Source organism: Cobetia sp. Dlab-2-AX, from assembly GCF_024124625.1.
Taxonomy (GTDB): domain Bacteria; phylum Pseudomonadota; class Gammaproteobacteria; order Pseudomonadales; family Halomonadaceae; genus Cobetia.
This window is the reverse complement of sequence record NZ_JAMXRV010000007.1, coordinates 1-115,343: the sequence shown is the minus strand read 5'-3', so window position 1 is coordinate 115,343 and position 115,343 is coordinate 1. Positions and strand designations below refer to the sequence as shown.

The 115,343-nt window shown below is 63.2% G+C and carries 88 protein-coding genes, 3 tRNA genes and 1 pseudogene (1 of these 92 running past the window's edge); 57 read left to right on the top strand and 35 right to left on the bottom strand.

Annotated elements, in window-relative coordinates; genetic code table 11:
• Positions 1 to 133, bottom strand: the 5' end (the start) of a protein-coding gene (locus NH396_RS12700) for a primosomal protein N' (RefSeq protein WP_253064142.1). 2,126 nt of this gene lie to the left of the window's left edge; 133 of the gene's 2,259 nt are visible here — the first part of the coding sequence; its start codon is at positions 131 to 133; its stop codon lies off the left edge, out of view.
• A gap of 240 nt (positions 134 to 373) precedes the next feature.
• Between NH396_RS12700 and rpmE the strand changes: the two genes are divergently transcribed.
• Together rpmE and NH396_RS12690 are read left to right on the top strand one after the other, a co-directional pair.
• Entirely contained in the window at positions 374 to 586 is a 213-nt protein-coding gene (gene rpmE, locus NH396_RS12695) for a 50S ribosomal protein L31 (RefSeq protein ID WP_176678021.1), read from the top strand.
• Between the two features lie 513 nt (positions 587 to 1,099).
• Entirely contained in the window at positions 1,100 to 2,368 is a 1,269-nt protein-coding gene (locus NH396_RS12690; protein WP_253064140.1) for a malic enzyme-like NAD(P)-binding protein, read from the top strand.
• 173 nt (positions 2,369 to 2,541) lie between these two features.
• Here the strand turns inward: NH396_RS12690 and NH396_RS12685 are convergent, their stop codons facing one another.
• On the bottom strand, positions 2,542 to 3,264 hold the full coding sequence (locus tag NH396_RS12685) for a DUF481 domain-containing protein (RefSeq protein WP_253064138.1): 723 nt from the start codon (positions 3,262 to 3,264) through the stop codon (positions 2,542 to 2,544).
• 263 nt (positions 3,265 to 3,527) lie between these two features.
• Complete coding sequence (locus NH396_RS12680; protein WP_253064136.1) at positions 3,528 to 6,044, bottom strand: penicillin-binding protein 1A; 2,517 nt, start codon at positions 6,042 to 6,044, stop codon at positions 3,528 to 3,530.
• 248 nt (positions 6,045 to 6,292) lie between these two features.
• On the opposite strand from NH396_RS12680, the gene pilM reads away from it, so the two are divergent.
• From pilM to eno, 12 genes are all read left to right on the top strand, one after another.
• A complete protein-coding gene (pilM, locus tag NH396_RS12675) occupies positions 6,293 to 7,357 on the top strand; it encodes a type IV pilus assembly protein PilM (protein WP_175089640.1) in 1,065 nt (354 codons plus the stop codon).
• Positions 7,354 to 7,944: a PilN domain-containing protein gene (locus NH396_RS12670; RefSeq protein ID WP_253064134.1), complete on the top strand. Its 591-nt coding sequence runs from the start codon at positions 7,354 to 7,356 to the stop codon at positions 7,942 to 7,944. Before pilM ends, NH396_RS12670 begins: the two co-directional genes overlap by 4 nt.
• Positions 7,941 to 8,573, top strand: coding sequence for a type 4a pilus biogenesis protein PilO (locus NH396_RS12665; RefSeq protein ID WP_043332958.1), 633 nt, complete (start codon positions 7,941 to 7,943; stop codon positions 8,571 to 8,573). Before NH396_RS12670 ends, NH396_RS12665 begins: the two co-directional genes overlap by 4 nt.
• On the top strand, positions 8,570 to 9,121 hold the full coding sequence (locus NH396_RS12660; RefSeq protein WP_253064132.1) for a pilus assembly protein PilP: 552 nt from the start codon (positions 8,570 to 8,572) through the stop codon (positions 9,119 to 9,121). Before NH396_RS12665 ends, NH396_RS12660 begins: the two co-directional genes overlap by 4 nt.
• 152 nt (positions 9,122 to 9,273) lie before the next feature.
• Positions 9,274 to 11,331, top strand: a complete 2,058-nt coding sequence (locus NH396_RS12655; RefSeq protein WP_176678014.1) for a type IV pilus secretin PilQ — start codon at positions 9,274 to 9,276, stop codon at positions 11,329 to 11,331.
• The gene (aroK, locus tag NH396_RS12650) at positions 11,331 to 11,873 is read left to right on the top strand and encodes a shikimate kinase AroK (RefSeq protein WP_253064130.1); all 543 of its coding nucleotides are present in this window, start codon (positions 11,331 to 11,333) and stop codon (positions 11,871 to 11,873) included. The genes NH396_RS12655 and aroK overlap by 1 nt, the downstream gene beginning before the upstream one ends.
• 69 nt (positions 11,874 to 11,942) lie before the next feature.
• Positions 11,943 to 13,049 carry a 3-dehydroquinate synthase gene (gene aroB / locus NH396_RS12645; protein ID WP_253064128.1) on the top strand — a complete coding sequence of 369 codons (1,107 nt, stop codon included), beginning with the start codon at positions 11,943 to 11,945 and terminating at the stop codon, positions 13,047 to 13,049.
• 555 nt (positions 13,050 to 13,604) lie between these two features.
• Positions 13,605 to 18,056: a glutamate synthase large subunit gene (gene gltB / locus NH396_RS12640; protein ID WP_253064126.1), complete on the top strand. Its 4,452-nt coding sequence runs from the start codon at positions 13,605 to 13,607 to the stop codon at positions 18,054 to 18,056.
• Between the two features lie 77 nt (positions 18,057 to 18,133).
• A complete protein-coding gene (locus tag NH396_RS12635) occupies positions 18,134 to 19,549 on the top strand; it encodes an FAD-dependent oxidoreductase (protein ID WP_253064125.1) in 1,416 nt (471 codons plus the stop codon).
• Between the two features lie 194 nt (positions 19,550 to 19,743).
• Positions 19,744 to 21,384: a CTP synthase gene (locus tag NH396_RS12630; protein ID WP_253064124.1), complete on the top strand. Its 1,641-nt coding sequence runs from the start codon at positions 19,744 to 19,746 to the stop codon at positions 21,382 to 21,384.
• Between the two features lie 131 nt (positions 21,385 to 21,515).
• The gene (kdsA, locus tag NH396_RS12625) at positions 21,516 to 22,367 is read left to right on the top strand and encodes a 3-deoxy-8-phosphooctulonate synthase (protein ID WP_166018644.1); all 852 of its coding nucleotides are present in this window, start codon (positions 21,516 to 21,518) and stop codon (positions 22,365 to 22,367) included.
• A 102-nt stretch (positions 22,368 to 22,469) separates the two neighbouring features.
• Complete coding sequence (gene eno / locus NH396_RS12620) at positions 22,470 to 23,759, top strand: phosphopyruvate hydratase (RefSeq protein ID WP_176678008.1); 1,290 nt, start codon at positions 22,470 to 22,472, stop codon at positions 23,757 to 23,759.
• A gap of 1,252 nt (positions 23,760 to 25,011) precedes the next feature.
• Here the strand turns inward: eno and fdxA are convergent.
• Together fdxA and mutS are read right to left on the bottom strand one after the other, a co-directional pair.
• Complete coding sequence (gene fdxA / locus NH396_RS12615; RefSeq protein WP_043333067.1) at positions 25,012 to 25,335, bottom strand: ferredoxin FdxA; 324 nt, start codon at positions 25,333 to 25,335, stop codon at positions 25,012 to 25,014.
• A gap of 259 nt (positions 25,336 to 25,594) precedes the next feature.
• A complete protein-coding gene (mutS, locus tag NH396_RS12610) occupies positions 25,595 to 28,174 on the bottom strand; it encodes a DNA mismatch repair protein MutS (RefSeq protein ID WP_253064123.1) in 2,580 nt (859 codons plus the stop codon).
• Between the two features lie 214 nt (positions 28,175 to 28,388).
• On the opposite strand from mutS, the gene NH396_RS12605 reads away from it, so the two are divergent.
• From NH396_RS12605 to NH396_RS12565, 9 genes are all read left to right on the top strand, one after another.
• Positions 28,389 to 28,877, top strand: a complete 489-nt coding sequence (locus NH396_RS12605) for a CinA family protein (RefSeq protein ID WP_253064246.1) — start codon at positions 28,389 to 28,391, stop codon at positions 28,875 to 28,877.
• Between the two features lie 215 nt (positions 28,878 to 29,092).
• The gene (gene recA / locus NH396_RS12600) at positions 29,093 to 30,160 is read left to right on the top strand and encodes a recombinase RecA (protein WP_176678006.1); all 1,068 of its coding nucleotides are present in this window, start codon (positions 29,093 to 29,095) and stop codon (positions 30,158 to 30,160) included.
• A gap of 225 nt (positions 30,161 to 30,385) precedes the next feature.
• Positions 30,386 to 30,970, top strand: coding sequence for a regulatory protein RecX (locus NH396_RS12595; protein WP_176678485.1), 585 nt, complete (start codon positions 30,386 to 30,388; stop codon positions 30,968 to 30,970).
• A 242-nt stretch (positions 30,971 to 31,212) separates the two neighbouring features.
• The gene (alaS, locus tag NH396_RS12590; RefSeq protein ID WP_253064122.1) at positions 31,213 to 33,816 is read left to right on the top strand and encodes an alanine--tRNA ligase; all 2,604 of its coding nucleotides are present in this window, start codon (positions 31,213 to 31,215) and stop codon (positions 33,814 to 33,816) included.
• 109 nt (positions 33,817 to 33,925) lie between these two features.
• Positions 33,926 to 35,173 carry an aspartate kinase gene (locus NH396_RS12585; protein ID WP_176678005.1) on the top strand — a complete coding sequence of 416 codons (1,248 nt, stop codon included), beginning with the start codon at positions 33,926 to 33,928 and terminating at the stop codon, positions 35,171 to 35,173.
• Between the two features lie 358 nt (positions 35,174 to 35,531).
• On the top strand, positions 35,532 to 35,723 hold the full coding sequence (gene csrA, locus NH396_RS12580; RefSeq protein ID WP_043332937.1) for a carbon storage regulator CsrA: 192 nt from the start codon (positions 35,532 to 35,534) through the stop codon (positions 35,721 to 35,723).
• Positions 35,724 to 36,186: 463 nt separating this feature from the next.
• Positions 36,187 to 36,279, top strand: a tRNA-Ser gene (locus NH396_RS12575).
• 22 nt (positions 36,280 to 36,301) lie between these two features.
• Positions 36,302 to 36,378: transfer RNA gene (locus tag NH396_RS12570), tRNA-Arg, on the top strand.
• Positions 36,379 to 36,474: 96 nt separating this feature from the next.
• Positions 36,475 to 36,551, top strand: a tRNA-Arg gene (locus tag NH396_RS12565).
• Positions 36,552 to 36,909: 358 nt separating this feature from the next.
• On the opposite strand, the gene NH396_RS12560 is transcribed toward NH396_RS12565, so the two are convergent.
• The gene (locus NH396_RS12560; protein WP_253064245.1) at positions 36,910 to 37,986 is read right to left on the bottom strand and encodes a tRNA-dihydrouridine synthase family protein; all 1,077 of its coding nucleotides are present in this window, start codon (positions 37,984 to 37,986) and stop codon (positions 36,910 to 36,912) included.
• Positions 37,987 to 38,242: 256 nt separating this feature from the next.
• Between NH396_RS12560 and NH396_RS12555 the strand changes: the two genes are divergently transcribed.
• The 3 genes from NH396_RS12555 to NH396_RS12545 all read left to right on the top strand — a co-directional run bounded on the left by NH396_RS12555 (position 38,243) and on the right by NH396_RS12545 (position 41,912).
• Positions 38,243 to 38,509 (top strand): OadG family protein, encoded by a 267-nt coding sequence (locus NH396_RS12555; RefSeq protein ID WP_253064116.1) that lies wholly within the window; start codon positions 38,243 to 38,245, stop codon positions 38,507 to 38,509.
• A gap of 205 nt (positions 38,510 to 38,714) precedes the next feature.
• Positions 38,715 to 40,523 (top strand): sodium-extruding oxaloacetate decarboxylase subunit alpha, encoded by a 1,809-nt coding sequence (gene oadA / locus NH396_RS12550; protein ID WP_253064114.1) that lies wholly within the window; start codon positions 38,715 to 38,717, stop codon positions 40,521 to 40,523.
• A gap of 69 nt (positions 40,524 to 40,592) precedes the next feature.
• Complete coding sequence (locus NH396_RS12545) at positions 40,593 to 41,912, top strand: sodium ion-translocating decarboxylase subunit beta (protein WP_176678003.1); 1,320 nt, start codon at positions 40,593 to 40,595, stop codon at positions 41,910 to 41,912.
• An 85-nt stretch (positions 41,913 to 41,997) separates the two neighbouring features.
• Here NH396_RS12545 and NH396_RS12540 read toward each other — a convergent pair whose 3' ends face one another.
• The 6 genes from NH396_RS12540 to NH396_RS12515 form a co-directional block, all read right to left on the bottom strand.
• Entirely contained in the window at positions 41,998 to 43,113 is a 1,116-nt protein-coding gene (locus NH396_RS12540; protein ID WP_176678002.1) for a metal-dependent hydrolase, read from the bottom strand.
• Positions 43,114 to 43,163: 50 nt separating this feature from the next.
• Positions 43,164 to 43,748 (bottom strand): DNA-3-methyladenine glycosylase I, encoded by a 585-nt coding sequence (locus NH396_RS12535; RefSeq protein WP_176678001.1) that lies wholly within the window; start codon positions 43,746 to 43,748, stop codon positions 43,164 to 43,166.
• Positions 43,748 to 44,152 carry a DoxX family protein gene (locus NH396_RS12530; RefSeq protein ID WP_253064112.1) on the bottom strand — a complete coding sequence of 135 codons (405 nt, stop codon included), beginning with the start codon at positions 44,150 to 44,152 and terminating at the stop codon, positions 43,748 to 43,750. The genes NH396_RS12535 and NH396_RS12530 overlap by 1 nt, the downstream gene beginning before the upstream one ends.
• 66 nt (positions 44,153 to 44,218) lie before the next feature.
• Entirely contained in the window at positions 44,219 to 44,662 is a 444-nt protein-coding gene (locus NH396_RS12525) for a GNAT family N-acetyltransferase (protein WP_176678000.1), read from the bottom strand.
• Between the two features lie 43 nt (positions 44,663 to 44,705).
• Entirely contained in the window at positions 44,706 to 45,311 is a 606-nt protein-coding gene (locus NH396_RS12520; RefSeq protein WP_176677999.1) for a glutathione S-transferase family protein, read from the bottom strand.
• 133 nt (positions 45,312 to 45,444) lie between these two features.
• The gene (locus tag NH396_RS12515; RefSeq protein WP_176677998.1) at positions 45,445 to 46,047 is read right to left on the bottom strand and encodes a LysE family translocator; all 603 of its coding nucleotides are present in this window, start codon (positions 46,045 to 46,047) and stop codon (positions 45,445 to 45,447) included.
• A 157-nt stretch (positions 46,048 to 46,204) separates the two neighbouring features.
• On the opposite strand from NH396_RS12515, the gene NH396_RS12510 reads away from it, so the two are divergent.
• Positions 46,205 to 47,656: a PLP-dependent aminotransferase family protein gene (locus tag NH396_RS12510; RefSeq protein ID WP_253064110.1), complete on the top strand. Its 1,452-nt coding sequence runs from the start codon at positions 46,205 to 46,207 to the stop codon at positions 47,654 to 47,656.
• A gap of 13 nt (positions 47,657 to 47,669) precedes the next feature.
• On the opposite strand, the gene NH396_RS12505 is transcribed toward NH396_RS12510, so the two are convergent.
• The 4 genes from NH396_RS12505 to NH396_RS12490 all read right to left on the bottom strand — a co-directional run bounded on the left by NH396_RS12505 (position 47,670) and on the right by NH396_RS12490 (position 52,717).
• Positions 47,670 to 49,001, bottom strand: a complete 1,332-nt coding sequence (locus tag NH396_RS12505) for a methylated-DNA--[protein]-cysteine S-methyltransferase (protein ID WP_253064108.1) — start codon at positions 48,999 to 49,001, stop codon at positions 47,670 to 47,672.
• Positions 49,002 to 49,115: 114 nt separating this feature from the next.
• A complete protein-coding gene (locus tag NH396_RS12500) occupies positions 49,116 to 49,640 on the bottom strand; it encodes an acyl-CoA thioesterase (RefSeq protein ID WP_043332919.1) in 525 nt (174 codons plus the stop codon).
• A 259-nt stretch (positions 49,641 to 49,899) separates the two neighbouring features.
• The gene (locus tag NH396_RS12495) at positions 49,900 to 51,210 is read right to left on the bottom strand and encodes a short-chain fatty acid transporter (RefSeq protein ID WP_253064104.1); all 1,311 of its coding nucleotides are present in this window, start codon (positions 51,208 to 51,210) and stop codon (positions 49,900 to 49,902) included.
• 172 nt (positions 51,211 to 51,382) lie between these two features.
• Positions 51,383 to 52,717 (bottom strand): MATE family efflux transporter, encoded by a 1,335-nt coding sequence (locus NH396_RS12490; protein ID WP_253064103.1) that lies wholly within the window; start codon positions 52,715 to 52,717, stop codon positions 51,383 to 51,385.
• 273 nt (positions 52,718 to 52,990) lie between these two features.
• On the opposite strand from NH396_RS12490, the gene NH396_RS12485 reads away from it, so the two are divergent.
• A complete protein-coding gene (locus NH396_RS12485; protein WP_253064102.1) occupies positions 52,991 to 53,272 on the top strand; it encodes a hypothetical protein in 282 nt (93 codons plus the stop codon).
• Positions 53,273 to 53,380: 108 nt separating this feature from the next.
• On the opposite strand, the gene NH396_RS12480 is transcribed toward NH396_RS12485, so the two are convergent.
• From NH396_RS12480 to NH396_RS12465, 4 genes are all read right to left on the bottom strand, one after another.
• Entirely contained in the window at positions 53,381 to 56,311 is a 2,931-nt protein-coding gene (locus NH396_RS12480) for an MASE3 domain-containing protein (RefSeq protein ID WP_253064100.1), read from the bottom strand.
• Between the two features lie 570 nt (positions 56,312 to 56,881).
• Positions 56,882 to 57,139: a YfhL family 4Fe-4S dicluster ferredoxin gene (locus NH396_RS12475; protein ID WP_176677991.1), complete on the bottom strand. Its 258-nt coding sequence runs from the start codon at positions 57,137 to 57,139 to the stop codon at positions 56,882 to 56,884.
• A 10-nt stretch (positions 57,140 to 57,149) separates the two neighbouring features.
• Positions 57,150 to 57,659, bottom strand: a complete 510-nt coding sequence (gene coaD / locus NH396_RS12470; protein ID WP_253064098.1) for a pantetheine-phosphate adenylyltransferase — start codon at positions 57,657 to 57,659, stop codon at positions 57,150 to 57,152.
• Between the two features lie 243 nt (positions 57,660 to 57,902).
• Positions 57,903 to 59,777, bottom strand: a complete 1,875-nt coding sequence (locus NH396_RS12465) for a beta-ketoacyl synthase N-terminal-like domain-containing protein (protein ID WP_253064244.1) — start codon at positions 59,775 to 59,777, stop codon at positions 57,903 to 57,905.
• A 477-nt stretch (positions 59,778 to 60,254) separates the two neighbouring features.
• Between NH396_RS12465 and NH396_RS12460 the strand changes: the two genes are divergently transcribed.
• A complete protein-coding gene (locus NH396_RS12460) occupies positions 60,255 to 60,944 on the top strand; it encodes an SAM-dependent methyltransferase (protein ID WP_253064096.1) in 690 nt (229 codons plus the stop codon).
• A 6-nt stretch (positions 60,945 to 60,950) separates the two neighbouring features.
• On the opposite strand, the gene NH396_RS12455 is transcribed toward NH396_RS12460, so the two are convergent.
• Positions 60,951 to 61,877 (bottom strand): LysR family transcriptional regulator, encoded by a 927-nt coding sequence (locus NH396_RS12455; protein ID WP_253064092.1) that lies wholly within the window; start codon positions 61,875 to 61,877, stop codon positions 60,951 to 60,953.
• Positions 61,878 to 62,017: 140 nt separating this feature from the next.
• Between NH396_RS12455 and NH396_RS12450 the strand changes: the two genes are divergently transcribed.
• The 3 genes from NH396_RS12450 to dacB all read left to right on the top strand — a co-directional run bounded on the left by NH396_RS12450 (position 62,018) and on the right by dacB (position 64,422).
• Complete coding sequence (locus NH396_RS12450) at positions 62,018 to 62,470, top strand: PACE efflux transporter (RefSeq protein ID WP_253064090.1); 453 nt, start codon at positions 62,018 to 62,020, stop codon at positions 62,468 to 62,470.
• 4 nt (positions 62,471 to 62,474) lie between these two features.
• On the top strand, positions 62,475 to 62,804 hold the full coding sequence (locus NH396_RS12445; protein ID WP_253064088.1) for a multidrug efflux SMR transporter: 330 nt from the start codon (positions 62,475 to 62,477) through the stop codon (positions 62,802 to 62,804).
• Between the two features lie 67 nt (positions 62,805 to 62,871).
• Complete coding sequence (dacB, locus tag NH396_RS12440) at positions 62,872 to 64,422, top strand: D-alanyl-D-alanine carboxypeptidase/D-alanyl-D-alanine-endopeptidase (protein ID WP_253064086.1); 1,551 nt, start codon at positions 62,872 to 62,874, stop codon at positions 64,420 to 64,422.
• Between the two features lie 305 nt (positions 64,423 to 64,727).
• On the opposite strand, the gene NH396_RS12435 is transcribed toward dacB, so the two are convergent.
• Both NH396_RS12435 and nhaB read right to left on the bottom strand, forming a co-directional pair.
• Positions 64,728 to 65,705 (bottom strand): MDR family oxidoreductase, encoded by a 978-nt coding sequence (locus NH396_RS12435; protein WP_253064084.1) that lies wholly within the window; start codon positions 65,703 to 65,705, stop codon positions 64,728 to 64,730.
• A 246-nt stretch (positions 65,706 to 65,951) separates the two neighbouring features.
• Positions 65,952 to 67,484, bottom strand: a complete 1,533-nt coding sequence (gene nhaB, locus NH396_RS12430; protein WP_175089608.1) for a sodium/proton antiporter NhaB — start codon at positions 67,482 to 67,484, stop codon at positions 65,952 to 65,954.
• Between the two features lie 287 nt (positions 67,485 to 67,771).
• On the opposite strand from nhaB, the gene NH396_RS12425 reads away from it, so the two are divergent.
• The 4 genes from NH396_RS12425 (at position 67,772) to NH396_RS17075 (ending at position 73,235) form a co-directional block, all read left to right on the top strand.
• Positions 67,772 to 68,143: a diacylglycerol kinase gene (locus NH396_RS12425; protein WP_043334615.1), complete on the top strand. Its 372-nt coding sequence runs from the start codon at positions 67,772 to 67,774 to the stop codon at positions 68,141 to 68,143.
• A 102-nt stretch (positions 68,144 to 68,245) separates the two neighbouring features.
• Positions 68,246 to 71,335: a bifunctional [glutamate--ammonia ligase]-adenylyl-L-tyrosine phosphorylase/[glutamate--ammonia-ligase] adenylyltransferase gene (glnE, locus tag NH396_RS12420; RefSeq protein ID WP_253064082.1), complete on the top strand. Its 3,090-nt coding sequence runs from the start codon at positions 68,246 to 68,248 to the stop codon at positions 71,333 to 71,335.
• A gap of 78 nt (positions 71,336 to 71,413) precedes the next feature.
• Complete coding sequence (locus tag NH396_RS12415) at positions 71,414 to 72,184, top strand: hypothetical protein (protein ID WP_176677983.1); 771 nt, start codon at positions 71,414 to 71,416, stop codon at positions 72,182 to 72,184.
• A gap of 166 nt (positions 72,185 to 72,350) precedes the next feature.
• Entirely contained in the window at positions 72,351 to 73,235 is an 885-nt protein-coding gene (locus NH396_RS17075; protein WP_290441771.1) for an ion transporter, read from the top strand.
• 116 nt (positions 73,236 to 73,351) lie between these two features.
• On the opposite strand, the gene speD is transcribed toward NH396_RS17075, so the two are convergent.
• The 4 genes from speD to NH396_RS12390 form a co-directional block, all read right to left on the bottom strand.
• The gene (gene speD, locus NH396_RS12405; RefSeq protein ID WP_176677981.1) at positions 73,352 to 74,146 is read right to left on the bottom strand and encodes an adenosylmethionine decarboxylase; all 795 of its coding nucleotides are present in this window, start codon (positions 74,144 to 74,146) and stop codon (positions 73,352 to 73,354) included.
• A gap of 313 nt (positions 74,147 to 74,459) precedes the next feature.
• Positions 74,460 to 74,885, bottom strand: coding sequence for an OsmC family protein (locus NH396_RS12400; RefSeq protein ID WP_176678480.1), 426 nt, complete (start codon positions 74,883 to 74,885; stop codon positions 74,460 to 74,462).
• A 179-nt stretch (positions 74,886 to 75,064) separates the two neighbouring features.
• Positions 75,065 to 75,925 (bottom strand): nucleotidyltransferase family protein, encoded by an 861-nt coding sequence (locus NH396_RS12395; protein WP_253064080.1) that lies wholly within the window; start codon positions 75,923 to 75,925, stop codon positions 75,065 to 75,067.
• Positions 75,925 to 77,172, bottom strand: a complete 1,248-nt coding sequence (locus NH396_RS12390; protein ID WP_253064078.1) for a phosphotransferase — start codon at positions 77,170 to 77,172, stop codon at positions 75,925 to 75,927. Before NH396_RS12390 ends, NH396_RS12395 begins: the two co-directional genes overlap by 1 nt.
• A 171-nt stretch (positions 77,173 to 77,343) precedes the next feature.
• Between NH396_RS12390 and NH396_RS12385 the strand changes: the two genes are divergently transcribed.
• From NH396_RS12385 to NH396_RS12350, 8 genes and pseudogenes are all read left to right on the top strand, one after another.
• Positions 77,344 to 79,938: an LPS-assembly protein LptD gene (locus tag NH396_RS12385; RefSeq protein WP_253064076.1), complete on the top strand. Its 2,595-nt coding sequence runs from the start codon at positions 77,344 to 77,346 to the stop codon at positions 79,936 to 79,938.
• Positions 79,939 to 80,020: 82 nt separating this feature from the next.
• The gene (locus NH396_RS12380) at positions 80,021 to 81,304 is read left to right on the top strand and encodes a peptidylprolyl isomerase (RefSeq protein ID WP_253064074.1); all 1,284 of its coding nucleotides are present in this window, start codon (positions 80,021 to 80,023) and stop codon (positions 81,302 to 81,304) included.
• A gap of 27 nt (positions 81,305 to 81,331) precedes the next feature.
• Positions 81,332 to 82,348 carry a 4-hydroxythreonine-4-phosphate dehydrogenase PdxA gene (pdxA, locus tag NH396_RS12375; protein WP_253064072.1) on the top strand — a complete coding sequence of 339 codons (1,017 nt, stop codon included), beginning with the start codon at positions 81,332 to 81,334 and terminating at the stop codon, positions 82,346 to 82,348.
• A gap of 194 nt (positions 82,349 to 82,542) precedes the next feature.
• A pseudogene (gene rsmA, locus NH396_RS12370) lies at positions 82,543 to 83,331 on the top strand (16S rRNA (adenine(1518)-N(6)/adenine(1519)-N(6))-dimethyltransferase RsmA); the annotation flags it as partial.
• 185 nt (positions 83,332 to 83,516) lie between these two features.
• Entirely contained in the window at positions 83,517 to 83,897 is a 381-nt protein-coding gene (gene apaG, locus NH396_RS12365) for a Co2+/Mg2+ efflux protein ApaG (RefSeq protein WP_043334633.1), read from the top strand.
• A 71-nt stretch (positions 83,898 to 83,968) separates the two neighbouring features.
• Positions 83,969 to 84,808 (top strand): symmetrical bis(5'-nucleosyl)-tetraphosphatase, encoded by an 840-nt coding sequence (locus NH396_RS12360; RefSeq protein WP_253064070.1) that lies wholly within the window; start codon positions 83,969 to 83,971, stop codon positions 84,806 to 84,808.
• A 78-nt stretch (positions 84,809 to 84,886) separates the two neighbouring features.
• Positions 84,887 to 85,213, top strand: a complete 327-nt coding sequence (gene glpE / locus NH396_RS12355; protein WP_054557228.1) for a thiosulfate sulfurtransferase GlpE — start codon at positions 84,887 to 84,889, stop codon at positions 85,211 to 85,213.
• A 91-nt stretch (positions 85,214 to 85,304) separates the two neighbouring features.
• A complete protein-coding gene (locus NH396_RS12350) occupies positions 85,305 to 86,549 on the top strand; it encodes a polynucleotide adenylyltransferase (protein WP_253064068.1) in 1,245 nt (414 codons plus the stop codon).
• Positions 86,550 to 86,707: 158 nt separating this feature from the next.
• On the opposite strand, the gene NH396_RS12345 is transcribed toward NH396_RS12350, so the two are convergent.
• Positions 86,708 to 87,328 carry a glycerol-3-phosphate acyltransferase gene (locus NH396_RS12345; RefSeq protein ID WP_176677974.1) on the bottom strand — a complete coding sequence of 207 codons (621 nt, stop codon included), beginning with the start codon at positions 87,326 to 87,328 and terminating at the stop codon, positions 86,708 to 86,710.
• Positions 87,329 to 87,489: 161 nt separating this feature from the next.
• Between NH396_RS12345 and folB the strand changes: the two genes are divergently transcribed.
• Positions 87,490 to 87,867, top strand: a complete 378-nt coding sequence (gene folB, locus NH396_RS12340) for a dihydroneopterin aldolase (RefSeq protein ID WP_175089595.1) — start codon at positions 87,490 to 87,492, stop codon at positions 87,865 to 87,867.
• Positions 87,864 to 88,403, top strand: coding sequence for a 2-amino-4-hydroxy-6-hydroxymethyldihydropteridine diphosphokinase (folK, locus tag NH396_RS12335; protein WP_253064066.1), 540 nt, complete (start codon positions 87,864 to 87,866; stop codon positions 88,401 to 88,403). The genes folB and folK overlap by 4 nt, the downstream gene beginning before the upstream one ends.
• A gap of 179 nt (positions 88,404 to 88,582) precedes the next feature.
• On the opposite strand, the gene tsaD is transcribed toward folK, so the two are convergent.
• Positions 88,583 to 89,623 (bottom strand): tRNA (adenosine(37)-N6)-threonylcarbamoyltransferase complex transferase subunit TsaD, encoded by a 1,041-nt coding sequence (gene tsaD / locus NH396_RS12330; RefSeq protein WP_253064064.1) that lies wholly within the window; start codon positions 89,621 to 89,623, stop codon positions 88,583 to 88,585.
• A gap of 425 nt (positions 89,624 to 90,048) precedes the next feature.
• Between tsaD and rpsU the strand changes: the two genes are divergently transcribed.
• The 3 genes from rpsU to rpoD all read left to right on the top strand — a co-directional run bounded on the left by rpsU (position 90,049) and on the right by rpoD (position 94,750).
• Entirely contained in the window at positions 90,049 to 90,264 is a 216-nt protein-coding gene (gene rpsU / locus NH396_RS12325) for a 30S ribosomal protein S21 (protein WP_024951433.1), read from the top strand.
• A 227-nt stretch (positions 90,265 to 90,491) separates the two neighbouring features.
• Positions 90,492 to 92,582: a DNA primase gene (dnaG, locus tag NH396_RS12320; protein ID WP_253064063.1), complete on the top strand. Its 2,091-nt coding sequence runs from the start codon at positions 90,492 to 90,494 to the stop codon at positions 92,580 to 92,582.
• Between the two features lie 326 nt (positions 92,583 to 92,908).
• Complete coding sequence (gene rpoD, locus NH396_RS12315) at positions 92,909 to 94,750, top strand: RNA polymerase sigma factor RpoD (protein WP_176677970.1); 1,842 nt, start codon at positions 92,909 to 92,911, stop codon at positions 94,748 to 94,750.
• A 214-nt stretch (positions 94,751 to 94,964) separates the two neighbouring features.
• On the opposite strand, the gene NH396_RS12310 is transcribed toward rpoD, so the two are convergent.
• From NH396_RS12310 to NH396_RS12300, 3 genes are all read right to left on the bottom strand, one after another.
• Positions 94,965 to 95,291, bottom strand: a complete 327-nt coding sequence (locus NH396_RS12310) for a hypothetical protein (RefSeq protein WP_176677969.1) — start codon at positions 95,289 to 95,291, stop codon at positions 94,965 to 94,967.
• A 418-nt stretch (positions 95,292 to 95,709) separates the two neighbouring features.
• A complete protein-coding gene (locus tag NH396_RS12305; RefSeq protein ID WP_253064062.1) occupies positions 95,710 to 96,444 on the bottom strand; it encodes a hypothetical protein in 735 nt (244 codons plus the stop codon).
• 153 nt (positions 96,445 to 96,597) lie between these two features.
• Positions 96,598 to 97,608, bottom strand: a complete 1,011-nt coding sequence (locus NH396_RS12300; protein ID WP_253064061.1) for a LysR substrate-binding domain-containing protein — start codon at positions 97,606 to 97,608, stop codon at positions 96,598 to 96,600.
• 264 nt (positions 97,609 to 97,872) lie between these two features.
• Between NH396_RS12300 and NH396_RS12295 the strand changes: the two genes are divergently transcribed.
• The 6 genes from NH396_RS12295 (at position 97,873) to NH396_RS12270 (ending at position 104,999) form a co-directional block, all read left to right on the top strand.
• Positions 97,873 to 99,255 (top strand): L-serine ammonia-lyase, encoded by a 1,383-nt coding sequence (locus tag NH396_RS12295; RefSeq protein WP_253064060.1) that lies wholly within the window; start codon positions 97,873 to 97,875, stop codon positions 99,253 to 99,255.
• 619 nt (positions 99,256 to 99,874) lie between these two features.
• Positions 99,875 to 100,708, top strand: a complete 834-nt coding sequence (locus NH396_RS12290) for an ABC transporter ATP-binding protein (RefSeq protein WP_253064059.1) — start codon at positions 99,875 to 99,877, stop codon at positions 100,706 to 100,708.
• A gap of 8 nt (positions 100,709 to 100,716) precedes the next feature.
• Positions 100,717 to 101,502: an ABC transporter ATP-binding protein gene (locus NH396_RS12285; RefSeq protein WP_253064243.1), complete on the top strand. Its 786-nt coding sequence runs from the start codon at positions 100,717 to 100,719 to the stop codon at positions 101,500 to 101,502.
• Positions 101,503 to 101,819: 317 nt separating this feature from the next.
• Positions 101,820 to 103,001, top strand: coding sequence for an ABC transporter substrate-binding protein (locus NH396_RS12280; protein ID WP_253064236.1), 1,182 nt, complete (start codon positions 101,820 to 101,822; stop codon positions 102,999 to 103,001).
• A 107-nt stretch (positions 103,002 to 103,108) separates the two neighbouring features.
• Positions 103,109 to 103,996, top strand: coding sequence for a branched-chain amino acid ABC transporter permease (locus NH396_RS12275; protein ID WP_215823483.1), 888 nt, complete (start codon positions 103,109 to 103,111; stop codon positions 103,994 to 103,996).
• Between the two features lies 1 nt (position 103,997).
• A complete protein-coding gene (locus NH396_RS12270; RefSeq protein ID WP_253064058.1) occupies positions 103,998 to 104,999 on the top strand; it encodes a branched-chain amino acid ABC transporter permease in 1,002 nt (333 codons plus the stop codon).
• Between the two features lie 503 nt (positions 105,000 to 105,502).
• On the opposite strand, the gene nirD is transcribed toward NH396_RS12270, so the two are convergent.
• From nirD to NH396_RS12255, 3 genes are read right to left on the bottom strand one after another with little or no spacing between them, the layout of a single operon-like run.
• Positions 105,503 to 105,943, bottom strand: coding sequence for a nitrite reductase small subunit NirD (nirD, locus tag NH396_RS12265; protein ID WP_253064057.1), 441 nt, complete (start codon positions 105,941 to 105,943; stop codon positions 105,503 to 105,505).
• Positions 105,940 to 108,597, bottom strand: a complete 2,658-nt coding sequence (gene nirB, locus NH396_RS12260; protein ID WP_290441770.1) for a nitrite reductase large subunit NirB — start codon at positions 108,595 to 108,597, stop codon at positions 105,940 to 105,942. The genes nirD and nirB overlap by 4 nt, the downstream gene beginning before the upstream one ends.
• Positions 108,594 to 110,003, bottom strand: a complete 1,410-nt coding sequence (locus NH396_RS12255; protein ID WP_253064056.1) for an FAD-dependent oxidoreductase — start codon at positions 110,001 to 110,003, stop codon at positions 108,594 to 108,596. The genes nirB and NH396_RS12255 overlap by 4 nt, the downstream gene beginning before the upstream one ends.
• A gap of 856 nt (positions 110,004 to 110,859) precedes the next feature.
• Here NH396_RS12255 and NH396_RS12250 point away from each other — a divergent pair.
• Positions 110,860 to 113,724 (top strand): nitrate reductase, encoded by a 2,865-nt coding sequence (locus NH396_RS12250; RefSeq protein ID WP_253064054.1) that lies wholly within the window; start codon positions 110,860 to 110,862, stop codon positions 113,722 to 113,724.
• A complete protein-coding gene (cobA, locus tag NH396_RS12245; protein ID WP_253064052.1) occupies positions 113,693 to 114,694 on the top strand; it encodes a uroporphyrinogen-III C-methyltransferase in 1,002 nt (333 codons plus the stop codon). The genes NH396_RS12250 and cobA overlap by 32 nt, the downstream gene beginning before the upstream one ends.
• Positions 114,695 to 115,343: the final 649 nt, after the last annotated feature.

The following is a 115,343-nucleotide window of genomic DNA, read 5'->3' as shown; positions in this document are numbered from 1 at the left end:
CCACCTGCCAGCCGTGGCGGGGCGGTTGGCGGGATGGCAGGTAGTCGAACAGATCGCGCAGCGGGCCGGGAATCGCGATGCCCAGCACAGGTCCCGGCAGGTGAGTCGCAGTCTTGTCGGTAGTGTCAGGCACGCAAGGTATCCGGATATGAGGTGATATGAAGCATTCAGGAAAACGGGAATATGCCGTGGCACGCAGTCTACAGAGTGTTGCTCGCAATAAACGGCACAAAGTTTGGTCTTGCGGCAGATGACTGGTAAAATGCGCGGCCTTCCGTCGGAAACGGCGGAATGACCGGTTCAATCCAAAACCCGTGTACGGTGCCTGGCAAGTGATCAGGTGGCGGTGCACAGCGACCTGAGGTTACACATCATGAAACAGGGTATCCATCCGGACTACCAGCGCCAGACCGCAACTTGCTCCTGCGGCGCGCAGCACGAAATCGGTACCACTTCCAAGCAGGCTTTCGCGCTTGACGTGTGCTCCGAGTGCCACCCGTTCTACACCGGCAAGCAGAAGCAGGCTACCACCGGTGGTCGCGTCGAGCGCTTCAACAAGCGTTTCGGTGCTGCCATCAAGCGCTGATACCTTCAGCTGCTTGTCGCTTTCATGGCGCTGCGCCTCTTGCAGCGTCATGGACGAAAAACCCGCTCACGAGCGGGTTTTTTTGTGCCTGTCGTTCAGGCCCCTCTGAAGAGGGCCGCGACCACGACAGCTGATTCGAGATGCCCTTGCGAAGATGTCACCTCTGCGCTGCGCTTGCTGAAGGGAAAGATTGTTTCCGATTTGGCACTTTTTCTGCTCTGCCTCTGCATCAAGCGCGCTGGAATGGTGGGTTGCGTCGGTGAGCGGTCGAAAATCGAGGATCTTGCGCGAATCGTGGCGTCAGCAAGGGGCAAAATCGACGAGAAATCCTGTCAGTGATAAGGAAAGGTTTATGGCTGGATAGGGCATCCATAACGTTAGACGAATGGCTAAAACATTTTTTAAACGATCGTTTTAAAGTCATGCATAACAGCAAGTTGCGTCGGTTGTTCAGAAGTGTCTTTTTCTATATTCTGGAGCAGCCAACCCCCGCCAAAATACCGGATGACACGCATGTCTGATGCCATGAAGAAAGCAGCACTGCAATATCACGCCGAACCGATTCCCGGGAAGCTCTCCATCGAGCTGACCAAGCCGACCGAGACCGCCAAGCACCTGGCGCTGGCCTACAGCCCGGGCGTTGCCGAGCCGTGCCGCGAAATCGCCGCCGACCCGGAAAACGCCTACCTGTACACCGGCAAGGGCAATCTGGTCGCGGTCATCTCTGACGGGACTGCCATCCTTGGCCTGGGCAACCTGGGGCCGCTGGCTTCCAAGCCGGTCATGGAAGGCAAGGGCGTGCTGTTCAAGCGCTTCGCTGGCATCAACTCCGTCGATGTCGAAGTGGATGCGGAAAGCCCGCAGGCCTTCATCGACACCGTGCGTCGCATCCATACCACTTACGGTGGCATCAACCTGGAAGACATCAAGGCACCGGAGTGCTTCGAAGTCGAACAGGCGCTGATCGAACAGTGCAACATCCCGGTTTTCCATGACGATCAGCACGGTACCGCCATCGTCACCGCGGCCGGCATGCTCAATGCCCTGGATATCGCCGGCAAGAAGCTGGAAGACGCGCGTATCGTCTGCCTGGGTGCCGGCGCTGCCGCCATCGCCTGCATGAAGCTGCTGGTCGCCAGTGGTGCCAGGGTCGAGAACATCTTCATGCTCGACCGCAAGGGCGTGATCCACAGCGGCCGGGACGACCTGAACCAGTACAAGGCGATGTTTGCCACCGAGACCGAGCTGCGCACGCTGGACGACGCCATCGATGGCGCCGACGTCTTCGTCGGCCTGTCCGGCCCGAACCTGCTCAAGGCTGAGCAGCTCAAGAAGATGGCCGCCAACCCGATCGTCTTTGCTTGCTCCAATCCGGATCCGGAAATTCACCCGGATACCGCTCGCGAAGCACGCCCGGACGTCATCATGGCGACAGGTCGCTCCGACTACCCGAACCAGGTCAACAACGTGCTGGGCTTCCCGTTCATCTTCCGCGGCGCGCTGGATGTGCGTGCGACGCGTATCAATGAAGAGATGAAGCTGGCTGCCGTCCACGCTCTGAAAGACCTGGCGCGTGAGCCGGTCAGCCAGGATGTGCTGGATGCCTACGAGATCGATAGCCTCGAATTCGGCCCGGGTTACATCATCCCGACGCCGATGGACTCGCGTCTTCTCGAGCGTCTGCCGGCTGCTGTGGCCCAGGCGGCCATCGATTCCGGTGTCGCGCGCAAGCCGTTCCCGGCGCATTACCCGCTGACCAGCACAGACCAGGTCTACGGTTGAGTGCCTACGGCCTGATGGCCGGTTGGTAGCGTCGCCAAGGTGATGCAAGATATGAAAAAGCCCTCGCCGGAGCCTCCGGGGAGGGCTTTTTGTTGGTGGCTGCTTTCCGTCATGCATTGCGGGGATGAGCCACCGGCAGGCATGGTTTGTGCCTAGGCGAGGGTAGGCTTTGCTCAGAAGCTGTAGAGGATGGAGGCCGCCGTGGTGGTATCGGTGTTGGCGTCCGATTCATCGGGCGGGTTGGTGTTGTTCTCGATCTCATGCGAGAGCTTGAGGGCGAGGCTTGCATTGATGGCGACCGTCAGCGCGGTATAGCTGCGACTGATCACGTTCTCGCGCGTGGCCTCCGCCGAGAACTGCTGCTCGAACTTGGAGGTGTCGGACAGCTGCCAGCGATAGTCCATGGCGCCATAGCCCAGCAGGTAGTTCTCGTGATCCCCCGCTGTGATGTCATCGAAACGATAGCCCGGCCCGGCCTCGAGGGATAGGTTGTGTTCGGGGCCATCCAGCAGTGTGACGCCTTGACCGACGATGGAGGTGACCTGGTGGTTGTAGCCGGAGAAGCGCTCCTTCTCCCAGCGCAGCAGGCCGAAGGCGTAGTGGTCGTCGCTGAGGTCGTAGCGCTCGCGCTGGCCGACCAGGTATTTGTCGGTCGTGGTCTCGCCGCTGCTGGAGACGCGCTTGGCCTCCACTCGGAAGGTGTGAGTCCAGGGCTTCAGGTGCCAGGACAGGCTTGTCTTGCCCAGCAGGGTCTCGCTGTTCGAGTTGCCCGACAGCTTGGTGAAGCCCAGCTCGGCCTGGCCGCTGAAGGGCTCAGAGTCCTCGCTGGCGGGTGGTGGTGCATAGAAGAGGTCGTCTGCGACAGCCGTGTCGAGGGGAAGCAGGGCCAGGCACATAAACGCGGTCCTGCGCAGTGTGGGCAGTGGGTGAAGCATGCGAACTCCGGCATGGTTGTGGCATGACATCATCATCGGGAATGTGACTTGCGAGATGACGCGTGCTGAGCGAGGCGGCCTGGCGCATCATCCGCACGCTACCAGTGGGGCGCGACACGGGGGAGCCTTTTGAATGCTCAGATGGCAGAAGAGCGACCAGCGGCCGCTCTTCCTTGGGCTCTCCCCCTGCCGATTAGGTTGGTGGGCGAGGGCTGGAGATCAGATCAGAAGATGGCCTCGAAAGTTCCGGTACCTTCCGAACCGCTTTCCTGCTCCAGTTCCTTGCGGATGGTGCGTTCCTTGTAGGGTGGCAGATTATCCTTGCGGAACAGCTCACTGATGCCGCCGGACTGGCCGCTGCGCAGGCGCTTGCCAGAGTCCGGGTCGATGGTCGCCGTCACGATGTTGTCCGGACGCTCCATGGTGGAGGACGGCATGCCCTCGAGGGCGCCGCGCATGTAGTCGACCCAGATGGGCAGGGCAGCCTGGGCGCCATACTCGGCCAGGGTGTCGTTGGAGTCCTTGCCGACCCAGACAGTGGCCACCAGCTTGCTGTTGAAGCCGGAGAACCAGGCATCGCGCTGATCGTTGGTGGTACCGGTCTTGCCAGCCAGATCATCGCGACCCAGCGTCAGCGCGCCACGGCCAGTACCGCGCTTGATGACATCCTGCATCATGTCACGGATCAGGTACATGGCTTCGGGGGAGGCGACACGCTCGGCCAGCGGGTACTGGCGACCGTCACGATTGACGGTGACCATGCCCGGTGCACAGTTGGCGCAGGCGACCGCCGGATGTGCCTCGTAGTCGGTCTCGTCATCGCCACGCGTGATGGTATCGATGTACCAGGGCTCGACACGGAAGCCGCCATTGGAGAGCACGGCGTAGCCGCGTGCCATCTCCAGCGGGGTCAGTGAGGCGCTGCCCAGGGCCAGTGACAGGCCATTGGGCAGCTCGTCACGCTGGAAGCCCAGCTTGACCAGGAAGTCGAGGGTCTTGTCGAGGCCGACCGTCTGCAGCAGACGCACGGAGACCAGGTTCAGCGAGCGATACAGGCCAACGCGGATGCGGGTCGGGCCGGTGAACTTGCCGCCGGCATTTTCCGGGCGCCATACCTTGCCGCCATCCTGAAGCACGACGGGGGCGTTGTTGATGATGGTCGCCGGTGACATGCCGGCCTGCTCGAGCCCGGACAGATAGACGAACGGCTTGAAGATCGAGCCTGCCTGGCGGCGTGCCTGGATGGCGCGGTTGAACTTGCTGGCGGAATAGCTGAAGCCACCTTGCAGGGCGAGGATGGCACCACTTTCCGGGTCCAGTGAGACGATGGCGGATTGCGCATCCGGCAGCTGGCCCAGACGGTAGCCGTCATCCTGCTTGATCACGCGCACCAGGTCGCCGGTCTTGGCGATCTCGGCGGCCGAACTCGGCACGCCGCCACGCCATTTGGCGCTCTTGTATTCGCGTGCCCACTTCAGGCCGTCCCAGTCGAGGGTCACGACCGTGGCGTCGGCCAGCAGTACCTTCATCTGCTTGCCGGTGCTTTCCACCACGATGGCGGCCTTCAGCGGGCCGTAGTCCGGGGTGCGATCGAGAACTTTCAGCCAGTTCGAGACATCACGATCGATGCCGGCGATACGCTTCTCGCTCTTCCGGGCCGCCTGCCTGGCGGTTTCCAGCACTTCCGGTGACTTGGAGAGCTCTTCCTCGAGGCCGGCCTGATCGGTCTGGTCCTGGGCTTCCGCCAGGGAGGCTGCGATGTCGGATTCCTCGACCCCGCGCCAACCGTGGCGGGTATCGTAGGCGATCAGCCCCTTGATCAGCGCATCACGTGCCATTGGCTGCAGCGAGCTATCCAGCGTCGTGGTGATGCGGACGTTGTCGGTGTAGGCCTTGTCGCCGAAGCGGTCGACGGCGAAGCTGCGCGCCATTTCCGCGACGTAGGGTGCCTGCACCTCCGGTCTGGAGGAGTGGCGTGCCGCGGTGATCGGCGCCTTGACGGCTTCGTCATAGGCCTGCGGCTCGATGTAACCCAGCTCCTTCATGCGCAGCAGGATCCAGTTGCGACGGATCAGTGCGCGCTGCGGATTGGTCAGCGGGTTGAAGCTCGACGGCGCCTTGGGCAGGCCGGCCAGCATGGCCTGCTCGGCCAGTGTCAGTTCATCCAGGGACTTGTCGTAGTAGGTGCGCGCAGCGGCGGCGATCCCGTAGGCGCGATGGCCCAGGAAGATCTTGTTGACGTAGAGCTCCATGATCTCCTGCTTGGAGAGGATCTCTTCCATCTGCAGCGACAGCAGAATCTCGCGAATCTTGCGCGTGAACGTCTGGTCCAGCGTCAGCAGATAGTTGCGCGCCACCTGCATGGTGATGGTACTGCCACCGGACTGGATGCTGCCGCTGGAGGCCAGTTGCACGGCCGCGCGCGCCAGCCCCTTGGGGTCGATGCCCGGGTGGGAGAAGAAGTTGCTGTCCTCGGCGGCGAGGAGGGCGTCGACGAAGGTCTCGGGAATCTCGTCGTAGGTGACCGGGATGCGGCGCTGGTCACCGTATTCGCCGATCAGCTTGCCATCGCGGGTATAGATGCGAAGCGGCGTCTGCAGCTTGGTGTCCTGAAGCTGATGGACGTCGGGCAGGCCTGGCGAGAAGTACAGCGAAGCGCCAACGATGGCCAGAAGTCCCGCGGCACATAGTGATAGCAGCAGCCAGAACACTGGCGAAAATAGTCGTCTCAATAGCTTCATGGGCAAGACAGGGTCCGTGGGTAAGAAAAGCGAGTGGCTGCGCGGTGATTGGCAATTCCATTGCTGGGGCATTATAAGTAGCGGGTTCAGGTGCGGCCAGCGTTGAACCCTGACTTGCGCGCCTGTTGTGTTATTCTGGGAAACATAATGTAACATCCTGGAATGATAGAGGGTGTCGCGGCAACGTCGTCAGGGAACCGGCGGCCAGCCAGTCTGGCAAGATCGTCATCAGAGCAGGGGAACGCCAATTGCTGGGACTCAAATCCGCCGGCAAGGGACTCATCGGGGTCGATATCACGTCGGCCACGGTGAAGCTCCTGGAGCTGTCCAGGCAAGGAAATCGATACCAGATCGATAGCTATGCGGTGCGTCCACTCAAGGAAGGCGCAGTCGTGGAGCGACGGATACGGGACATGGACGAGGTCGTGCTCGCCATCAAGCGCGCGGTCGAGCAGGCACAGCCGCGCTCGAAGCGGGCCGTGGTCGCGGTTCCCGCGAGTGCTGCCATCACCAAGACACTGAGCTTCCCGGCCAACCTCGCCGATGATGAGATCGAGCAGCGCATCGCGCTCGAGTCCGAGAAGCACTTTCCCTTTCCGCTGAACGATGTCGCGTTCGACTTCCAGCATCTGGGCGTCAATCCGCGCAATCCCGATCAGCAGGATCTGCTGCTGGTGGCGTGTCGCAGCCTGGATGTCGATCAGCTGACCTCGGCACTCTCCCAGGCCGGCCTCGAGCCGGCTGCCGTCGATGTCGAGACCTTCTCCCTTGAGCGCGCCTTCGGCGAGCTGCGTCATCAGTTGCCGCCGACCTACGACAACGAAGAGTGCGTTGCCGTCGTCGATATCGGCGCGACGATGACCGCCTTCCACGTCATCCAGAATGGCCGCATCGTCTACAGTCGCGACGCCGTCTTCGGGGGGCGTCAGCTGACGGACGAGATCATGAATCGCTTCGATCTCTCCAATGATGAGGCGGGTCTGGCCAAGAAGCGGGGCGGTCTGCCGGATACCTATGACAGCGAAGTGCTGGGTCCGTTCCGCGAGACGCTCATCCAGCAGATCGCACGCTCACTGCAGCTCTATTACACCGCTGGCAAGCGCCGCGAGGTTCAGCGCATCCTGCTCGGGGGCGGTACGGCCGCCATCGCCGGGCTGCGTGAAGGCCTGGCGGAGCACACCGGGCTTGAAGTGATCATGGCCAACCCATTCACTCACATGAGCGTCAATCCGCGCGTCGACATCCAGGCGCTGGCGGGCGATGCCCCGGCGATGCTCACGGCCTGCGGTCTTGCGATGAGGAAGCGCTCATGACCATCGAGATCAACCTGCTTTCCTGGCGTGAAGACCGGCGTGAGAAGCGCAGCAAGCGCTTCATGGGCATACTTGCGCTAGCGGCTGTCGTCGGCATCGGTGGCGGCTATGGCATGAGTGAGTATTACCAGAGTCAGCTCGAGGCGCAGCAGCAGCGCCATGCCTTCATCGGGAAGGAAATGGCCCGCCTCAATCGTGATATCAAGGAAGTCGAGGACATCGAGGCACGACGCACCCAGATGCTCGACCAGATAGAGCTGATCCGAAGTCTGCAGTTCTCGCGTCCGGAAACGGTTCGGATCTTCAATCAGCTGGTGACGTCTCTGGTGGACGGTGCCTGGTATCAGAGCATCAGTCGCAGCGGGCGCCAGCTCAAGGCGAATGGCACGGCGGAAAGCACGCGTCAGGTTTCCGGCCTGATGCGCGCCATTGCCCTGTCGGATTCCTTCGGCACCCCGACGCTCTCCGATGTGCAGAGCAATGACGACGATCAGCGCAGCTTCAATATCATGATTCCGGAGCGCCCGATGGGGTCTGCGCTGAACGCTTCCGATGCGGTAAATGACAAGAAAGGAGGTCGGCGATGAGTTTCATCGATGCTGAGATCCGCCGCCTCAAGTCGACGGATTTTCGTGATCTTGACCTGAAGGAAGCCGGCATCTGGCCGGTCACGCTGCAGGCCGTGCTGGCGCTCATCGTGCTGGGCGCCCTGTTCTGGGCATCCCACTGGTTCCTTGCGGCGCCCAAGGCAGAAGATCTCGAGCGTCTGCGTGCCCAGGAAAGTCAGTTGCTCCAGCAGTTCGAGAGCAAGGCGTTCAAGGCCGCCAACCTGCCGGCCATGCGCGAGCAGATGGTGGAGCTGGAGTCCCGCATGGGCCAGCTGCTGGAAATGCTACCCACCGACGCGGAAGTCCCGGCGCTGCTGGATGACATCAGCGAGACGGCGATCAACAACCAGCTGGCGGTCGAGTACATCCGTCTGAAGCCGGCGGAGAATCGCAACTTCTACGTCGAGCAACCTTTCGATATCAAGGTGCGCGGCGACTATCATCGTATCGCCGCCTTCATTTCCGGTGTCGCGGGGCTTTCACGCATCGTGACGCTGCATGATTTCGTGCTGACGCCGGTCGCCAACAGCGATGACCTCGAGCTGTCGCTGCTGGCCAAGACCTACAATTATCGTCAGACCCCGGCAACATCAGGAGGCAAGCAATGAGCCTGATGACACGTCGAAATACCGTGATGGGAACTGTGTTGCTGGTCACTCTGCTGGCGGGTTGTGGAGACCCGCAGCTGGGCGCGCTGGAAGGGGAGCTCGAGTCATTGAGAGGGCGTCCTTCCGGCAAGGTGCAGGAGTTGCCGCCGCAACCCGAGTATCATCCCGTCACCTATGACATGGCGGATGCACGCAGTCCTTTCCAGTCACGCCTGCCGGAGCCCGAAGAGGAGCTGACGGCCGTCGACAACGGTGTGCGACCGGACCTCGATCGCCCTCGTGAACCACTGGAAGCCTGGCCGATGGAACAGCTCAGTATGGTCGGGACGCTGGATGTCGATGGCGCGCGCTCGGCATTGATTCTGACGCCGGAGCAGGAAGTCCAGCGTGTGCGGGTCGGCAACCATATGGGCAGCAACTTCGGCAGGATCACCCGTATCGGTGATACGCAGATCGATATGGTGGAAATCGTACCCAATGGTCAGGGCGGTTGGATAGAGCGGTCTCGCGCCATGGCGCTGAAAGAGCCCATGTCGACAGGTGGTTGAGATCACTGGCGTTGGCAGTAGCCATATTGTCACGGAAGACGAACGGTCGACCCGCAAGAGTTGACGACCGACACCATAACGCTTCGATAAGAATAAGGCGCGATCAGCCCGACGGTTGAACGGAGCCACGGCGAGACAGGGGACTAGGGAACATGACGCGATTGCAACGAATGAGTCTGCTGGGGCTGGCGGCAGTCGGAAGTCTGATGGCAAATGTGGCGATGGCCGCGTCATCGCTGCAGGACCTCAACTTCACCGCCCTCGGAGGCGACCGTATGGAGCTCAAGCTCGACTTCGTCGGCGGAGTGCCGGAGGTCAAGGGCTACCGTATCGAGACGCCGCCGCGCATCACCATCGACCTCCTGGATACCAGCAGTCAGCTCGACAAGCGTCGCTTCGATCTGGGGCTCAGCGGCGTGGACGAGCTGGTGGCGCTGGAGGCCGGCTCGCGCACGCGTCTGGTCATGAAGCTCAACCAGTCCAAGCCGTACGTCACGCGCACCGAGGGCAACAGCCTCTACGTCATCGTCGGCGAGCAGGGCGGTGCGCCGGGCGCTCAGCCTGCGACTGCCTCCCAAGCGAACGCCGCCAGCGTACCGCCGGACAACCGTGCCCTGGAAGTGGCAAGCGAGCCGGCCGTCAGTGGCATCGATTTCCGTCGTGGCACGGATGGTGAAGGCCGCGTCGTGATCAACTTCAATCGCTCCAATGTCGAGTCACGTGTCACCGAGCGCGGGCGCAAGATCTACGTCGACATCAAGGGCGTGAAGCTGCCGCCGGAGATGAATCAGGTGCTGGATGTCGGCGATTTCGCCACGCCGGTGACCCGTATCGATCCGCAGCGTACCCGTGATGGTGTGCGTATGGTGGTGGACGCCAGTGGCTACTACACCCAGCTGGCCACCCAGGCAGGCAACGAGCTGGTGCTCGAGGTCAAACCGCTGACGCGTGAAGAGCAGGCGGAGCGCATCAAGGACAAGTTCCCCTACACCGGCAAGAAGATCTCGCTCAACTTCCAGAACATCGAAGTGCGCTCCGTGCTGCAGATCATCGCTGACTTTACGGGGCTCAATCTGGTCGCCAGTGACAACGTCACCGGCAACGTGACCCTGAACCTGAAGGAAGTGCCTTGGGATCAGGCGCTGGATCTGGTGCTCAAGTCCAACGGTCTGGCCAGTCGTCGCATGGGCAACGTGCTGATGGTCGCACCGGCCGAAGAGCTGGCGGCACTCGAGCGCAAGGAGCTCGAGGCGAATCAGCAGGTCAAGGAACTGGCGCCGATGACCACCGAATACATCCAGGTGCGTTATGCCAAGGCGGCGGACCTGGCGGCGTTGCTGCGCGGTGAAGGCGGTATCGGTCTGCTGTCCGAGCGGGGCCGCGTGATGGTCGATGAGCGCACCAATACCATGCTGATCCAGGACACCCGCGATACGCTCGAGTCCATTCGCGGCACGCTGGAATACCTCGATATCCCGGTGCGTCAGGTGCAGATCGAAGCGCGCATCGTCATTGCGCGCAGCAGCGTCTCCAGCGAGATCGGTGTCAATTGGGGGCTTTCCAACAGCAGCAACGGCAAGTTCGGCCTGGAAGGCGCGTCTACCGGTACGACCAGCAACGGTGGTCTAAGCGTAGATCTGGGGGATGATAGCAGTCCGGGAAGCACCTTCAGCTTCGGTTACCTGTCCGGCGATATCCTGCTGGACCTGGAGCTCTCGGCGCTGGAAAGCGAAGGCAAGAGTCAGACCATTTCCCAGCCCAAGATCATCACCGCCAACCAGAAGAAGGCCGTCATCAAGCAGGGTCAGGAAATTCCCTACGAGGAGGCGACCTCCAGCGGCGCGACCAACATCGAGTTCAAGGAAGCGGTGCTGGCATTGGAAGTGACGCCGCAGATCACGCCTGATAACCGCATCATCATGGATCTGTTGATCAACAATGACGATGTCTCCGATGACAGCTTCAATGGCGAACCGGCCATCGATACCAATGAAATCGAGACGCAGGTGCTGGTCAATGATGGCGAAACCGTGGTGCTGGGTGGCATTCTGACCTCCGAGCAGATTCGCAGCGTCTTCAAGACGCCCTTCCTCGGAGACCTGCCGGTGATCGGGAATCTGTTCCGCTATACCGAAGAGTCCAACGAGAAGGTAGAATTGCTGGTATTCATTACCCCGAAGATCATCGAGGACGGCCTGGCGGTGCGCTGATGCATGTGATTCCCAACGTATTCCTTGTCGGCCCCATGGGGGCCGGCAAGAGCACTATCGGCCGCCTGCTGGCGGCCGACTTGCATCGTGAATTTCGCGATAGCGACCATGTGATTGAAGACCGCTGCGGAGCCAGCATTCCGTGGATTTTCGACGTCGAGGGCGAGTCCGGCTTTCGTGAGCGTGAGCAGGCTGTCATCGATGAGCTGACCTCGCTCAGGGAGGTCGTGATGGCCACCGGTGGTGGCGCCATCATGGCGGAGGTCAATCGGCGCGTACTGCGCGAACGCGGCACTGTCGTGTATCTCTACGCGCCGGTCGAGCAGCAGCTCAAGCGAGCCGGCCGTGATCGCAATCGTCCGCTGTTGCAGCAGGATGACCCCGGGCGGGTGCTCAAGCGGCTGTTCGAGTTGCGTGACCCGCTCTACCGCGAGACGGCCGATATCATCGTGCGTACCGATCGGCGCAGTCCTCGGGCGGTCACCAACGAGATCCGTCGCCGCATCAAGGCGCTGGCGGACCCGCTGCACGCCCCTGGCTAGTCTCATCAGCGGCTGGTGGCCCTGGTGGGCATCAGTCGCTGTCATCTGTTTCGCCCAAGGAGAATTCTGATGTCCCTGGCACCTGCTCATCGTCTTGATGTCGCGCTCGGCGAGCGTAGTTACCCCATTCATATCGGGCCGGGCCTGACCGCACGTGGTGATCTGATTCGTGAGCACCTTGCGGGGCGTCAGGTGATGATCGTCACCAACACCGTGGTGGCACCGCTGTATCTGGACGCACTGAAGGCCTCGTTGGGCGAGGGGCTCGATATCCGCGAGGTCATCCTCGACGACGGTGAGCAGACCAAGCACATGGCCAGCATCGGCCTGATCTGGGATGCCCTGCTCGAGGCCGGCTTCAATCGCCGCTGCACCTTGATCGCCCTTGGTGGCGGTGTGATCGGTGACATGACCGGCTTCGCGGCGGCCTGCTATCAGCGGGGCGCGGCCTTCATCCAGGTGCCGACCACGCTGCTGTCGCAGGTGGATTCCTCGGTGGGCGGCAAGACCGGCGTCAATCATCCGCGTGGCAAGAACATGCTGGGCGCCTTCTGGCAGCCGCGTCTGGTGCTGATCGATACCGCGAGTCTCAAGACATTGCCGCAGCGTGAGCTGTCGGCGGGCATGGCCGAGGTCATCAAGTATGGTCTGCTGTGGGATGAAAGCTTCCTGAGCTGGCTGGAAGACAACATGACGGCCTTGATGGCGCTGGACGAGACCCTGCTCGGTGAAGCCATTCGCCGCAGCTGTGCCATCAAGGCGGATGTCGTGGCGCAGGACGAGACCGAGCAGGGTGTGCGTGCGCTGCTCAATCTGGGCCACACTTTCGGGCATGCCATCGAGACGGATCAGGGCTATGGCGCCTGGCTGCACGGTGAAGCCGTCGGCACCGGCATGCTGATGGCGGCTGAGCTTTCGGCGCGCATGGGCTGGCTGTCGAGTGCGGATGTGGAGCGTGTCTCGCACATCATCGCCAAGGCAGGCTTGCCGCTGGCGGCTCCGGAAGACATGGGCGTCGAGGACTTCCTCAAGCACATGCAGCTGGACAAGAAGAATGTCGATGGCCGTCTGCGCCTGATCCTGCTTGAGCGCATCGGCCGCGCGGTGATCAGCGAAGAGGCGCCTGCTGGCGTGCTGGCCGACATGCTGGAGCACTGGCCGCGCAGCTCTCGCTGATATCGACACCGGCGCTCTGGCCAGCCATTGGTCGATTCACGGGCGCCGACGATCATGCAAGCCGTCACCTTCGGGTGGCGGCTTTTCTTTTGGCGGCTGGCTTTTCTCTGGCGGCTGTCAGCGCGTCGTGATGAGCGAATGGCTCGCAGCGGGGAGCGTATCGAGGTGCGTGATTCCTGAATTGGTATGCCGTATGCGCAATCGGTATGGGGTGATGCGAATAAGAACGCTGTTTTTTATTTAACCAATACTAAAGTTGCAAGGCGAAATTCATGAGGCATGTCTACCTGCTAAGCGCTTGAGCCTACAGGGTTTTTTGGTTGAAGGTTCTTCTAACCTTCGGTTTTGTCAGGTTTTTTTGGTCGATGGGCGACCTGTGGAGAATTGCGCAGGCGGGAAGCTGGGGGATATGCTCGAGGGAAATCTGGCGTCGTGTAGCGACACTGATGGCGCCACTATCGGCAGGTATAAAAATAAAGATAACCGATAACTATAACCGGGAAAATGCTTGAAAAAAAGCATCTGGACACATGATTTCTCCGTGAGGCACGCCCCATGAACAAAGGTCTCCACCATCCGGGAGAGTTCCGCGACAACTGCGGCTTCGGTCTGATCGCCCATATGGAAGGGCAGGCGAGCCACGAACTGCTGCAGACAGCCATTGAATCCCTGACCTGCATGACCCACCGTGGCGGGATTGCCGCTGACGGCAAGACCGGCGATGGCTGTGGCCTGCTGCTCAAGATGCCGGACGGCTTCATGCGCCAGATCGCTCGAGAAACCCTCGGGCTGGAACTTGGCGCCCGCTATGCCGTCGGTACGCTTTTCCTGCCCGACGATGACGCGCGTGAACAGTCCGCGCGTGACGCCTTCGAGTCGGCGCTGATCGCGCGCAATCTCGAGGTGCTGGGCTGGCGCGACATGCCGGTAGATGACAGCGTGTGCGGCCCGATGGCCCGCGACTGCCTGCCGCGCATCCGTCAGGTCTTCGTCGGCGCCGCCGACGAGCGCACCGACATCGCCTTCAATGTCGATCTGTTCATGGCGCGTCGTCATGCCGAGCAGGCGCTGAAGAGTGAAGAGGACTTCTACGTCTGCTCGCTCTCCGGCAAGGTCATCTCCTTCAAGGGCCTGGTGATGCCGGAAGATCTTCCGCGCTTCTACAAGGACCTGGGCGACCCGCGCCTCGAGACAGCGATCTGTGTCTTCCACCAGCGCTTCTCGACCAACACCGCGCCGCGCTGGCCGCTGGCCCAGCCGTTCCGCTTCCTCGCCCACAACGGCGAGATCAACACCATCGAGGCCAACCGCGGCTGGGCCAACGCGCGCAAGGAGAACTTCGTCTCCGAGCAGCTGCCCGAGATCGCCGAGCTGGACGAGATCGTCAACACTGTCGGCTCCGACTCCTCCAGCATGGACAACATGCTGGAAGTCCTGCTCACCGGTGGCATGGATATCTATCGCGCCATCCGCATGATGGTGCCGCCGGCGTGGCAGAACGTCGAGCAGATGGACTCCGATCTGCGTGCCTTCTACGAATACAACTCCATGCACATGGAGGCCTGGGACGGCCCGGCGGGCATCGTGCTCACCGACGGTCGCCACGCCGTGTGCATGCTGGACCGCAACGGCCTGCGTCCGGCGCGTTGGGTCATCACGCGCAATGGTTTCATCACCCTGGCCTCCGAGATCGGCACCTACGATTACAAGCCGGAAGATGTCGTCGCCAAGGGGCGCGTCGGGCCGGGTCAGGTGCTGGGTGTCGATACCGAGACCGGTGAGGTGCTGCACACCGATCAGGTCAGCGAGCGCCTCAAGGGCGCGCATCCCTACAAGCGCTGGCTGCGTGAGAACGCCAACTATCTCGAGTCTGCACTGACCGAGCTGGCGCGCTTCCAGCCGATGGATGCCGATCAGCTGGACGTCTACCAGAAGATGTTCCAGGTCAGCTTCGAGGAGCGCGATCAGCTGCTGCGCCCGCTGGCCGAGAGTGGTCAGGAGGCGGTCGGCTCGATGGGCGATGACACGCCGATGGCCGTGCTGTCGCGCCAGAACCGCGTGCTGACCGACTACTTCCGTCAGAAGTTCGCCCAGGTCACCAATCCGCCGATCGATCCGCTGCGCGAAGCGATCGTGATGTCGCTGGAGACCTGCTGTGGTGCTGAGCTCAACATCTTCGACGCGACGCCGGAACACGCGCATCGCCTGATCCTGACCACGCCGGTGCTGTCACCGCGCAAGTTCAATGCGCTGGTCAATCACGAAGATCCGGCCTTCACCTCGCAGACGCTCAAGCTGCACTACGATCCTGCGCAGGACTCCCTCAGGCAGGCGCTCAAGGGCCTCTGTCAGCAGGCCGAGGAAGCGGCGCACAATGGCAAGGTGATCCTGGTACTCAGCGACTGTGGCTTGAAGAAGGGGCAGCTGCCGATCCATGCCGCACTGGCGACCGGCGCCATCCATCATCACCTCGGTGCGCTGGCCCTGCGCCCGCGCGTCAACCTGGTGATCGAGACCGGCTATGCGCGTGACGCGCACCAGATGGCAGTGCTGTTCGGGGTCGGCGCTACGGCGGTCTACCCGTACCTTGCCTATCAGGTGATGGCTGACATGCATCGCACCGGCGAGTTGTCCGGCAACCCGGCTGATGCCCGCGAGAACTACCGCAAGGGCATGCAGAAGGGCCTCTACAAGATCCTGTCCAAGATGGGCATCTCGCACATCGGCTCCTACCGTGGCTCGCAGCTGTTCGAGGCGGTCGGCCTCAACAGTGAAGTCATGGACATGTGCTTCACCGGCATGGCCTCGCGCATCGAAGGCGCCGGCTTTGCCGAGCTTCAGTTCCAGCAGGAACTGCTGGCCCGTGAAGCCTGGCTGCCGCGCAAGCGCATCAAGCAGGGCGGGCTGGTCAAGTACGTGCATGGCGGTGAATACCACGCCTACAACCCGGATGTGGTGGTGAAGCTGCAGCAGGCTGTGCAGCAGGGTGACTACGGCAAGTGGAAGGAATTTGCGCGCCTGGTCAACGAGCGTCCGGTGGCGACCATTCGTGACCTGCTGACCCTCAAGCCGGTCGCCGAGCCGCTGCCGATCGAGGAAGTCGAGTCCGTCGAGTCCCTGTTGCCGCGCTTCGACAGCGCCGGCATGTCGCTTGGTGCCCTGTCTCCCGAGGCACATGAAGCGCTGGCCCAGGCCATGAACGAGGCCGGTGGGCGCTCCAACTCCGGTGAGGGCGGTGAGGACCCGGCGCGTTACGGCACCGTACGCTCCTCCAAGATCAAGCAGATCGCCTCCGGTCGCTTCGGTGTCACACCGGCGTATCTGGTCAATGCCGAGGTACTGCAGATCAAGGTCGCCCAGGGCGCCAAGCCCGGTGAAGGCGGTCAGCTGCCTGGCGGCAAGGTCAACGACCTGATCGCACGTCTGCGCTACGCCGTGCCGGGGGTGACACTGATCTCGCCGCCGCCGCACCACGATATCTATTCCATCGAGGATCTGGCGCAGCTGATCTTCGATCTCAAGCAGGTCAATCCGTCGGCGCAGGTCTCGGTCAAGCTGGTCTCCGAGCCGGGGATCGGCACCATCGCCACCGGGGTCGCCAAGGCGTACGCCGACCTGATCACCGTCTCCGGCTATGACGGTGGCACCGCGGCCAGCCCGATCACCTCGATCAAGCACGCCGGTTCCCCGTGGGAGCTGGGGCTGCCCGAGGTGCATCAGGCGCTGCGCATCAACCAGCTGCGCCACAAGATCCGTCTGCAGACGGATGGCGGCCTCAAGACCGGCCTCGATGTGGTCAAGGCCGCGATCCTGGGCGCCGAGAGCTTCGGTTTCGGCACCGCGCCGATGGTCGCGTTGGGCTGCAAGTACCTGCGTATCTGTCACCTGAACAACTGTGCCACCGGTGTCGCGACCCAGCACCAGGCGCTGCGTGACGAGCATTTCCGCGGCACCGTCGAGATGGTCAAGCATTACTTCCGCTTCATCGCCGAGGAAGTGCGTGAGCTGATGGCGCTGCTGGGCGTGCGTCAGATCACCGACCTGATCGGTCGTACCGATCTGCTCGAAGTGCTGGAAGGCGAGACCAACGCGCAGCGTCGTCTCGACCTCATGCCGTTGCTGGGCAATGACTTCGTGCCCAAGGACGCGCCGCAGTTCTGCCAGGTCAGCCGCAACGAGCCGCATGATCCCGGTGCCAAGAACCTCGAGATGCTGGCCGCGATGGAATCGGCGATCGACAGCCGCAGCGGTGGCGAGTTCAGCTTCCATGTCACCAACTGCGATCGCTCGGTGGGCGCGCGTGTCTCGGGGGAAATCGCCAAGCGCTATGGCGAGGCCGGGCTGGCAGGCTCACCGCTCAAGGTCAGCCTGACCGGTGTGGCCGGTCAGAGCTTCGGTGTCTGGAACGCGAATGGACTCGAGATGCATCTGGAAGGCGACGCCAACGACTATGTCGGCAAGGGCATGAACGGCGGCAAGCTGACCATCGTGCCGCCGCGTGGTTCGCGCTTCGAGAGCCACAAGACCGCCATCATCGGCAACACCTGCCTGTACGGCGCGACCGGCGGGCGGCTGTATGCCGCGGGTACCGCCGGCGAGCGCTTCGGGGTGCGCAACTCCGGTGCGCACGCCGTGATCGAAGGTGCGGGTGACCACTGTTGTGAGTACATGACCGGCGGTCTGGTGTGCGTGCTGGGCGAGACAGGCGTCAACTTCGGCGCGGGCATGACGGGCGGCTTCGCCTACGTGCTGGACGAGAATCGCGACTTCGTCGACAAGTACAACCACGAGCTGGTGGAAATCCACCGCATCAATACCGAAGCCATGGAGGCCTATCGTCGCCACCTGCGCGAAGTCATCGAGGAATATGTGGCAGAGACCGGCTCCGAGCGCGGGCGCGACATCCTGCGCGATTTCCCTGACTTCGTGCGTCACTTCTGGTTGGTCAAGCCGAAGGCGGCAAGCCTCAACGGCCTGCTGGACCAGTCACGGCGTCAGCCGGAGTGATCGCACCCCTCACCCCAGCATGCCTCGGGTGAGGGCCCGCACCGCGACGGTGCCCGGATTTTGAGAGAGGATTCATCATGGCCAATCAGCTCGCCAACGACTTCCAGTTCATCGATGTGGGTCGTCAGGACCCGCAGAAGAAAGATGCTCGCGTACGCGCACGTGAGTTCAACGAGATCTATGCCGAGTTCAAGCCGGTAGAAGCCGCCAGCCAGGCACATCGCTGCCTGGGCTGTGGCAACCCCTACTGTGAGTGGAAGTGCCCGGTACACAACTACATTCCCAACTGGCTGAAGCTGGTCTCCGAGGGCAACATCCTTGAGGCCGCCGAGCTTTCGCACCAGACCAATTCGCTGCCGGAAGTCTGTGGTCGCGTCTGTCCGCAGGACCGTCTCTGCGAGGGCGACTGCACCCTGAACGATGGCTTCGGTGCCGTCACAATCGGCTCGGTGGAGAAGTACATCACCGACACCGCCTTCGCCATGGGCTGGCGCCCCGACATGTCCAAGGTCAGCTGGACCGACAAGCGCGTCGCCATCATCGGTGCAGGTCCGGCGGGTCTCGGTGCTGCCGATATTCTGGTGCGCAATGGCGTGCGTCCGGTGATCTATGATCGCCATCCGGAAATCGGCGGCCTGCTGACCTTCGGTATCCCGGAGTTCAAGCTCGAGAAGGGCGTGATGACGCGTCGCCGCGAGATCTTCGAAGAGATGGGCATGGAGTTCCGTCTCAACGTCGAGGTCGGGCGTGATGTGACCTTCGATGCGCTGCTCGAGGAATACGATGCCGTCTTCCTGGGCATGGGTACCTACAACGCCATGAGTGGCGGCTTCCCGGGTGAGGATCTGCCGGGCGTGCACAAGGCGCTCGACTTCCTGATCGCCAACGTCAATCACTGCCTGGGCTTCGAGAAGGACCCGGCGGATTACGTCTCCATGGAAGGCAAGAAGGTCGTGGTGCTCGGCGGTGGTGATACCGCGATGGACTGCAACCGCACCTCCATCCGTCAGGGCGCGGAAAGCGTGACCTGTGCCTACCGGCGTGACGAGACCAACATGCCGGGGTCACGCCGTGAGGTGACCAATGCTCGCGAAGAGGGCGTCGATTTCCTCTTCAACCGTCAGCCGGTGGCAGTGGTCGGCGATGGCAAGGTCGAAGGCGTCAAGGTCGTGCGCACCCGTCTGGGTGAGCCGGATGCCAATGGTCGTCAGCGTCCGGAAGTGGTGCCGGGCTCTGAAGAGATTCTGCCGGCGGATGCCGTGGTCGTGGCCTTCGGCTTCCAGGCAAGCCCTGCGCCGTGGTTCGCCGACTTCGACATCGCCGTCGATGAGCGTGGCCGCATCGCGACCAGCGCCGAGCGTCATGCCTTCCAGACCACCAACGCCAAGGTGTTCGCTGGCGGTGACATGGTGCGCGGCTCCGATCTGGTGGTGACCGCCATCGATGAAGGTCGCCGTGCCGCTGAAGGGATTCTTGATTTCCTGGAAGTGTAAAGGTCATCTGGCGTCACGCATCAGGCCCGCCACGGCGGGTCTGATGCGTTATGGCGGGTGCATCGGATGGTGACGCGAGATGGGCAGGTGGTGGCATTCAAATTGAGCCGGAGCAGCCTTTCCGCTAGACTGGCGACCCATCCTGATCCGTTCCCCCGGGTCTCTCCTACAGCTCACGTTTTCGGCAGGTTTCCATGACACGATTTATCTTCGTGACGGGCGGCGTTGTGTCCTCGCTTGGCAAGGGCATCGCATCCGCTTCGCTGGCGGCTATTCTCGAGGCCCGTGGCCTCAAGGTCACCATTCTCAAGCTGGATCCGTACATCAACGTCGATCCGGGCACCATGAGCCCGTTCCAGCACGGCGAAGTCTTTGTCACCGAAGATGGCGCGGAAACCGATCTGGACCTCGGTCACTACGAGCGTTTCATCCGCTCGCGCATGACCCAGGGCAACAACTTCACCACCGGTCGCGTCTACGAGCACGTGCTGCGCAAGGAGCGCCGCGGTGACTACCTCGGCGGAACGGTGCAGGTCATCCCGCACATCACCGACGAGATCAAGCGTCGCGTGATCGCCGGCGGTGAAGGCTATGACGTCGCACTGGTCGAGATCGGCGGTACCGTAGGTGACATCGAGTCGCTGCCGTTCCTGGAGTCCATCCGTCAGCTGCGTGCGCAGCTGGGTGGCGAGCGTGCACTCTTCATGCACCTGACACTGGTGCCGTACATCAAGACGGCCGGCGAGACCAAGACCAAGCCGACCCAGCACAGCGTCAAGGAGCTGCGCTCCATCGGTATCCAGCCGGATATCCTGATCTGCCGCAGCGAAGTCGAGATCGAGGAAAGCGAGCGTCGCAAGATCTCGCTGTTCACCAACGTCGAGGAGCGGGCTGTCGTCTCCCTGCAGGATGCCGACACCATCTATCGCATTCCGTTGATGCTCCACGAAGCCGGCCTCGACGAGATCGTCTGCGACAAGTTCCGCCTGGAGGCCAAAGAGGCCGACATGTCAGAGTGGGTCGCGGTGCTCGACGCCAAGCTCAACCCGCTCAAGACCATCAACATCGCGATGGTCGGCAAGTACATGGAGCTGCTCGACGCCTACAAGTCGCTGAACGAGGCGCTGACCCACGCCGGTATCCAGGGGCGTGTGAAGGTCAACGTCGACTTCATCGACTCCGAGGAAATCGAGCGCAACGGCACCGACCGTCTGATCGGCAAGGACGCGGTGCTGGTACCGGGCGGCTTCGGCGAGCGTGGTGTGGAAGGCAAGATCGCCACCGCGCGCTTCGCGCGTGAGAACAAGGTGCCGTATCTGGGCATCTGCCTGGGCATGCAGGTTGCCGTCATCGAGTTCGCGCGTAATGTGGCGGGCTGGAGCGATGCCAACTCTACCGAGTTCACTCATGACACCCAGCACCCGGTGGTCGGTCTGATTACCGAGTGGCTGACGCCGGAAGGCAAGATCGAGACCCGCGACGCGGCGTCTGATCTGGGCGGCACCATGCGTCTCGGCGGTCAGGCCTGTACCCTGCTCAACGGCTCCAAGGCGCATCAGGCCTATGGCAGCGACGAGATCGTCGAGCGTCACCGTCACCGCTATGAGGTCAACGACCAGTTCGTGCCGGCCCTGGAAGAAGCGGGTCTGATCTTCTCCGGTCGCAGCGTCGACAACTCGCTGGTCGAGATGGTCGAGCTGCCGGATCACCCGTGGTTCGTGGCATGTCAGTTCCACCCGGAATTCACCTCCACGCCGCGCGATGGCCATCCGCTGTTCACCGGCTTCGTGAATGCCGCGCTCAATCACAAGGCGGCGCGTACTCGCGGCGAGTGATAGGGTGTTGAGCGGGCGCCACCTCGGGTGGCGCCCGTAGGTCTTCTCCGCGGTGGTTGCAGGTCTTGATGTTCGCTAGAGCATCCTCAGGCAGACTGCCGATGGACAACGATTTGATGGACGGTGCAGAGATGAGCAACGAACAACGCGTGATCGACTTTGCGGGTCTGCAAGTCGCCAACGATCGTCCGATGACGCTTTTCGGTGGCATGAACGTGCTCGAATCGCGGGAGCTGGCGCTGGAAGTCGCCGAGCAGTATGTCGAAGTGACGTCACGCCTGGGCATGCCGTACGTCTTCAAGGCCAGCTTCGACAAGGCCAACCGCAGCTCCATGCACTCCTACCGTGGCCCCGGGATGGAGAAGGGGCTCGAGATTCTGGCCGAGATCAAGTCGCGCTTCGGTGTGCCGATCATCACGGACGTGCATGAGCCGCATCAGGCGGCAGCCGTGGCGGAAGTGGCCGATGTCATCCAGCTGCCGGCCTTCCTGGCGCGGCAGACCGACCTGGTCGTGGCCATGGCACGTACCGGCGCCGTCATCAACGTCAAGAAGCCGCAGTTCCTCGCGCCGCACGAGATGCGCCATATCGTCGCCAAGTGCGGTGAAGCCGGCAATGACAGGATTCTGCTGTGCGAGCGTGGCTCCAGCTTCGGTTACAACAACCTGGTGGTCGACATGCTCGGCATGGCCGAGATGAAGGATACCGGCTTGCCGGTATTGTTCGATGTCACCCACTCGCTGCAGCGCCCGGGCGGGCGAGCCGACTCCGCTGGCGGACGCCGCGAGCAGGTCTTCGATCTGGCACGCTCCGGTGTCGCACTCGGGCTGGCGGGCCTGTTCCTCGAGGCGCACCCGGATCCGGACAATGCCAAGTGTGACGGCCCCTGCGCCCTGCCGCTGGATCAGCTCGAACCCTTCCTGCGCCAGCTGCAATCGCTGGATGCGCTGGTCAAGGGCTTCGCGCCGCTGGACATTCGTTGAGCAGGACTACTGGCCGTTCACCCCTGTGTGAGCGGCCTTTTTGCACTATGGGCAAGATGCCCGTCGTGGTGTTTCAATCCCCCGTGTAGAGGACGACACAAGATGGCCAATATCGTCGAAATCCGCGCCCTTGAGGTGCTCGATTCCCGTGGTAACCCGACCGTACAGGCCGAGGTCGTGCTGGAAGGTGGCCAACGTGCCAGCGCCTGCGCGCCTTCCGGTGCCTCCACCGGTTCGCGTGAAGCGCTGGAATTGCGTGATGGCGACAAGAGCCGTTATCTGGGCAAGGGCGTGCTGAAGGCCGTTGACGCCGTCAATGGCGCGATCCGCGAGCGTCTCGTGGGCATGGATGCACTCGACCAGCGTGCGCTGGACGATGCCATGCTGGCGCTGGACGGTACCGAGAACAAGGAATCGCTGGGTGCCAATGCGATTCTTGCCGTCTCTCTGGCCGCTGCCAAGGCAGCAGCGCAGGCCAAGGGCATCGAGCTCTACGCTCATATCGCCGAGCTCTACGGTCAGCCGGGCCAGTACTCCATGCCGGTGCCGATGATGAACATCATCAACGGCGGTGAGCATGCCGACAACAACGTCGACATCCAGGAATTCATGGTCCAGCCGGTCGGCGCGCCGACCTTCCGTGAAGCACTGCGCACCGGTGCCGAGATCTTCCACGCGCTGAAGAAGGTGCTACAGGGTCGCGAGCTGAGCACCTCCGTGGGTGATGAAGGTGGCTTTGCACCGAACCTGGCGTCCAACTCCGAAGCACTGGCCGTCATCAAGCAGGCCGTCAGCGATGCGGGCTACACCCTGGGCACCGATGTGACCCTGGCGCTGGATTGCGCGTCTTCCGAGTTCTACCAGGACGGTCAGTACAACCTGTCCGGCGAAGGCAAGAGCTTCGACGCACGTGGTTTCGTCGACTATCTGGCCGGCCTGGCCGCGGAATATCCGATCGTCTCCATCGAAGACGGCATGGATGAGTCCGACTGGGAAGGCTGGAAGATGCTGACCGACGAGCTGGGCGACAAGGTGCAGCTGGTCGGCGACGACCTCTTCGTCACCAACACGCGCATCCTGAGCCGCGGTATCGAGGAAGGCATCGGCAACTCCATCCTGATCAAGTTCAACCAGATCGGCTCGCTGTCCGAGACCCTGGATGCGATCAAGATGGCGCAGGCCGCCGGCTTCACCGCGGTCATCTCCCACCGCAGTGGCGAGACCGAAGACACCACCATTGCCGACCTCGCCGTCGGTACCTGTGCTGGCCAGATCAAGACCGGCTCTCTGTGCCGCTCTGACCGTGTCGCCAAGTACAACCGTCTGCTGGTGATCGAGCAGCAGCTGGGTGATGTGGCTTACAACGGCCTGAAAGAGATCAAGGGTCAGTAATCGCCTGTGATGTGAGGGCTCAGCGCCTAGCATTGCAGAGGTAACTTGCAACGGGGTCGTGCCTTCTGGCACGGCCCCGTTGTGCATTGCAGGCGATGATTGAGTGCGTTTGTGGGAGGGGCAGGAAACAGGCCGCTTTCAGGCACTGAATTCATGTAAGTCATCTCTTACAAATCCCGCAGGACAATCGAGACACTGGCTGCGAGTCGCCTGCGGATATGAACGTATGTCCTCCAATATGTATCTGTTTTTATTGAAAATATTTTCTTTGACGGCCTGTTCAGGTATAGCGGGTTAAGCGGTTTGGCTAGTTGCCTCGCCGGCGAATGCTGCCCAGAATGGCTACATGGACGTGAGGGTGCGGCGGGACACCGCAGTCTCGGCAGGATGCCAACGGGATGATCAGAAAAGACTTGATGGCGAGACAGGACGTTTCGCCCCGCTGAGCAGGACGCTCGGCGGAAAAGGACCTGGCATGGACGTCGGTAGCAGAGAGCTGTATATCTTCGCTTGAAGGAGTCAGGCGAGAGATGCCAGGGAAGCAAGGATGGCGGGCATGACACCGGAGTGTGTCAGGATCAGGATGATCCGTCGGCGATGGGAAGCGCCACACAGGCAGGAAGCACGATAACGACACGGAGTGTCGAAGAGCCCCAGGCTCTGATATGCAGTCAGGAAGCTTGCTCTTCACAGGAAGTGACGGATGACGGGACATCATCCGCGTCAGGAATGATGGGGCAGACAGCGGCAGCATCAAGTGGCAGGAAGCCATGACAAGGATAAGTCGGACAAGGAATGTCGTGAGGCTGTCAGCTGCACAGGCAGGGAGCGGTACAGGCAGGACGCCGGGCAATGCATGGGCAGGACAGCAGGACAGGCAAATATCTGCACTAACGGGCATTGCGGTGGGACAGCTGCGCGAGCAGTGCTGCAATGCCCGCCACGCGTGACGGTGCGCCCCGAATGACAGGATGTCGTGAAGGGCAGGGACAGCACTCAGGAGTGCGATCCAGGATGGATCGACAGGGACACGCTTGGAGCGGGCGACCTTACGGGGTCGCCCTTTTTTATGTCTGGAGGTCGGGGGGAGGAGTTCTCAGCGCGAGCTCTTCAGGCACCGACTTCAGGCATCAGATACAGAAACGGCAGCGGCTCCCGGGGGAATCGCTGCCGTTTCTGTCGTCAGAGCCGAGCTTGCCCGGTCAGGGCGGGCAAGCCGCTAGCCACGCGAGATGCGGGTGACTTGAGGGGGTTACTGCTCCAGATACTCAAGCTTGCCGTCGACACCATCCCACTTCTCGGCGTCTTCCATGGCGTCCTTCTTCTCGCTGATGTTCGGCCAGACTTCGGCCAGATCGGCATTCAGCTCGATGAATTCCTTCTGGTTCTCCGGCACTTCATCCTCGGAGAAGATGGCTTCGGCGGGGCATTCCGGCTCACATAGCGCGCAGTCAATGCACTCATCCGGGTTGATCACCAGGAAGTTCGGGCCTTCGTAGAAGCAATCCACCGGGCAGACTTCCACGCAGTCGGTGTATTTGCAGCGAATGCAGTTCTCGGTGACGATGAATGCCATGCAGGTCTCCTGACGCGGATTGGCGTCTCTCTCGTAGGTCGTGGTCCAGGCGCCCACCATGTGCCGTCTCGGCGACATCATGGCCTTCAGGTTATAAGCGGCGCAGATGTTATAAGGCGTTATTCTAGTGGCGCTCTGCCGCCCCCGCAATCAGCAGGGGCGGATCGTTTTGGAATGGTGCTATGCCCGAAGGTTGCTGTCGAGCCTTGCCGCTCATTCTCGAGCCAGGCGCGCCAACGTTGGCTCGGTGTGAGGGCGCTCAGCGCTGACGGTGCCATTCGTAGATCAGCTCCAGCGCTCGCTTGGGGCTCAGGTCATCCGGGTCAAGGCCGTTGAGGGCCTCGACGACCGGATGCGGCGGTGCCGCGAACAGGTCATTCTGCTGCGGTACCGGCTGGCCCAGCGCATTCTCGCGTGCCACCTGCGGACGATCGATTTCCTGCTGCTCCAGACTGGTCAGCTTCTCGCGCGCGCGCAGGATGACGCTCTGCGGCACCCCGGCCAGCTGGGCCACCTGCAGGCCATAGCTCTGGCTGGCAGGGCCTTCCTCGACGCGGTGCATGAAGACGATGCCATCGCCGTGCTCAGCGGCCGTCAGGTGCACGTTGGCGACGGCATCGGCATGCTCGGGCAGCGCTGTCATCTCGAAGTAATGGGTCGCGAACAGGGTGAAGGCACGCGTGCGCGCCAGATGCTCGGCACTGGCCCATGCCAGTGACAGACCATCGAAGGTCGAGGTGCCGCGGCCGATCTCATCCATCAACACCAGGCTCTCGTCAGTGGCGTTGTGCAGGATGCTGGCGGTCTCGGTCATCTCGACCATGAAGGTCGAGCGGCCGCCGGCCAGGTCGTCCGAGGAGCCGATGCGCGTGAAGATGCGATCCAGCGGGCCGATGCAGGCGCGCGATGCCGGCACGAAGCTGCCGGTATGCGCGAGCAGAGCGATCAGTGCCGTCTGGCGCATGTAGGTGGATTTACCGCCCATGTTGGGGCCGGTGATCACCAGCATGCGCCGCGCATCATCGAAGCGCACATCGTTGGGAACGAAGGGATGATCGCTGACATGTTCGACCACCGGGTGGCGGCCGCCTTCGATGTCGATGCCCGGGGTCTCGCTGAGTTCGGGGCGCACGAAATCGAGCGCGGCGGCGCGATCAGCGAAGGCGGTCAGCACATCCAGTGATGCCAGCGCACGGGCCGTCTGCTGCAGGCCATCCAGTTCGGTATTCAGATCATCCAGCAGGTGCTCATACAGCAGCTTCTCGCGCGCCAGTGACTTGGACTTGGCGGACAGCGCCTTGTCCTCGAATTCCTTGAGCTCGGGGATGATGAAGCGCTCGGCATTCTTGAGGGTCTGGCGGCGGATGTATTCCGGCGGGGCCTCGGCCGATTGCGAGCGCGGCAGTTCGATGAAGTAGCCATGCACGCGGTTGTAGCCGACCTTGAGGTTGCTCAGGCCGGTGCGCTCGCGCTCGCGAGTCTCGAGTGCGACCAGATACTGGCCGGCGTTCTCGGACAGGCCGCGATACTCGTCCAGCTCATCGTCGTACCCATCGGCGATCACGCCGCCATCGCGCAGCACCACTGGCGGGTTCTCGACCAGCGCCTCGCTGAGCATCGCGGAAAGTGCCGGGAACAGGCGGATGGCATCGCGCAGGTCGTCGATGGCGCTGCCTTTCTCGACGCTGGCGAGCACGGCGCGCAGTTCGGGCAGGGTGTTGAGGCCATCGCGCAGGCGGGCCAGGTCGCGCGGGCGTGCGCTGCGCAGTGCGACACGGGCGAGGATACGCTCCACATCACCGATACGCTTGAGCAGGCCGTGCAGCTCGAAGGGATAGTCGCCATCCAGCAGGCGTTGTACCGCCGCCTGGCGCTGGCCGATCTGACGCTGATCGCGCAACGGACGATTCAGCCAGCGCTTGAGCAGGCGCGAGCCCATCGCGGTCGCGGTGACATCCAGTACGTTGGCCAGCGTGTTGTCGCTGGTGCCGCCCAGGTTGGTGTCGATCTCGAGGTTGCGACGGCTGGCGGCATCGATCACCACCGAGTCATCGCGGCTTTCGACCGCCAGTGCGGTCACATGGGGCAGCCCGGTGCGCTGGGTATCGCGAGCATAGTCGAGCAGGGCACCGGCAGCCGTGACGGCGCGCGTCAGATGGCTGCAGCCGAAGCCGTTGAGGTCCTGGACGCCGAACTGGTCGCATAGCAGGCGCAGGGCTGTCTCGTGATCGAAGTGCCAGTCGCTCTGACGCGTCAGCCCCGGGCGCGAGGCCAGGCTGGCGGGGAGGGTACGGCTTTCACCGACCATGACCTCGGCAGGTGACAGGCGCTGGATCTCTGCCTGCAGCTCATCATCACCGTTGACCTCGAGCACGCTGAAGCGACCGGAGGACAGCTCGAGTGCCGCCAGGCCCCAGGTGTCCCCGTCGCGGTGCAGCGCTACCAGCAGGTTGTCGCGGCTGGCATCCAGCAGCGCCTCATCATGCAGGGTGCCCGGCGTGACGATTCGCACCACCTTGCGCTCGACAGGCCCCTTGCTGGTCGCCGGGTCACCGATCTGCTCGCAGATGGCCACCGATTCACCCATCTTGACCAGGCGTGCCAGATAGCCTTCGGCGCTGTGATAGGGCACCCCTGCCATGGGAATCGGTGAGCCACCGGAGCTGCCGCGCGCCGTCAACGTGATATCGAGCAGTTGTGCTGCGCGCTTGGCGTCCTCATGAAACAGTTCATAGAAGTCGCCCATGCGATAGAACAGCAGCACGCCGGGGTGCTCGCGTTTGATCTTCATGTACTGCGTCATCATCGGCGTCATCTGGGGCGCGCTGTTCTTGGCCATGGCCATGGACTTCCTTGACTGCACTGCAATGGGAAAAAGCACACATGCGAGAGCACGGCATGCGGGATGCGCGATATTCTACGGACTGGCGCGGCCGGCTCCAATGCCTGTGATGTCTCATGCTCGCTGCCCTTTTCACCTGATGACCTCCACGAGGAGAAAGTTCGTGAGCCAATTGACTGGTACGACACCCGAGGCTGCGTGCGCGAATGCTCTGGCTGAGCAGTTGCAGGCGCTGGCGATCGCGCGCGGCGTGCGCGTCACCACCGCCGAGTCGTGCACCGGGGGCGGCGTGAGTGCCGCGATCACTGCGATTGCCGGCAGCTCCCGCTATTTCGATGCGGGCTACGTGACTTATTCCAATGCCACCAAGCAGCGCCTGCTGGGGGTCAGTGAGGCATCGCTTGAAACTTTCGGCGCCGTCTCCGAGGCGGTCGTGTGCGAGATGGTGCGGGGCGCCTGTCGCGAAAGCGGCGCTGAGCTGGGGGTGGCCATCAGCGGCGTGGCCGGCCCCGGCGGGGGAAGTGACGAGAAGCCCGTCGGCACCGTATGGCTGGCGTGGGGGAGCGAGACGCGCCAGCAGGCACGCTGCTGTCACTTTTCCGGCGACCGGCAGGCAGTGCGTGACGCCGCCGTGCGGGAGGCGTTGCAGGGCTTGATCAAGCGCGTGGAGGCCTTGCAGGTCGGCACCGAAGACGCGTGAGCCCGGTGCAGGCCCCGCGATGAGGGTGCTGCCTGAAAAAGCGCACCACCGGACTGGCAGAGCGACGCAACTTGCGGCATTATACTGTCCATGTATACAGGGTTTTGCCACGACACCTCAGCCGCTAGTCTGACGGTGTCTGCTCAGCTCTCAGTGACAGAATTCTCTATTCCAGGTGGCAGCCCGTGTGGCTCCGCCGTTCGACAGGAGGCCACATGGCAAAGGACGACAATCGTACCAAGGCGCTGAACGCGGCGCTGTCCCAGATCGAGCGCCAGTTCGGCAAGGGCGCCGTCATGCGCATGGGCGATGCCCCGCGTGTGGCCATCCCGTCGGTTTCCACCGGTTCTCTGGGGTTGGATATCGCACTCGGCATCGGCGGCCTGCCCTTCGGGCGCGTGGTCGAGATCTATGGTCCGGAATCCTCGGGCAAGACGACCCTGACTCTCTCGGTCATCGCCCAGGCGCAGAAGCAGGGTAAGGTCTGTGCCTTCATCGATGCCGAGCACGCGCTGGATCCGTCCTACGCCGAGAAGCTGGGCGTCAACCTGGATGAGATGCTGGTCTCCCAGCCCGATACCGGTGAGCAGGCGCTCGAGATCGTCGACATGCTGGTGCGCTCCGGCGGCGTCGATGTCATCATCGTCGACTCCGTGGCGGCACTGACGCCGCGTGCCGAGATTGAAGGCGAGATGGGTGACTCCCACGTTGGCCTGCAGGCGCGTCTGATGTCCCAGGCACTGCGCAAGGTGACGGGTCACATCAAGAACGCCAACTGCATGGTGGTGTTCATCAACCAGATCCGCATGAAGATCGGCGTGATGTTCGGCAGCCCCGAGACCACGACTGGCGGCAACGCCCTGAAGTTCTACTCCAGTGTGCGTCTGGATATCCGCCGTACCGGTTCCGTGAAGTCCGGTGATGAAGTCACCGGCAACGAGACCCGCGTCAAGGTCGTCAAGAACAAGGTCGCGCCGCCGTTCCGCCAGGCCGAGTTCCAGATTCTCTATGGCAAGGGCATCTACCACGCCGGTGAGGTGATCGACCTGGGTGTGCAGTGCGGTCTGGTCGGCAAGTCAGGTGCCTGGTACAGCTATCAGGGCAGCAAGATCGGTCAGGGCAAGGCCAACTCCGCTCAGTACCTGGAAGACAATCCCGCCATCATGGAGGAGATTGAAAACCAGATCCGCGCCCAGTTGCTGGCAGCACCGGAAGCCAAGGAAGAGCCGCAGGAAACCGCGGCCGCCGAGAGTGAGGACGATCTGGATATCGATCTCGACTGAGGATCGCTCCTGAGCAAGTACGCCGGCCGCCAGGCTGGCGTCAGCGCAGCGGGTCGAGAACGCCCCGTTGCGCTGGTCCCAAGGCGCCCGCCCCGATGACTCGGAGGCGGGCGCCTTGCGTTCACCTCCCTCTATGCCCTTCTGCTCAACCCGGGGAGCATGACCATGCACGATGACAGCACATCACTGGGCGGGCCTGAGTATCAACCGCTCGACTCAGGCGTGATGACGCCGCAACGGCGTGCGCGCAATGATGCCATCGCGCGTCTGGCGCGCCGCGAACATAGCCGCCGCGAACTGCACGACTATCTCCGAGAGCGTGACTATCTGCGGGCGCTCAGCGATGACGAGTTGGCAGAACGGCAAGCTGCGGGCGAGGAGGGTGCACCGGCGGCCTTGAGTCGCGATGAGGTCGAACTGCTGATCGAGGAGGTGCTGGAGCGCATGGCCGAGGAAGGCCTGCAGTCCGATGAGCGCTTTGCCGCCAGCTTCCTGCGGATGCGCGTCCTGCGCGGGCAGGGGCCCAGGCGTATTCAGCAGGAGCTGCGCCAGCGTGGTATCGATAACGAGACGCTCAATGCCGTGATGCGTGCCGCCAGTGACCCGACGCCGGATGTCTTCGGTCATGTCGAGGCGGTGGATTTCTTCGAACTGGCGCGCGAGACGCTGGCCAGGCGCTTTTCCGGCCCCGGCGAGGGGCACAAGGAGCGCGCACGGCGCGAACGCTTTCTGCTCCAGCGCGGCTTCGACTATGAGCAGCTGCGCTATGCCATGGAGTCCGCCTGGAGTGATGAGGGGGAAGAAGGCTAGCTGGCGGGCGACTGTTTGGCTCTCATGGCGCGCAAACCGGCGCTTCAGGACATTTCCCCCCCTTTAGCTTGCGCGAACAGGCGTTATACTAGGTCGTCTTGCGACGGCACGGGGCAGGCGCCTTCTTTCATGCTTTTCATTGCACCTCCATGCATACCCACATGGATGAACATGCAGAAACCATGCGGAAGTCATGCAGAAGACCCCCGGAGCGTCTTTACGCACATCGCTACGGAACCTCTATGAAAAGCGCAGAAATCAGAAACGCCTTCCTGACCTATTTCGAGAAGCAAGGCCATACCATCGTGCCCACCAGCTCTCTGGTGCCGAACAATGACCCGACCCTGCTGTTCACCAACGCTGGCATGGTGCCCTTCAAGGATGTCTTCCTGGGCCGTGACCCGCGTGGCTACAGCCGTGCGACCTCCGCGCAGCGCTGCGTGCGCGCCGGTGGCAAGCACAATGACCTGGATAACGTCGGCTATACCGCCCGCCACCACACCTTCTTCGAGATGCTGGGCAACTTCAGCTTCGGCGACTACTTCAAGCGCGAAGCCATCCAGTTCGCCTGGAAGTTTCTGACCGAAGAACTCGGCCTGCCGAAGGAGAAGCTGTGGGTCACCGTGCACGTCAGCGATGACGAAGCCCGTGACATCTGGTTCAACGAGGTCGGCATCGATCAGAACCGCTTCTCGCGTCTCGACGAGGACAACTTCTGGCAGATGGGCGACACCGGCCCGTGCGGCCCGTCCTCCGAGATCTTCTATGACCACGGCGAAGACGTCGCCGGTGGCCCGCCGGGCAGCCCGGACGAAGATGGCGATCGCTACATCGAGATCTGGAACCTGGTCTTCATGCAGTTCGACCGCGACGCCGAGGGCACGCTGCACCCGCTGCCCAAGCCGTCCATCGACACCGGCATGGGCCTGGAGCGTGTCGCGGCCGTGATGCAGGGCGTGCACTCCAACTACGAGATCGACCTGTTCCAGAATCTGCTGGCCGCCGCGGCCGAGATCATCGGTCACGACAACATCGCCACGCCGTCACTGCGCGTGGTGGCTGACCACATCCGCTCGTGCGCCTTCCTGATCACCGATGGCGTGCTGCCCTCCAATGAAGGCCGTGGCTACGTGCTGCGTCGCATCATCCGTCGCGCCGTGCGTCACGGTCACAAGCTGGGCGCGCGTGGCAGCTTCTTCTACAAGCTGGTCGCGGCTCTCGACAGTGAGATGGGCGATGCCTATCCGGAACTGCGCGCCGCACGCGAGCAGATCGAACGGGTGCTGCTCAAGGAAGAGGAGCAGTTCGCGCGTACGCTGGAACATGGCATGAAGCTTCTGGAAGAAGCCATCGCTGGCCTCGAGGGCAATACCCTCGACGGCGAGACCATCTTCAAGCTCTACGACACCTACGGCTTCCCGTATGACCTGACCGCCGACATCTGCCGTGAGCGCGAGCTGATCCTCGATGAGGCAGGTTTCCAGGCGGCCCTGGAAGCACAGCGTGATCGCGCCCGTGCCGCCAGCAACTTCGGCGGCGACTACTCCGCCAACCTGGTGCTGGAAGGCGAGACCGTCTTCACCGGCTACGACCAGCTGGAAGGGGAAGCCACCGTCACCTCGCTGTTCGACGCCGAAGGCAATGCCGTCGAGCAGCTCGAGGTGGACACCAAGGGCATCGTGGTGCTCGATACCACCCCGTTCTACGGCGAGTCAGGTGGCCAGGCCGGTGACACAGGTTATCTGCATTTGGATGGCGGCCGCTTCCAGGTCAGCGATACCCAGAAGCAGACCGGCCATCACCTGCACCACGGTGTGCTGATCGAAGGCGCTCTCAAGGTCGGTGACAAGGTACGTCCGCAGGTCGATGCCGAGCTGCGCGCGGCTTCCGTGCGCAACCACTCCGCCACGCACCTGCTGCACGAAGCGCTGCGTATGGTGCTGGGTGAGCACGTTCAACAGAAGGGCTCGCTGGTCACGGCCGAGCGTCTGCGCTTCGACTTCAGCCACTTTGAGGCGATGACGGCCGAGCAGCTGTCCGAGGTCGAGCGCATCGTCAACGCGCAGATTCTCGCCAACGCCGAGACCACCATCGAGTTCATGAGCCTCGATGAGGCCAAGGCGCGCGGCGCAGCGGCACTCTTCGATGCCAAGTATGGTGAGGAAGTCCGCGTGCTGACCATCGGTCAGGATGCCTTCTCCATCGAGCTGTGCGGCGGAACTCACGTCAAGCGCAGCGGCGACATCGGCCAGATGCACATTCTCGCCGAAACCGGTATCGCGTCCGGCGTGCGTCGTATCGAGGCCATCACCGGTCGCGCCGCGCGTGACTTCCTGCTTGCGCAGGAAGCGACCCTGACTCGCCTCGGTGAGCGTCTCAAGGCCAAGCCGGAACAGGTCGAGGAGCGCGTTGGCAGCCTGCTGGAGCGCAACCGTGGCCTCGAGAAGGAGCTTGAGCGCCTCAAGGCCAAGCTGGCGTCTGCCTCGGCCAGCGACATGCTCAGCGACATCGCGAATGTCCAAGGCATCAAGGTGCTGGCCAAGCAGGTCGAGGGCGTCTCCGGCAAGGAGCTGCGCGGCCTGATGGATGACCTCAAGTCCAAGCTCGGCTCCGGCATCCTGGTGCTCGGCGTCGCGGACGGTGACAAGGTCAGCCTGATCGCCGGTGTCACCGACGACCTGACCTCGCGCGTCAAGGCGGGTGACCTGGTACGCCACGTGGCCGAGCAGGTCGGTGGCAAGGGTGGCGGTCGTGCTGACATGGCCCAGGCCGGTGGCAGTGATGCCGCCTCGCTTCCGGGCGCACTGGCCGGTGTGCCATCATGGGTAGACGCCCAGCTGGGCTGACAGTACAAGATGAAGGCCGGGCTCCTCTTGGGGAGACCCGGCTTCTTTTTGGGCTCACATGAGCTTCATGTGGGGACAACGCAAACGGACACGGATAACGGAAACGCACATGGCGCTATACGTTCAGAAGTTCGGAGGCACTTCGGTCGGCTCGGTGGAGCGGATCAAGGCCGTCGCCGAGAAGGTCAAGCGATTCCGCGATGAAGGGCATCAGGTTGTCGTGGTCGTCTCTGCCATGAGTGGCGAGACCAACCGACTGATCGGTCTCGCCAGCGAGATCAATGATGACCCGACACCGCGCGAGATGGACATGCTGGTCTCCACTGGCGAGCAGGTCACCATTTCCCTGCTGGCCATGGCGCTGCAGAAGATCGGCGTCGACGCGACCTCCTACACGGGGGCCCAGGTGGGCATCCGCACCGATAGCGCGCACACCAAGGCGCGTATCCAGCGCATCGATACCGATGACCTGCGTGAAGACCTCGACGATGGCAAGGTGGTCGTGGTGGCAGGCTTCCAGGGTGTCGATGAAGAGGGCAACATCACGACGCTGGGTCGTGGTGGCTCTGACACCACCGGTGTCGCCCTGGCTGCCGCACTGAAGGCGGATGAGTGCCAGATCTACACCGATGTCGATGGTGTCTATACCACTGACCCGCGCGTGTGCTCCAAGGCACGTCGTCTGGAAACGGTGACCGTCGAGGAAATGCTGGAAATGGCGAGCCTGGGCTCCAAGATTCTGCAGATCCGTTCGGTGGAATTCGCCGGCAAGTACAATGTTCCCCTGCGTGTGCTGTCTTCCTTCGAGGATGGCCCGGGTACCCTGATCGTCGCTGAGGAAGAAGACAACATGGAAGAACCGCTGATCTCCGGCATCGCCTTCAATGTCAACGAAGCCAAGCTGACTCTGCTCAACACACCGGATATCCCGGGTGTCGCTTCCAAGATCCTGGGCCCGATCGCCGATTCCAACATCGAAATCGACATGATCGTCCAGAACGTCTCTCCGGACGGCAATACCACTGACTTCTCCTTCACCGTCGCCAAGACCGACTTCAAGGCGACCCAGCGCATCCTGACCGAGACGGTGATTCCGTCCGTCGGTGGTGGTGAGATGCGAGGTGATGACAACATCGCCAAGGTCTCGCTGGTCGGTGTCGGCATGCGTTCTCACGCCGGTGTCGCCTCCAAGATGTTCCGCGTACTGGCGGAAGAAGGCATCAATATCCGCATGGTCTCCACTTCAGAGATCAAGATTTCCGTCCTGATCGACGAGAAATTCATGGAGCTGGCGGTTCGCTCTCTGCACACCGCTTTCGGGTTGGATGCAGAAGCGATCAGCGACGAGACTGCCTGAGTCTCACCACGGAGCGTGCAGCAAGGAAGTCGTAAAGGCACTGACAATCAATGACTTGCCCAAGTCGTGAAGCGTCGGTGCCCAGGCCGGGGATATTGGTCTGGCAGACGTGCGGTACGTGAAGTCGACAGCGCCCGATACATTTTCTGTCATTCTTATGAATGTCAGTCTGTGCATCGGGCGCTTTCATTCAACGTGTCTATCGGGTGTGATGAAGGTATGGCATTGGCCGTCGGAGCATGCATGGCGCATAATTCGAGCTTCATGCATCAGGGTGGTCGACTTGTCCCGGTCGATCGCCGCCTCCACATCCCGTTGAAGTCCCAGCTGTTTTGAATTTCTGACAAGGAGATCAGTCATGCTCATCCTGACCCGTAGAGTGGGTGAAACTCTGATGATCGGAGACGACATCACTGTCACCGTTCTCGGAGTGAAAGGTAATCAGGTGCGTATCGGTGTGAACGCGCCCAAGGACGTTGCCGTCCATCGAGAAGAGATCTATCAGCGCATCCAGCGTGAGAAAGAAGACAATGGCGATGCCATTGCCTGACGGCATGCTGCGCCTGCACGTCGCACAACCCTGCACGACCCGATGAACGCCAGCCATTGTCCCCATGGCTGGTGTTCGCGTGTGTGGGCTTGCGGCAGGTGAGGGCGGCCCGCCTAGCTCATGAACAACGGCGTACTTACCTCCATGAGCAGCGGCTCATGCGAGGTGATGAGAGGGCGGCATGTTCAAGTCTGTGTTCCGTAAGGGAAAAATTTGGCTTTTTTCTCAAAAAGGGGGAGACAAGCCGATTCTGGTTCGGTAATATGCCCGCTCCCTCGAACGAGACGCGACGACAGGCTAGCCATCGTCATGTTCTGGTTCATGCGGGGAGATTGCTTGGGGGCGCGCAGCCTCGAGCCTGTTGTCGAGTGGTGATGAGATGTTCAGCATCGAAGCCAAAAAATCGACACAGGGGCTGGACAAAGCCCAATCAAATGAGTAAGATATGCGCCGTACCTGATGAGGAGAGGTGGCCGAGTGGCTGAAGGCGCTCCCCTGCTAAGGGAGTATAGGGTTTATAGCCCTATCGAGGGTTCGAATCCCTCTCTCTCCGCCATTAGGTACAAATGCAGTAAGATGCGCCCTTAGCTCAGCTGGATAGAGTACCTGACTACGAATCAGGCGGTCGGAGGTTCGAATCCTCCAGGGCGCGCCACTGCAACGCAAGACATGAAGTTGGAAAGACGCAGTACTCGCACGATAAAGTCCTGAAGTCATTTGAAATGCTCAGGCCACAGATTTCAAGGTTTATGCGCCCTTAGCTCAGCTGGATAGAGTACCTGACTACGAATCAGGCGGTCGGAGGTTCGAATCCTCCAGGGCGCGCCAATTGAAAAACCCGCTTCAACGAAGCGGGTTTTTCTTCGTCTGAAGAAAAGTCAGGCAATGAAAGAAGCCAGGCTTTGAGGCCAGGTTCTGAAACAAGGTTCTGAAACAAGGCTCTGAAGCAAGTCCATGAGGCAAGGTCAGCGCCGAGTGATCGCTGCCTGCACGGCCCCGATCCCCGCATTGCCGACGATCTTGGTGTTCTACCGCTTTCCTTGACTGTGATGTCACGCCTTCGGGCGGACGATCGCCAGGGCGCCCTTTTCGCGAGGGGCGCCCTTTTTTTGGTTCACTGATCGGGGCAGCGGCCGGATCGGGTGTTGGCCGGTGCTGATGTTCAGGTTTCAGTTCAGGCTCAGACTCAGACTGGGGCGTTCACGGCTTCCGTTTGCGATGCCTGGGGCGATTCCGATGCCTGAGGAGATTCTGGTGCCTGAGCCGGTTCCGGCATGCGAGTCACTGAGGTGAGAAGACTCGGCGCCAGCTCCAGCGCAGTGCCGGCCACCAGGCCGGTGAAGAACTCTGCACGCCCCTTGTGACGCTTGATGGCCTGGAAACGGCTTTCGGCTTCCGCGTTGCCGCTCTGGCGCATCATGTTCATCCACTGCTTGAGCAGCGGCACCATCACCTTGTCAGGGAGGTGAGCGCAGCGCTCGGCGTGAGAGAGCAGCACCTGCGCACGCTGTGTCCAGTCCGTCTCGGGCAGCAGCTCGCCGCTCGCCTGCCAATGCTTGATGCGTGCCGCCAGGAAGGGGTCGGCCAGGGCGGCGCGACCCAGCATGACATCGCGACAGCCGGACAGGGAGCGGGCGCGCCAGTAGCAGTGCATATCCCAGATATCGCCATTGGCGACCACCGGAATGGAGAGCTCGGAGGTGATCTTGCCGATCCACTCCCAGTGCGCCGGTGGGCGATAGCCTTCCTGTTTGGTGCGGCCATGCACCACCAGCTGAGTCGCACCGCCTGCCTCTGCCGCCTGAGCGCAGGCCAGCGCCAGGCGTCGATCATTGAAGCCGAGACGAATCTTGGCGGTGACCGGTACGCCCGTGCCCTCGAGTGCCTTGCGCACGCCTTCCACCGCGCGGAAGACGCGTTCCGGCGAGCGCAGCAGCGCCGCGCCACCATCATGTCGATTGACGGTCTTGGCCGGGCAGCCGAAATTGATATCGACGCTTGGGGCGCCCAGGCGCGCCGCGACGCGCGCATTGATGCCCAGTGCCTCGGGATCGGCCCCCAGCAGCTGCAGGGCGACCGGGGTCGCGTGTCGTGTACGGGCCGTCTGTGTCGGGGAGGCGTCGAGCAGCTCCGGACAGATGCGCTTGAAGACGCGCGGCGGTAACTTGACGTGGGTCACGCGCACGAATTCCGTCACGCACCAGTCGTAGCCGCCAAGGCCAGTGAGACATTCGCGCGTGATGTCATCTATCACGCCTTCCATCGGCGCGATGCCGATGCGGCCGGCCCGCGCGAGGGCCTGTGGGGTCAACGATGGTGTCATTGCAATTGCCGTGGAATCAGGCACTTTAGAGCGACCAACAAGCATTGAATGCAGCTGCATGGGCATACCGACAGAGGCTATCGGCGGCGGAGTCTATCCGTCGTGCCGTGTCCGGCGTGACCGAAGGCATTGGCGTTCAGCGCAGGCGCTGCACCGTAGTGCGGCTCGATAACGAGAAAGACTCGAGGACACTGGCATGCAAGAGAATGATCTGCTCGGTGAAGGCTTGAACCTGATGGTGTTCGGGATGGGGTTCGTGTTCGTGTTTCTAAGTCTGCTGGTGGTCGCCATGATGGCGATGGCCAGGCTGGTGGGTCGCTTTTCGCCCGCACCAGTGCCCGCTGCGCCAGGTGCTGCGCGGGCGCCGGCTGCCCCGGCACCTGCGGCAGAGGGCGACAGTGAACTGACGGCCGTCATGGCCGCGGCGATTCACCGCTTCCGGCAGGACCAGCACAAGCACTGACGCTTTCGCGGCTTCGCCGATGCCATCTGGGCTCTGCCGAGCGTCTGACCACTGCCAAGAGTAGCAGGCGGCGATTCTATCACGAGCAGTACGGTGGGTAGACCTCCCCCCGAGTGCAACATTCTGTGTTGCAGGCTGACGCAACAGGCTGCCTGCAGCGCGCGCAGAACTCGATATCCACAATATAAAGAACAAGGGATCACTCATGGACAAGCAACCGCTGGGCATCACGGATGTGGTACTGCGCGACGCGCATCAGTCACTGTTGGCCACGCGCATGCGCCTCGATGACATGCTGCCGATCGCCGCCAAGCTGGACGACATCGGCTTCTGGTCGCTGGAGAGTTGGGGCGGCGCGACCTTCGACGCCTGCATTCGCTACCTGGGCGAAGACCCCTGGGCGCGCATTCGAGCCTTGAAGGAAGCGATGCCCAAGACCCAGCAGCAGATGCTGCTGCGCGCCCAGAACCTGCTCGGCTATCGTCATTACGCCGATGATGTGGTGGATACCTTCGTCAAGCGTGCCGCGACCAGCGGTGTCGATGTCTTCCGTGTCTTCGATGCCATGAATGACCCGCGCAACCTCGAGCGTCCGCTCAAGGCGGTGCTGGACCAGGGCAAGCATGCCCAGGGCACCATCTCCTACACCGTGAGCCCCGTGCACACCCTGGAGATGTGGGTCGAACTGGCTCAGCAGCTGGAGTCGATGGGCGCCCAGTCACTGGCGATCAAGGACATGGCCGGGCTGTTGACGCCGTACACCGCCTTCGAGCTGGTGTCGCGGCTCAAGGCGAGCCTGTCGATTCCGATCCACATGCAGTCCCATGCCACTACCGGCCTTTCTACCGCCACGGCGCTCAAGGCCATCGAGGCGGGCATCGACAACGTCGATACCTCCATCTCTTCCATGTCGATGACCTACGGCCACAGCCCAACGGAATCGGTGGTCGCGATGCTGGCGGGCACCGAGCGCGATACTGGGCTCGATCTCGAGAAACTCGAGGATATCGCCGGCTACTTCCGCGAAGTGCGCAAGAAGTACGCGGCTTTCGAGGGCAGTCTGCGCGGTATCGACTCGCGCATCCTGGTGGCACAGGTGCCGGGTGGCATGCTCACCAACATGGAAAATCAGCTCAAGGAGCAGGGCGCCGGCGACAAGCTGGATGACGTGCTCGCCGAGATTCCGCGTGTACGCAAGGACCTGGGGTATATCCCGCTGGTGACCCCGACGTCGCAGATCGTCGGCACCCAGTCGGTGATGAACGTGATGATGGGCGAGCGCTACAAGTCGATCTCCAAGGAAGTGCAGGCGTTGCTCAAGGGGGAATATGGTGCGGCTCCGGCTGCCTTCGACAGCGAGCTCCAGTCTCGCGTGCTGGAGGGAGCCGAGCCGATCACCTGCCGTCCGGCAGACAACCTGACGCCGGAGATGGAGCGCCTGCGTGACGAGCTCAAGGGCAAGGCCCGTGAGGAGGGCATCACGCTGGAGAGCGGCGAGCGCGAGACCGATGACGTGCTGACCTACGCGCTCTTCCCGCAGATCGGCCTCAAGTTCCTGCGCAACCGCGGCAACCCGGATGCCTTCGAGCCCTCCCCGCAGGCGGTCGATGGCAAGGCAGCGGCCGCCGGATCGCCGGTCGCCAGTGCTCCAGCCGCGTCCAGCGGTCCGCAGACCTATACCCTGAACGTCAACGGCAAGCAGTATGTGGTCGAGGTCGCCGAAGGCGGAGACATCACCCAGGTGCAGGCCAGCGAGCCAGCGGCGCCTGCTCCTGCAGCAGCACCCGCCGCGCAGGCCGCCTCCGGCGAGCCGGTGAGTGCGCCGCTGGCGGGCAACATCTTCAAGGTCAATGTCAGTGTCGGTGACAGCGTGGCCGAAGGGGATGTGGTCATCATCCTCGAGGCCATGAAGATGGAGACCGAGATCCGTGCCCACCAGGCCGGCACCGTCTCCGCAGTGAAGGTCAAGGAAGGCGACAGTGTCAGTGTCGGCGACGTTCTGATCACCCTCTGAGCCGGTGTATCCGGCCCGTCGTCATGCACGCGGGCCGGTCGGTGATGCTCCTCTGCAAGGCGACACGACATGGACAAGATACTCAACCTCTGGCACGGCTCGGGGCTCTACAACATGAGCTTCGGTCAGCTGGCGATGATCGTCATCGGCCTTGGCCTGCTTTACCTGGCGATCCGCAAGAACTTCGAACCCCTGCTGCTGGTGCCGATCGGCTTCGGCGGCATTCTGGCCAACATCCCGGAAGCCGGGCTGGCGTTGTCTGCCGCCGAGCAGGCGGCCCATCTCGGCAAGCCGGAGCTGTTGGCTTCGATGGCCAATCTGCTCAACGTCAACATCGCCAGCCTGCCGCTGGATGAGGCGCGCCACGCGGTGGAGCAGGCGCTGCATGGCGAGATTCCCGCCGCGCTCAAGCAGCAGGCCAGCAACATGGCGCTGGATGGCGGCTTCTCCAACGGCATGCTCTACAGCTTCTACAGCGTGGCGATCGCCTCGGGCATCGCGCCGCTGGTGATCTTCATGGGCGTGGGCGCGATGACGGACTTCGGCCCGCTACTGGCCAATCCCAAGACGCTGTTCCTCGGGGCAGCGGCGCAGTTCGGCATCTTCGCGACCCTGCTGGGCGCGGTGGCGTTGACCTCGATGGGCCTGATGGACTTCAGCCTGCAGCAGTCGGCGGCCATCGGCATCATCGGTGGTGCGGACGGTCCGACCTCCATCTATGTCGCCAGTCTGCTGGCGCCGGAGCTGCTGGGCGCGATCGCCGTGGCGTCCTACTCCTACATGGCACTGGTGCCGATGATCCAGCCGCCGATCATGCGCGCACTGACCACCGCCAAGGAGCGTAGTCTGGTCATGACCCAGCTGCGGCCGGTGTCCAAGACCGAGAAGATCCTCTTCCCGCTGGTGCTGCTGATCATGGTGGCGATGCTGCTGCCGGACGCTGCACCGCTGCTGGGCATGTTCTGCTTCGGTAACCTGATGCGCGAGTGTGGTGTGGTGGAGCGTCTGTCGGATACCGCTCAGAACGCGCTGATCAACATCACTACCATATTCCTGGGACTGTCGGTGGGCTCCAAGCTGCAGGCCGACAAGTTCCTGGCGGTGGAGACACTGGGCATTCTGGCCCTCGGCGTGGTCGCCTTCGGCATTGGCACGGCCTGCGGGGTACTGATGGCCAAGCTGATGAACAAGATCTCCAAGACACCGATCAATCCGCTGATCGGGTCGGCCGGTGTCTCGGCGGTGCCGATGGCGGCACGTGTCTCCAACAAGGTCGGGCTCGAGTACAACCCGCACAACTTCCTGCTGATGCATGCCATGGGGCCGAACGTGGCCGGTGTGATCGGCTCGGCGGTTGCCGCGGGGGTGATGATCAAGTACCTCGGCTGATCGTCTTTGCAGCACTGATACGACAACGCCCGTCATGGCGACCATGGCGGGCGTTGTCGTATCTCGGGCCTTCATCAGCGGCGCTTTATCGTGTCTCGGCCGAGGGATTTGAGGGCGTGGCAGAGACGGTGCGCTGATTCGGCTGCATGCGTGTCTGTGGGTCATGGACGGCCTGCCAGAGGCTTTGCAGGGCGGCGCGATCGACGCGTCGGCTGGGCAGGCGCTGGCTGTCCTCGAGCCCTTGCCATTCCCCCGCGGCGTTCTGGCGTGCGAGGGCAAAGCGGAAGGGGTGATAGCCGGGTGAGCCCAGGCGTGTATCGGTCACTGCCAGCAGCGTCTCACCCTCTGGGGTCCGCTCGCGGCTCGCACGTAGATAGGGCGCCGCGAACCAGCGCAGGCGCTGGCCGTCCTCCAGCTTCGCGACCTCGGCATCCAGCGTGGGATGGCGCGGATAATCGCGGCGTGCGAGAGACGCCAGCTGCGCGTCGGAGTCGAACACGCTGGCCATCCACTCGTGATCCGCCTGCGGTGTGGTGGCGCTGACACGCCACAGCAGGCTGTTGAAGGGCGTCGGCTGCACCATGCGCGGGGCGTCGGCGAAGCCTTGGCTGGCCAGCAGCGGCGCCACGCGATGTTCGACCCAGCTCTTGGCGGCCAGCCCCCAGCCCAGATAGAGGCTCGAGAGCATGAGGCCCGCGGTCAGAAGGTGCCCGGCGCGACCACGAATCGCCACCCACAGGCCGGTGATCAGCAATGGCAGGGTGTAGAGCGGGTCGATGATGAAGACGCTGGCCAGACTGATGGGCCGACTGGGCCACGGCCACAGCAGCTGGGTGCCGTAGGTGGTGAAGCTGTCCAGCAGCGGGTGGGTGATCAGGCACAGCACGCAGTAGGCGATCAGCCGACCACGGCCAAGACTCGCCAGACGTGGCAGGCGAGCCAGCAGCCAGCCGAGTACGATGCCCAGAAGCGCCAATACCGGCAGGGAATGGCTGAAGCCACGGTGATGGGTGTAATTGGCGACCGCGTCGCCGTAGTCGATCATCACGTCGAGGTCGGGCAGGGTGCCTAGCGCCGCACCGCCGAGCAGCGCATGGCGGATGGCCGCGCCGCGTTTCGGGCTGGGCAGGCGGCGAATGGCCGGTGTCATGACGGCGCCGCCAACGACGGCCCCGAGGCAGATCTGGGTAAGGGAGTCCATGCGTGGGCTACCTGTGAGGAAGAAGAGAGCGGAGGGCGTGGGAGCAGGCGTCAGTCATCTGCGCGGATCGCCGCCAGGGCGCCCGGCTCGGCCCAGCGTGGGCCGGCATCCAGCACGCGCGCCTGCACCGGGCAGTCATCACGATGACAGCCGGGCAGATAGCCGCAGCTCATCAGCAGCTCGTTGACGATCTCGGGGCCGGTGAAGCGGAAGGTCTTCTTGAACAGCTTGATCCAGGCTGACAGCGGTTGAGGATGGTGGGCATCCAGCCAGCCGTTGAAGCTGCCGTGGGAATCCTTGAGCTGCATCACCACGCCTGCGTTGTGGATCACGGCATTGATCTTGAGCCGGTTGCGAATGATGCCGGCATTGCTGAGCAGGCGCGCGCGATCCTCGTCCCCGTAGGCGGCGATGCGCGCGATATCGTAATCCTCGAATGCCTCGCGGAAGGCCGCGCGCTTCTTGAGCACTGTCAGCCAGGAGAGGCCGGCCTGATTGATCTCGAGCACGAAGCGTTCGAACAGCACCCGGTCATCGCTGACCGGAAAGCCGTATTCATGATCATGATATGGGCCATGAATCGGGTGCCGGGGAGCATTCTCGCAATAGGTGCTGGCGGTGACGACGTCGGCCATCAGTCCTCCTGTACCGCGAAGCGGCCGCTGCCGAGAAAGACGATGGCCAGGGCGCTGGCGAGGAAGAAGCCTTGTAGCTCCAGCGCCCAGCCGCCGGAGGGCGACAGGCTCAACAGCTGGCCCATGTGCGCCACGGCAAAGGCGAACAGCATGTTGGCGACCACGATCAGCCCGGCGATGCGCGAGTGCACGCCGAGTACCAGCATGATGGGCGCGATGATCTCGCCGATATAGACGCCATAGGCCACCACGCCCGGGATTCCCATGCTCTCCAGCTCGCCGGCGATCCAGCTCAGCGTGCCACCATCCCCCAGCAGCTTTGAAAGGCCATGAAACAGCAACAGCAGGCCCAGCATCAGGCGCAGTATCAGCTTGCCGAGGTCGTCATTTTCGAGATATTGCACGGTAGAGCTCCTTGCTCAGCGGTCGTCGGGCTTGCTTAGCGGTCGTCCGGATACAAGGCGGCTGCCTCAGGCGTTGGGGTTGTCCACCAGAATACGCGAGAAGCGCACGATCTCGGCATTGCGGTTGGACCAGCCAAGACGCTCCCAGAAGCGATGAGCGTCATGGTTGTCGTGCAGGGTATCCAGATGCACCTTGTCGATGCCTTCACAGGCCAAGGCCGCCAGGCAGCGGTCGACCAGCGTGCTGGCGATGCCCTGGCCACGCATGTCCGGCGCCGTCATCACATGCTGAAGATAGCCGCGCTTGCCGTCATGGCCCGCCATGGCGCAGCCGACCAGGCGCTCATCGATAAAGGCCAGGTGGCTCATGCCGGGGTTGCGCGCCAGATAGCGGGCGACAGGGGCATGGCGGTCGGCATCGCGGATGACCACTCCCGGGGTCGCCTCCATCATGGCGATGAAGGCAGGGTGGTCTTCCGGTGTCATCGGGCGATAGGTCAAGGTTGGCATTGTGTGTCCTGGCAGCAGCGGTCGTCGGGGATGCCTTATCCTATCAGTCCCGCGGGATATCGAAATGTCTCGGCTGCGCCGCGACACGTGCCAGCCACGCCTGAATGGCGGGATAGTCGTCCAGCGCGAAGCCGCCTTCATCGGCGACATGCGTATAAGCATAAAGGGAAATGTCGGCGATCGTGAATCGATCCCCGGCCAGCCAGTCATGCTCGGCGAGATGGTGCTCCATCACGCGCAGGGCGCGCTTGCCGCCTTCCTGCTTGGCGGCGTACTCGGCGCGGCGCTCGTCGGGGAGGCCGAGGTAGCGATTGATGAAGCGGGCAGTGGCGATGTACGGCTCATGGCTGTACTGCTCGAAGAACTGCCACTGCAGCACCTTGGCGCGCAGGAAGGGGTCACTCGGCAGGTAGTCGCTGCCATCGGCGAGATAATTCAGGATGGCGTTCGACTCTGACAGCGTCTCGCCGCGATGCAGCTCCAGCAGCGGAATCTTGCCATTGACGTTGCGGGTCAAAAATTCCGGCGTGCGGGTGTCGCCGGCCAGAATGTCGACCTCGATGTAGTGATGATGACGTTCGAGCAGGTGCAGCAGAAGCTCGACCTTGTAGCAGTTGCCGGAGCGGCGATCACCGTAGAGTGTCAGCATGCAGGGAGCGTCCTGTGCGAGCGTGGAATTGGCGTCTCGACAGTCTAACCAACCTCGCCTGCATGAACAGTGATCATTCGAACAGTGTTCGACGAATCGGTGTCATTCGCGTGCTCCAGACGCAGGCTGTGGGTCAGCCGAGGATCATCACCACGCAGGAAGCGGTCAGTACGCCCATCACGCGATTGAAGATCTTCCAGGCGCGTTCGGTATTCAGCAGGCGCCCGATGGCGGTCCCGAAGCCCGCCCATAGCGAGATGCAGGGCAGCGCGACCAGTTCCGCGAAGCCTGCCAGCAATACGGCGTTGAGCAGTGCCGGGCCTTCCTCGGGCAGAAAGCTAGCCATCAGCGCCATGCCCATCACCCAGGCCTTGGGATTGGCGAACTGGAACAGGCTTGCCGCGAGAAAGGTCATCGGGCGTGCATCCTGCTGGCTGGCGAAGTCAGGTGGCGGGGCGGTGGCGATCTTCCAGGCCAGGTAGAGCAGGTAGGCACTGCCCAGCACCTTCAGCAGCGTCTGCACGATGGGATAACGCTCGAAGACCAGCCCCAGGCCCAGCGCGATGGCGATGAACAGCACCAGGCAGCCGATCAGGATGCCGAAGATATGCGGCAGGGTGCGCCAGTAACCATAGTTGGCCCCCGAGGCCGTCAACATCACGTTGTTGGGGCCGGGTGTCAGGGTCATCGACAGCATGAAAAGCGTGGCGGGGGCCAGAAAGGCGAGGGATTCCATGGGTGTCCTTCAGCGTGGTGGGCGTTGTCGAGGTCGCATATCTGATTGTATGGATTCAATTTGCGAGTGCCGGCACATTCCCGTGTTTTATGGCTTGTTGGCGGCATGTTTTGAGCATAATCTGATGACAATTACCGTCAACAGGTTTTTTGTCACCATGACAATGTGGATTCCGACCCTGGACCCCGCCATGCCGCGTTACCGTGCTCTGGCGGAGGCCATCCGCCTCGATATCGCCTCAGGCCAGCTCAAGGAAGGCGAGCGACTGCCGCCTCAGCGTCGGCTGGCGGATGCGCTGGGCGTGACCATCGGCACGGTGACGCGAGGCTACGCCGAGGCCGAGCGGAGTGGCCTGGTATCGGCGCGTGTCGGGAGCGGCACCTACATCAACGGCGCCACCCGGAGCGCGCATGGATCCTCCAGCAGCTTCGGGCATGCCCTGCGGGCCAGAAAGGCCTATGGATTGGCGTCAGAACAGGAGGGCGTGCTGTCGGCAGCGGCCGGCGTGATCGATCTCACCATGAGCCTGCCACCGCCTCACCCCGCGCGGCAGCAGGGAATGGCAGCGGCGCTGGCCGCGATCAGCCAGTCACCCGAGGCCTTGCTGCGCAGTGTCGAGTATCAGAATGAATTCGGGGACGGCAGCCACCGGCAATTGCTGGCGAGCTGGATGGGTGAGCTCGGCATGCCGGTCGACCCCGAGGAGCTGATGCTGACCCAGGGCGGCCAGAATGGCATCACGCTGGCGTTGTCGGCGCTGCTGGCGCCCGGGGATGCCGTGGTCACCGGCGCGCTGACCTATCCCGGGCTGATCGTCGCCAGCGCCGAACGTGGCCTCAAGCTGTTGCGGGTGCCGCTTGACGAGGACGGCATGGATGTCGAGGCGCTGGCGCGGCTGTGCCGTCAGCAGGCGCCCAGGATGGTCTATGTGATGGCCGAGCAGAACAATCCGGGCGCGGCGCAGTTGTCTCATGCACGGCGCGAGGCCCTGGTCGCCCTCGCGCGCCAGCATGACTTCTGGATTCTGGAAGACGGGGTACAATATCTGCCCGACGAGGAGTGCGGCACGCGGCTCTATCAGATGGCGCCGGAGCGCACCCTGTATGTCTTCAGTACCTCCAAGTTGCTGGCCGGGGGCCTGCGCCTGGGCGTATTGCGGGCGCCGGTGGAGGTGCTGACTCGCATCGGCGCAGTGCTGCGCAGCCATAGCTGGATGGTGGCGCCGCTGTTGATGGAGACGGTCTGCGCCTGGCTGACCAGCGGCAACGCGACACAGCTGGTGGCGTGGCAGACGGAAGAGATGCGCGCGCGCCAGAAACTGGCCCGCACGCTGCTGGCGGAGTGGTCGCCGGCGGCGCGACCGTCTTCGTTCGATCTGTGGCTCGAGCTGCCCGAAGGGCAGCGCAGTCAGGCGATGGTCGCGTCATTGACCGAGCGGGGTGTGCACGTCACCAGCGCCGAGCCCTTCTGTGTCGGCAATGAGCCGCCACCGCAGGCCATCCGGCTGTGCCTGAGCGCCGCCGAGAGCCGTGAGGCGCTGACCCACGCGCTGGAAATCGTGCGCGAGCAGCTGCAGGCGCCGCCTGCGCTGCGTCCCATGACGCTCTAGCGCTTCGCCGCGCTCACTCCCGGCGGTCGCCGGATTCCTGCGCCAATCTGGCCTGCTTGAGCGGCACGCCCCAGCGATAGCCGCCGAGCCCGCCATCACCGCGTACCACACGATGACAAGGCGTCAGCAGAGCCAGCGGGTTGGCACCACAGGCATTGGCGACGGCGCGGCTGGCGGTCGGCCGCTCAAGCGCCTCGGCCAGCTGGCGATAGGTCAGGGTATCGCCACTCACGGTAGCGTTGAGCTGCTGCCAGACGCGCAATTGAAAGGCGGTGCCACGCACATCCAGCGGCAGTTCGAGCAGCAGTGCATGGCTGGTCTCCGGTTGCTCACACAGGGCGAGCAACCGTGCCCCCAGTGAGGCATGCAGCAGACGACTGGCCGTGTGAGCGCTGCCGTCCTGCCCGTCTGTCTCTGTCTCCATCTGCTGCCAACTGGCCTTGGGTAGGCGTGCTTCCAGCGCCTGCTGGCCCGCCTCACGACTGTCGCTGAGCTGAATGACGACCACGCCACGCGCGCTGAGTCCTGCGCTCAGCCAGCAGGACTGTTCCGGGACCCCGAAGCGACACGGCCAATGCAATGCCAGCAGGTCTTCTCCCTGTCCGCCGGAGCGGCGGGCGCTGGGCGTGATGCCGTCCCTGCGTGCATAGGCACGGCTGCTGGAGCGATAGCCGGCGGCGATGATCGCCTCGGTCACGCCATGGCCCTCCTCCAGCAGCGCATGGAACTGCATCTGGCGCAGACCCGCCGAGTACTCGGAAGGTGACAGGCCCAGCAGTGCCGTGAAGCGGCGCTGAAGATGCGAGGCACTTATCCCGTGCTCCGCCGCCAGACTTGCGAGTGGCGGGGTGGGCTCGCCTGCGGCGACGGCCTGCTCCAACTGCCGACACACCGTCAGCGGCCAAGGCGTGGCGGGGGTTGAGGCAGCGTCTTCAGGTGTCGAGCGGGCGGCAGTGGAGGCGCGTGAAAGTGGGGCGTTCGATTCCGGCATCATCGGTGCTCCAGGCGTGGCCCTGACGGGATGGCGAGTCTGCTTGTCGGCCTGAGGGCGATCAGGCTTGTCGGGCTGCTCAGGATGACAGCGCCGGCAGGCGCGCATGCCCGCGGCTCGCGCCGCGTGACAATCGGCAAACAGGCGCAGGTTGTCGCGGCGTGGCGCCGGGGATGGGCAGCCGATGCGACAGAAGATGCCAGTGGTGATCACGCCGTAGCGCAGCGCCTCCCCGGAGATCGGCTGGCGCGCCAGCAGACGCTGCCAGATGGCCTCATCGCACCCTTGAGCGTCGCCAGCGGCAGGTGGTGCCGTCATCCCCGCCGCTGTCTTTTCGCCGGACACTGATGTCATCGTTCATCTCGCTGTGCAAGGTTCACGCTCAGTATCGCTATCCGCTCGGGGCGGTGCACTCCGTATCTTGTGCTGACTGTCAGGATTGCGCTCGCAGCGCTTGCCGGGAGTCGCTCAGAACTCGATGGATTCCTGGCGCTTCTCTTCTTCTTCGGCCTGCTTGCGCAGCTTCTTGCGGATGGCGGCCTTGTGGAAGCGCAGCTTCTGTTCCTGGGTTTCCAGGTTGAGTGGCGGCACCGGCACCGGCTGGCCGTTGGAGTCGACCGCGACCATGGTCAGATAGCAGCTGTTGGTATGGCGAATCAGGCGACCCTGGATGGATTCGGCGACCACCTTGATGCCGATCTCCATCGAGGAGCGGCCGACATGATTGACCGAGGCCAGGAAGGTGACCAGCTCGCCGACGTGGATCGGCTGCTTGAAGCGCACCTGGTCGACCGAGAGGGTGACGACGTAGCTGCCGCTGTAGCGACTGGCACAGGCGTAGGCGACTTCATCCAGCTTCTTGAGGATGGCGCCACCGTGCACCTTGCCACTGAAGTTGGCCATGTCGGGGGTCATCAGCTCGGTCATGATCAACTGATGCTGGCCGGGCAGAGCTTCGTTGAGGGCGGTCTGTTCTGGCTGGTTCTCGCTCATGGGGGCGTCCTTCAGGCACGGGCCTGTCAGGTGAGTGGGAGCTGTCAGGGGCTCTCAGGTGAAGCAATGGCTCTGGCATGCCGCGCAGACAGGGATAATGGCTAGTCTGCGGGATTCGTGACGTCTTGGCACCCCGTGAGCGGCATATCAGCTATCTATAAACGACCTTGCCCCCACAGTCGCCTGTGGGGGCAAGGAGCTTGCGGGGTTATCGGTAAGGCTATCTGAATGGCTGGCTGACGCCGCCGTCAGCCAGGTATCAGAGCAGCGTCAGACCCAGCGAGATGATGATGCCGGTCACCAGCAGCTGCACCAGGCAGAAGCCCATGATGTCCTTGGCCTTGAGGCCGGCGATGGCGAGCACCGGCAATGCCCAGAAGGGCTGCAGCATGTTGGTCCAGGCATCGCCCCAGGCGACGGCCATGGCGACGCGCGGCAGGTCGGCACCCAATGCCTGGGCGGCGGGAATCATGACCGGTGCCTGCACGGCCCACTGACCGCCACCGGAGGGCACGAACAGATTGACGACACCGGCACTGATGAAGGACCAGAACGGCAGGCTGTCGGCGGTGGCAATCGACACGAAGCCTTCGGACAGCGTGGCGGCCAGTCCCGACTGCACCATGATCGCCATGATGCCGGCGTAGAAGGGGAACTGGATGACGATGCCGGCGCCACCCTTGATGGCTTCATTCAGGCTGTCCAGCAGCTTGCGCGGGGTGCCATGCAGCACGATGGCCAGGAACAGGAAGCTGAAGTTGATCACGTTCAGGTTCAGCCCGCCGCCACGGATCACGAAGTGATCCACCAGCCAGGCGAGGCCGAACAGGCCGACAACCCAGGCGAGAATCGGCGAGTTCTCGAGACGCTCGGCGGGACGAGGCTGGTCGCTGATCTCGGTGTGCTTCTCCTCGAGCAGGGCCGGGTCCACGTACACGCTTTCCTTCTCGAAGGGCATCATGGCGCGGTTGACCAGCGGCATGATGATCAAGAGCGCCGCGACGATGGCGATATTGAAGAAGGCGAAGATGGTGTCCGAGGTGGGCACGATGCCGATGCTTTCCTCGGTGAAGTGGCCCGCGGTGGCGATGGTCAGCGGAATCGAGCCCGAGATGCCCGCATGCCAGATCACGAAACCGGAGTAGGCACTGGCGATCAGCAGGCGATAATCGACCTTGATCATCCTGGCTAGCTGTTTGGCGAACAGTGCCCCGATCACCAGTCCGAAGCCCCAGTTGATCCAGCTGGCGATCAGCGATACGAAGGTGACCAGCATGATGGCGCTGCCGGGCGTTCTGGCCAGCGAGGCGATGCTGGCCAGGCCTTTCTTCACCGGCGGGGTGTTGGCGAGCATGAAGCCTGAGATCAACACCAGCAGCATCTGCATCGAGAAGGTCAACAGATTCCAGAAACCATCGCCCCAATAGCGCATCACCTCAGTGGGGGAGCGCTGTTCGATGAGCATGGCGGCTGCTGCTGCAACGACAGTCAGCAACAGGACGAAGATATAGGGGTCAGGCAGATAGCGCTCAACCAGCTTGACGGCTGGCCGTGATAGCGATTGCAGCATGTGGGAGTCCCTGTTGGCTTTTTATCAGTATGGGAAACGGGTTGGCACGCTCACATTAGTCCATTCGCTACCAAGAGAATATCGCGCGATGGTCGAGTGGCACGCCAATGCCAGCGGCAAGCCTTTCAGCGCTGCATCAACCTGCTGGAGGCTTCAGCCAACTGGCATGGCACTAGCGCCAATGATGGCGGCGATGATGCAGGTAGTAGCCGCCGAGCACGGCAGAACGCACGCTGGTGAACAGCAGGAAGGCCAGCCACAGTCCATGATTGCCGAAGCCTTCGAGCAGCGGCCACAGGCCGATGAAGGCCAGCAGGGATATCACCAGCGTATTGCGCATTTCACGCGTCGCCGTGGCACCGATGAAGATGCCGTCCAGCAGGTAGCTCCACACCGCGACCAGGGGCAGGGCGACCATCCAGGGCAGATAGAGGGTGGCCAGGGCGCGCACTTCGGGAATGTCGGTCAGCAGGTGGATCAACGCCGGCCCGCAGAGCCAGAGCAGGCCGCTGGCCGCTGTCGCGGTGATCAAGGAGAAACGGGTTGCCGCCCCCACGCTGCGCGCGAAGCGTTGCCAGTCGTTCTGGCCGACGGCTCGCCCGACCTCTGACTCCGCCGCCTGGGCGAAGCCGTCCAGTGCATGGGACGTCATCATCACGAACTGCAGCAACACCGCATTGGCCGCCAGAACATCATCCCCGAAGCTGGCACCCTGTGAGGTGAAATAGGCCGTCGCGCCCAGCAGGCACAAGGTGCGCACGAACAGATGCTGATTGACGCGGATCAGCGCGCCCCAGGCGGGCAGAGACAGCAGCGCTGCGCGATCACTGCGCCCCGACATGCGTCTGAGCTGGCGGGCGACCAGCCACAGGCCCGTGGCCAGCGCACAGTAGTCGGCGATCACGCTGGCCAGCGCCACGCCATTGCTGGTCATGCCCAGCCCGGGCACGAAGGCAAGATCGAGCAGGATGTTGACGCCATTGGTCAGCACGAGGATGCCGAGCGTGACGCGCGAATTCCCCAGCCCCAGGAACCAGCCCAGAATCACGTAGTTGATCAGCACGGCCGGTGCCGACCACAGCCGGATGCTGGCGTAGTCATGGGCCAGGGCGCGCGTGGTCTCGCTTGCCTCCATCAGCGATAGCCCCAGGGTGATCAGCGGCGAGCCGGCGATGATCAACACCAGCCCGATGGCCAGCGCCAGCCCGATGCCCTGGCCCAGCAGGGTGCGCAGGCCATCGTGGTCTTCACGGCCATGAGCCTGTGCCGTCATGCCGGTCGTGCCCATGCGCAGAAATCCGAAGCCCCAGTACAGGAAGCTGAAGAGGACCGCGCCCAGCGTGACCGCCCCCAGATACACCGCATCCTCGAGATGCCCGACCACGGCGGTATCCACCAGCCCCAGCAACGGCACGGAAATGTTGGAAAGGATGATGGGCCAGGCCAGGCGCCACATATGGCGATCGGCGGAAGGCAGTGTGGCGGTCTTCAGGGAAGGGGTGGGCATGTTGGGTCCGAATGAGGGGAGAAGGTAACGTCAGCCGGGAGCGTTCGCGTTGATCAGGATAAGGCCTGGCAGGGCTGGGCGTAATGGCGCTGGAGCGCTAATCTAGTTCTGGTGACTTGATGGCAAGGCCTGCCATGCGCCAGCCGAGAGATCCACTGGCGCGAAGCCCCATAACAGGGACGCATGGAGCGTCCGTACGCAAGGGAACTGACTATGAAACGCACGATTCTTCAGCGAAGCACGCGATTGCGCACTGGGCTTGCAGCAGCTGGCATGACGCTGATGCTGGCGTCGCCGGTGCAGGCCATCGAGCTGCCCAGCGAGCAGGGTGACGACACACCCAGCGCAGGCATGATGGTGGCCGATGCTCTTATCGGACGTCCACTGTTGCTGGCCACGACCGTCGTCGGTGCTGCCATCTTCGTCGTGTCGGCTCCCTTCGCGGCCATGGGGCAGAATATCGATGAGACGGCGCGCGTACTGGTCGCGACCCCGGCGCAGGCGACCTTCGCTCGCTGCCTGGGGTGCAAGACCACGCGGGTCGATTGGGATTGAATATCTCCTGATCGCGGCTGGTAAGAATGCGCCGCTCAAGTCTGGACACGACAACGCCGACCTCGAGGGTCGGCGTTGTCGTGTCTGAAGGGGCGGTGAGAGCGGCGGTCAATGCGCGGGGTGTCTGGCATGGCTATCGGCTGGGGGCGGCAGTGAGTTGAAGCACAGCACGCGTTTGCGTCCGGCGCGTTTCGCCTCATAGAGCGCATTGTCGGCCATGTTGAACAGCGCATCGGTGGCCTGGCTGTCATGCGGCGCGTTGGCGACCCCCGCGGAGAAGCTCAGGCCGGTCAGCGGCCCCAGCGTCTCATGCTCGAAGACTTCTTCGTGGAAGGCTTCGAGAATGGCCTCGACCCGAGCGCGTGACACCGCTGCGCTGGCACCGGGGATCAGGATCACGAATTCTTCGCCGCCGTAGCGACAGGCTTCATCGGAGCTGCGCAGCGACTCACGTATCAGGTTGGCCAGACGCGTGAGGACCTGATCACCCATCTCGTGGCCGTAGGTATCGTTGACCTGCTTGAAGTGGTCGAGATCCAGCACCACCAGGGACAGTGGGTTGCCGATGCTGGCCTCTGCCAGTTTCTGGGGCAGCACTTCATCGAGGTGACGGCGATTGAAGAGACGCGTCAACGTATCCTTGCGCGCCTCGTGTGCCAGGCCCCGCTTCAGCTGCAGGTCGGCCAGTGCCAGCATCACCAGGTTGCTGACATCTTCCGCCAGGGACTGAAAGCGCTCCAGGCTGTCCTCTTCCGGCGGGATCAGCAGCACGAATTCCCCCGCCTGGCCATCCCCGACCGTCAGCGTCTGCTTGAGGTGACGAGCGTCGGTGGGTGGTGTCCCCCAGTTGATATGCATCGTCTGATGGATGTCGTTTGGGTCATGCAGGGTCACGCTGCCTTCGCAGCCGGCGAACAGGCTGGGCAGACGAACATTGAGCTGGGTGATGACCTCATCGAGCTGGGAGCAGGTCAGCAGGGATTCCGCGAGGTGATGGATCTGGCTGCGGCTCTCTGAAAGTCGCGACAGCTTGAGGTTGGCGATCTGCAGGTCGCGCTGGGCACGCTTGCGATCGGTGATGTCGTGAACGATGGAGAACAGTAGGGTGCGGCCGTTCAGGTCCACCGGGCCGGTAAAGATCTCGACATCACGCAATTCACCGTTGGCAAGCTGGTGGCTGGCCTCGAAGTGGTTGTCGGTACGATTGACGACCGCACGGATGCGTTTGGAGAGCGACTGGCTGGCCAGCACGTTGATACGGCCCAATGGCATACCGCACATTTCGCCGATGCTGTAACCATAGAAGTCGGCGGCGACCGGATTGGCATCGATGATCTCGGCAAGCTCCGGGTCGATCAGCAGCTTGATGGCGTTGCCGGTGCTGAAGACTTCCTGATACAGGGCTGCATTCTCCTCGAGCAGCTCGATGGCGCGACGGCGGTCCTCGATATTGTTGATCAATACCAGGGTGCGCTCTTCGCCCTCCAGCGGGGTGAGGGTGACTTCCGCCCAGAACATCTGCCCCGAGTCAGTCTGCATGTGGTATTCGTCCTGGAAGCTGCCGCCTTCGCGTTGCAGCTGGCCCCAGGCACGTTTCATGCGACTGATCTCATCCAGTGAGAACAGCCCCCACAGCGATTGCTGGAAAAGCTCGGTATCACTCTTGCCCAGCAGGGCATGCATGGTCGAGTTGGCATCCGCGATGGTGCCATCCCCGTTGGCGACGATGATGCCCACTGGGGCGGAATGATAGATGGAGCGCAGACGGGCGCGGCTGCTGATCAGGCGTTGCTGCTGTTCCTTGATCCAGTCGATATCGCTGTGAGTGCCGATCATGCGCAGGGGTCTGCCATCCTCGGCACGTTCCACCACGCGTCCCTGATCGAGAATCCATTTCCATTCACCGTTGCGCGTCAGCATGCGGTGCTCGTTGCGATATTCAGCGCTGTGACCTTCAAAGTGCTGTTTCAGGTCGTCTAGGGTGCGCGGCATGTCATCCGGATGGATGCGTGACTTCCACTCATCGAAACTGCTGCCGATCTCGTGTTCCTGGAAGCCGAGCGTCGCCTTCCACTGCGCAGAGTAGAAGACATGATCGGTATCCTGCTTCCAGTCCCAGACGCCAGCGCCTGAGCCTTCCAGCGCGAACTGCCAGCGTTGTTCGGCCTCGCCCAGGGCGTCACTCATCTTCTGCAGCTGCTGATAGGGGTAGACCATGCGCGATGAGTAGATGGCGTGATAGATCATCGCGTAGGCCACCACCTTGTACAGATGGCCGAGCAGATTGAAGACATCGAAGGCAGTGGCATAGAGCGTGAAGCAAAGCTCGGATATCCCCGTGGCCAGCGCAGCGATCGCCAGCCAGCCGGCATTGGTGCCTTCAGGCAGTCGGCGCGCGCCAAGTAGAAGTACCGCGGCCAGCGCAGCGCTCAGCGCCAGGGCCCATTCATAGCCGATCTTCCAGGCGGTCAGGCCGCTGCCGACGATGAAGGTCTCTGGCAGGAAGTCGAGATGAAAGAGGCCTATCCAGCTCACCATTAGCCCGATGGCGAGTGTCACGCCAAAGGCCACGGGCAGATAGCGACGCGGCACGGGGCGTGCCGTCAGCAGACAGGGAGCCAACAGGGCGATGATGAAGGCGGTCCGTCCTGCCAGCCAGAAGTGGATGGCCTTGCTGACGGAGGCCTCGCTGACGAAGTCCGGCATGCCGTCGTAGCTGAAGATATGCACCATGTCGAAGAAGGCGGAGAGCATGAAGGCGCACCCCATGACCAGAAAGCTGGTCGGCAGTGTCCGACGGTGCCCCTGGAAGATGGAGACGGCAGACATCAGAGCGACCAGTATCGCACCCATTTCCAGCAGTGAATGCGGGACAAGGTACTGTTCGACCGAGCTGAACAGCTGCGGACGCGGCACCACGATCAAGACCACCATGATCGCCAGCATGACAAGCAGCATCCCTGTGCCGGCATTGGGCAGCTGTGTGCGTGTCCCCAAGAAGGAGTGCTTGAGAGCAGTAGAGAGAGAGTGAGAGGACATGGGCAATCCGTGCGCGTGAAAAGGGGATGACCGGTGAATGGATAACTACAGGATAGAACAGTTTGCTTACATTATACTAACAGAAAATAACCTGGTGTAGCGTTTGATATTGATTGAATCGCCGTTTATGCAGGGGACGAGAGCAGGTTGGTAGCCACGATTCTGTCTGGCCATGTCAGCAGTGAGGCCAGCAGCGGGGCCGATGGGAGTAGGCAATGGCGGGCAGCGCACCGGGAAAGGTCCTGATAGTGAGCGAAGTGTATTGCCAGTCGGTGTTAGTGCCAGTCGACTACGTTACCCGTTGGTTTCTTGCAGCAAGAGGCACCGCGTTGGCGAGTCAGGCGCTGAAGCGTCAGTCAGGGCCGTGCCTGAGGGAAGGGCATGAAGAGAGAGCTTGAGGAAAGGGGCTACAGGAAGGTCTATCGGGGTTAGCTTGAGAAGAGGGTTTGCAGTGAGGGCTTGCGGGGAGAGCAGGAGGTGTCAGGCAATAAGCAAGCAGCAGCCGTCACGATGGATGTGGCGCAGTACAGGCCATATCATCGCCATGACGGCTGCCGGAGCAGGCGGTAATCAGTTGCCGAGAGCGGCCGTGATGATGTGGTACTTGTCCATCAGCTCTTCCTGGCTTTCCTTGTTGTCCGGGTCGAGCGGGATGCAGTCGACAGGGCAGACCTGCTGACATTGCGGCTCATCGAAGTGTCCGACGCATTCGGTGCACAGGTCCGGGTCGATGACGTAGATCTCTTCCCCCGGCGAGATGGCCCCATTGGGACATTCCGGCTCGCAGACGTCGCAGTTGATGCACTCATCAGTGATGATCAGGGCCATGATGCTGTCCTCAGCTTGTGGCGGTGTCGTCGTCGGTAGCGGAGAAATGCCGGGCGAGGGTCTCGGCCACCAGCGGATGCACCAGACGCGACACATCACCGCCATGACGCGATATCTCGCGCACGATGGTCGATGAAATGTAGGAGTTCTGTAATTCCGGGGTCAGGAACAGGCTATCGACGTGCGGCGCCTGGGCCCGGTTCATGTTGGCCAGCTGCAGTTCATACTCGAAGTCGGAAACTGCACGCAGGCCGCGCAGAATGATACGCGCATTCTGCTGCTCAAGCAGCTCTGTCAGCAGGCAGCTGAAACCGATGACCTCGACATTGTCGAGATGCGCCAGAATCCGGCGTGCCAGATCGATGCGAATCTCCAGCGGCAGCGCGGGGCGTTTGCTGGGGCTGTAAGCTACCGCGACCACCACCTTGTCGAACAGGCGGGCGCCGCGCTCGATCAGGTCGGTATGGCCATTGGTGATCGGGTCGAAGGTGCCGGGATAGACGGCAATGTTCTTGGGCATGACGAACTCGAGCTCTGTCGGCAGCGGGTCAGCCTGGTGGCCGGCTGCAGTGGACGACGAAGGATGAGGAGCCTTAGAAGGCCGTAACGCAATGGCTGTCGCGCCGACGGCTCCTCCGGTCCGCCGAGTGTAGAACCCCTCGCGCGGCTTGCCAGTCGAGCGAGGGGATTCGTCACCGGATGCACAACCCGGGAGGGGGAGCGAGCCGGTCTTGCAGCGAGCCTGGCTTACAGCGAACCTGGCTTACAGCGAACCAAAGGGGTTATCGACCTTGAGCGAGACGGGCTTCGCATAGCCGGGGATGCGGATCTCGCGATCCGTGATCTCCAGTTCCGGACCTTCGAGCACGCCTTCACCGAAGCGATAGGTCGGCGTGAATTCACCGCGCTGTGCCTTGTCCAGATAGTCAGCACGCCGCTGCTCGCAGAGACCGCTGCGCTCACGCCAGGCAGCCAGTGCCTCCTCACCATGCCGCGCCGCCAGCAACTTCAGGGTGACGTCAGCCGACAGCACCACGCCACTGGCGTTGTTGCCACCGAAGCCCTTGGCATTGATGAAGGCGACGTCTGCGGTGAATTCGCGCGCCTCGCGGCGGATGTCGAGGTTGCTGTGATGCACGTCATCGGCGATGGCATCCAGCGTCGGGATACCTGGCAGGATGCCGGTCGCCATGCTGCCGAGCGCCGATACCGCCTGATCACCCGCTGCGCTGCCCTGGCTGTGGCCGACGAAGGATTTTACCGCCACCACAGGCCAGGCCTGGATGTCGTTGGCGCGAGCCACTTCATTGAGCACGTGTGACTCGGTGGTGCGGTTCTTCGGCGTGGAGGTGGCATGGGCGTGCACGAAGCTGCGCTGGCGCACGCCTTCATCGCCGACGATGTCGCGGGCCAGTGCCACCGCCTTGCTCAGGGTGATGTAGTTGCCGACGCCGGGTGCCGAGATGGAGCGCTTCCAGCCGTCGGCATTGACGAACACGTCCGGCACGCTGCCGATGATGCGAGCGCCGGTGTCCAGCGCCAGATCATCCGCCATCAGGATCACGAACTGGGTCGCTTCCGCGATGGTGAAGCCACAGTTGCGCGCGAACGGGCGACAGGCCTTCTGGTAATCGCTGTCGGTGAGCACTTCCAGCGCGTCGAGGGCCTTGAGGCTCTCGTCATCGGCCAGGGCGCCCATGCTGCGGAAGCCCTCGATGACTTCCGGCGTGATCGGCGCATCGGCGGTGCCGACCATCACCACGCGGCGACGGCCGCTGCGGATGTCGTTCAGGCCCAGCTTCAGGTTGTAGAGGAAGCTGGCACAGGCGCCCATCGCGGCACCGGCGCCGCCGACATTGCCCAGCACATAGGCATTGAGGAAGTCGGCGGGCATCTGGGCATAGCCCAGCGGCATCTGCTTGGAAGTGGCGCGCTCGCCGGCCACGAAGGACTTCATCAACCCGCCCCAGCCTTCAGCATCCATCTGGCCGATGGAGTTGCCGGCGTAGACGGCGATATCGTCCGGATCGAGGCTATCGCGCAGCGCATCCCAGTCCAGGCCACTGTCGCCGAGGCAGTCGCTGGCGCCGAAGATGGTCATCGACAGGCCGCGCGGGTGATGCACGCTGCGATAGAGCTGCTCCGGCGCGAAGCCGCTGGGCAGCTGACCCGCGGCGCGCACCAGCGCCTGACGATGATCGGGCAGCAGGACATCGAATTTACCGGCCGGTACCGTGACTTCGACATGACGGTTGTCCAGCTCGCGGATCTGCCAGTCAGCGGGCGGCTGTTCCGGCAGCTGGCGGCTGCGCAGCGTGAAGGTCAAGTCCTGGTCCAGTGTCAGCTTTGACTGACGATTGGCAGGAATGCCGGTCGCGTTGAAGCGCTCGTCTTCAATGCGACGAATCAGGGTGTGGGACAGCACCTGATATGCCAGACGCTCCGCAAGCGCTTGAGCCTCGGCGGGCTGGCCTTCGGCATCGAACCATTGGCCCTGATCATCGCAGCGGGCGAGGTTCATGAGCGACGCGAGACCCAGCAGGGTCTCTTGACGGTCTGTCTCCGGCAGGGAGTCGAGCACCGTGCGTCTAAACGCCTGATGGCCCGAAGTTCTGCCGGCGGCATTGACGCCGCCCATGCCGACGATCACCGGTAAGTGTGACAAGCCGCTTTCCTCGTAAAAATACTGTGAGTCGTTGGTCTGGGCGATACCTCTGCGGATATTCGTCCAAATGATGAGCGGATGATAACACCCCCTCAATACAGGCGTCATGCACCCCCGCCTATACGCGGGCGCGCCAGCGAGCGCTTGCTGCGAACACTGTGCGATATCTCTGCGCTCAGCGCGAGTCCCACTGGCCTGTTTTATACTTGTCATGACACGATATAATCGTGATTAAACGTTTGTTTGATTTCCGAGAGGCAAGCTGACATTCTGTCTTGGCTGTTTGAGTTGGTGTAGGCGCGTGCCGCGAGGCAGGCGCCTTTTTTTGTGTCCAGGCCTTCCTGCGCCGCCGACCCCAGATGGGCTGTATGCCATATGGCGCAGCCCGATGCAGGCGCATCTGCTAGACTCCGCGCGTGATTTTCCTGCCCGTTGCTATCGGAACTGCTGATGTACGCCAACTCCCGCCAGATCGATTCTCCCCAGACCGGCCCCCACGAGGATATCGAGCGTCGCGTGCGCCGTGCGATGGCGCATCCGCTGCGCAAACCCGTCGCGGAGCATACCCGCGAAGCGTTTCTGCAAGCGCAACAGTGGTTGTCGGCTCAGGGCAGGCCCCTGTGGCTGGACAGCGGCTGCGGCGTCGGGCGATCGACTCGCCAGCTGGCACTGGCGCACCCGGACCATGCCGTCATCGGCGTGGACCGCAGCGAAGACCGTCTCAGCCGCAAGCATGGTGAGTTGCCGGACAACGCCTTGCTGGTCCGCGCGGACCTCGTCGACTTCTGGCGCCTGGCGCTTGCCGCTGGCTGGGCACCTGCGCATCATACCCTGCTGTACCCCAATCCTTATCCCAAGGCGCGTCATCTCAAGATGCGCTGGCAGGGCCACCCGGTATTCCCGATCATCATGGCGCTGGGCGGTCAGCTGGAGCTGCGCACCAACTGGGAGATCTACGCCCGGGAATTTGCTCAGGCCATCGGGCATGCCACCGGTATCGAGGTGACGGCGCACGCCTTCGAACCGCAGGGCGATTATCTGACGCACTTCGAGCGCAAGTATCACGAGTCTGGCCAGGCGCTGTGGCGACTCGAATGCCAGCTTGAACACACGCCCGAGCGCTACTCGCTGCAGGTCTGACGCGAATCACGCTGGTGGCAGGTTCTGGTTGGCGATAGCGGCGTGGCTGTTGTGGAAGGTGTCGCGCAGGGACTGGCGCAGCCAGCTTGCCGCGGGGCCACGAGGGCTGTCGCGACGCGAGATCAGTTCGATATCGATGTCGGCGGTGGCGCCCAGCGCGCTCAAATCCAGAATCTTCAAACGCTGCTGAAAGGGCGGGTAGTGGGCGATATGGCGCGGAACCTGCGCCCAGCCCAGTCCGCGCGTCGTCAGCTCTGCCATCGCATAGAAGCTGTTGAGCTGCCAGAAGCGCTGTGAGCGTGGCCCCTCGTGGCCGGGTTCCAGCTGCTGGCGTTGACCGATCATCAGCTGGCGGTGATCCGCTAGGTCGCTGTGGGTCGGGCTCTCAAGCTGCGCCAGCGGATGGTTGCGTGCCACGATCAGCACCTGCTCCAGTCTCCCCAGCGCCTCGCGCTCCAGCGCTATGACACCCAGTGGCTGATAGAACAGAATGCCGAGATTGGCCTGGTGCTGCTCCACCCAGCGGGCCACCTCATCCTGCGCGCCATTGAGCAGATTCAGCGTCAGCGTCGGGTATTGCACCGCCATCTTTTCCAGTACCGCCATCACCGGCGGCATTTCTACCAGCGCCTCATCGATCGCCAGCGTCAGGCTGGCTTCCAGCCCCTGACTGAGAGTGCGGGCGCGTGCCTCCAGGCGCTGGCATTGCATCAGCACGCTGTTGGCTTCGTGCAGCATTGCCTCGCCCGCGGGCGTCAGCACCGGCGTGCGAGGGCGACGATCGAACAGCTCGCAGCCCAGGTCCAGCTCCAGATTGGCGATGGCGGTGCTGACCGCGGACTGCGCGCGACCCAGACGCCGCGCCGCCGCCGAGAACGAGCCCGTCTCCGCCACGCAGCGCAGTGTCTGCAGTTGCTCCAGTGTCCAGTTCATTGCCTCGCCTCGCGCCTTGATCTATCTGAATAGTAGATGGATACCAACTTTAAACCATCTTGTATCTCTCTAGAATGCCTCCTCCATCCGCGTCATTCAGCCCTATGGCATCACACGCGGTGATCGAGAGGAGGTATGACATGCGTTCCAAGAAAGAACGTCTGGCCCAGGCAGGACTGCTGGAATTGGGCGGTATTCTGCTCGTGGCGCCGCTGTCGGCACTGGTCACGGGGCATGATCTGGCGAGCATGGGCAGCCTGGCGGTGGTGATGTCCACACTGGCGGTGATCTGGAGTACGGTCTGGAACTGGATGTTCGATCGCTGGGTGCCGACCCGCCAGCGCAGCGTGACCCAGCGCATCGCTCAGGCACTCGGCTTCGAACTCGGTCTGGTACTGGTAACCGTCTTCATCGTGGCCGCCTGGCTCGACCTGGGGCTGTGGCAGGCATTGCTGCTGGATCTGGGCTTCGTTGCCTTCTTCCTGGTCTGGGCGATGATATTCAATCCGCTGTTCGATGCCGTGATGCGTCGCCTGCTGGCGCGCAGGGCCGCCCGTGAGCAACACCATGCCGCACCACACAACACAAGGTGATTCGATGAGTTATGTCTTCCTGGCACTTGCCATACTGGCGGAGGTCATCGCGACCAGCGCACTCAAGGCTTCCGAGTCATTTTCGCGACTCGGCCCGAGCCTGATCGTGATAGTGGGTTATGGTATTGCCTTCTATCTGCTGACGCTGGTGTTGCGTGATCTGCCGCTGGGTGTGACCTATGCGGTGTGGTCCGGGCTCGGCATCGTGCTGGTCACCGTGTTCGGTGCGGTGGTCTATCGCGAGATGCCGGACCTGCCGGCCATCCTGGGGTTGGCGATGATCGTGGGCGGTGTCGCCGTCCTGCATCTGTTTTCCAGCGCCAGTCCTCATTAAGCTAGAGGCATCACGGCGCCTCCCGGCTGTGACATGGATGCTCACCGACGACGTCACTGGATGCCTCATGCTTCTATTTCGCACTGCACCGACCTCTGCGCGACCCTCCCGACTGTCTCCCCTGTTGCCTTTGCTGAAGGCGGCGCGCCCCTCAGGAGCGGGCAAGTCGCTGCGTTTCACGCGCTCGCTGCGCCGACTGGCCATGGTGGCCGGAGCGACGCTTGTCGTGGCGGGCCCGGCGCAGGCGGCGGGCTTTGACAACCTGACGCGCCTGACTGACAAGGGCTTCATCGTCAGTGCCCAGGCGCGCATGCTCGATACCGGCGAGACACTGGCCTCGGTCAATCCCGATCAGCAACTGACGCCGGCTTCGCTGTCCAAGCTCTATATCGCCGGTGCGGCGCTGGACCGCTTCGGCCCGCAGTACCGTTTCTCGACGCGTCTGCGCAGCACGGGCACGGTCAGCGGCGGCGTCTTGACCGGTGACCTGGTGCTCGAGGGCAGCGGCGACCCGGCGCTGACCAGTGAAGAGCTGTGGCGGCTGACCGAGGAGCTGCGCTTTCGGGGCATCCGCCGCGTCGAAGGGCGCCTGCTGATCAGCCAGTGGCGTTTCGGGCCGGTGCCTTGCATCAGTACCGATCGCTGCAATGCCTCGCGGCGTTCCAGCAATGCCTATGATGCGCTGCTGTCGTCCGCGGCCAGCAACTATGCCAGCTGGTGCGTGAAGGTGATGCCGGGTGCGGGCAGTCAGGCGCCGGCGCGACTGGCCAGCTGCGACACCACCCAGCCCACCGAGATCTTCGACAATCAGGTCACCACGGTCGGCGCGGGGGGCAAGAGCGCCATCAATGCCCGGCGCACCACCAGCAACGGTCGCGATACGCTGGTCGTCACCGGCACCATCGCCGCCGACAGCCAGCCGCGCAGCATCTACCGCGCCGTCTCCAATCCTGCGCTGTACACCGGTGAGCTGATGCGCGACATCCTGGCGCGCGCCGGGATCACGGTGACCGGTGGGGTGGACATCACCTCGACGGCGCCGCCCGCCAGCGCCGCGCAGCTCGGTAGCGTCGAAGGCAAGCCGATGCAGGAGTTGCTGACGCGCATGCTCAATTACTCCAACAACTTCATGGCGGACCAGCTGACGCTGGCGCTGGTCGGCGGCAGTCAGGCCACCTTGCGCCAGGGCGGCGCCAAGCTCGAGACCTTCGCCAGCGCGATTCCCGGTCACGGCCCGCTGACGATGTACTCCGGCAGCGGCCTGACTTCACAGAACCGCACCAGCGTCAGTGGGCTGATGGCGTTGCTCGACAGCATGTATCACCGCCCGGCGCTGTTCCCCACCTTCGTGGCGGGTCTGCAGGCACCGGTCAATGGCCCGATGCGCTTCATCCGCCGTGGCAGCGAGACCTTCCGCAATCACGTGATGGTCAAGACGGGCACGCTCAACAACCCGGTGCCGGTGCGCGCCATCTCGGGATACTTCCGCACGCAAAGTGGCCGCTGGGGCGCCTTCGCGGTGATGGTCAACGGCCGGGCGGCGGTGCCTTATCTGTCCTGGCCGCAGGTGCTGGATCCGGTCGCCGAGGACCTGACCGCGATGATCGAGCGCAACTGAGCTCCTTGATCGCGAGCGCATGGCACGAAAGCCCCGCCAATCGGCGGGGCTTTCGTGTTCATGGCCTGAGTGACAGACACAAAAAACCCCGCCCGAAGGCGGGGTGGTCCTCCACACGCCCGGCATGGCTGAGGGGAGGGCACTCGGGACGCTCGACAGGGCGCAACGAGATAACAAGAGCATAGCGTTGTGTGACGGCGTTGGCTAACGCCAAAATCGCTATTGCACCGCAACAATCAAGGACTTGAAGCGTTTTTGGCGCTGCGAGGGCAAATTTTCCGTCGCGGGTCGTGCGTCGAGTGTCTTCAGCGCGTCGGGTCGAGCAGCACACGACCGCTGACGCGTCCGTCGATCATCGCCTCGGCGCGTTCGGCGAGGCCTTCCAGGCCGACCGTCTCGAGCTGCATCTGGGCGTGCATCTCGTCCGGCAGGTCGGCCAGACGCTGCCAGACCTTTCGACGGCGTTCGGCGTTGATCATGACGCTATCGACGCCCAGCAACGAGACACCGCGCAGGATGAACGGCATCACGCTGGTGGGCAGGTCGGCGCCCGCCGCGAGGCCCACGGCCGCCACCTTGCCATCGTAATTCATCTGCGCCAGCAGATTGGCCAGCACCTGGCCACCGGCAGTATCCACGGCGCCTGCCCAGCGGCTCTTTTCCAGCGGACGGCCCTTGTCCTCGAAATCACTGCGCAGATGGACCTCGCTCGCGCCCAGTGACTCGAGCCATTCGCGTTGTTCGGCCTTGCCGCTGACCGCGTGAACCTCGAAGCCTTGCCCGGCCAGCATCTGCACGGCCCAGCTGCCGACCCCGCCGGTGGCGCCGGTGATGATCACCGGGCCTTGCTCGGGCGTCAAACCGGCTTCTTCTAAACGCATCACGCACAGCATGGCGGTCAGGCCCGCGGTGCCGAAGGCCATGGCCTGCTCGGCGCTCAGATTGGCAGGGCGCTTGACCAGCCACTCGGGCTTGACGCGCATGCGCTCGGCCAGACCACCCCAATGGCGCTCGCCCACGCCCCAGCCGGTCAGGAGGATCTCATCGCCCGGCTGATAGTCCGGCGAGTCGGAGGCTTCGACGCGACCCGCGAAATCGATGCCCGGCACGAAGGGCAGCTCACGGACGATCTTGCCACGGCCGGTGATGGCCAGTGCGTCCTTGTAGTTGAGTCCGGAACGCTCGATGGCCACCGTGACAGGCAGGTCAGGCAGCTGATCATCGGAGAGTTCGACGACTCGGGCGCGTGGGGTCTCGTCGTGCAGCATCAGTGCGCGGGACATGGCTGTCTCCTTGTGGATGGCGTGGGTGTTGGCGGTCTTCCTGCGTGAAGGTGTCACGGCGTCTGATCGAGACGCGTCACCTCACAGTGCCTGCAAGCGACGCTGTGGGGAAGCCTCGCGCTATCGACATTGGGATGAGACTGACGCAACCGGGGCCAGCCGGGTGTGCGGCTGGCCCCGGTAACAGGAGGCGCTGGTGGAAGGCTCTCGTCAGGCCTCTTGCTAAGGTTCTCGTCAAGACGCTGGCTAGATGAAGCTGCGCACGGTGGCCAGCCCGACCAGCGTCATCAGCACCGTGTAGGGCAATGCCATCCATACCATGCGCCCGTAGGAGAGCCTGACCAGTGGCGCGATGGCGGAGGTGAGCAGAAAGAGAAACGCTGCCTGGCCGTTGGGGGTCGCAACGCTGGGCAGGTTGGTGCCGGTGTTCACCGCGACCGCCAGCGCATGGAAGTGTTCGCGGCTGATATTGCCGGCCACGAACTCGTTCTTGACCTGGGTGATGTACACCGTGGCCACGAAGACATTGTCCGAGATGGCCGAGAGCAGCCCGTTGGCCAGGAACAACGCGCCGGCCTGCTCTTCGATGGGCAGACTGAGTACCCATTGGATGAATGGCTGGAACAGGTGCTGCTCGTGGATGACCGCGACAATGGTGAAGAACACCACCAGCAGCGAGGTGAAGGGCAGTGATTCCTGGAAGGCGCGGCCGATCTGGTGCTCATCGGTGATGCCGTTGCCGGCGGTCAGCAGAATGATCACCGCCAGCCCGATCAGCCCGACCTCTGCCATGTGCAGCGCCAGCGCCAGTACCAGCAGCACGGCCACCACGGCCTGCACGATCAGCGCGGCGCGTTCCCGCGGCGTGCGCCGTGCATCCTGATGATGATCATAATCCTCGAGAATGCGTCGCACGCTGGCGGGCAGTCGCTGGCCGTAGCCGAACCAGCGGCCGCGCTCCAGCAGCACACACAGGGCGAGGCCGGCGAAGAAGGTCGGCACGGTGACCGGCGCCATGGCGAGGAAGAAGTCGATGAAGTCCCATTCAGCGGCCTTGGCGATCACCAGGTTCTGCGGCTCGCCGATCATGGTGCTGACGCCTCCCAGCGCGGTTCCCACCGCGCCATGCATCAGCAGCGAGCGCAGAAAGCCGCGGAAATCCTCAAGGTCTTCACTGTGCACGGCTTCGACGCTGACATCGTTGGCATGGTCATGCTGAGTATCGAAATGCTTGCCCGAGGCCACCTTGTGGTAGACGGAGTAGAAGCCCACCGCGATGCCGATGATGACCGCCGTCACCGTCAAGGCATCGAGAAAGGCGGACAGCAGGGCGCTGGAGAGACAGAACATCAGCGACAGCCATGTCTTGGAGCGCACGCCGAGGATGATCTTGGTGAAGGCATACAGCAGCAGCGGCTTCATGAAGTAGATGCCGGCCACCATGAACATCAGCAGCAGGATCACCGGCAGGTTGCGCTCCATCTCCTGCATGATGGCCTCCGGTGAGGCCATGCCGATGACGACGGCCTCCAGCGCCAGCAGACCGCCCGGCTGGAGGGGATAGCACTTGAGCGCCATCGCCAGCGTGAAGATGAATTCCCCCAGCAGCAGCCAGCCGACGATCACGCCACCTTGCGGGCCGCTGAACCACAGCAGTAGTGGGTTGGTGATCAGAAACAGGCACATCAGCTGCTTGTACCAGCGTGGCGACTGGCCGAGGAAGTTGCGCGCCAGTCCGCGGCTGAGCGTCTGGCGTGTGTCGTGTGATAGCGAAGGCATGGGCAGTTCCCGGCGTTGATTTGTTGTTGTTGGAGGACGGGATCGGCAATGCCGCTTCAGCGCGTGCTTTGCTATCATCGCCGCCGTCATCGAGCGCCTGGCGGTATTAGAGCACGCCCGTCGGTGAGGTCTCGGGTAGCCTTTGGTCGTGAAGATCGCGCAGGCAGCGCTGCGCTGTCGCTGGCCGGTGTGCTGCGAGCTCTCCCGAGGCGCGTTGCTGGCAGACGTCGTCCGATTGAAAGATCGGCCTTTGCAGCCCCCGTGCTGCTTTTGTACGAGACCCGAAGATGAAATCACGGCATACCGGCTTGACCCACCTCAAGCATTCCGCGCGTTACTCGCTCAAGGGCCTCAAGGCCGCCTGGAGCAACGAAGAGGCCTTCCGCCAGGAGATCGTGCTGTGCGCCTTGCTGCTGCCGTTTGCCTGGTGGATCGGTGACTCGCATGTCGAGTGGCTGCTGCTGGTCGGTTCCACGCTGATCGTGCTGATGGTCGAACTGCTCAACTCGGCGGTGGAATCCGCGATTGACCGCATCGGCCCGGAATTCCATGAACTGTCCGGGCGCGCCAAGGACATGGGCTCGGCGGCGGTCATGATCAGCCTGATCTTCGCTGGCCTGACCTGGGGCACCCTGCTCTATGACAAGCTGTTCGGCTGAGTGCCCAAGCCCCGACCACATCAATGAAAGGGTCTGCGGGCAGGGCCGTGTCATGTGCCTGCGGCCTCCGTTATGCTGAGGGCTGGATCGAAGGAGACGACCATGCCCCAGCCATCCCCCGCGCAGCCCCGTCCACTGTTGCCTGCTGATTTCCTTGCACCGTCATCGCTGCTGGCCGAGCAGTCGGCTGACAGCCGTGCCACGCTCGAGAGCGCCCTGCACGCCGCGCAGGAGCGTCTCGAAGAGAGCCTGACCCAGGCTGAGAACCTCAGCGAGATGCGTGGCGATGACAGCTCTCCGCTGGCGACCTTTCTGGCTCTCGATGAGCGTCAGCGCAGCCAGCTGGGACGTCTGATCACGCTGTCCGACTTCGCGCTGGAGACGCTGTGCCGTCGCCCAGAACTGCTGTCCGAGCTGCTCGAGAGCGGCGAGCTGGAGCGCGCCTTGCCGGTCGCGCAGCTCACTGAGCGTCTCGCTGCCGGCCTCGCCAGCGCCGAAGACGAGAAGGCGATGCAGCAGGTGCTGCGGCGCTTCCGCCAGCTGCGCATGCTGGGCATCGTGTGGCGCGACCTCAACGGCGCCCACATGTGGCAGACCGCGGCGGCGGTCTCGCACCTCGCCGAAGTCACTCTCGAGGGCGCGCTTGGCTGGCTGGAAGCCTCGCTTGAGCCGCGTTACGGCCGCCCCGCGCCGGACCGCTTCGGCGAGCCGCAGCGGCTGGTGGTGCTCGGCATGGGCAAGCTGGGCGCCGGCGAGCTCAACCTCTCCTCCGATATCGACCTGATCTTCGCCTTTCCCGACAAGGGCGAGACATCCGGTGGCCGCAAGTCTCTGGATCATCAGGAATATTTCACGCGCCTCGGCCAGAAGCTGATTGCCGCGCTGGACGCGATGACCGCCGATGGCTTCGTGTTCCGCGTCGACATGCGGCTGCGTCCGCTGGGGGACGGCGGGCCTCTGGTCGGCAGTTTCTCGATGCTGGCCAGCTACTATCAGGATCAGGGCCGCGAATGGGAGCGTTACGCGATGCTCAAGGCGCGCCCGGTGGCGGGCAGCGTCGCTGCCGGCGAGCGCCTGATCGCGCACCTGCGCCCCTTCGTCTATCGCAAGTATCTGGATTTCGGTGCCATCGAGTCGCTGCGCGAGATGAAGGCGATGATCAACCGCGAGGTCAAACGGCGCGGGCTGTCCGACAACATCAAGCTCGGCTCCGGCGGCATTCGCGAGGTGGAGTTCGTCGCCCAGGCCTTCCAGCTGATTCGGGGCGGGCGTGAGTCGGAATTGCAGGTTACCTCGCTCAAGCAGGCCTTTGCGCGCCTGCCAGCCCTGGGCTTGCTGCCGCAGGCGGTCGTGGATGAGCTGGTGCCGGATTACGTCTTCCTGCGCGATCTCGAACATGCCCTGCAGGCCCAGGCCGACCGCCAGACCCAGACATTGCCGCTGGATCCGCTGGGCCGCGAGCGTCTCGCGCTGGCCATGAAACTGCCCGATTGGGAGGCACTCACCGCGCGTCTGGAGGAGGTGCGTACGCGCATTCGCCATCACTTCGACAACGTGATCGCCGCGCCGGAAGACGACGAGGCCGAGCAGGGCGAAGGCCAGCAGGCGCTGGATGAGTGGCGAGCGCTGTGGCGCGGCGAGCTGACGGCGGAGGAGGGCGAGGCACTGCTCGCCGAGAGCGGCTTCAAGAGTGCGGCCGAGAGTTTCCGCCGTCTCGATAGCCTGCGGCGGTCGCGTGCGGTGCAGGGCATGCAGCGCATCGGTTTTGATCGCCTCGATGCACTGATGCCGCCATTGCTGCAGGCGCTGTGCTCGGCGGCGGGCGACCCCGAGAAGCCCGCCGAGCACGATGCCAGCCGAGTGCTGGAGCGCGTCTTGCCGCTGATCGAGGCGGTATTGCGGCGGACGGCCTATCTGGCACTGCTGCGCGAGAATCCGGATGCGCTGACGCAGTTGATGCGCCTGTGTGCGGCAAGCCCCTGGATCGCCGAACAGCTGGCGCGTTATCCGGTGTTGCTTGACGAGCTGCTGCATCCCCACAACCTCTATTCACCCGCCGACAAGACGCGCCTCGCCGATGAGCTGCGCACCGCATTGTCTCGCATTCCGGAGGATGATGAAGAAGCGCTGCTCGAGGCCTTGCGAGTGTTCCGCCATGCCCAGGTGCTGCACGTGGCGGCCTCCGATATCGCCGGTGCCCGTCCACTGATGAAGGTCAGCGACTATCTGACCTTCATCGCCGAAGTGGTGCTGGAACAGGTGCTGGCGATGGCGTGGAAGACCCTGACCCGCAAGCATGGCTTCCCCATCGGGCGCGATGGCCAGCCGATCACCGGCGACAGCCTGAGTGGCAGCTTCGTGATCGTCGGCTACGGCAAGCTGGGCGGCATCGAGCTGGGCTATGGCTCGGACCTGGATCTCGTCTTCCTGCATGATGCGGCCAGCAAGGGCCAGACGGATGGCCCGCGGCCGCTGGACAACCCGCTGTTCTTCACGCGACTGGGGCAGCGCATCATCCACCTGCTGACGGCAGTGACGCCGGCCGGTGCGCTCTACGAGGTCGACATGCGCCTGCGCCCCTCAGGCAATTCGGGGCTGCTGGTCTCGAGTCTGGCGGCCTTCCGGGACTATCAGCTCACGCAAGCCTGGACCTGGGAGCATCAGGCGCTGGTACGCGCGCGAGTCGTGGCGGGGGACCCGGCGCTGGCGCTGGCCTTCGAGGAGGTGCGCCGTGAGGTGCTCGGTCAGCAGCGGGACGAGAAGACGCTGCGTCAGGAGGTGATCACCATGCGCCACAAGATGCGTGATCACCTGGGCAGCAGCGCCAGGGACCGCGAGGCCGGCCAGTTCCACCTCAAGCAGGACGCCGGCGGCATCGTCGACATCGAGTTTCTCGCCCAGTACTGCGTGCTGGCGCTGAGTCATCAGGTGCCTGCTCTGCTCGAGTGGAGCGACAACATGCGGCTGCTGGAAACCCTCGAGTCCTGCGGACGGCTGCCGGGCGAGCAGGCCGGTGAGCTGCGCGAGGCCTATCTGGCCTATCGCGATGTCAGTCATCGCCTGGCGCTGGAAAAGCACGGCAGCCTGATGCGGCTGGAGCAGCACCCGCTGATTGCTGCCCACCGTGAGCGGGTCATCACCCTCTGGCAGTCACTGCTGGGCGAAGATCAGGTCAGTCACGAGGGAGTTTAACGTCAAATCAATGCTCGCAATCCCCTGTCGCTATCCCCAAGAAAGGGGCATCAGACAACGTTGACAGGGGAGGTCAGCATGATGGAGTGGATCGCGAATCACTCGAAAACCATCTCGGCGATAGCCAGTATCGGCTCGTTCTTCATCTGGCTGGTCTATGCGCAGTTGCTGTATCACAACTTCCGTCGCCAGCGTCGCCCGCGCGTGCTGATCAATCGAGGCAAGTCCAAAGGCATCGACAGTCTGTGCATCGTCAGCAACATGAGTGCCGAATCGATCTTCATCGAGCACATCATCGCCAGGTTGGATACCAGTCACGGCAGCCTGCTGATGGATGTCACCGAGTTCGAGCGCAGTTACCAGGTAGGTGACGAGCAGCGCAAGGATGCGCAGAACGATGAGAGTGAGCAGTCCGCGCAGGAGGCTTCCAGCAGCAGTGAATGGCGCATCTCCGATACTACGCGTCAGGGGCCGCTGGGCTCGGGCGACTTCCTGCATATCGGGACTTTCTCTGAAGTCATCGAGCGCATGGCGCGCCGCAATGGCATCTCGCTCGAGGGTCACTGGCCCAGCAATGAGCAACTGAAATTCCAGCGTCTGACACTGCGCATCATTGGCATCTACGGCAGTGAGGACCACCCGATCGGCGTCGAGCGTGCCTTCCGTCTGCACGATGCCGGTGGAGAATGTGCGCTGGTACCGGAGCGCTGGGATTCCAATCGCCTGTCATCACGCAGGCAGCGTCACAAGTTGCGCAAGCTTTTGGAGCGCATCAGTGGGGAAGACATCAGCGAGCAGTCCACCTTCCAGCCCCCGAGTGACGAGGAGTCGCGCAACAAGGCTTCGTGAATGCGGGCGCATGAAGCTAATGCATGAACCATCGGATGCATGAAGTCCCGGTCGCACGAATCACCGGGCGCATGCATCATCGTAAGCATGACAGCGGTGTCTTCACACTGTCAGGGGGTCGAGGATGGGGTAGGCTTTGCAGAGCCCATTCACGGAGAACCCTCGGATGCAGGAACGCGTCACGCCCTTTCAGTTGTTCATCCTGGTGCTGTCGATCTATGTGATCGGCGCCATGGTGGTGGACCTTGTCTTTGAGTTGTCACCGCAGGTCCAGCGGCTGCTGGAGTACATGGACTACGTGGTCTGCCTGTTCTTCTTCATCGATTTCTGCAAGCGCTTCGCCAGTGCCAAGAGCAAGCGCGAGTACATGAAGTGGGGCTGGATCGACCTGCTGGCCTGTATCCCGGCGGGGCTCTTCCAGGGCGCGAGGCTGTTTCGCGTGGTGCAGGTACTGCGGGTGCTGCGCGCCATCAAGTCGATGGAAATGATCTGGAAGCTGCTGTTCCGCAACCGGGCCGAGGGAGTCTTCGCCTCGGCGGCCACCGCCACGGTGCTGCTGGTGGTGTTCGGCGCCCTGACCATGCTGATGGTGGAGACCCCCAATCCTGACAGTCCCATCAATACCGCCGAGGAGGCGCTGTGGTGGGCGGTGGTGACGGTGACCACCGTCGGCTATGGCGACTACTATCCCATCACGACGCTCGGTCGCGTCGTGGCGGTGCTGTTGATGGTCGGGGGCGTGGGGCTGTTCGGGAGTTTCGCCGCCTATATCAGCTCGATCTTCATCGAGGATGACAGCGAGCAGGAGGCTCGGGCGGCGCGTGCCCAGCGCGACATGACGCGGGCGCTCTATCATCAGATCAGCGAGCTGACGACGGAGGTGCGCGAGTTGCGAGAACGGCTGGATCAGGTCGCTCAGGAGCGGGGCGAGTCGCTTGCCGAGCGCGAGCGCCACCGTGAGGCGCTGCAGCGCCAGGTGAATGAGGAGATGGAACAGCGCCTGGGGGATGCCGCCCCGCCAGACGGGGAGGGCCCCGCCGGCGAGCGCTGAGTCGCCAGACAGCCAAGAAGAAGCCCCTGGCACCGTGAGGTGTCAGGGGCTTTTTTCGGACTGTCATCAGGCGTCAGACAAGCAGGGTGCTGCGCCGCGCATGATGTAGATGACGCTCAGCCGAAGTTGCGCGAGTAGAAGATCTCGAGCATTTCACGACGCAGACGACCTTCGATGTTGGTGGCTTCCTCGAAGGTCAGCTCGCGACGCGAGGTGCCGAAGAGGTAGTTGTCCAGCTCGAAGTCCTTGAGCAGCATCTTGGTGTGGAACATGTTCTCTTGATACACGTTCACATCGACCATCTGATAGGCACGCTTGGTGTCTTCCGCCAGGTAATCCTGGATGGAGGTGATGTCGTGATCGATGAACAGTTTCTTGCCATCCACGTCGCGCGTGAAGCCACGTACGCGGTAGTCCATGGTCACGATATCGGAATCGAAGCTGTGGATCAGATAGTTCAGCGCCTTCAGCGGGCTGATCATGCCACAGGTCGAGACATCGATATCCAGACGGAAGGTGCTGATGCCGTTGTCCGGGTGGGACTCGGGATAGGTGTGTACCGTGACGTGAGACTTGTCCAGATGGCCGACGACCGTTTCCGGCAGCGGGCCCGGGCCCGGCGCGGTCTGGGACACGTCCTGCTCTTCCAGCTCGTGCTCGGCGATCAGGATGGTCACGCTGGCACCATGCGGCTCATAATCCTGGCGTGCGATGTTCAGCACGTGGGCACCGATGATGTTGGTGACATCCTTGAGGATCTGGGTAAGACGCTCGGCATTGTAGAGCTCATCGATATAATCGATATACGCCGTGCGCTGCTCTTCGGTCTGCGCGTAGCAGATGTCGTAGATATTGAAGCTCAACGAACTGGTGAGGTTGTTGAACCCGTGAAGGCGGAGTTGATCGCTCACGTCCAGGCCTCCTAGAGATGGGAGGGTGGTATGACATCCGATGCGCCATCGCAATGGGGCAGAGGCAGGCATCGGGCCGAAGAGGACATCTCGAAAGGCCCGTCCCGGCCGCTGGCAGCATGACTCACAGGGAGCATTGCGTGCCATCTTTGCCACGAGACGACCGGTGAGACGACCGGTTTGAGGGGCGTATTATGCACAGGCAGGGCTGACACGCCAGCGTCAATTCCCGCCGATCCTGGCGAGTCGTCGTCAGTGGTGCGCTCCCTCCCGCCGTTGGCGGGGCCTTGAGCGGCGGGAGGGCCAGGCGTGATCAGGCCGCGATGTCGATGACTTCGTAGGAGTGAGTGATCTCGACACCCCCGGCGCTCAGCATCAGGGAGGCGCTGCAGTACTTCTCGGCGGACAGCTCGACGGCACGCTTGACCTGGGATTCCTTGAGGTTGCGACCGCTGACCACGAACTTGACGTGAATCTTCGTGAATACACTCGGCACGCTATCGGCGCGCTCGGCGCTCAGTTCGGCGTGGCAGTCGGTGACCTGCTGGCGGGCCTTTTCCAGAATCTGGATGACATCGAAGCTGGTGCAGCCGCCCAGCCCCATCAACAGCATTTCCATCGGACGCGGACCGGTGTTGCGGCCGCCGTTGTCCGGATTGCCGTCCATGACCACGCTGTGGCCGCTGCCGGATTCGGCGAGGAACTGGCGACCATCGGTCCATTTGATGCTGGCGTTCATTGCCATGTCGGAACTTCTCCTTCTGATAAGTCGTTGATGCGCCACCGGCCCGGAGCTAGTGGCTATATAAGGCCAGGGGCGATAGGCATAAGGGCGCGGTGAGCACGATGGCGCACAGGGTAGCATTGTCATCGGCGTGCCCGGAGGAACGTCCAGCGCTGAGCTTATATCGCGTTGGCTCAGGCCCTGGCATGACTCAGCAGCTCATCCAGCTCGGCCAGACGCTGTGGGGTGCCGACATCGATCCAGGCGCCGCGATGGTGCAGGCCGCGCACCTCGCCATGCTGCATGGCGTCACGCAGCAGCGGCGCCAGCTTGAAGACGCTGTCAGGGCCCTGGTAGGCCGGCGTCTCGGCGATGGCGCGGCGAATCAGGCGGGGTGACAGCCACGACACGCCGGAGAAGGTCAGCTGGCTGCCGGCCTGCTCGTCCTGCTCATCTGTCTCTTCCTTCTCGTCCTGTCCGCCATGTTCGGCGCGGGTTTCACCCTTCACAATCCCCGCCGGAGTCAGCAGGAAGTCGCCCTCGGGATGATGGGGCGGGTTATCCACCAGCACCAGACCCGCCAGCGCCTGCGGCTGGTCGGCGAGCGGGGCCAGTGAATGGCTCGCCAGCGCCTGGATGGTCAGCAGCGTGAGGTCGACATCACACCAGACATCGCCATTGATCAGCAGGAAGGGCGTGTCATCGCCTGCGTCCTGCGTCAACGCACCGGAGAGTGACAGGGCGCGAGCGATGCCGCCGCCGGTTTCCAGTGGCGTCTCCTCGCGCGAGAAGATCAGTGTCAGGGAGCGCTTGCGGCCCTGCCAGCAAGCCTCGAGCTGGCCCTGGGCATTCGGCTTCGCGGCGAAGTGGGTCAGAATCCTGTCGGCCAGGTGGCCGACATTGATGACGACCTTGTCCACATCGATCGCTTCCAGACGCAGTAGATGGTGCTCCAGCAACGGCAGCCCGGCGACTTCCAGCAACGGCTTGGGGGTGTGGTCGGTCAGCGGGCGCATGCGCGTGCCGAAACCGGCCGCCAGAATCATCGCGCGCATCAGTGGCTCCCTGGCTGGTCATCGGCATTTGCAGTGCTTTCCTTGCTTTCCCCACTTGCCGCAGCGCTCTTCGCCGTAGCGGCAGCCGCGTTGCGCTGCAGGCGGGCAGCGCGATCGGCGAGTGCCGCCAGCTCATCGTAATCATCGAGGTTGATCTCGGGGCGCTCGCCATTGGCGAGACGCAGATCGCGCGCCTCGCATTCCTCGGCCAGGCGCAGCGACAGCGCCGGCGTCAGTACCTCATCCAGCCAGTGGGTGAAGGAGATCAGTTCCGGGCAGAAGGCCAGGCCTTCGCGCAGGTGGCCGAGGAAGCGCGGCATCAGCGTCAGGTAGCGGGGTTTGGCGTCCCGCAGCGTCAGGCGCGCGAAGATGCCGAGAATCTTGAGATTGCGCTGCACGCCCATGCGCTCGACGCTCTGGCGGTACTCGAGCGGGCTTGGTGCCGGCAGGCCGGCCGCGTCGTAGCGTGGCAAGGCGGCCAGGCGTGCCTGCTCGATCCAGCGCGCCATGGCGGGTTCCGGCCAGCGCCAGTGACGGTCACGCAGCAGCGAGATCAGGTCGTAGTTCTCGGGGCCGCTGACGGCGTCCTGGAAGTCGATGATCCACAGCCGGGGCTGGTGCTGGGATGCCGACTGATGCAGGAACAGGTTCTGGGCATGGAAGTCGCGATGCACGCTCACCACCGGTTGCGCGCTGGCGGCCGCGAGCAATTGGTCAGTCAGCTTGTCCCAGGCGGCGTAGCGGCGGTCATGTGGCATGTCGAGCAGCTGGCCGAGACACCACTCCGGAAACAGTTCCAGCTCGGCGGACAGCCGGGTGTCGTCATAGGCAGGCAGGTTGCCGGGTGGCAGCTGATGCAGCTGCTCGAGCAGCCCGATGGCTTCGCCATAGTAGTGGTCGGCGTGCTCGGTGCTGGTCAGGGCGGTCATCAGCGGGATGTCGCCGAGGTCTTCCAGCTCCAGGAAGCCAAGTGACTCGTCGAAGGCGAAGACCTCGGGCAGCGGCAGGCCGGCGTCACGCCATTGGCGGGCGATGGCGACGAAGCCGTGGCTGTCTTCCTTCTCGGGCGGGGCATCCATCAGGATGCGCGCCGGCGTGGCCGGGTCGAGTTCCTCGAGATGCAGGCGGAAATAGCGGCGGAAGCTGGCGTCGTCAGCCACGGCACTCATGCGCACGGCCTCTGGCGTGAGGTCGTGGCGGGCGGCGGCCCAGGCGTGCAGCGCCTGGCGTCGGGCGTCGGATGTCATGGGGCTTGGGCTCCTGTCGACGTGTGCGGGGCCGGCTGTCAGTTGACGCCTGTGCCGCGGCCCCGCATGCTGTCGTGTGGTGACGAGAAGGCAGGCGGAACCGGCAAGCAGGAAGGCCGGTTGCTGGGCCTGTATAATACCGATTCCCCCAGCCAAGGACACAGAGCAGCCATGGCCCAGCGCAGCCATTCATCCCATCCGGGCAAGCCGACGACCGCTCCCGGGCGACGTCAGCGTCGCTTCGCGACTCCCTCTCTGTCTGCTCATTCCCGGCAGGCATCGATAGCCCGATCGGGCGATGACCGCCCGGTCTGGCAGCTCAAGCCACTGGTTTTCCGTCTGTTGTGGACCCTGGCGCCACTGGCCGCCGGCGCTCCTCTGATGGCACAGGCCGCGCCGCCCGAGCCCCTGTCAGCCAGTCAGCTCGATTGGCAGCCCTATGATGAGGTGCCGCAGGGCCAGCTGTGCTCCGGGCGCTATGTCACGCCGGCCTACCGTATCGAGGCGGGCGACACGCCGGAGCAGGTCACGACCTCTGCCGACAAGGCCAACTACGGCAACGATGGCGTCGCCACCCTGATGGGGGAGGTGGTGCTGCGGCGCGGCGATTCCCAGCTGGAATCGCCCGAGGTCAGCGTCAACGAGGCGCGTGACACCGCCACCGCCAAGGGCCCTGTCACCTATCGCCAGCCCGGAGTCCTGCTGCGTGGCGACGATGCGCGGGTCTCGCTCAACAGCGATGCGGCCAGTGTCGACAACGGCCACTACGTCTTTCACGAGCAGCATGTGCGCGGCGATGCGGTGCAGCTGGCGCGTCTCGAGGATGGCCGCTACCGCCTGAAGGATGCCAGCTTCACCTCCTGCGAGCCGGGCAACAGCCTGTGGCGCCTGGTCGGCAGCGACATCACCATCGATCAGGACTCCGGCTGGGGGACGGCCAAGCATGCGCGCATGGAAATGGGCGGGGTGCCGGTCTTCTACTGGCCCTACGTGCGCTTCCCGGTCGATGACCGGCGCCACACGGGCCTGCTGTGGCCGCAGTTCAGCTACACCAGCTCCAGCGGCTTCGATTATGCCCAGCCGATCTACCTGAATCTGGCCCCCAATTACGATGCCACCCTCACGCCGCGTTACATCTCCGAGCGTGGCGAGATGCTGGAAGGCGAGTTCCGCTATCTATTGCCGCGTGGCGATGAAGGCAGCATCGAAGGCGCCTGGCTCGCCGATGACGACGGCGGAAGCGACCCCGACGATGACGAGGAAGACCTGATCGGCGAGGACCGCTGGTACATCAACTACCAGCATGCTGGCCGCTATGACGCCCGTACCGACTACCAGTTGAAGTACGGTGCCGCCTCCGATGGCAATTATTTCGACGACTTCGGGCGCAACTTCGGGGAAACGGAAACCGATAGCCTCGAGCGTCTGGCACAGCTCGATTACCACGGCGATGCCTGGGACCTGCAGTTCAAGGCGCAGGGCTACCAGCGCATGGACTACCCGCTGGATAACGATGACAAGCCGTTCTACCGTCTGCCGAGCCTGACCGCGAATGGTCGCTGGAGTCAGTCCAACGGCTTCTACGAAGAGTGGAATTCCAACGCGACCTACTTCTGGCGTGATGTCGATGAGACGGATACCGATATCGACGAAGACCAGGCTGCCAATGGTTCGCGCCTGCGTCTGGCGCCGGCACTGGGCTGGCGTAGTGATCAGAGCTGGAGCTTCATCGAGCCGCGCGCGCAGCTGGTCAGCCTGTCATACAGCCTGGACTATGGTGACCGCGAGACGGACCGCAGCACCAGCCCGTCCGCCACCATCCCGGTACTGTCGCTGGACAGCGGCCTGATCTTCGATCGCGAGACCGAATGGTTCGGCGACGGCTATACCCAGACGCTGGAACCGCGCCTCTATTACGCCTACGTGCCGGAGGTCGACCAGTCCGATCTGCCCGACTTCGACACCTCCGAAGACGCCTTCAGCTGGAATCAGCTGTGGTCTCCGTACCGCTTCAGCGGGGGTGACCGCGTCGGCGATACCAACAAGGTCTCCTACGGCGTGTCGTCACGCTTCATCAGCGATGAAAGCGGCCGTGAACGCCTCAAGCTGGGCGTCGGCCAGTCGAGCTACCTGTCGGACCGCAACATCGACATGGACGGTGATCCGGACAAGACCTCACGCTCCGACTTCGACAGCTACTCCGACTACTATCGTGCGACGCGTGACCGCTCGCCGGTGGTCTTCCAGGCCGATGTGGTGCTCAACGACCAGTGGACCGCCTCCCAGGCCGTGTTCCAGGATTTCGATCGTGGCGTGACCGAAAGTGCCCAGACCTCGCTGCGTTATCGCGCGGAACAAGGCACGGTACTGAACTTTGGCTTCAATCGTGAGATCGAAGGCTTCGTGCCTTACGACGATGAGGACGCGGATGACGTGCTGGGCTATACCCGCAACGAGTGGGATTTCTCCTTCGCGACGCCGATGAGCGAGAGCTGGTCGCTGCTGGGCCGCTACATGTATGACAGCACCAATTCCCGTTCACTGGAGAAGGTGTTGGGCGTGCAGTACAACGATTGCTGCTACGGCGTGCAGGTCACCTGGCGTGAATGGCAGGATGACAACGACACCGCCAACACCATCTCGGATGACGAAGAGAAGAATGGCATCTTCCTGACCTTTGAATTCAAGGGTTTGGGAGGCGTTGGCCAGAGTGCTGACAGCTACCTGGAGCAGGCCGTACCGGGCTATCGCAACGCGGGCTTCTGAGTCGCCGCGCCAGGCCGTGAATGACGCCAAGGCGCCGCCGCAGGGCGGCGCCATCCACATTTTTACGCCGAGAGAACATGTGATGCGCAAGACCCTGATTGCCCCGCTGGGGCTGGCATTTGTGCTGGCGAGTCTGCCGGCTGGTGCCACCGAGTTGCTCGACCGCGTGGTTGCCGTGGTCAACAAGGACGCCATCATGCAAAGCGACATGGAGCAGCGCGTCACCCAGGCGAGTCAGCAGTTGCAGAGCCGTGGCATCAACCTGCCGCCGCGTGACGTGCTGGAGCGCCAGGTTCTTGATCGTATGGTCAACGAGCAGATTCAGCTCCAGCTGGCGGAGCAGGCCAACCTCAGCATCGACGATACCCAGCTCAACGCCACCCTGCGCGGCATCGCCAAGGACAACGGCATGAGCCTGGAAGCCTTCGCGGACAAGCTCGAGCAGGACGGCATGTCACTGGCCCAGGTGCGTGATCAGGTGCGTCGTGAGCTGCTGGTGCAGCAGATCCAGCAGCGCAGCGTCGCCAGTCGGGTGCGGATCTCCGATCGTGAGATAGACCGCTATCTCAATCAGCAGAATGTCGGCAGCGACGTCCAGTACCATCTGGCCCACCTGCTGGTGGCACTGCCCCAGGAGCCGACGCCGGACCAGGTCAAGGCCGCGCGCGCCAAGGCCGACAGCCTGCGCCAGCAGATCGAGCAGGGCACCGATTTCGCCCAGCTGGCCGCCGCCGAATCGGCCGGCAGTCAGGCATTGAGCGGCGGTGACCTGGGCTGGCGTTCCGGCGGCGAGCTGCCGACGGTGTTCGCCGATGTCATCCCGAGCATGCAGGCCGGTCAGGTCTCCGAGCCGCTGCGCAGTGCCAGCGGTTATCACCTCGTCAAGCTGATCGAGAAGCGTGGCGCGGGCAAGGCGTTGATTTCCCAGACGCGCGCACGCCACATCCTGATCCAGCCCAACCCGAACCTCAGCGATCAGCAGGCGCTTGAGCGTGCCGAGTCCATTCGCCGCCGTCTGCTGGGGGGCGAGGACTTCGCCGCGCTGGCTCAGGAATTCAGCGATGACAAGGGTAGCTCTCTCAAGGGCGGCGAGCTGGGTTGGGTCAGCCCGGGCCAGACGGTCTCCTCCTTCGAGACGGCCATGAATGGTCTGGACGTGGGCGAGATCAGCCAGCCGGTCAAGAGCCGCTTCGGCTACCACATCATCGAAGTCGAGGAGCGTCGCCAGCAGGATGTGACCAACTCCAGCCAGCGTGACAAGGTGCGCAAGACCCTGTTCCAGCGCAAGCTCAATGATGAGCTCGAAGCCTGGCAGCAGCAGGTGCGTGCCGAGGCCTACGTCGACAACCGTCTCGATGAACGGTAAGTCCGAGTGGAGCAGCGAGACACCGCCATGAATCGTCGCGAAGAGACTGCGCCCGACATCATCGCCCTGACCGCCGGCGAGCCAGCGGGCATCGGCCCGGAACTGCTGGTCATGCTGGCCGGTCAGGCGGAAGCGTTCCCCGCGCAGCTGGTCGCCGTGGCAGACCCCGCCTTGCTGGTCAGTCGTGCTCGCCTGCTGGGCTTGCCGCTGGTGGTGCATGAGTTGTCGCCAGGCGACCCGCTGCCGCCGGCCCGCAGTGGTGAACTGGCCGTGTGGCCGGTGCCGCTGGCAGTGCCCAGCGAGCCGGGCGTGATCGATGCGCGCAACGGCGATCATGTGCTGGCAATGCTGGATGTCGCCATCGCCGCCTGCCAGGCGGGGCATGCCAGCGCGATGGTGACGGCGCCGCTGTCCAAGGCCGCCGTGATCGAGGCCGGGCATGCGGGCTTCACCGGCCACACCGAATACCTGCGCGATGTCTGCGGGGTCGAGGAAGTGGTCATGATGCTGGCGTGCCCCGGGCTGCGGGTGGCGCTGGCCACCACGCACCTGCCGCTGCGCGAGGTGGCCGATGCCATCACGCCCGAGGGCCTGACGCGAGTGATGAAGATCCTCGCCAAGGACCTGACGCGCTACTTCGGCTGTGCCGTACCGCGCATCGCGGTATGCGGGCTCAACCCGCATGCCGGCGAGGGCGGGCACCTGGGGCATGAGGAGATCGAGGTGATCTCCCCGACGCTCGATGCCCTGCGCGCGACCGGCATGCAACTGGATGGCCCGCTGCCGGCCGACACCCTGTTCACGCCGCGGCATCTCGATGGCGTGGATGCGGTACTGGCGATGTACCACGACCAGGGCCTGCCGGTGCTCAAGTATGCCGGCTTCGGTGAGGCTGCCAACATCACGCTGGGCCTGCCGATCGTGCGTACCTCCGTGGATCACGGCACGGCGCTGGACCTCGCCGGCAGCGGGCGCGCCGACGTCGGCAGCCTGCTGCAGGCCGTGCGTGTCGCCATCGAGATGGCAGCCGCCGCGCGAGCCTGAGATAATCCCCGCATCACTCGGGCGTGTCCGCATGGCGGCACGTCAGGCGTGCGCCACCGCGTGGCGTCTCGCTACCCCAGTCATTCGACCATCGAGGATGGTCTCGCCGCCCCGGTCTGCCTGTGTCCCTGCAGGCCATGGCGGCGTCTTGTTGTCGGGAATCCCGACGGATTCCCCGGAGGAAGGTCAGTCCCATGTCCCAGCATTTCCCCGCGCATCGCGCTCGCAAGCGTTTCGGTCAGAACTTTCTGCAGGACCTTGGCGTCATCTCTCGCATCGTGAATGCCATTCGTCCCGCGGAAGGCGAGCGCCTGGTCGAGATCGGTCCGGGGCAGGGTGCCTTGACCGGCCCGCTGCTGGAAGCGGCAGGCAAGCTGGAAGTCATCGAGCTGGACCGTGACCTCATCCCGGGTCTGCGCGTGCAGTTCTTCAACTACCCGGACTTCGTGATCCATGAAGGCGATGCCCTGCGCTTCGACTTTCCGGAGCTGGTCGGTGACGGCCCGGCGCTGCGTGTGGTCGGCAACCTGCCATACAACATCTCCACCCCGCTGATCTTCCACCTGCTGGAAGCACGCGGCGCGATCTCCGATATGCATTTCATGCTGCAGAAGGAAGTCGTCGAGCGCCTGGCCGCCGAGCCGGGTGGCACCGACTGGGGCCGCCTGTCGGTGATGACCCAGTATTACTGCGCAGTGGAAAATCTGTTCCTGGTGCCGCCGAGCGCCTTCTTCCCGGCGCCGAAGGTGGATTCCGCCATCGTGCGTCTGGTGCCGCACCGTGAATTGCCCCATCCGGCCAAGGACGAGAAGCTGCTCGCCGTCATCGTGCGCGAAGCCTTCTCCCAGCGCCGCAAGACGCTACGCAACAACTTCAAGGGCCGCATCGATGCCGACCAGCTGACCGCGCTGGGCATCGATCCCTCGCGTCGCCCGCAGACGCTGACCGTCGCTGAGCTGGTGATGATCAGCAACCACCTCAGTGAGCAGGGCATGACGGTGGACAAGGCCGACAAGGCACCGAAGAAGCGTCCGCGCAGCAATGTCGGCCACGGTGCGTCGGCAGCCGACAGCGGCAGTGATAGTCATCGTGATAGCGACAGTGGCGAGCGTCTCGATGCCGTGAGCGATGCCAAGGGCGACGCCCGCAACGCCAGCGACCACGACGCATGAGTAGCGTGGCGGACATCCGTATCGACGCCGTACCCGAGTACTGCGCCGACGAGAGTCGTCCGAGCGAGAACCGACACGTGTTCCGCTACACCATCACCGTGCACAACGGAACGGATGAGACCGTGCAGCTGCTGGCGCGCTATTGGAAGATCACACAGGGCAGCGGCGACGAGCAGGAAGTGCGTGGCAAGGGCGTGGTCGGCAAGCAGCCACTGATCGCGCCCGGCGAGAGCTTCCGCTATACCTCACGCGCCGTGCTCGACATGCCGGTCGGCGTGATGCAGGGGGCCTATACCTTCTGTGACGCGACCCATGCGCGCACCTTCGAGGTCGCCATCGCACCGTTCCGTCTCGCCGGTCCGCATCAGGTTCACTAGGGTGGCCGCGTGGCGCAGCGTTTCGTATTCAAGACAGCAAGTCAGGCCGCCACGGCGGTCAGGGAGTGGGCATGACGCAGTGGGCGATTGGCGATTTGCAGGGCTGCCATCAAGAGTTTGAACTTCTGTTGCAGCGCCTCGATTTCACGCCGGGGCGCGATGTGCTGTGGCTGGCGGGAGATCTGGTCAATCGCGGGCCGGGCTCGCTGGAGTGCCTGCGTCTGGTCAAGTCGCTGGGCGATGATGTGCGGGTGGTGCTGGGCAACCATGACCTCCACCTGCTGGCGGTGGCCGAAGGCTTCAGCCGCCACAAGCGCTCCGATACGCTGACGCCGATTCTCGAGGCGCCGGACCGTGAGGAGCTACTGGACTGGCTGCGTCGTCAGCCGCTGATGGTGGATGCGCTGGTCGGCAATCGCCGCACGGTGATGAGCCATGCCGGCGTGTTGCCGAGCTGGACGCTGGACCAGGCGGCCGGTTATGCGCGTGAAGCGCACGCCGTGCTGGCGGGCGACGACTATCGAGGCTTTCTCGGCGAGATGTACGGCAATACGCCGGACCGCTGGCAGGAGAATCTCGAAGGCACGCCGCGCCTGCGCTGCATCGTCAATGTCTTCACGCGCATGCGCTTTCTGCACAGTGATGGTCGACTGGATTTCGCGGCCAAGGAAGGGCTGGACAGCGCGCCGGAGGGATGTCGCCCCTGGTTCCAGTACCCGCGTCCCGAAGGGGCCTGGGATGATTCGCCGCGCCTGCTGTTCGGTCACTGGGCTGCTCTGGAAGGCGAGACACCGGCGGCGCGTCAGGATGTCGAGGCGCTGGACACCGGCTGCGTGTGGGGCGGTGGCCTGACGGCGCTCAATCTCGAGACGGAAGAGCGCGTCTTCGAGCCGGCGCTGTCCTCGCGCTGAGCGCCCTCCCGTCGCCAGTGGCAGCAGGTCTGCCGTCGCTGGCGAATGCCTTTCCCTTACTCAACAAGCGGAGTCCGCATGAGTTTCGAACATCTTGATCTCGCAACCCTCAGTGACTGGCGCCAACGCGACCCGTCACTCGTGGTACTCGATATCCGCGATCCGCTCAGCTTCACGCAGGGGCGTATCCCGGGCAGCCGTCATCTGGACAACGCCAGTGCCGGTGCCATTCTGGAAGACACCCCGCGCGACAAGCCGCTGGTGGTGGTCTGCTATCACGGCCATTCCAGTCAGCAGGCCGCCGCCTGGCTGGCGGGGCAGGGCTTCGAGAAGGTCTATTCCCTCGATGGTGGCTTTACCCAGTACCAATTGACGCATGGTGATGACGTCGAGAGCGGTAGCTGACTCCGCCCGCACGTGACTGCCATCACTGGCCTTACTTCCTCGCTTTCCTCATTCAGCTTTGTATCTCGTGCCGCAGGGCAAGGACATTCGCATGACTCAGACGACGCCTTCTTCACTGACCGATTCGCGTGACCGCCTGTTGAGCGGGCTTGAGGTCTATCGCGTGGGCGGCGCGGTGCGTGATGCGCGCCTGGGTTGGCCGTGGCACGAGTGCGACTTCGTGGTGGTGGGCGCGACGGTGGAAGACATGCAGGCGCGGGGCTTTCGGCCGGTCGGGCGGGACTTCCCGGTCTTCCTGCATCCGCAGACCCAGGAGGAGTACGCGCTGGCGCGTACCGAGCGCAAGTCCGGCCACGGGTATGTCGGCTTCAGCGTGCATGCCAGCCCCGATGTGACGCTGGAAGACGACCTCATTCGTCGCGACTTGACCATCAATGCCATGGCCGAACCGCTCGACAGCACGCCGGGGCAGGGCGAGGTGATCGACCCTTACGGTGGCCTGACGGATCTCGAGGCGCGCGTGTTGCGTCACGTCTCGAGCGCCTTCAGCGAAGACCCGCTGCGCGTATTGCGCGTGGCACGCTTTCTGGCGCGCTATCAGGGGCTCGGCTTCACGGTCGCGGATGAGACACGGCAGATGATGGTCGCCATGGTCGAGAGCGGCGAGGTCTCGCATCTGGTGGCCGAGCGGGTCTGGAAGGAGACCGAGAAGGCGCTGGGCGAGGCCAGTCCCGAAGCCTACTTCCAGCTGCTCGATGAACTGGGGGCGCTGGCGGTGCTGATGCCGCCACTGACCCGCGATGCCGAACAGCTCACAGCGGCGCTGGCGCGTCTGGATCGCCTGCCGTGTCAGCTGGTTGATGAGGCGGAGATGGTCTGCTGGCGCATGGCGCGCCTGGTGGAGCACCTGTCACGCGACGAGATCGATGCCCTGGCGCAGGACCTGCGCCTGCCCAGCGCCGTGCGTGACGCCGCCCAGCAGGCACATCTGTGCCGGGAATTGAACGAGGCCTCGCGGTGGGAAGGTGGCGTGAGCGCAGCCGATCTCAAGGCCTGGCTGGATGGTGTCGATGCCTGGCGGCGTGGTGAGCGCCAGTCGGTGCTGGTGGCCCTGCTGGCCGTCGAGGACAAGGGGGTGGCACGGTTGGGCAATGCCGTCTGGCAAGCCGCGACGGCGGTGTCGCCGCAATCTCTGGTCGAACAGGGCCTGAAAGGGGCGGAGATCGGGCGTGCGCTCAGTGAACAGCGCCAGCAGGCCATCGAGCAGGCGCTGAGCGAATGGCGGGCCATGCCGGAAGTGCACGCGCCTCATTGCGGCTGCGGACACAGTCACTGATCGCCTGCCCGCTGCTGAGCATATGACCCCGAAAGCCCCGGCCCTGCGCCGGGGCTTTTGCGTCCTGGCCGCAGGAAGGGGGCTTTTGTGAGGCGGAGTGTGCGTTTGAGCAGAGCGTGTTTTTCATGAGCAGTGCGCTGCGTGTGAGCAAAGCATGCTTACAGGCGCGGCTCGCTACCATCGCTCAGGCGGCGCAGATTCAGTGCATGACGAATCACGATCAGGCTGGCGAAGACCAGAATCACACCGCTCATCTGCGGCGCCAGCCACAGGCTGAACAGGGGTGCCGCCAGTCCGGCCACCAGCGAGGCGATGGCTGCCGTGCGCAGTCGCCAGGCCAGCCCGACCCATAATGCGGCGCAGCTCAATGCGACCCCTGGCGCCAGCATCAGCAGCACGCCAAAGGCGGCGGCCACGGCCTTGCCACCGCGATGGCCACGGTGCCACAGCGGCAGGCTGTGGCCGACCAGCACGGCCAGCCCGATCAATCCCAGAGCCCAGGGCGGCAGCGAGAGCGCCAGCCCCAGCCAGAGTGCCGGCATGCTCTTGGCGGCATCGAAGGTCAGCACCAGGGCGGCGGGCAGTGCGCCATGCAGCCGCAGCACATTGGAGAAGCCCGGATTGAAGGAGCCCGCCAGGCGTGGGTCGGGCAGCCCCAGTCGCTGACAGATCCACACCGCGCCCAGCACCGAACCACTGGCGTAGGCCACGGCGATCAGCAGGCTCAACTGTTGCCAGGTGGCCAGTTGCGCACCCCACTCTATCAGGCCCGTCAACATGATGCCGACTCGCTGAGTGTCCGAGGTGTCGCACACAGGCAGGGAGAGAGGGGCAGGCGGCTTGGCCAAGCAGGGGCCGGGTGCAGTAGAATCAGTCGCATGATGGCGGGGCCTTGGGCGTCGTTTTTATTCGTTCATTCGACAAGCATAGAGGTAACGCCGTGGATCGTGTGCTGATCGAGGCTCTGGTCGTGGAAACCGTGATTGGTGTCTATGACTGGGAGCGTACCATTCGCCAGCGTCTGGTGATGGATCTGGAAATGGCCACGGATATTCGTGCCGCAGCTGCCGACGATGACCTGACGCACACCCTGGACTATGCCGCCATCAGCGCGCGCATCCAGACCTTTGCCGAAGATAGCCGTTTCGAGCTGGTGGAAACCTTCGCCGAGCGCCTGGCAGCCCTGCTGCGTGAAGAGTTCGGCATCCCCTGGCTGACCATGACGGTGCGCAAGCCGGGCGCCGTGCCGGAAGCCGCCGCCGTTGGCGTGCGCATCGTGCGCGGTAGCCTCGATGCCGCCTCGGATGCGCCAGCATGAGTCTGGTACTGATCTCCATCGGTAGCAATATCGAGCGTGAGCATCATGTGCGGGTCTGCCTGGATGCGCTGCAAGCGACCTTCGGCAATTTGACGCTGTCCTCCGTCTACGAGAGCGAACCGGTGGGCTTCGTCGACGGGCGCAACTTCCTCAATCTGGTCGCAGGTTTCGAGAGCGACTGGAGCGTCGGCGAATTGCAGGCCTGGTGCAAGCAGCTCGAGCTGGCCAATGGTCGCCTCAAGAACAGTGCCAAGTTCAGTCCGCGCACCCTGGATCTGGACCTGCTGACCGTCGGTACCCTGACCGGGGAGGTCGATGGCGTGATGCTGCCGCGCGATGAGGTCGATCGCAATGCCTTCGTGCTGCTGCCGCTGGCCGAGTCGTTCGGCGAAGAGCGCCACCCCGTCACCGGCGAGGATTACGCTTCGCTTTGGAAGGCGTTCGTGACCGCCGGGCGCGCCGAACAGCAGCCGTTGTGGCCGGTGGACTTCAGCTGGCGTTGTCGCATCATCTCTCGCGCTGATGCCACGGTCTGACACTGCTCTTGATGCCCCAGCCTGACGCTATCAGGCGCCATATTGCTGGTGTCAGTGTCCGGCGGTGAGTGTGACCGGCCCCTCAACGACAACGCCCTGCCGATTCTCATCGGCAGGGCGTTGTCGTCTGGCAGGCCGTTGTCGCCTGGCAGGGCGCTGGCGTCTGGCAGGTCTGAGCCTCAGTCCTGCGCTGTGCTCGGGGCCGCCAGGCTGTCCAGCGGCCAGCGCGGCACGGCCTTCATCGGGCCGGTGTCCTGCTCGCCGGCATTCAGGCGCTGCGCGCCCACGTAGGCGATCATCGCGCCGTTGTCGGTGCAGAAGCGGCCGCGCGGATAGTAGGCGCGGGCGTTGCGCTTGGTCAGCTCATGGCTCAGTCGCTCACGCAGGCGGGTGTTGGCACTCACGCCACCGGCGACGACCAGGCGCTTGAGGCCGGTCTGGTCCAGCGCGCGACGACACTTGATGACCAGGGTGTCGACCACGGCTTCCTCGAAGGCGCGCGCGATATCGGCGCAGTGCTGCTCATCCAGGTCATCCGCGGCCTTGGCCTTCTTGAGCGTGACCATGGTGTGGGTCTTGAGGCCGGAGAAGCTGAAGTCGAGGCCCGGGCGGTCTGTCATCGGGCGCGGGAAGCGATAGCGTTTGGGGTCGCCCTGTTCGGCCAGCTTCGCGACCTGTGGGCCACCGGGGTAGGGCAGTTCCAGCATCTTGGCGGCCTTGTCGAAGGCTTCGCCGGCGGCGTCATCCACGGACTCGCCGAGCAGCTCGTATTCACCCAGTCCGCGCACCGCGACCAGCTGGGTGTGCCCGCCGGAGACCAGCAGCGCCACGAAGGGGAATTCGGGCGCATCGTCTTCCAGCATCGGGGCCAGCAGGTGGCCTTCCATGTGGTGGACGCCGAGCACCGGCACTCCCCATGCCTTGGCGAGCCCATGTGCGGTGGACGCGCCGACCATCAGCGCACCGACCAGGCCCGGGCCTGCGGTATAGGTGATGGCATTGATGTCGGCAGCCTTCAGCTGCGCCTCATCCATTACCTGCTGGATCAGCGGCAACAGCTTGCGAGTGTGATCACGCGACGCCAGTTCCGGCACCACGCCGCCGAATTCGGCGTGCATGGCGATCTGGCTGTAGAGGGCATCTGCAAGCAGGCCCTGGTCCGTGTCGTAGATGGCGACGCCGGTCTCGTCGCAGGAAGTCTCGATGCCGAGCACACGCATGGCTGACTCTCAGGAAATATCAGAAGTAGAGGGCGGCACGGCCAGCGAGGCTGCCTGAGCGAGCCCGAGAGGCGTGTGTGCCGTGAATGCGCGACATTCTACTGGCTGTGGGCACGGGTGTCGCGCCAGCTGGTGTTGAGGCAGAGAGGATTTCCGGCTTCCGCGTTTGCAAAGCCGGGGGCGGGTGTCTAGAATATGGCACTCTGCAAGACTGGGTCGTGCATCCGACCACCCCGCAAAAGCTCCCCGAATCATGATTCCAGCCAGCGACGGCTACCCTCACCGGTGGTGTCGCAGGCGACTGATTGATGCTGGATCGACCTGCAGGTGGCGGTTTACCGTCGCTGGCTGGTGGCTCCTGAGGAGTGGCTGCACCGGATGTGCGTTCAAACCGAACTCATGATCTCAAGGTAGGTGAGTGTTTAATGCCTTCAGTTAAAGTACGTGACAACGAGCCGTTCGACGTCGCCCTGCGCCGTTTCAAGCGCTCCTGCGAAAAAGCCGGTGTTCTTTCCGAAGTGCGTCGTCGTGAGCACTACGAGAAGCCGACAGCTGTTCGCAAGCGTCAGCAGGCGGCCGCTGTAAAGCGCCACGCCAAGAAGGTTCAGCGTGAGCGCAAGCGTTTCGAGCGTCTCTACTGATCCGTACTTTTGGGGAGTGATATTCTGCTCTCTGGAAGGACACCAAGCGGCTGCCTCACGGTGGCCGCTTGTTTTTGTCTCTAGTGGTCCGTTCGTTCTCGAGCCATGTGCCGCCACTGGCACATGTCGCTAACTCGAGGAATGGCCTGACCCGAAGGTAGCCGCTCACTTTGCTGAGCCGGCACTATCTTGCGGTCAGTCCGTTTTTCCACGACTTCTGGCGAATCATGGCTGGTCTCATCCCCCAAGGCTTCATTGACGATCTGCTGGCCCGCACCGACGTGGTCGAGGTAGTGGGTGAGCGCGTCCAGCTGAAGAAGGCCGGCAAGAGCTATGTCGGCCTCTGCCCGTTCCATCAGGAAAACTCTCCCTCGTTCAACGTCATCCCGGACAAGCAGTTCTATCACTGCTTCGGGTGCGGGGCGAGCGGCAGTGCCCTCAAGTTCCTGATGGAGTTCGATCGCCTGCCGTTCCCCGAGGCCGTGGAGCAGCTGGCCTCGCGGTTGGCGCTTGAAGTGCCGCGCGAAGGCGGCAACCAGAGTCCGCACGAGCGCCGTGAGCGCCAGCGTCGCGAGCAGGCCCGCGAAGAGGGCGTCAATCTGCTCGAGGCGGCCGCGGACTTCTATCGTCAGCGCCTGACGGAACCGGCCGCGCAGCCGGCGCGTGAATACCTGGAAGGGCGGGGTCTGTCGCGCGAGATCATGCGTGATTTCGGCATCGGCTTCGCGCCGGAAGGCTGGGAGCACCTCAAGCATCACCTGAGCAAGCTGGGTGTCAGCGAGGATGTGCAGATTGAATACGGTCTGCTGATCCACCACGAGGAAAGCGGCCGCCGCTATGACCGCTTCCGTGATCGCGTGATGTTCCCGATCCGTGACTGGAAAGGCCGCACCATCGCCTTCGGCGGTCGCGTGATGGGCGACGCCAAGCCCAAATACCTGAATTCTCCCGAGACTCCCGTCTTCCACAAGGGGCGCGAGCTCTACGGGCTGTTTGAAGCCCGTGAGGCGAATCGCAAGCTGGAACGCATGCTGATCGTCGAAGGCTACATGGATGTGGTGGCGCTGGCGCAGTACGGCATTCGCAATGCCTGCGCGACCCTGGGCACCGCGACCAGTGAGGATCACCTCAAGCGCCTCTATCGCCTGGTCGATGAGGTGGTGTTCTGCTTCGACGGCGACAAGGCAGGTCGGCAGGCGGCGCGCCGCGCACTGGAAACCGTGCTCGAGGTCATGATCGATGGCCGTCAGGCGCGCTTCCTGTTCCTGCCGGAAGGTGAGGACCCGGACTCCCTGGTGCGCAGCGAGGGTCAGGAGGCGTTCGAGAAGCGTGTCACCTGCGCCTCCGGGCTCTCCGAGTTCCTGTTCGAGCAGGCCGCGGAAGGACGCGACCTCAAGCGCATGGAGCAGCTCGAGCGGTTCGTGACCCAAGCGCTGGAGTGGATCTCGCGCGTGCCCGAAGGGGTGCTGCGCTCGCTGCTGCTCAAGGAGCTGGAGCGGCGCAGTGGTCTTGAGCGTGAGCGGCTGGATGCCATGCTGGTGGAGCGCGCCGCGGCGCGTGAAGCCCAGCAGGCACGGCTGCGTCAGCACCAGCAACTACGTCAGCAACCGCAGCAGCGTTCGCAACAGCAACAACGTCAGCCCGGCGCGCCACACTCGGCACCGCGCTCAACGCCCGCTGCCAGTCCTCAGGACGGTGCGACGCTGAGTGACGCCCAGGACGAGTGGTCGTCGCTGGAGGCGATGGCAGATGCCGGCTTCGGCGATGGCGAGCCCGATGGCTGGCAGCCGGATGACTGGCAGTCGCATGGCGAGATGCCTGTGGGCCAGGGCGCTCAAGCCGCGCGTGCGACGCCGGCCAGGCCTCAGAAGCGCACCTCGGTCAGCATGCTGACGCGCCTGTTGCATCTTCTGGTGCACGAGCCTCAGCTGGTCGCTGAGCTGCCTGACTCCAATGAGTGGATAGAGGGGGCGGGTGAGCCGGCCGACAGCGAGGATGCGCAACTGTTGAAGGATGTGGTGCGTCTCCTGAAGGCGGGGCAGTATCGTTCGCCTCAGGTGCTGTTGGCGCACTTCCTCGGTACCGCACAGGGTCCGAGACTTGAGCAGCTGGCAGCCCGTGAATTGCTGATTCCGCGTGACGTGCGCAGCGAAGAACTGAAGGGGCTGGTGGAGCATTGCCAGCATCAGCAGGCGCGCACCACGCCGGAAGCGGAATATCAGGCCTTGCTGGCCAAGGAAAAGCGTGGCGAGAAGTTGTCAGCAGAAGAGAAGCAGCGGCTGATGGCCCTGCTGATGGAGCTGGCAACACGGCGCTGACGCAGTCTCGGTGCCAGGAAGGCCGACAATGGTGGAAATGCCGTGAGAGCTGAAGCGATGGCGCAGGAAAATACGCCCCATGGCCTTGAAAGACGCACTCATGCCCACTATTTAATGAGGTAGCTCCCGATGCGGACTGCCGCAACGTAACCGATAACGCTAACACACCTGGATGGTCCGGCAAATACGCCGCTGGCAGCATCTCCTGATGGCACGCTATACTGGTGCGCTTGATGCTCTCTTCGTCCCTATACCGGCGCCATGCTCACTCGCTGAGCCGCGTCGCGTCCAGGTGTTTCATTCTTCTTCGTCGAGATAGGGGTTCTATGGCTGGTAATGCGCAGCAGCAGTCGCGTCTCAAGGAGTTGATCGCGCGCGGCAAGGAACAGGGGTACCTGACCTATGCCGAGGTCAACGATCACCTGCCCGAGGATATCGCTGATCCCGAACAGGTGGAAGACATCATCAGCATGATCAACGATATGGGCATCAAGGTCGCGGAAGAAGCGCCCGATGCCGATACCTTGATGATGTCTGATTCCTCCACTGACGAGTCTGCCGCCGAAGAGGCCGTTGCCGCCCTCGCCGCGGTGGAAAGCGATGTGGGACGCACCACCGACCCCGTGCGCATGTACATGCGTGAGATGGGCACCGTGGAACTCCTGACCCGCGAAGGCGAAATCAAGATCGCCAAGCGGATCGAGGAGGGCACGCGTGAGGTGATGTCGTCGCTGGCATTCTTGCCGGGGGCAGTCGACTCCATTCTGGAAGCTTACGACGGCACTCTGGGCGAAGACGGTGGACGTCTGTCCGATCTCTTCTCCGGTTTCATCGACCCTGACGAAGGCGTTCCGGGTGTCGCGGAAGTCGAAGTCGAGGAAGTCGAGGAGATTCCCGAGGGCGAAGAGTCCGAGGGCGACGACGAAGACGAAGATGACGACACCGCTTCCGAAGGCGGTCCGGACCCCGAGCTGGCTCGTGTCCGTTTTGAGCAGATCCGAGAGCAGAACGATGCGACCAAGGCCGCCATCGAGAAGTACGGCTCCGGCTCTGCCGAGGCGAAGGCCGAGCAGGAGCGTCTTGCCGAGCTGTTCTCGCCGATCAAGCTGGTGCCCAAGCACTTCGAGCGTCTGGTCGGTCAGGTTCGCGTGTCTGTCGAACAGGTGCGCGAGCAGGAAAAGGTCATCCTGCAGATCTTCGTCAAGCGCGGCAAGGTGCCTCGCAAGAGCTTCATCAAGGCCTTCCCGGGGCATGAGTCCGACATGGACTGGTTCGACAGCTTCATCGGTGGCAGCAAGAAGTACGCCGACAAGCTCGAGCCGTTCCGTGCCGACGTGCTGCGTGCCCAGCGCAAGATCGCCTTCGAGCAGGACATGGTCCAGCTGCCGGTCAGCGAGCTGAAGGAAGTGAACCGTCGCCTTTCGATCGGTGAAGCCAAGGCGCGTCGTGCCAAGAAGGAAATGGTCGAGGCCAACCTGCGTCTGGTCATCTCCATCGCCAAGAAGTACACCAACCGTGGTCTGCAGTTCCTGGATCTCATCCAGGAAGGCAACATCGGTCTGATGAAGGCCGTGGACAAGTTCGAGTACCGTCGTGGTTACAAGTTCTCGACCTACGCCACCTGGTGGATCCGTCAGGCGATCACTCGCTCCATCGCGGACCAGGCACGCACCATCCGTATTCCGGTGCACATGATCGAGACCATCAACAAGCTGAACCGTGTCTCGCGTCAGATGCTGCAGGAAATGGGGCGCGAGCCGACGCCGGAAGAGCTGGGCGAGCGTCTCGAAATGCCGGAAGACAAGGTGCGTCGCGTACTCAAGATCGCCAAGGAGCCCATCTCCATGGAGACGCCGATCGGTGACGATGATGATTCGCACCTGGGTGACTTCATCGAGGACGGCACCATGGTCTCGCCTATCGACTCCGCCACAGGCGAAGGTCTGATCGAAGCGACCCGCGGTATCCTGTCTGGCCTGACCGCACGTGAAGCCAAGGTGCTGCGCATGCGCTTCGGTATCGACATGAACACCGACCATACCCTCGAGGAAGTCGGCAAGCAGTTCGATGTCACCCGTGAGCGTATCCGTCAGATCGAAGCGAAGGCGCTGCGCAAGCTGCGTCACCCGTCACGCTCCGAGTCACTGCGTTCCTTCATGGAAGAGTGATCTGAAGCGCTCGGGGCCACGCCTCGACTGCTGGCTCCGCTGACAAGACAACGCCCGCCCCCATGTGAATGGGAGGCGGGCGTTGTCGTTTGCGGGCTTTACGTTACGGGTCTTTCTATGTGGGCTGTGCCGCCTTCAGGCTTGTCTTTATGGATCTTGCCACCTTCGAACTGTGTCGTTCCAGAGCTGCGTGATGTGCCCTGGGGGGGGGCTATCAGGCGCCGTGGCGCAACTGGTGAGACGAAGGCGTTGCCGCCACGCTGAAGATGACACGGCCCTTGATGCACTGACGGGAGACTGGCCCCATCTGCTCGCTGCTCAAGCCGTCGGGGTGCTCGCCACGTAGCCACAGGCGACCATTGTCATCGATGCGATGCAGGCGCTTGACCAGCTGGCCGAGCCTGGGATGTTCCACCACGACGGTGGCGCCGGGCGTCAATCGCCAGCGGCTGGGCCAGCGCATGCTGATGATGAGGCTGTGCTGCGGGAGACTGGGGGCAAGACTATGACCGTGCAAGCGGTAGCTACTGAACCAGCGCATGTGAGGCTCCTTGAGAATGAGGGCATGACACGGTCAAGATCCTGTCGGTGCTTTCCTGTGGCAGTGGCGATAGTTGAATTGTATCCACTGCTTAGTAAAATATAATCATTCTCATTTGGTGTCCAGCCGTTTCCGGTCACTGCCTCGCGCAATGGCTATCGAGAGACGGCTGTCTAGCGCAGCCTGTCGAGAGAAGGCTGTCGAGCAGAGACTGTCTCGCGAAGCCTGTTGAGAGTAGAAACGAAAAAAGCCGCGGCTCAGGTGAGCAGCGGCTTTTGGGAGAGTCACGGGTCTGTCTCCTGTGCTTCACGCTGTGCTTCATGTCACGTCACTTCGCGTTGTTTCATGGGGCAGGGCGAAGTGACGGTCGTGCGACAGGTCTTGCGTGCAGCTCGGCAAGAAGGTTTTGTTGCCGGGCTCAGTCGTTGGCCTTGAGCTCACGCAGCAGGGCGCGGCGCTGGCGGCCCATGCGGATCGCCAGCAGCACGATCTCGATTACGGCGATGGCCATCAGGGTGTAGCCGAACAGTTCGGTGACTTCCTCGGCGGCATTCTTGACCGAACGCAGGTAGGAGTCCCCCATCAGGGTTTCCCAGAATTCCGAGCGACCGTAGAGGCGTGAGAAGACGTAGGTCGCCAGGAAGCCGGCGCCGAACAGGCCGAACGCGAAGCTGCGTCCGAAGTGCTCGAACTCGGCGATGAAGCGGCTGCGGTTGCGCCATACGCCGATGATGACCGGGATCGCGACCACGCTGACCAGGAACTGCCAACTGCCATCGCCGATCATGTCGTCGAGCAGGGCATCCTGTTCACGGATCAGGGACGCCGCGAACAGGCCGAACAGCAGCAGGCTGATGGTGCGCAGGTCCGGCAGGCGTGAATGCACCAACCACATGGTGGCTGCGCTCAACGCCAGCAGAGTGCTCTGCATGTGTTCTGTCCAGCTGGCTTCGCTGAAGCCGACATCACCGAAGTGGTAGGCATCATGCATGACCAGCGACATCATCGCAGCCACCAGCGGCGCATAGATGGCCAGGCGCAGGCAGGCCTGCATGAAGAGCGAGGTGGGCTTGCCACCATACAGCGGTTGTTCGGCGCTGATGGGGAGTGGGACAGTCTGGTGATGTCGGGTATGCGAAGTCAGGCGGGACATGGGGCTCTCCGGACAGTCCATGGACTGCCTGTCAGGATGGAAATCTTGTTTGCCTGCTCATTATAACGGTGCAAAGGTGGCCAGTTAATATTCTGGTAAGAAAACTGTGAGATTCCAATTCAGCATCGATGTTGCGTAAAGCGCAAATCTACGTCAGCCCTTACGTAACCGATCACGCTCGGCCTCCTCGACGATCCAGTCATGCACGGCCTGGATACGGCCATCATCCAGGGTGCCGTGGGGGTGGACGATGACGTAGCGCTTGCCGGTCAGTACCCGCTGCGTGAAGGGCGCGATCAGTGTGCCGCGGGACAGCTCGTCGGTGATCAGCGTGCGCCTTGCCATCGCGACTCCCATGCCGGCGATGGCAGCTTCCATCGACAGATGGTTGCGGTTGAAGGTATAGCCACGCTGAACGTTGATCTCGGGGGCGCCGATACTGGCCAGATAGAATTCCCACTCGGCGTGATCGTGACTGCCGCGCCAGGCGGTGATGTCATGCAGCAGCGGATACCAGGCGAGATCCTCTGCGCTGCGCAGTGGCGGGCGGCCGCGCATCAGGCCGGGATGGCAGACGGGGAAGATCTCCTCTTCCATCAGGTCGGTGACCTGCATCCCCGGGTAGTGGCCGTCGTTGAGGTCGACTGCCAGCTCGAAATCGCCCTCGCGCAGCGGCGAGTCACTGTCCTCGGCGCGCACGTGCAGCTCGATATCCGGAAAGCGTGCCTGCAGGCGTGGCAGTCGGGGCGCCAGCCATTTGGAGAGAAATGACGGCACCGAACGCAACCTGAGCACACCGCTCATCAAGCCGCTGCGCAGCCGTTTGACCTCCAGTCCCACCGCGCTATAGGACTGCTCCACCACGCGCGCCAGTCGCGCACCTTCCCCTGTCAACTCGAGTCCGCGTGAACGACGCAGAAACAGCTTGAAGCCCAGCCGCTCCTCCAGCTGCTTGATCTGCTGACTCACCGCGCCGGTGGTGACGTGCAGTTCTTCTGCCGCACGCGTGAAGGAGCCATGACGTGCGGCGCAGGCGAATACCTGCAGCCAGGCATGGGTCTGACCATTCAGGTGGCGCAGGCTCGGTGTGGTTGCGGGCGTGCCGATCGCCGTCGGCGGCACGACGGGGCCAGTACCAGGCGTGTTGTCGAGGGAAGACGTCATGGGCGGGTCTCATGCAAGCGCTGGAGGCAGATAGTAAGGGAAAAGCCGCGATGGCCAGACGCAGATGGCGGTGGTAGCTAAAGGCATCACGGCACAAGGTGGCGCGAAGCGCATAGTTTACGCCGTTTTTGATGCATAGGGTTTAGTCAGGCTAAACCCACGACCAATTTTTATGGTTTGTCGCGTCCCGCCCCCATCCATCATCATTGCCTCATCCACTGGCAGGCGCTCAGGCGCGGCGAGTTTCCGAGATGAGGTGTTGTCATGTCCATCAGTGTATTTGATCTCTTCAAGGTCGGTGTCGGCCCCTCCAGCTCGCACACCGTCGGCCCGATGCGTGCTGCCGCGCAGTTCGTCGAGACCCTGCGCTCGCGCGACCAGCTGGAGCGCGTGGCGCGCATCGAGGTGCAATTGCATGGTTCGCTGTCTGCCACCGGCGTAGGCCACGGTACCGACAAGGCGACCATCCTCGGCCTGATGGGCGAGCTGCCGGAAACGATCGACCCTGCGATCATCGACCCCTGCATCGAAGAGCTGCTGGAGTCCCAGACACTGCTGCTCGACAACCGCATCGCGGTGCCCTTCGTATGGGTGCGTGATATGCAGTGGCACGATGCGCCGCTGCCGTATCACCCCAATGCCATGCGTCTGATCGCCTACGGCCACTGCGATGAGCTGTATCGCAATGTCTATTACTCGGTGGGTGGCGGTTTCGTGGTCGACGAAGTCGAGGCCGCGCGTGACCCGCTGCTGGAAGACGAAAGCCTGCGTCTGCCGTATGAATTCAACACCGCCAATGAACTGCTGGCGCTGTGTCGCATGCACAAGATGCGCATCAGCGAGCTGATGATGGCCAACGAATGTGCGCTGCGCAGTGAGACTCAGGTGCGGCGTGGGCTCTGGCGCATCTGGGAAGTGATGAACGAGTGCATCGACAACGGCCTGACGCACGAAGGCGTGCTGCCCGGCGGTCTCAACGTCAAGCGCCGTGCCAAGCGTCTGCATGCGCGTCTGCTGGATGTGGAATCCAGCAAGTCGATCATCACCTCGACCTTCTCGGCGATGGACTGGGTCAACCTGTTTGCGCTGGCGGTCAATGAGGAGAACGCGGCCGGTGGTCGCATGGTGACGGCGCCGACCAATGGCGCGGCCGGCATCATTCCGGCGGTGCTCAGCTATTACATGAAATTCCAGGAGGATGCTCGCGAGGAGGACGTGGTCGACTTCCTGCTCACGGCAGCCTCGGTGGGCATCCTGTGCAAGAAGAACGCCTCCATCTCCGGCGCGGAAGTCGGCTGTCAGGGCGAGGTGGGATCCGCCTGTGCCATGGCGGCCGCCGGGCTTGCCGAGCTGATGGGCGCGACGCCGGAGCAGGTCGAGAACGCGGCGGAAATCGGTCTCGAGCACAATCTGGGGCTGACCTGTGACCCGATTGGCGGCCTGGTGCAGATTCCCTGCATCGAGCGCAATGCGATTGCCTCGGTCAAGGCGATCAATGCCGCCCAGATGGCGATGTGTGGCGATGGCGATCACTTCGTCTCGCTGGACAAGGCGATCCGCACCATGCGCGACACCGGCCGTGACATGCAGGAAAAATACAAGGAGACCTCCAAGGGCGGTCTCGCGGTCAATGCCATCGAATGCTGATTCGACCGGTCGCCACTCCAATATGAGCTGATATGACTTTCCGCCGGAGGCCTGCCGCCTCCGGCCAAACCCGTTGTCTCTTGTCAGGTACGTGATCTCCGGCCAGAGGTCATGATCTCGGCAACCCTCGTTGACGCCTCTTCGGCGCGGTATTCCGCGACGGACAGGCGTCTTTTTTATGGCGGGAATTGCGCTCATCTCGACTGTTCGGCTCGGGCTGGTGGGGTATCTGCCGGCCTTGAGATGTCTCGGGATGGCTGCCTTGTGAAGAAGTCGCTGATATATCGGCTATTGGTCGAGTGAGCGCGCTTGCCGCTGGCAGCGCGCCTCTTGCTATTCTAGTTTACGTTAACGTCAGTTGCGCTGATCGTAACGATGGATCGTATCGAAGGCCTGGCAGAGCTGTCTGTAGATTGCGCCTTGACCAGGGCCAGTGAACAGGGTCTGTGACCAAGGCCTGTGGATAGCGCCTCCTGTTGATACTGCGTGTCGACGACGAGCCGTGATGTTGCGGGCAGACATTGCGGGCGGACGTTGCGGGCATCAGCGCTGACGAACAGCCCCCATGTCTCTTGGAAGACACAGACCACCGGCTTGCCGGTCAGGACGGAGTACTGACATGCCATCACCGCCCATTCAGGGGCCGCGTGCCAGCGGGGGCGCATCCGCGACAGCCCCGATTCTCGAGACGCGTGGCTTGAGCAAGGACTTTCGAGGTTTCACGGCCGTCGATGACGTCAATCTCCAGGTGCAGGAAGGGCATATCCACGCCCTGATCGGCCCCAATGGCGCCGGCAAGACGACAGTCTTCAATCTACTGACACGTTTTCTGCCGGCCACTCGCGGCGAGATTCTCTACCGCGGCAAATCCATCACCCGCATGAAGTCGCATGAGATCGCGCGCCTGGGCTTGGTGCGCTCCTTCCAGATATCGGCGGTGTTTTCCCAGATGACGGTGCTCGAGAACGTGCGGGTCGCCCTGCAACGCCCCCAAGGCACCTCGTTTCATTTCTGGAAGCCGGAACGCAGCCTCGACAGCTTGAACGAGCAGGCATTGCATCTGCTGGAGCAGGTAGGGCTACGCGATGACGCCCACCGTGTGACCGCCAGTCTGCCCTATGGCCGCAAGCGGGCGCTGGAGCTGGCGACCACGCTGGCGCTTGAGCCCACGCTGATGCTGCTGGACGAGCCGACCCAAGGCATGGGCGCCGAGGATGTGGACCGTGTGGTCGAGCTGATTCGTGTCGCGGCGCGGGGCCGTACGGTGCTGATGGTCGAGCACAATCTGAGCGTGGTCAGCCGTCTGTGCGATCGCATCAGCGTGCTGGCGCGCGGGCGGGTGCTGGCGGAAGGCGATTACGCCAGCGTGTCGGCCAACCCCGAGGTGCGCGAGGCGTATCTGGGCAGTGAAGCGCCCGAGTCCACGGCGGATGCGCACAAGGAGGTTTCATGACGGGGGTTATGGAGCAGGCGACGGACAGGCAAGCCTCGGCGGCCGACTCGCCGCTGGGGGAAGAGCAGCTCTGCCTGCGCGAGCTGAACGCCTGGTACGGCGAGTCCCATGTGCTGCATGGCGTCAACATGATGGTGCGGCGCGGTGAACTGGTGACCTTGCTGGGGCGCAACGGGGCCGGACGCAGCAGCACGCTGCGCGCGATCATGAACATGGTCGGCCGGCGCAGCGGCGAGATCCTCATCAAGGGGCAGGACAGCATGGGGCTGGCACCGCATCGCATCGCTCATCTCGGTGTCGGTTTCTGCCCAGAGGAGCGCGGCATCTTCGCCAGTCTGAGCGTCGAGGAGAATCTGCTGCTGCCACCGCTGGTCAAGAGCACAGGACATGACCAGGGCCGGAGCCAGGATCAGAGCCGGGGCATGTCGCTGGATGAGCTCTATGCCCTGTTCCCCAATCTGCATGAGCGGCGCACCAGTCAGGGCACGCGCCTTTCCGGTGGCGAGCAGCAGATGCTGGCGTTGGCGCGCATCCTGCGCACCGGGGCGGACCTGCTGCTGCTGGATGAGATCACCGAGGGGCTGGCGCCGGTCATCAACCAGAAGCTGGCCGAAGTGCTGATGATGCTGAAGGCGCGCGGCATGACCATCGTGCTGGTGGAGCAGAATTTCCGCTTTGCCGCCCCGCTGGCCGACCGTCATTACCTGATGGAGCACGGCACCATTCTGGAAGAGATCAGCGCGGCTGAATTGCCGGCCCGCCACGAATATCTGCACAAGGTACTGGGGGTCTGAGCTCCCGCTCGGGATGAGCTGCACAGGCTGGCCGCCATGCACGGCCTTTGCACTCGCCAATCTGAAGTCCGCACGTCTCGCCACAACAATCACAATATTGCCGGGTAATCCGGCTTGGAGATGTCATGCACGCCACCGCTTCATCCAACGCCACTGCTACATCCAGCGCCACCGCTTCATCCAACGCCACTGCTACATCCAGCGCCACCGTTTCATCCAGTGCCACCGTTTCATCCAGTGCCATCCCCGTCGCGTTACCGTTGTCACGCCGCATCACGGCGGCAACACGCCGGCGCCTGTTGCCGCTGTCCGCGCTCATGGTGGGATCACTGCTGTCGGCGGGAATCGCGCAGGCCGATATCAGCGACGGCGTGATCAAGATCGGTTACCTGGCCGACATGTCAGGCACCTATCGTGACCTGGCAGGCCCGGGCGGCCTCGATGCACTCAAGATGGCGGTCGAGGACTTCGGCGGCAGCGTCAACGGCATGCCGATCGAGGTATTGAGTGCCGATGACCGCAACAGCGCCGATGTCGGTGCCAATACGGTGCGCGGCTGGATCGATCAGCAGAATGTCGACATGGTCGCCGGGCTGGTGGCCTCATCGGTGAGCATCGCGGTGACGCGGATTCTCGCCGAACAGGACACGCTGGGAATCGTTTCCGGCTCGGCGGCTTCCAGCATCACCAATGAGCATTGCACGCCCAATCATGTCCACTGGGTGTACGACACCTATCCGCTGGCGCATGGCACGGCCAAGGCGATCGTCGATGAAGGCGGCGACAGCTGGTTCCTGCTGACCGCGGACTACGCCTTCGGTCATGCCCTGGAAGGCGATGTGGAAAAGGTGGTGAACGAGAACGGCGGCACCATCGTCGGCAAGGTACGTCATCCATTCCCGACCAGTGATTTCTCCTCCTACATCCTGCAGGCGCAGGGCTCCGGGGCCAAGATCGTCGGGCTGGCCAATGCCGGGTCGGACACCGTCAATGCGTTGACCACGGCGAGTCAGTTCGGCGTGGTGCAGGCCGGGCAGTCGCTGGCGGGGCTGCTGATCTTCCTCAACGACGTGCATGCCCTGGGGCTTGAGGTGGCGCAGGGGCTGCAGCTCACCACCGGCTGGTACTGGGACCTCAATGACGAGACACGTGCCTGGTCCCAGCGCTATCACGAGCGCAATGAGCGCATGCCGACCATGGTGCAGGCCGGTATCTACTCCAGCACCCTGCATTACCTGAATGCGGTCGCGGCCGCAGGTAGCGATGACACCGCCACCGTGCGCGCCAGAATGGGCGAGACGCCGGTCAACGACATGTTCGCCAGCAACGGCACCATCCGTGCCGATGGGCGCATGGTGCACGACATGTATCTGGTCAAGGTCAAGGCGCCCTCCGAGTCTCAAGGCGAGTGGGATGTCTATGACGTGATCCGCACCATCCCCGGCGCTGAGGCCTACCGACCGCTGGCGGACAGCCAGTGCGAGCTGGTCAAGGGCTGAAGCCGAACATCAGTCGAGTCGCTGAGGCGTATGACATGGCGCTGCCGGCCGGATGATCGGCAGCGCCGAGCAGCTGACGCGAATGGGCGCTGAAAAGGAATGGGCGGATGACCATGATTTTTGGAATACCCCTGATGGTGCTGTTCGGCCAGTTGATGCTGGGGCTGATCAACGGTGCCTTCTATGCATTGCTGAGCCTTGGGCTGGCGGTGATCTTCGGTCTGTTGCGCATCATCAACTTCGCGCATGGTGCCCAGTACATGCTGGGCGCCTTCGCGGCGCTGCTGGGAGCGCAATATCTGGGGCTCAACTACTGGACGGCGCTGATCGTGGTGCCGCTGGTGGTGGGCGCCCTGGGCATCGTGGTCGAGCGTCTGCTGCTGCGGCGCATCCAGCATCTTGATCACCTCTATGGCCTGTTGCTGACCTTCGGGCTGGCGCTGATCTTCGAGGGCACGCTGGTGAATCTGTTCGGCGTCTCGGGGTCGAGCTATCCGATCCCCGAGGCGCTGAGTGGCGGCTTCAAGCTGAGCTTCATGTTCCTGCCCACCTACCGCGCCTGGGTGCTGGTGGCGGCGTTGGTGGTCTGCTTCGGAGTCTGGTTCCTGATCGAGCGCACGCGTCTCGGTGCCTATCTGCGCGCGGGAACCGAGAATCCCGAGCTGGTGCAGGCCTTCGGCATCAATGTGCCCTTGATGGTGTCGCTGATCTACGGGCTCGGCGTGGCGCTTGCCGCCTTCGCCGGCGTGCTGGCCGCGCCCTTGTATCCCGTCTCGCCGACCATGGGCTCGAGCCTGCTGATCGTGGTGTTCGCGGTGGTGGTCATCGGCGGGATGGGCTCGATTCTCGGCGCCATTCTCACCGGACTCGCGATGGGGCTGATCGAGGGGCTGACCAAGGTGTTCTATCCCGAAGCTGCCAATACCGTGATCTTCGTGGTGATGGTGATGGTGTTGATGCTTCGCCCTGCCGGGCTGTTCGGAAAGGAGGCCTGACATGGCCGTACTGCAACAGGATCACCAGGCCGCGCGTGCAGGCAGCGCGCCGCGCAGAATCACCCCGCTGGGCACGCTGTATCTCGTGCTGTTCCTGCTCGGGTTGCTGGCACCCTGGGTCGCCTATCCCGTCTTTCTGATGAAGATTCTGTGCTTTGCGCTGTTCGCCAGCGCCTTCAATCTGCTGCTCGGCTTCGTGGGGCTGCTGTCCTTCGGGCATGCCGCCTTCCTGGCCACGGGCGCCTATATCACCGGCTTCCTGCTCGCGGAATACCCGGGCCTGAGTCCGACGCTGGGCATCGTGGCCGGTACGCTCGGCGCGGTAGTGCTGGGGACGCTGTTCGGGGCGCTGGCCATCCGGCGGCAGGGCATCTACTTCGCGATGATCACGCTGGCCCTGGCCCAGATGATGTTCTTCTTCTTCATCCAGGCGCCGTTCACCCACGGCGAGGATGGCCTGCATGGCGTGCCGCGCGGTGAGCTGTTCGGCATGTTCGATCTGGCGAACAACCACACCCTCTATTACTTCGTGTTCGCGATCTTCGTGGCGGCCTTTGCCCTGATCCGGCGCGTGGTGCATTCCCCCTTCGGTCAGGTGCTGAAAGCCATCCGCGAGAACGAGCCGCGAGCCATCTCGCTGGGCTATCACACCGATGCCTACAAGCTGGTGGCCTTCGTGCTGTCGGCGGGGCTGGCAGGCCTGGCGGGGGCGACCAAGACGCTGGTATTCCAGCTCGCCTCGCTGGGCGATGCCAGCTGGCACATGTCGGGAGAGGTGATCCTGATGACGTTGCTGGGCGGCGTCGGCACGCTGCTCGGGCCACTGGTAGGCTCCGGGCTGGTCATCGGGCTGCAACATCAGTTGGCGCAATCCGCGCTGGGCGATTGGGTCAGCGTGATTCTGGGCGCCATCTTCGTGGTCTGCGTGCTCAGCTTCCGCAGCGGCATCATCGGGGAATGTCAGCGCTGGATCGCGCGTCGTCAGCAGCGGGAAGAAAAATGAGCGGCGAGGGGGCGAGGGGCAAGAAGGAAAAGCGAGAAGCAAGATGGGAGGTCAGCAAGAAGAAGTGAGCGGCCCATCCTGTTCTAAATCAAAGAAATCAATGGCTTGTCGCTGTCTACAGGCATAAAAAAAGTCCACCCCAGATAGGGTGGACTTAAATGCCATTGTATATCGAGGGGGATACGCCGGTCCCGGATCCTCGACTCAGCAATGAGCACGCCATGCGAGATAGCCGCCATTTGCCATCTCGCTGTATAGATTGCATGCCCGATGCCAGTTTTTCAGTATCCTCAATAAAAACAGTGGCTTGAGATATTGATACCTGTTTTTGGGCTGCCAGCTGGCGGTCAGATGACTCGAGGCGTGCGCGCTGCTGGACGATTCATGGTGCGTTGCAGCATGGTTGTGCACCAAATATGTGCCGTTTTTCGAGCATATGCGTACGTCATCAATCACTTATGTGGCTTGCAGATGTGGTTTGCGGGTGTGGATAGCGCGTGTGGCTAGCAGGCATCGTCTGCCCGCTGGCACTGTATCTGTACCTCGCCGCCTGCCAGACACACAGGCCACACCGTCAAGGCAAGAGTGTCGTCGTCCAGGCATTGGCCATCACTGAGTCGATAGCGCTGCTTGTAGAGTGGCGAGATCACCAGTGGCTCTCCGGCGTGATCGCCCAGCAGGCCGCGGGCAATCACGTTGGCGCCTGACACCGGGTCATGATGGTCGATGGCGAACAGCGTGAGGTCATCGCTGTCGGCGGTGGCCGGCAGCGTGAACAGGGCGATCTGGCAGGCCTGGCCGTCCGCCTCAAGCCAGGCGGCGACGCCGGAGCCCGGTACCAGGTCCTCGCGCTGACAGAGTGTCACCCAGCGATGGGATGATGTCGCCGTGGCGGAGTGGGGCGATGCAGTGTTCCGTGTCGTGGCAAGTGCAGGCGATGTCATGAGCGTACCTCCGTGGCCAGGTGGGTCGTTGACTGAGGCTGATGTTCTGCCACTGCTTCGCGTGCGCCACCGTCGCTGATGATCAGATTGCCACTGGCCAGTTCATCGCGGCTGGCGGGGCGGATCTGGTCGCGCTCGACGATGTTGACCACGGCCGGGTCGGGGCGCTGGTCATTCACGTAATTGCGGAAGCGCTTGAGTTTCTCGGGACTCTTGAGGGCATTGGCCCATTCGCACTCGTAGCGGTCCACCACCTGCTGCATCTGCTCTTCCAGGGTCTCGCCGAGCCCCAGGCTGTCCTCGAGAATCACCTCTTTCAGATAGTCGAGGCCGCCTTCGAGGCCCTCGCGCCAGACGGAGGTGCGCTGCAGGCGGTCGGCGGTGCGGATGTAGAACATCAGGAAGCGGTCGATGGTGCGGACCAGGCTCTCTTCGTCTAGGTCGGTCGCGAACAGCTCGGCATGACGCGGGCGCATGCCGCCGTTGCCGCACACGTAGAGGTTCCAGCCGTTCTCGGTGGCGATCACACCGACATCCTTGCTCTGGGCCTCGGCGCACTCACGGGTACAGCCGGAGACGGCGAACTTGAGCTTGTGCGGTGAACGCAGGCCCTTGTAGCGGTCTTCCAGCGTCAGCGCCATCGCCATGCTGTCCTGCACGCCATAGCGACACCAGGTGCTGCCGATACAGGATTTCACCGTCCGGGTGGACTTGCCGTAGGCGTGGCCGGTCTCGAAGCCGGCGGTGATCAGCTCGCTCCAGATGTCCGGCAATTCATGCAGCTGGGCACCGAAGAGGTCGATGCGCTGACCGCCAGTGATCTTGGTATAGAGGTTGTAGCGCTTGCCGATCTCGCCGATGGCGATCAGCTTGTCCGGCGTGATCTCGCCGCCGGGGATGCGCGGCACCACGGAATAGGTGCCGTTCTTCTGCATGTTGGCCATGAAGGTGTCATTGGTGTCCTGCAGCGGGATGTGCGAGGACTCGGTGATCGGCGCGCTCCAGCACGAGGCCAGAATCGAGCCCACCGCCGGCTTGCAGACCTCGCAGCCCAGAGCATCGGGATGGCGGCCGTGGTTGGCCATCAGCTCGGCGAAGGTCTCGATGCCTTCGACGCGCACCAGCGAGTAGAGCTCCTGACGCGTGTGGGCGAAGTGCTCGCACAGTGAGCGGTCGACCTCGACGCCACGACTTTCCAGCTCGGCGTCCACCACCTTCTTGAGCAGCGCCGCACAGCCCCCGCAGCCGGTGCTGGCCTTGGTGCAGGCCTTGATGGCGCCCAGATCACTGTTGCCAGCATCGATGGCGCTGCAGACATCGCCCTTGGAGACGTTGTGGCAGGAGCACAGAGTGGCGCTGTCGGGCAGGGCATCCGCGCCCAGCGTGATGGCCTCGCCACTGGCATCCGGCAGGATGAGTGCCGCCGGGTCCTTGGGCGCCGCGATGCCATTGGTGACGTACTGCAGCAGGGTGTCGTAGCGCGAGTTGTCGCCGATCAGCACCGCGCCCAGCACCTGCTTGCGGTCCTGCGAGACGATCAGGCGGCGATAGACGCCATCGGCCTCGTCACAGTAGCGATAGCTGATCGCGCCCTCGGTCTTGCCGTGGGCGTCACCGATGGAGCCGACATCCACGCCCAGCAGCTTGAGCTTGGTGGACATGTCGGCGCCCTGGAAGCGGAAGCTCTCCTGAGAGGCGCTTGCCGCATCGCCAGCGCTGGCGGCCAGCAGGGACGCCACGCCGCGGGCCATCTGATAGCCCGGCGCGACCAGCCCGAAGATGCGCGATTGCCACAGGGCGCACTCGCCGATGGCGAAGATTTCCGGGTCCGAGGTGCGGCATTCGTCATCGATGATGATGCCGCCGCGCTCGCCGATCTCGAGGCTGGCGCTGCGTGCCAGCGCATCCTGAGGACGGATGCCGGCGGAGAACACGATCAGGTCGGTCTCCAGATATTCGCCATCGGAGAAGTTCATCCGCCACTGATGGTGCTCGCCGGGCACGATGTCGGTGGTGGCGCGATTGAGATGCACCCCCACGCCCAGCGCGGTGATGTGTTGCTTGAGCGCAAGGCCGCCATCCTCATCCAGCTGGACCGGCATCAGGCGTGGCGCGAATTCGACGACATGCGCTTCCAGGCCGAGTGACTTGAGGGCATTGGCGGCTTCCAGCCCCAGCAGGCCACCGCCGACCACCACACCGTGTGTCTTGCCATCGGCGGCAGCGCGAATCTGATCAAGATCCTCCAGGGTGCGGTAGACCAAACGATTGCTGGCAGCGGCCTCGCTTCCCGGCTCACCGAGGCCCTGGATGGGCGGCACGAAGGGGGTCGAGCCGGTCGCCAGCACCAGGCTGTCGTAGGGATAGCGCCCGCGCGGAGTGATGACATGGCCACCATCGCGATCGATCGCCGTCACGCATTCGTCCAGATGAAGCGTGATACCGGCGCTGGCGTAATCCTCGACGCTACCGAGCGCGAGAGATTCGGCATCACGCCCGGTGAAATATTCCGAGAGGTGCACGCGGTCGTAGGCGATATGGCGTTCTTCGCCGAAGACATGAATCTGGTAGTGCGCGGTGGCACCCAGTGCGATCAGCTGTTCGACGCAGTGATGGCCAACCATGCCATTGCCGATGATGATCAGGTGTTTCATGCGGCCTCCTCGAAGGTGTCAGGGGTGTTGTCGGTCTTGTCAGAATAAGTGTCTTGAGTGCCCGGCTTGCCGCTGGGGTCATCGGGCGCCGTCGGTGGGCCGTCCTGAGTCAGACGTGCGAGGGCTTCTGCCGGCATCAGCAGGAGGTCTTCGCGAATTCTGGTCAGTGGTATGCCGGCCTTGAGCGCTTCGAACAGGGCATTGCCGGCACTGACGTCGCCGTAGAGCACCACGCCGACCAGGCGCTCCTCGCGCAGCAGCAGTCGGCGGTAGTCGCCCAGGGCGTGGTCCTGATAGACCAGCACCTCGTCATTCGGCCGGGGGGCAAGCTCGCCGCAGCTATAGAGGTCGATGCCGCTGACCTTGAGTCGCGTCGCCAGTGGCGCATTGCGATAGGGAGGAGTCGGTTGCGCGAGAAGCTGGCGGGCGAGCACTTCGATCTGTGCCCAGATGGGCTCAATCAGGCCGAAGGTCTCGCCATCCACCTCACAGCATTCGCCCAGCGCATGAATGTGCGGATCACTCGTGAGCAGGTGGCCATCGACCTGGATGGCGCGCTGACAGGCCAGCCCCGCAGCATGCGCAAGCTCGATTTCGGGACGAATGCCGGTGGCGGCGATGGTCAATCCGGCGTGAAGTTCGCGGCCATCCTTGAGGCGCACGCCGGTGATGCGGCCCGCCGGGGTCTCGAGCCACTCTTCGAGATGCGCGCCAGTGATGATGTCGAGGCCACGCTCGCGAAGTTCCTGCTCCAGAAGTCCGGCCGCGACCTCATCCAGCTGACGGTTCATCAGGCGCTCGCTGCGCTGCAGCAGCGTCACCTCAAGACCCCCCTTGCGCAGGCCCTCGGCGGCCTCGAGCCCGAGCAGCCCGCCACCGATGACCAGTGCGCCGGCGCCCTCCCGCCGTCCGGCAAGGCAGGCGGCCTGCATCTGCTCGACATCCTTCAGATCGCGAAAGCCCATCAGCCCCGGCGGCCAGTCATTGGCGGACGACGACTCTGGCAGGTGAGCGGGTAGTGGCAGAGGCAGCGCCGGACGTGAACCGGTCGCGATCACCAGCCGCTGATAGGGGATGCGGCCACCGCTGGCGGTCTCGACACAGCGGGCGGCGCGATCGATCTGGCTGACGGGGTCGCCGCTGATCCGTGTGATGCCGTGCCGCGAGAACCAGTCGGCCTGCTGGCTGATCAGGCCTTCGGTTCGTGTCTCGCCGGCCAATAGCGGCGAGAGCTGAATGCGGTTGTAGGGGAGGTGGGGCTCCTCGCCGATCACCGTGACCGGCCAGGGCAGCTGCTGATCAGGGCTCAGCGAGACCAGCTGCTCCAGCAGCTTCTGCGCCGCCATGCCGTGGCCGATGATGACCAGTGCTGGCGTAGGCTCGCGGGTGAGAGGTGGTGCGTGCATGCTGCCTCCTTGCGCTGATGTTCTGACGCATGAAAAAGATGCATAAAAAAAGCGCCTGCTTGCCGCCGTGATGTTCACGACGTCAAGCAGGCGCCTTTGCCTGGAAGATGAGGGCTAATCATTGGATAGCGAGTTGCAGCGTCAGGTGACGATGTCGCTGTCACCCGCAACTGCGGCAGGTCTGGCGGACCGTTGGCTGCGGTATGTCACTCATTGGAGTGATGCGCTGCGAGACCTGCGATTCGGGGTCGTCATTGACCCAACCTGCCGATACTCAGGCGAATTCGGTGCCGCTTCAGAGAAAGTCGCTATTTTTCATTCACTTGCAGTTGCAGATGCTTGAGGCACTGTCCTGCCATGGCAGAGTCGGTCGCGGTTGTGGGAGGCATCAAGGCAGGGATTGGTGCAGTCGCATGCGCTGATGCACATGGCTGGTGCGTCAGCGGTGCCTGGCGCTGGCCGTCTCGCGCTGTTCGCCTCCTGCTTCGGTAGCTTATGACGGCCAAGTGATTGTTATTTCTGATGATTGGTCAGGGTTGGTCTGTTAAGTGCGTCTGTCAGGTCATTGGTGTGATACCTGATTGAAGGTTCGTGACTCCGCAAGCTTCACTGTTGCGAGACTCGCGAACCGGCCAACGGCGGCTCTTCAATCATGCATGCACGCCATGTCGACGTCTCGAAGACGAGATTGCGCACCCATCGGCATGACGAGACCGTATCCACCGTCAGTTTCCATTGTCAGTCTGCAGGGTAGACCAGGACTGACCACGACAGGCAAAGGCGCCTGATGACCGCACATTACGTGGCGGGTCATCAGGCGCTTTTTTCATGCTTACTGCACTAGGGAGTGATGTCGATGCAGGCCAGCAAGCCCCAGAGCACAAGTGAGTCTTTCCCCTGCAGCGCCTCGACGACCTGCCCGTATTGCGGTGTCGGGTGTGGCGTGTCACTTGAGCTGGAAACCCGGGTGCAGGAGGGCGGTGAGCTCAAGCGCCGGATCACCGCCGTCAGCGGCGACAACGACCATCCGGCCAATTACGGGCGTCTGTGCGTCAAGGGGTCTGCGCTTGCCGAGACGCTGTCACCCAGCGGCCGTCTGACGCAGCCTCAGATACGCGACGCCGCAGGCGTGCTGCGAGAGGTGAGCTGGGATACGGCGCTGGATCTGATCGCCGCTCGCTTCGGTGAGCTGCGCAGCACCCATGGTGGGGACAGCATCGCCGCCTATCTGTCGGGGCAGCTGTTGACCGAGGACTATTACCTCGCCAACAAGCTGTTCAAGGGCTTCATCGGCACGCCGCACCTGGATACCAATTCGCGGCTGTGCATGGCCTCGGCGGTCGTGGCGCACAAGCGTGCCTTCGGGGCAGACGCCGTGCCTTGCAGCTATGAGGATCTCGAGCGTGCCGAGCTGGTGGTGCTGGTCGGCAGCAATCTGGCATGGAACCACCCGGTGCTGTTCCAGCGTCTCAAGCAGGCACGTATCGACAATCCCTTGCTGCGTATCGTGGTGATCGACCCGCGGCTGACCGACAGCTGCGAGATCGCGGACCTGTATCTGGGTATTCGCCCCGGCAGCGACGCGCGCCTCTTCAATGGCTTGCTGGCCTATATGGCCGAGCGCGGACGCACCGACCGCCTCTATCTGAAGGCCCACACCCAGGGGTTCGATGCGGCGCTCAAGCAGGCGAAGCGTGACGACTGCTCGCTTTCCGCGATTGCGCGGGATTGCGATATCGATGTGGAGCGTCTCGAGACCTTCTATTACTGGTTCGCCACCCAGCTGCACGTGGTCACGCTGTTCTCCCAGGGCGTGAATCAATCGACCAGTGGCACCGACAAGGGCAATGCGATCATCAATTGCCATCTGGCGGGTGGCAAGATCGGGCTGCCGGGGGCGGGGCCGTTCTCCATCACCGGGCAGCCCAATGCGATGGGTGGTCGCGAAGTCGGTGGCCTGGCGAACCAGCTGGCGGCACATATGGATTACGACACGCCGGGTGCACGGGCGCTGGTCAGCGAGTTCTGGCAGGCGCCGAACTTGCCCGAGGGGCCTGGTCACAAGGCGGTCGAGCTGTTCGCGGCGCTGGGGCGGGGCGAGATCAAGGCGCTATGGATCATGGCGACCAACCCGGCGGTGAGCCTGCCGGATAGTGCACGAGTGCGTGCGGCGTTGGCGGCCTGCCCGCTGGTGATCGTCTCCGAGTGCATGGCCGACAGTGACACCCTGGCCTACGCCGACGTGGTGCTGCCGGCCAGCAGCTGGAGCGAGAAGGATGGCACCGTCACCAACTCCGAGCGCTGCATCTCGCGTCAGCGTGGCCTGCTGACTCCGCCGGGTGAGGCGCGTCATGACTGGTGGCAGCTGGCGGAGGTCGGCAAGCGCATGGGCTATCAGGAGGCTTTCGACTACTCGGGGCCCCATGCGATCTTCCGTGAACACGCTCGCCTCTCGGGGTTTCGCAATGCTGCGCCGCGTCTCAAGGCCGGTCGCAAGCCATCGGCGACTTCCTCGGTCAAGCGGCTGTTCAACATCGCGCCGCTGGCGGAGCTGGATCGCGCGGGGTACGACGCGCTCAAGCCGATCCAGTGGCCGGTACGCCGCGGGGACAAGGGCGAGCTGATCGGCACGTCGCGCCTGTTCGAGGATGCCACCTTCAATACCCCCAATGGGCGCGCACGGCTGGTGCCCGTGGTACCGCAGTTGCCGCAACAGGCGCTGAGCGATGCGGCGCCTCTGCGTCTCAATACCGGACGTATCCGTGATCAGTGGCACACCATGACGCGTACCGCGCGCAGTGCTCGCCTGATGAATCACCGGGCCGAGCCTTTCGTGGAGCTTCATCCGCAGGATGCGGCGGTTCGTGATTTGCAGGATGGCGATCTCGCGCAACTCAAGGGGCGTGATGAGCAGGGCGGGCTACGTGGGGATTATCGGGCTCGCGTGCGCATCAGCAGTGCTCAGCGTCGCGGAGAGGTGTTCATTCCGATGCACTGGAGTGACCACTTCGCGAGTCATGCCCGGGCCGGTGCGCTGCTGGCGGGTCTCGTTGATCCCTTCTCCGGTCAGCCGGAATCCAAGCATGGCGCGGTCGAAGTCGCGCCATTGCCATGCGAGTGGCAGGCCACCTTGTTGATCGCCCCCGCCATCCTGGCCGGGCGTGAGGATCTGGCGGATGCCGTGGCCCAGCTCGATGGGCGCTACTGGGCACGTATTCCGCAATCGGCATTGGTGCGCTACCAGCTGGCAGGTCAGGGTCAGCCGGATTGGCAGCATTGGTGCGAAAGCCATCTGGGTGTCCCGGCGGGGCTCTGGGCACAGGACGCCGCCCAGGGCGGCATCAGTGCAGCGGGCTTTCGTGACGAGCGCCTTGTCTGGTGGCTGAAGGTGATGCCGGGCGACGCACACCTCGATCGCCAACCCAATATTGCCTGGCTGGGCGAATGCTTCGCATCAGAGCAGCTCTCCGCGCATGAGCGGCGCAGCCTGCTGGCCGGCCGTCTCTCCGGGCAGGCGGACGTCGGGGCGATGATCTGCGCCTGCCATCAGGTCGGCGAGCTGACCATCCGTCAGGCCATCCAGTCCGGTGACGGTTCCGTGGAAGTCCTGGGCGCACGACTGGCCTGCGGCACTCGCTGCGGTTCCTGCCTGCCTGAACTTAAGCGTCTTGTGGAAGAGGAGCGATCCGATGAGCGGACTGATTCGTTGGAAATGGCGTGATCTGATGTCGGTATCCAGCAGTGCAGAGTCTCTCGTGATTCTCATGGCACGGCTGACCGACGGCCTGATGTCGCGGCGCGAGTGGCGTGGCGAGAATCGGCATGCGCCGACGCGCAGCGATGCCAACGGGATTTCTCCCGCCTGGGAGGCGTTTCTTCCGGGGCAGGTCGCGCTGGTGGGCGCGGGGCCGGGGGACCCGGACCTGATGACGCTCAAGGCATGGCGAATGCTGAATGCTGCGGATGCGGTGGTCTATGACCGTCTGGTCGGCGATGAGGTTCTCGCTCAGCTGCCGGTTCACTGTGAGCGCTATTACGTCGGCAAGGCCTGCGGCAATCATAGTGTGCCGCAGGATGAGATCGGCGCGCTGATGGTGCGCCTGGCGGGGGAGGGCATGCGAGTCGTGCGCCTCAAGGGCGGTGACCCCGGTGTCTTCGGCCGCATGGGGGAAGAGCTCGTGGCCCTCGATGATGCCGCCATCACGCGGCATATCGTGCCGGGCATCACCGCGGCTTCCGGTGCGGCCGCTGCCCTGGGAATGCCATTGACGGACAGGGCGCATGCGCAGCGTCTGCGCTTCGTGACCGCTCAGCTCTGCAGTAAGAGCGAGCAGCCTGAATGGCAGCAGTTGGCGCGTCGTGATGAAACGATTCTCTTCTACATGGGGCTCAATCGTCTCGAGGTGATCTGCGATGAGTTGCAGCGTCATGGACTGCCGGCGGACTGGCCGATGATGCTGGTCGCCAATGCCAGCCTTCCCGAGCAGCAGACCCTGCATGGCTCGCTCGGCAATATGGTGAGTCGTCTGGCCGAGCATCCATTGCCGACACCGTGCCTGATCATCGTGGGCAGTGTCTGCCAGATGGCGGCGGGGAGAGAGAGTGCATTGGCCGATGCCGTCGCACATGCAACGACTCACATGTCTTGCAGGGGCCCTGTAGAAGAGAAGCATGTTGAGAGGGTTGCATAGTGGAGGGCGTTTGATGGGGCAGTGCTGACAGCGTTTGTCGAGGAAGTGGGTATATAGTGGGCTCTCGTGTGATGTCTTTCGAGATGTCATCCTGATTGGTGCTAGAGAAACGCATGGACTCGCTTTGCACTCTTTTGGGCATTACTGCCAAAAAGCCCTTGCCATCACGCCGGTTCGTGCGTAAAGTACCCATCCGCTGCCGGGGACGCATGGCGTTACCAGCGGCGAAAGAGGTTTGCAGGTGATTGTTTTGTTTGATGTTTTTGAAGTCCGCTTCGAGATCATCGATTGACAATTCCGGGCGATTCGCTAGAATGTGCCGCACTCCTTACGGAACAGGTGATCGAGCAACGCTCCTCACCGCTTGATGATGCTTAGAGGCAGTCGACTGACTCATCATCAAGTGCTTGACTTCTCAAGCGTTCCGAGTAGAATATGCCTCCTCGCTTCACAGCGACGCTCTTTAAAAATTTGATCAGGTAATTCGTGTGAGCGCTTGCCGATGAGTGGTGACAAGGTCATCAAATATCGGAGCAAGCCTCTCACGAGAAGTTTGACTCTGAACCAAGTTTGGTCTGCTTAACAGACTATCAAGCTTTCAACTGAAGAGTTTGATCATGGCTCAGATTGAACGCTGGCGGCAGGCTTA

What these genes read in the sequence shown, in the direction of transcription:
- rpmE (WP_176678021.1), top strand. Translation starts at nt 374, where the DNA reads ATGAAACAGGGTATCCATCCGGACTACCAGCGCCAGACCGCAACTTGC.
- NH396_RS12690 (WP_253064140.1), top strand. Translation starts at nt 1,100, where the DNA reads ATGTCTGATGCCATGAAGAAAGCAGCACTGCAATATCACGCCGAACCG.
- NH396_RS12685 (WP_253064138.1), bottom strand. Translation starts at nt 3,264, where the DNA reads ATGTGCCTGGCCCTGCTTCCCCTCGACACGGCTGTCGCAGACGACCTC.
- NH396_RS12680 (WP_253064136.1), bottom strand. Translation starts at nt 6,044, where the DNA reads ATGAAGCTATTGAGACGACTATTTTCGCCAGTGTTCTGGCTGCTGCTA.
- NH396_RS12670 (WP_253064134.1), top strand. Translation starts at nt 7,354, where the DNA reads ATGACCATCGAGATCAACCTGCTTTCCTGGCGTGAAGACCGGCGTGAG.
- NH396_RS12665 (WP_043332958.1), top strand. Translation starts at nt 7,941, where the DNA reads ATGAGTTTCATCGATGCTGAGATCCGCCGCCTCAAGTCGACGGATTTT.
- NH396_RS12660 (WP_253064132.1), top strand. Translation starts at nt 8,570, where the DNA reads ATGAGCCTGATGACACGTCGAAATACCGTGATGGGAACTGTGTTGCTG.
- NH396_RS12655 (WP_176678014.1), top strand. Translation starts at nt 9,274, where the DNA reads ATGACGCGATTGCAACGAATGAGTCTGCTGGGGCTGGCGGCAGTCGGA.
- aroK (WP_253064130.1), top strand. Translation starts at nt 11,331, where the DNA reads ATGCATGTGATTCCCAACGTATTCCTTGTCGGCCCCATGGGGGCCGGC.
- aroB (WP_253064128.1), top strand. Translation starts at nt 11,943, where the DNA reads ATGTCCCTGGCACCTGCTCATCGTCTTGATGTCGCGCTCGGCGAGCGT.
- gltB (WP_253064126.1), top strand. Translation starts at nt 13,605, where the DNA reads ATGAACAAAGGTCTCCACCATCCGGGAGAGTTCCGCGACAACTGCGGC.
- NH396_RS12635 (WP_253064125.1), top strand. Translation starts at nt 18,134, where the DNA reads ATGGCCAATCAGCTCGCCAACGACTTCCAGTTCATCGATGTGGGTCGT.
- NH396_RS12630 (WP_253064124.1), top strand. Translation starts at nt 19,744, where the DNA reads ATGACACGATTTATCTTCGTGACGGGCGGCGTTGTGTCCTCGCTTGGC.
- kdsA (WP_166018644.1), top strand. Translation starts at nt 21,516, where the DNA reads ATGAGCAACGAACAACGCGTGATCGACTTTGCGGGTCTGCAAGTCGCC.
- eno (WP_176678008.1), top strand. Translation starts at nt 22,470, where the DNA reads ATGGCCAATATCGTCGAAATCCGCGCCCTTGAGGTGCTCGATTCCCGT.
- fdxA (WP_043333067.1), bottom strand. Translation starts at nt 25,335, where the DNA reads ATGGCATTCATCGTCACCGAGAACTGCATTCGCTGCAAATACACCGAC.
- mutS (WP_253064123.1), bottom strand. Translation starts at nt 28,174, where the DNA reads ATGGCCAAGAACAGCGCGCCCCAGATGACGCCGATGATGACGCAGTAC.
- recA (WP_176678006.1), top strand. Translation starts at nt 29,093, where the DNA reads ATGGCAAAGGACGACAATCGTACCAAGGCGCTGAACGCGGCGCTGTCC.
- NH396_RS12595 (WP_176678485.1), top strand. Translation starts at nt 30,386, where the DNA reads ATGACGCCGCAACGGCGTGCGCGCAATGATGCCATCGCGCGTCTGGCG.
- alaS (WP_253064122.1), top strand. Translation starts at nt 31,213, where the DNA reads ATGAAAAGCGCAGAAATCAGAAACGCCTTCCTGACCTATTTCGAGAAG.
- NH396_RS12585 (WP_176678005.1), top strand. Translation starts at nt 33,926, where the DNA reads ATGGCGCTATACGTTCAGAAGTTCGGAGGCACTTCGGTCGGCTCGGTG.
- csrA (WP_043332937.1), top strand. Translation starts at nt 35,532, where the DNA reads ATGCTCATCCTGACCCGTAGAGTGGGTGAAACTCTGATGATCGGAGAC.
- NH396_RS12560 (WP_253064245.1), bottom strand. Translation starts at nt 37,986, where the DNA reads ATGGAAGGCGTGATAGATGACATCACGCGCGAATGTCTCACTGGCCTT.
- NH396_RS12555 (WP_253064116.1), top strand. Translation starts at nt 38,243, where the DNA reads ATGCAAGAGAATGATCTGCTCGGTGAAGGCTTGAACCTGATGGTGTTC.
- oadA (WP_253064114.1), top strand. Translation starts at nt 38,715, where the DNA reads ATGGACAAGCAACCGCTGGGCATCACGGATGTGGTACTGCGCGACGCG.
- NH396_RS12545 (WP_176678003.1), top strand. Translation starts at nt 40,593, where the DNA reads ATGGACAAGATACTCAACCTCTGGCACGGCTCGGGGCTCTACAACATG.
- NH396_RS12540 (WP_176678002.1), bottom strand. Translation starts at nt 43,113, where the DNA reads ATGGACTCCCTTACCCAGATCTGCCTCGGGGCCGTCGTTGGCGGCGCC.
- NH396_RS12535 (WP_176678001.1), bottom strand. Translation starts at nt 43,748, where the DNA reads ATGGCCGACGTCGTCACCGCCAGCACCTATTGCGAGAATGCTCCCCGG.
- NH396_RS12525 (WP_176678000.1), bottom strand. Translation starts at nt 44,662, where the DNA reads ATGCCAACCTTGACCTATCGCCCGATGACACCGGAAGACCACCCTGCC.
- NH396_RS12520 (WP_176677999.1), bottom strand. Translation starts at nt 45,311, where the DNA reads ATGCTGACACTCTACGGTGATCGCCGCTCCGGCAACTGCTACAAGGTC.
- NH396_RS12515 (WP_176677998.1), bottom strand. Translation starts at nt 46,047, where the DNA reads ATGGAATCCCTCGCCTTTCTGGCCCCCGCCACGCTTTTCATGCTGTCG.
- NH396_RS12510 (WP_253064110.1), top strand. Translation starts at nt 46,205, where the DNA reads ATGACAATGTGGATTCCGACCCTGGACCCCGCCATGCCGCGTTACCGT.
- NH396_RS12505 (WP_253064108.1), bottom strand. Translation starts at nt 49,001, where the DNA reads ATGACATCAGTGTCCGGCGAAAAGACAGCGGCGGGGATGACGGCACCA.
- NH396_RS12500 (WP_043332919.1), bottom strand. Translation starts at nt 49,640, where the DNA reads ATGAGCGAGAACCAGCCAGAACAGACCGCCCTCAACGAAGCTCTGCCC.
- NH396_RS12495 (WP_253064104.1), bottom strand. Translation starts at nt 51,210, where the DNA reads ATGCTGCAATCGCTATCACGGCCAGCCGTCAAGCTGGTTGAGCGCTAT.
- NH396_RS12490 (WP_253064103.1), bottom strand. Translation starts at nt 52,717, where the DNA reads ATGCCCACCCCTTCCCTGAAGACCGCCACACTGCCTTCCGCCGATCGC.
- NH396_RS12485 (WP_253064102.1), top strand. Translation starts at nt 52,991, where the DNA reads ATGACGCTGATGCTGGCGTCGCCGGTGCAGGCCATCGAGCTGCCCAGC.
- NH396_RS12480 (WP_253064100.1), bottom strand. Translation starts at nt 56,311, where the DNA reads ATGTCCTCTCACTCTCTCTCTACTGCTCTCAAGCACTCCTTCTTGGGG.
- NH396_RS12475 (WP_176677991.1), bottom strand. Translation starts at nt 57,139, where the DNA reads ATGGCCCTGATCATCACTGATGAGTGCATCAACTGCGACGTCTGCGAG.
- coaD (WP_253064098.1), bottom strand. Translation starts at nt 57,659, where the DNA reads ATGCCCAAGAACATTGCCGTCTATCCCGGCACCTTCGACCCGATCACC.
- NH396_RS12465 (WP_253064244.1), bottom strand. Translation starts at nt 59,777, where the DNA reads ATGGGCGGCGTCAATGCCGCCGGCAGAACTTCGGGCCATCAGGCGTTT.
- NH396_RS12460 (WP_253064096.1), top strand. Translation starts at nt 60,255, where the DNA reads ATGTACGCCAACTCCCGCCAGATCGATTCTCCCCAGACCGGCCCCCAC.
- NH396_RS12455 (WP_253064092.1), bottom strand. Translation starts at nt 61,877, where the DNA reads ATGAACTGGACACTGGAGCAACTGCAGACACTGCGCTGCGTGGCGGAG.
- NH396_RS12450 (WP_253064090.1), top strand. Translation starts at nt 62,018, where the DNA reads ATGCGTTCCAAGAAAGAACGTCTGGCCCAGGCAGGACTGCTGGAATTG.
- NH396_RS12445 (WP_253064088.1), top strand. Translation starts at nt 62,475, where the DNA reads ATGAGTTATGTCTTCCTGGCACTTGCCATACTGGCGGAGGTCATCGCG.
- dacB (WP_253064086.1), top strand. Translation starts at nt 62,872, where the DNA reads ATGCTTCTATTTCGCACTGCACCGACCTCTGCGCGACCCTCCCGACTG.
- NH396_RS12435 (WP_253064084.1), bottom strand. Translation starts at nt 65,705, where the DNA reads ATGTCCCGCGCACTGATGCTGCACGACGAGACCCCACGCGCCCGAGTC.
- nhaB (WP_175089608.1), bottom strand. Translation starts at nt 67,484, where the DNA reads ATGCCTTCGCTATCACACGACACACGCCAGACGCTCAGCCGCGGACTG.
- NH396_RS12425 (WP_043334615.1), top strand. Translation starts at nt 67,772, where the DNA reads ATGAAATCACGGCATACCGGCTTGACCCACCTCAAGCATTCCGCGCGT.
- glnE (WP_253064082.1), top strand. Translation starts at nt 68,246, where the DNA reads ATGCCCCAGCCATCCCCCGCGCAGCCCCGTCCACTGTTGCCTGCTGAT.
- NH396_RS12415 (WP_176677983.1), top strand. Translation starts at nt 71,414, where the DNA reads ATGATGGAGTGGATCGCGAATCACTCGAAAACCATCTCGGCGATAGCC.
- NH396_RS17075 (WP_290441771.1), top strand. Translation starts at nt 72,351, where the DNA reads ATGCAGGAACGCGTCACGCCCTTTCAGTTGTTCATCCTGGTGCTGTCG.
- NH396_RS12400 (WP_176678480.1), bottom strand. Translation starts at nt 74,885, where the DNA reads ATGAACGCCAGCATCAAATGGACCGATGGTCGCCAGTTCCTCGCCGAA.
- NH396_RS12395 (WP_253064080.1), bottom strand. Translation starts at nt 75,925, where the DNA reads ATGCGCGCGATGATTCTGGCGGCCGGTTTCGGCACGCGCATGCGCCCG.
- NH396_RS12390 (WP_253064078.1), bottom strand. Translation starts at nt 77,172, where the DNA reads ATGACATCCGACGCCCGACGCCAGGCGCTGCACGCCTGGGCCGCCGCC.
- NH396_RS12385 (WP_253064076.1), top strand. Translation starts at nt 77,344, where the DNA reads ATGGCCCAGCGCAGCCATTCATCCCATCCGGGCAAGCCGACGACCGCT.
- NH396_RS12380 (WP_253064074.1), top strand. Translation starts at nt 80,021, where the DNA reads ATGCGCAAGACCCTGATTGCCCCGCTGGGGCTGGCATTTGTGCTGGCG.
- pdxA (WP_253064072.1), top strand. Translation starts at nt 81,332, where the DNA reads ATGAATCGTCGCGAAGAGACTGCGCCCGACATCATCGCCCTGACCGCC.
- apaG (WP_043334633.1), top strand. Translation starts at nt 83,517, where the DNA reads ATGAGTAGCGTGGCGGACATCCGTATCGACGCCGTACCCGAGTACTGC.
- NH396_RS12360 (WP_253064070.1), top strand. Translation starts at nt 83,969, where the DNA reads ATGACGCAGTGGGCGATTGGCGATTTGCAGGGCTGCCATCAAGAGTTT.
- glpE (WP_054557228.1), top strand. Translation starts at nt 84,887, where the DNA reads ATGAGTTTCGAACATCTTGATCTCGCAACCCTCAGTGACTGGCGCCAA.
- NH396_RS12350 (WP_253064068.1), top strand. Translation starts at nt 85,305, where the DNA reads ATGACTCAGACGACGCCTTCTTCACTGACCGATTCGCGTGACCGCCTG.
- NH396_RS12345 (WP_176677974.1), bottom strand. Translation starts at nt 87,328, where the DNA reads ATGTTGACGGGCCTGATAGAGTGGGGTGCGCAACTGGCCACCTGGCAA.
- folK (WP_253064066.1), top strand. Translation starts at nt 87,864, where the DNA reads ATGAGTCTGGTACTGATCTCCATCGGTAGCAATATCGAGCGTGAGCAT.
- tsaD (WP_253064064.1), bottom strand. Translation starts at nt 89,623, where the DNA reads ATGCGTGTGCTCGGCATCGAGACTTCCTGCGACGAGACCGGCGTCGCC.
- rpsU (WP_024951433.1), top strand. Translation starts at nt 90,049, where the DNA reads ATGCCTTCAGTTAAAGTACGTGACAACGAGCCGTTCGACGTCGCCCTG.
- dnaG (WP_253064063.1), top strand. Translation starts at nt 90,492, where the DNA reads ATGGCTGGTCTCATCCCCCAAGGCTTCATTGACGATCTGCTGGCCCGC.
- rpoD (WP_176677970.1), top strand. Translation starts at nt 92,909, where the DNA reads ATGGCTGGTAATGCGCAGCAGCAGTCGCGTCTCAAGGAGTTGATCGCG.
- NH396_RS12310 (WP_176677969.1), bottom strand. Translation starts at nt 95,291, where the DNA reads ATGCGCTGGTTCAGTAGCTACCGCTTGCACGGTCATAGTCTTGCCCCC.
- NH396_RS12305 (WP_253064062.1), bottom strand. Translation starts at nt 96,444, where the DNA reads ATGTCCCGCCTGACTTCGCATACCCGACATCACCAGACTGTCCCACTC.
- NH396_RS12300 (WP_253064061.1), bottom strand. Translation starts at nt 97,608, where the DNA reads ATGACGTCTTCCCTCGACAACACGCCTGGTACTGGCCCCGTCGTGCCG.
- NH396_RS12295 (WP_253064060.1), top strand. Translation starts at nt 97,873, where the DNA reads ATGTCCATCAGTGTATTTGATCTCTTCAAGGTCGGTGTCGGCCCCTCC.
- NH396_RS12290 (WP_253064059.1), top strand. Translation starts at nt 99,875, where the DNA reads ATGCCATCACCGCCCATTCAGGGGCCGCGTGCCAGCGGGGGCGCATCC.
- NH396_RS12285 (WP_253064243.1), top strand. Translation starts at nt 100,717, where the DNA reads ATGGAGCAGGCGACGGACAGGCAAGCCTCGGCGGCCGACTCGCCGCTG.
- NH396_RS12280 (WP_253064236.1), top strand. Translation starts at nt 101,820, where the DNA reads ATGGTGGGATCACTGCTGTCGGCGGGAATCGCGCAGGCCGATATCAGC.
- NH396_RS12275 (WP_215823483.1), top strand. Translation starts at nt 103,109, where the DNA reads ATGACCATGATTTTTGGAATACCCCTGATGGTGCTGTTCGGCCAGTTG.
- NH396_RS12270 (WP_253064058.1), top strand. Translation starts at nt 103,998, where the DNA reads ATGGCCGTACTGCAACAGGATCACCAGGCCGCGCGTGCAGGCAGCGCG.
- nirD (WP_253064057.1), bottom strand. Translation starts at nt 105,943, where the DNA reads ATGACATCGCCTGCACTTGCCACGACACGGAACACTGCATCGCCCCAC.
- nirB (WP_290441770.1), bottom strand. Translation starts at nt 108,597, where the DNA reads ATGAAACACCTGATCATCATCGGCAATGGCATGGTTGGCCATCACTGC.
- NH396_RS12255 (WP_253064056.1), bottom strand. Translation starts at nt 110,003, where the DNA reads ATGCACGCACCACCTCTCACCCGCGAGCCTACGCCAGCACTGGTCATC.
- NH396_RS12250 (WP_253064054.1), top strand. Translation starts at nt 110,860, where the DNA reads ATGCAGGCCAGCAAGCCCCAGAGCACAAGTGAGTCTTTCCCCTGCAGC.
- cobA (WP_253064052.1), top strand. Translation starts at nt 113,693, where the DNA reads ATGAGCGGACTGATTCGTTGGAAATGGCGTGATCTGATGTCGGTATCC.